We start from the raw sequence: 89,365 nt of genomic DNA, 5'->3' as shown, positions 1-89,365 counted from the left end.
GGCGGCAGCTTGTCCAGCATCGAGCCATCGCGGTCGCGCTGCTGATAATCGGCAGGCTTAAGTGAGGACAGCGGTTTCTGCACGCCGGGAAAGTCTGCGAACAGGTTATTGAAACTGCGGTTCTCGGCGTAGATCACGACCACCGTTTTCACGTTTTCACGCAGGGCCCGGTCGAGTGCCGGTCCAGTGAGGTGATACCGGTCCGGTTCGGCGGGTGGCCGATCGTGAGCTGACACATAGCCACTGAGGGTGACGCCCGCGCCCAGCGCTGCCATCCCGCCGAGAAAGCGACGACGGCTGGGGTTTTCGTTGCTGTCTTCGTCGTCCGGTCTGTCGCTCATCGCCTGATACCCGCCTGAGTTTATGTGTTACCAAAGATTTCAGGCGAGCGTAACGGCGCAACATGACGGTATTACTACAGCCTGAATGTAGGTCAGGGCACTGGCAACGCAGTGTAATGATCGATGATTTGCTGAAGTTCGCCTGACAGTTGCATCTGCACCAATGTACGCAGGACGGCGCCTGTCGGCAGGTCTGCATTGTTGCGAATCATGCACGCGGCAGGCTGTTCCGAGACCAGTGAGATGGGCTTGAGTCGCTTGTCGACCGGCAGGCTCCTGTTGACCCAGTCGAGGATCAACTGGTTGGTCACGGCGTAGTTGTAGCGTCCGGCCATCAGCTTGCCCAGCGTCTGCGTCTGGGTGCGGGCGTCTTCACGCACCAATTGATGACTGTCGAACAGGTGCTGCAGGGCCGGATAATTGTAGCCCAGCACCGTGCCGACGGTTTCGTTGTCGAATTGCTCGGGATACGGCCCGGCAGCCGTCTGCGCAGAAGCCACCAGCCAGTCGCGCTGGTAAAGGATCGGCGAGCTCCACAGGTAATCGCCGGACAGATCCGGATACCATGCCTGAGCGCTGTAACAATGCATGTCCACTTCGCCGCGTTCCAGCGCTTGCTGAATGCGCAGGCGTGGCATGACATGGTATTCGGCTTCGCGGCCGACCTGACGCGCGATGCTTTGCATGATATCGAACAGAATGCCTGCACGCGGCTCATGGTTGACGATCTGCATCATCGGCATGGTCCAGCCTTCGTTCACCGCAAAGCGTAGCGGCGGCGGTGCGGCATTGCCCGCGCAGGCGCAGAGCAACAGCACCGGCGCCGCGATCCCACGTAGCCGCCGAGGCATTGCAAAAGCACGAATACAGCGCGTCAATACGTTCATTTGCACAGCGTAGACATAATAGAGACGGACACCAGATGCAATTTTGCCCCTGCTCGGCTAGCATTGGCGGTCTTCCGCTTACCAGTCGCGACGGTTTTCAATGAGTTATCAGGTTCTTGCACGTAAATGGCGTCCGCGCTCGTTCCGCGAAATGGTCGGCCAGGCTCATGTGCTCAAGGCCCTGATCAACGCGCTGGACAGCCAGCGCCTGCACCACGCCTACTTGTTCACCGGTACGCGGGGCGTCGGCAAAACCACGATCGCGCGGATCATCGCCAAGTGCCTGAACTGCGAAACCGGCATTACCTCGACGCCCTGCGGCACCTGCTCGGTGTGCAAGGAGATCGACGAAGGGCGTTTTGTCGACCTGATCGAGATCGACGCCGCCAGCCGCACCAAGGTCGAAGACACCCGTGAGTTGCTGGACAACGTGCAGTACGCGCCCAGTCGCGGCCGCTTCAAGGTCTACCTGATCGACGAAGTGCACATGCTCTCCAGCCACTCGTTCAACGCCTTGCTCAAGACGCTTGAAGAGCCGCCGCCCTACGTCAAGTTCATCCTCGCGACCACCGACCCGCAAAAACTGCCGGCGACCATCCTGTCGCGCTGCTTGCAGTTTTCGCTGAAAAACATGACGCCCGAGCGAGTGGTCGAGCACCTGACCCATGTGCTAGGCGTCGAGAACGTGCCGTTCGAAGATGACGCGCTGTGGCTGTTGGGCCGCGCTGCCGACGGTTCGATGCGCGATGCCATGAGCCTGACCGATCAGGCGATCGCCTTCGGCGAAGGCAAGGTCATGGCCGCCGATGTGCGTGCCATGCTCGGTACGCTGGATCATGGTCAGGTCTTCGATGTGCTGACCGCGCTGCTGGAAGGTGATGCGCGCGGTGTGCTGGAGGCTGTGCGCCATCTGGCCGAGCAGGGCCCTGACTGGAACGGCGTGCTCTCGGAAATACTCAACGTGCTGCATCGCGTGGCGATTGCCCAGGCATTGCCCGAAGGCGTCGACAACGGGCATGGCGACCGCGACCGGGTGCTGGCCCTGGCGCAGGCGCTGCCTGCCGAAGACGTGCAGTTTTATTACCAGATGGGCCTGATTGGTCGTCGTGATCTGCCGCTGGCGCCTGATCCGCGCGGCGGTTTCGAAATGGTCCTGTTGCGCATGCTGGCGTTCCGCCCGGCCGACAGCGAAGACGCGCCCAGGCAGCCACTAAAGCCGGTGGGAATCAGCCAGGCCACGGTTGATTCCCGAAAAGCAGTGTCTGATGCGACACCTGTTGCATCGGCGGCGCCGGTAGCGCCGGTGATGTCCGCTCCCGATCCTGCTTTTGAAGCGCTGCCGCCTGCGCAGGCGGCTGCTATAAAGCCTGAGCCCGTTGCAGCGCCAGAAGCAAAGCCCGAGCCGGTCGAAGACATCGATCTGCCGTGGAATGAGCCCAAAGCGTCGGTTGCCGAAAAAGCGCCCGACACGGCGCCCGAAGTCGAGCCCGAGGCAGAACCGGTCGCCGGGACGGTTCTGGAAATCGTTTCCGAGCAGCCCGACCTCACGCCGATGCCGACCCCTGCGCCCGCCAGCCCGGTGCCGGATGCGCCAGAGGCCGAGCCTTCGCCGGTCGAGGAACAGCACGTCACGCCTGCGATGCTCGAAGCGATTCCGGATTCAGCCTATCTGTCTGCGCCTATGGATCGCGATGACGAGCCGCCAGCGGACGACGATTACGTCGAGCCGGACATCGACATCGATCCGGCCTCCTATAGCTATCTGGACGAGCTGGCGCACGAAAGTGTCGTGGAGCTGGAAGCGGTCGAGCCCGAACCGGCGCCCGCTGCCATGCCGGCCACGGGGCTCGCTGCCGAGTGGCTGGAAGTGTTTCCAAAATTGCCGATCTCCGGCATGACCGGCAGTATTGCGGCAAACTGCACGCTGATGGCGGTCGATGGCGACAACTGGCTGCTGCACCTCGACCCGGCGCACAGTGCGCTGTTCAACTCGACCCAGCAGCGCCGTCTGAACGATGCGTTGAACCAGTACCATGGGCGCACGATCAATCTGAGTATCGAGCTGATCAAGCCCGAGCAGGAAACCCCGGCGCAGGCCGCATCACGCTTGCGTGCCGAACGCCAGCGCCAGGCTGAAGCCTCGATTCAGGCTGATCCGTACATCCAGCAGATGCTGCAACAATTTGGCGCGGTGATCCGCGAAGACACGATCAAGCCGGTGGACGCGCCCGAAGTGCAGTCTCAATAACCCAGGATTTGGCGCCCCTGGCGCCGTGCAAACGAACCATCCATTTTCGAGGAGATATCCCATGATGAAAGGTGGCATGGCTGGCCTGATGAAGCAGGCGCAGCAAATGCAGGAAAAAATGGCCAAGATGCAGGAAGAACTGGCCAACGCGGAAGTCACCGGTCAATCGGGCGCAGGCCTGGTGAGCGTCGTGATGACCGGTCGTCACGACGTCAAGCGCATCAATCTGGATGACAGCCTGATGCAGGAAGACAAGGAAGTGCTGGAAGACCTGATCGCCGCCGCCGTCAACGACGCCGTGCGCAAGATCGAACAGGCCAGCCAGGACAAGACCGCCTCCATGACCGCCGGCATGCAACTGCCACCGGGCATGAAACTGCCATTCTGACGGCAGCTGCGCGATGATCGATGCCAGGCCAGGTGCCTGGCATTTATCTGCGTGTGTTTCTCATATACACATCGAACTCGTGCCAATTCGCTGACACTCTGTGTCGGTACGCCGGTCTCAACTATCGTGCGACGCAGGAGCGTAGGGAACGATAAACGACTATCCGTGCTGCAGCACAATGTCATGCCTTCCTCGTAATCACTGCACATAAACGAAAGCGCTTTCTATCGCGAGGGCACTGACGGCGCAGAGTGCGACGTGAGTGACGGCTGAGNCGGGCCGGAAACGGAGCGGGGACTTTGCCTACTTTGGTCCCTCAAAGTAGGGCGCCGTAAGGGCGCAAAGGTGACCTGAGCCGCAACCAGACAGCACTGATATCGTAAAACCGCTGTTTGACGCAGAGCGTCACGAAATGCATAGTCCGTGCGAAAGATAATATGTTTAAGACGAAGCATTTTCGGCGACTCTACCGGCCCCTTCGCGAACAAGTTCGCTGCCACGGGGTTCGGCCAGAATCAAAAGCGGATTTGTGCATGACGCTGGGCGCTCTCCCACTGCCTCCGGCCTGTGGGAGCGGACCGGGCGACGCTTCGCTTGTCCGCGAAGGCGTGGTTTCAGGCACTGTGGCTTTTGTGGATGCACCGGCCCTTTCGCGAACAAGTTCGCTCCCACGCCCTCCGGGCAGAAGCATGAAAGTCTCGTTTTACGTACTCATCCAGGCTGTATGGCTATGAGCGCAGGCGTGCATCAGCCAACCGGACCAAACCCCACAATCGCCTTGATCTCCAGATACTCCTCGAACCCATGCACGCCATACTCGCGGCCATTGCCTGAGCGCTTGTAGCCGCCAAACGGCGCCATCGGGTTCCAGGCAGGATAGTTCAGGTGTACCTGGCCGGCGCGGATACGCGAGGCCACCGAGCGGGCCTGTTCCAGATCCTGGCCCTGAACGTGTGCGCCCAGCCCGTAAACCGTGTCGTTGGCAATTGCGACCGCTTCATCGACCGTGTCATAGGCAATGATGCACAGCACCGGACCAAAAATCTCCTCCCGGGCAATACGCATCGATGAATCCACCTCGGAAAACACCGTCGGCCGGGTATAAAAGCCCTGCTCGTGACCCGGCACACGCCCCGGCCCGCCACAGACCAGTTTTGCGCCTTCACTGATACCCGCGTCGATCATCGCCTGCACGCGATGAAACTGCGCCTCGTTGGCGATAGGGCCCAGTACGGTGTGTTCCGATTGCGGATCACCGACGATGATCGTCGCGGCCGTCTCGGCAGCCAGAGCCTCGACTTCTGCCAGACGGTTTCTCGGTACGATCATGCGCGTCGGCGCGCTGCATGACTGGCCGACGTTGCGGAAGGCAGCCATCACCCCCGGCGGTACCGCTTTGGCGAAGTCGGCGTCGGGGAGCAGAATGTTCGGTGATTTGCCGCCCAGTTCCTGCGTGACCCGCTTCACGGTCGGCGCAGCAGCCTGCGCGACCAATGCCCCCGCACGGTTGGAACCGGTGATCGAGATCATGTCGATATCAGGGTGCGCAGCCATCGCGCCACCCACTTCTGCGCCGCTGCCATTGACCAGATTGAACACCCCAGGCGGCAGCCCGGCGTCATGTACCAGTTGCGCGAACAGCAAGGCGCTCAGCGGCGACAGTTCGCTGGGCTTGAGCACCACCGTGCAACCGGCAGCAATGGCCGGGGCGACTTTGGCGGTGATTTGATACAGCGGCCAGTTCCACGGCGTGATCAGCGCGCACACACCAATCGGTTCGCGCTCGATGGCCGTGCTGCCTTCGACCGTCTGAAAGCGATAGGTCGCCAGCAGATCGCGAGCGACCCGCACGTGCTCAGCGGCGAGTGGCACCTGCATGGTGCGGGCAGAACTGATGGCTGCGCCCATTTCCAGCGAGATCGCCTGCGCCAGTTCTTCCTTGCGCTCGATGATCAGCTCATGAATCCGGCCGATGACCTGCGCTCGTGCCTCAGGCGAGGTGCCGGACCAGCCTGCAAAAGCCGCCCGCGCTGCTGCCACTGCGCGGTCGACATCGGCGGCTGAACCACTGGCGACATGCGCCACGACCCCCTCGGTTGCCGGGTTGACCACCGCGATACTGGCCGGATCGAGCGGCGCGTACCACTGACCGTCGATGTAGAATTTCTGCGCCGTGTTCAGATCAACGCGATGGCTGTTCAAGGACTGAGTGGTCATCCAGCGGGCTCCCTGGAGCAATAATGATTTGATAGCAATAAGCTAACAAAGCGGTCTGGACGAAAAGCGCCGATCTGGCGGGCTGCAAAGAATAATCTGCTGTATGCCGCCCGCTGACGTTGCGGACCTGTTTCGGCACGCCATCCGCCCTTGGTTCAGCCGATGGCCTGAGTCACCAGCGCAAACTGCTGCACGTCCGGGCTCTTCGGTGGAGGCGTGCCGAGCACCATGCGCGGCGCTCTGTCGACACACGCCAGGCCCAGGCTTTCCAGCCACGGCGCGAGCCCGCAGTCGGCCATGATGTCGAAACGCACGAACTGCCCGGGTATGAGTCGCAACAGGTGGCTAATCAACTGCCTGGCTTGCCCGAGATCGCGCGCGACCAACGGGCCGATGATATGGCCGCGACCGAAGCGTCGCAGCAGAGCGACGCCTTGCAAGTGGCCGTCATGCTCGATGCCGACCGCCTGCTCGGCGTCACGCAGCAGATCGGTCAGCACGACCGTGCGGTCCAGGCCGCTGCCTGCATTGGCCAGCCGGATCAGTTGCGGATGGTCGGCAGAACCCAGCGTGCGAATCTGCAAACCGTCACTCGGCCATTCAGTCTCAGGCAGCAGGGCAATGCCCTGATGTTGCTGAATCCGCGCAAAATCGACGAAGCCAAGGCTCCGGTAAAGCGGTGCGCCCAGCTCTGTGGCATTGAGGATCGGCGTGCGCGGCGCGGTGGCTTCCAGGCACAGATTCATCAGGCGACGACCAATGCCCTTGCCCTGATGCTCGTCGCTGACAATCACCAGACCAATCGACGACCAGTCGCCCTGATGACAGGTAAAGGCGACGCCCACCAGTTGTCCGTCACACTCGGCGACAAAGCCCTCGGAGGTGCGCTGCACCATCGCCCAGTCCTCTTCGCGATGTGGCCATTTCAGGTGAACCGAGAGGGCGTGGGCGGCAGGAATGTCTGCAGCTTCTGCAGGACGATATTGATAGCGGGTATCCGAAGTCGTGGGCATGGCGCCTCCTTGAGAATGAAGGGTGGGGCTCATATCAGCTTGCCTGCACTCATCAGGCTGGAGACAAACGGCATCTCGATGGCGGCAGGGTCGGTAAAGCGGCGAATATCGAACGGGCTGATCAGGGTGCGGGTGCTGCCGGTGCTGATCAGTTCGGCCATCACGTCACCTACGCCCGGGCCCAGCTGGAAACCGTGACCACAGAAACCGAAGGCGTAGAAAAGACCGTCGACCTTGCCGCTGCGGCCCATGATCGGCAGGGAATCCGGCGTGTAGCTTTCAATGCCGCTCCAGACCCGAATGATGTTGAGCTTCTCGGCACCCGGCAGCAGACGGCTCATCTGCTTCATTTGATTGATCAGGCTTTCCGGTTTGAAATAAGCACGCCGGTTGATCATGTCCGGCTTGTTGCGGTTGCCGCCGCCAATGATGATGTTGCCGCGCGGAATCTGCCGGAAGTAGATCACTTCCTCTTTGATCTTGGTGAATACCCCGATCACGGTGGGCAGGGCGTAAGGCACCGGTTCGGTCACCGACATCTGTGGCCCGTTGGGCTCCAGCGGAACCGGCTCGCCGAACTGCTCGGCCAGTTTCGCTGCCCAGGCTCCGGCCGTGATCAGCAGTTGCTCGGCGACGAACAGTTGGCCGTCGGTGGTGGTGACGTGAAACTCGCCACCGACCTTCTGTACTTCGGCGACTTCAGTGCGCTCTTCGATTCTTGCCCCGGCGCGAATCGCCGCGCGGGCGAAGGCGGGCGCTGCCAGCCGCGGGTTGGCGTGTCCGTCGTGTGGCGCATAAGAACCGCCTTTGACCTCCGGGCCGAGAAACGGAAAGCGCTCATGCAAGGCCTTGCCCCGAATCACCTGTAAATCCAGTTCGCGGGCTTCTGGCGCAGCGGCATAGGCTTCCAGTTCGGCGATCTCGTCTTCGCGATAACACACGCGCATGTGGCCGCTGGGAATGAACTCCAGGTCTTCGCCGATCAGTTCCGGCAGGCGCTTCCACAACGCCCAGGAGCGATTGGACAGTTCCAGCTGACCGAGAAACCGGCCCTGACGGCGCACATTGCCGAAGTTGACGCCGCTGGCGTACTGGCCGATCTGGTCGCGTTCCAGCAGGGTCACCGAGCGGCCGTGCTGGCGCAGGAAAAACGCCGATGACGAGCCCATGAAACCGCCGCCGATGATCAGAACGTCGCTTTTTTGTGGGGTCATGAAGTGCTCCCGATAATAATCATCGTGCGCAGCGCGCCAGGGCTTCGATTTCGATCAGATAGCCGTGGTGCAATTCCGGAACCGGTACTACGGCCCGGGCCGGGCGATGCGCGCCCAGATAACCCGCGTAGATGCGGTCGAAAGCGGGCCAATGCCGGATACCTGCCACGTAGACCGTCACTCTGAGCAGGTCATCTGTGTTGCAGCCTGCTGCGCCCAGTATCGCGACCAGATTTTCCAGCGCAATGGCCGCCTGCACCTCGAACGGCTCGTCGACGCTGTGGCTGCCATCGGCGCGTACCGGTAATTGCCCGGAAACATGCAAAATGCCCTGATGCAGCACCGCCTGGGAATAATGCCCGCCCGGCGCGGCGGCCGAGGACGTGTTGATCAGCTCGATATCACCAGCCATGCAAACGACTCCAGGTGTGGACAGTGCCTTCGCCATCGCAGGCTTGGTAGTCCGGGAATTGCGCGCCCGTCGCGCACGCGTGGTTGGGCAGAATGCGCAGACGGCTGCCGATGGGGAAGCGGCCAGTGATGTCCGCACTGTCGCCCGCAGCCAGGGTAATGATGCCGTGTTCCTGATTGGCGCCGGTCACCCGTGCGCCGTCGATCCACTCGCCGGTCTCGGTGCAGACCTGGCCGTAACCGAAATCCTGACGCTGGCGCTGGGTGCCGCGATCCCGGCTCATGGCCATCCAGCCGGCGTCGACGATGATCCAGCCCTTGTCCTGCTGATGACCGATGACCGTGGTCAGCACGCTCAAGGCCAGCTCGTCTGCACGGCACACGCCGATGTTGTGCATCACCAGATCGAAGAACACGTACACGCCGGCGCGCACTTCGGTGACGCCTTCCAGCCCCTGCGCAGACAACGCGGTAGGCGTCGAACCGATGCTGACTTCAGGGCAGGGCAGCCCGGCGTCGCGAATGCGTTCGGCGGCGCTCACGCAGAGCAGGCGTTCCTGTTCGGCCAGGGCTTGCAGCGCTTCCGGGGTATCGAGGTCGTAGCTGGAGCCGGCGTGGGTCATCACGCCGCGCAGTTGCATGCCGCCTTCGAACAGCGTTCTCGCCACCTCAATGAGCGCGTTGTCTTCGACCGTCAGCCCGGAGCGGTGGCCATCGCAATCAATTTCGATCCACACCTCGAAGCGCTCGTTGTGCTCTTGGCCGAAGGCGACGATGGCCTGCGCTGCGACCACGCTATCGGTCAGGATGCTCAGGCGGCAGCCGTTACGTCGCAGCCTTAACGCCTGATCCAGTTTGCCAGGCGCGATAGCGACCGCGTAGAACACGTCATTGATGCCCTCGGCGAAGCAATGCTCGGCCTCCTTCAGGGTCGAGACCGTCACACCACAGGCACCCGCAGCAATCTGCGCCTGAATGACTGGCAGCGACTTGCTGGTCTTGACGTGCGGCCGCAAACGCACGCCCAGTTCATTCATGCGTTGCTGCATGCGCTGGATATTGCGCTGCATGCGCGGCACATCCAGCAGCGCCACGGGTGTATCGAGAGAGGACAGAGAAGATGACATGGGCAAGGCTCGCATGACGGGGTACGAGAGGCACTCTACTCACTGATGATGAAGCTATGGTTCAATGGTTTTTCATCAATCCTTAAGCTGAACTGAATGATTGCCATCGAAGACCTGCGCCTGGCCGTAACCCTGTCGCGTTGCGAATCCCTCAGCGCGGCTGCCCGCGTCCTGAATGTCTCGCCGCCTGCACTGTCGATGCGTTTGCGCAAGCTGGAGACGCAACTGGGCATCACCCTGGCCAATCGCGATGCCAGACGCCTGAGCCTGACCGCCGATGGCGAGCGGTTCGCCCGGGAAAGTGCGCATTTGCTGGAACAACTGGAAGCGCTTCCGGAATCCTTCAAGCAGCGCGATGAACGACTGGTCGGCACCCTGCGGCTGGCTGCGCCGTTCGGTTACGGGCGGCAACGCATTGCGCCGTTGCTGGCGCGCTTTGCCAAACTGCATCCGCAGTTGCGCCTGCACCTGGATCTGCGCGAAACGCCTTGGCCGGATCGTCATGACAGCGACGCAGTGATTCACATCGGCAGCCTCAACGACAGTCTGTGGATCGCCCGGCCTCTGGCGCAGAACCACCGCTGGCTGTGCGCCAGCCCTGCATACCTTGAGCAACACGGCGTGCCTTCGACGCCGGACGAACTGTCCGCTCATCGCTGCATCTGCATTCGCGAAAACGACGAGGACGTCACCCTTTGGCATTTGAGCAAGGGCCCGACGAAAAAGACCCTGCGCGTCGAACCTGCGCTGCTCAGCAATGACGGCTCAGTGGCCCGGCGCTGGGCCGAGCAGGGGCAGGGCATCGTGCTGCGCTCGCAATGGGATGTCAGTGATGCCATTGCCAGCGGCAGCCTAGAGCGCGTCCTTGCCGATTGGCAACTGGCCAGTGCGCCGATCAACCTGCTGGTGCCCGTGCGCAAGCATCGCAGTGCCAGGGTGCAGGCGTTGACGGAGTTTCTGGAAAAGGCGTTGAAGGTGTAATTGCGCAAAGACCTTCGCGCTGTTGGTCGCAGTATCGAACACCTCAATTGACGCTCACGGCAGCGCACGGGTATAAACCGCGTCTTGTGTTTTTGTCGGATTTTTCTCCATGAGCTTCAGCCCCCTGATTCGCCAGTTGATCGATGCCTTCCGCGTGCTGCCGGGTGTCGGTCAGAAAACCGCTCAACGGATGGCGTTGCAGCTGCTGGAGCGCGACCGCAGCGGCGGTTCGCGGTTGGCGCTGGCGTTGGGGCAGGCGATGGATGGTGTCGGCCACTGCCGTTCATGCCGCACCCTGACTGAAGAGGAATTTTGCCCGCAATGCGCCGATCCGCGTCGCGACGACACGCTGCTGTGCGTGGTCGAAGGCCCGACCGATGTGTATGCGGTGGAGCAGACCGGTTATCGCGGCCGCTATTTCGTGCTCAAGGGCCACCTTTCGCCCCTCGATGGTCTAGGGCCGGACGCCATCGGCATCCCGCAACTGATGGAGCGTATCGCCCAACAGGGTACGTTCACGGAAGTGATTCTGGCGACCAACCCGACCGTGGAAGGCGAGGCCACTGCGCACTACATTGCGCAGTTGCTGAACGACAAAGGGCTGGTCGCTTCGCGGATTGCCCACGGCGTACCGCTGGGGGGCGAGCTGGATCTGGTGGACGGCGGCACCCTCGCGCACTCGTTTGCAGGGCGCAAACCGATTGCGCTGTGAGCCCGGTCACCTGCGTGGCGTAATATCCCGCTCCACGGGCGGCGCGTCGGGGTCTTGCCCCACCGGAAATTTGCCTTTCAAATGCCAGGCAAAGGCGATGATTTCGGCAATCGTGCGGTACAGCGGTTCGGGAATGCTGTCGCCCAGCTCCATGCGGGCCAGCAGTTTGACCAGCTCGGCATTCTCGTAGATCGGCACTTCATATTCGCGGGCAATCGCCAGAATGGCTTCGGCCAACTGGTCGTCGCCCTTGGCACTGAGGGTCGGCGCGCTCTGCCCGTCATAACTGAGGGCGATGGCCTGGCGCGGGCTGTGGTCGGGTGGGGTCATCAGGCGTTCTCGTCGATCCAGCGTTGTTCGAGGGCGGTGCGTGGTCCCTGGGGCGGCGTGCCATGGTTGCAGGCCAGATCACCTACCGTCAGACCGCAGGCGGTCAGCCGCTCGCGCAGATACCCCAACTCATGATCGATCAGTGCTGCGCTTTGCGGACGTTCTGCCCACAGTTGGCTGGACAGCGTGCCACGCAACAATTGCGCATTGACCTGCATCGGCCCGAGCGGTTCGAGATCGAACGCCAGATCGACTTTCCAGAGCCTTTCGCGGTTTTCGGTGATCTCGCCAGCCTCCCGCTCTTCGCCGGTTTCCGCGTCCGGCTTGTCTTCGCGCTGCACTTTGACCTGCAACGGCACGATGTCATGGGCATTGCGCATCGGCACTTCCAGTTGCCAGGTGGTCACTTGGGTGCCGTCAGCGTTGGTTCGCGTCTGTTCAAGGCCGCCCAACTGGTGGCTTTGCAGGCGTGAAACAGCAGCGGCAGCCAGCTTCAGCAGCAGTTCCAGATCGTCTTCCTGCTCACCGCCGCCGACCGTGCGCGAGGGCAGCGGAAAACTGCTTGGCTGAGTACGCGCGGCGACCATGCCCAACGTGCCCAGCGCATAGCGAACCGCGTTGGGCATGGCGCGCGCCAGGGTGTTGGAGGCCGCAGCCGCGCCATAAGACTGGTTGCCCGGCAACCCCGGCAGAATCTGGCCGATCAGGCGCATCAGGTTGGCTTTCATGTCCGGAGCCTGCATCGGGTTCAGCCCGGCCAGCAGCTTGGCTTCGAGAAATACACCGCTGGCAGCAATCGCCTGAGCGACGCCTTTGGGCGTGGTCATCTGCTGAAGATCGGGCAAGTCGTCCAGCAACTGGCTGATGCTCGCTTGTAACTGTGCGCTGATCGGGGAACTGGCCGGGTTGCCACTGACCGGCTGACTGCCCGGCAGATTTTGCAGGGCGTTGATCAGGGTTTCCAGCGAGCCCTGGCGATTTTGCTGGGTGGTCAGTTGCTGGGCCAGCGCCAGTTGATCGAGACGGCTGGGCAGGGCGACGAAGTTCAAGGCCTGACTGCCTTGCACCTGGGCGCTGAGCAGGCTGCCGACCGTCAACGGCTGCGGGCTTTCGATGGTCAGGCTGGAACCCGCCAGTGCGGTGTTGAGCAGCATGACGATGGAACGATAAACCGGCGTCGTGGCGGCCGGGTTGGGTATGCTCGTCGGACTGGGCGCCGGGCTGAGTTCCTGACTGGTCAACACCTTGCCTTGCAATAGCGTGCCGGCGGGCAATTGCCGAGTGTCGATGCTGGTCATCGAGTTCTTCAGGGCGTTGTTGATCTGTTGCAGGCTCAAGGTCAGTTCGTTGGACGACGCCTGGGCCACTTGCAGCAGGCTGCCGGGCGTGAACGGCACGCTGCTGCTGACCGGCAGGTTGGTCTGGGTGCCGTTGGCAAGCACCAGGCGCAGCAGCAACTGGAAATTCTGGTTGACCTGCTTGAGGGTCAGCACTTCGGCGTCGACCGTTTCGCCTTCGGGGATCAGGTTTTCCGCCGAGCGCAGCAGGGTCAGGACCTGCGCGGGGGAGACGCCGGCGCGCAGCAGTGTCGTGATGGGGGTTGTCGCCGGAACGCTGGTGATGTCGCCTGTCATTGAAATATCGACCTGAGGAAATTGCCCCTTTGATAACAGGACTCGCATGTATAATACCGGCCGAAAGCGGGCCGGCCGCTATTAACTTCTCTTCATGTAACGGCTGCATCAACCCCGACTTGAACCGTCTTTTACTCCGTATGTGCCTGTTTTGACACATTTCGCGACGCAACAACACTGGAAATGCTCGATGACACCCGTCCCCCCATTTTTGCAAGCGAAGGCTCTGGCGTGTGAGCGGGACTGGCGGATGCTGTTCGAAAACCTCGATCTGCAACTGTACGCCGGGGAAATGCTGCAGATCAGCGGCCCTAATGGCAGCGGCAAGACCAGCCTGCTGCGCGTGTTGTGCGGGTTGATGCGGCCGAGCGCCGGGCAGGTGCTGCTCGACGGGCTGCCGCTGGACCGACAGCGAGCAGAACCGGGCCGCAACCTGTTGTGGATTGGCCACGCGCCAGCGCTCAAGGACCTGCTCACGCCGCTGGAAAACCTGGCATGGCTGTGTGCCTTGCATCAGCCAGCCAGCGCCGGGCAGATTGCGCAGGCGCTGGACACGGTCGGGCTGGCAGGTTTCGAAGATATGCCCTGCCACACCTTGTCGGCCGGACAACAGCGTCGGGTGGCACTGGCCCGCCTGTATCTGCCCGGTCCTTCGTTATGGATGCTCGATGAGCCGTTCACCGCCCTTGACCGGCAAGGCATCGCGCAACTGGAAAACCATCTGGCAGAGCACTGTGAGAAGAGCGGCATGGTCGTCATGACCACCCATCACACCTTGAGCCGGCTGCCTGCGGGCTATCGCGACATCGACCTGGCAAAGGGGTCGGCATGAACAACGTCTTCTTACTGCTGATGGTGCGTGAGGCGCGGCTGCTGGCGCGGCGTCCGGCTGAACTGGCCAATCCGCTGGTGTTCTTCGCGCTGGTGATCGCCTTGTTCCCGCTGGCCATTGGCCCGGACGCGCAATTGTTGCAAACCTTGTCGCCGGGACTGATGTGGATAGCGGCCCTGCTGGCCGTACTGCTTTCGCTGGACGGGCTGTTTCGCAGCGATTTCGAGGACGGCTCACTGGAGCAGTGGGTCCTTTCGCCGCACCCGGTGGCCCTTCTGGTTCTGAGCAAAGTGCTGGCACACTGGGTTTTTTCCGGGCTGGCGCTGGTACTGTTGTCGCCGCTACTGGCGCTGATGCTCGGTTTGCCCGCCAACTGTCTGCCGGTGCTGATGCTGTCGCTGTTGCTGGGCACGCCGGTGCTCAGCCTGCTGGGCGCAGTGGGTGCGGCGTTGACAGTCGGTTTGAAGCGCGGCGGTTTGTTGCTCGCTTTGCTGATCCTGCCGCTGTACATCCCGGTATTGATTCTGGGCAGTGCGGCGCTGCAAGCTGCCCTGCAGGGCATGCCCGCGACCGGCTACCTGTTATGGCTGGGCAGCCTGAGCGTGCTGGCGATCACCCTGACACCTTTTGCAATAGCCGCCGGCCTGAAGATCAGCGTCGGTGAATAAACGAGGTTCCGGGATCGGTAACGCCGAAGCCCGGTAAAACCCTGGAAACACCTGATGAAAAGTAACGCCATGAAAAGCAGCATCGGTTGGGCCTGGTTTCATACCTTAGGCTCGCCAAAAGGGTTCTACCGGATCAGCGCTCGTTTGCTGCCGTGGCTGAGTGTCGCCGCCTGTCTGTTGCTGGGCATCGGTATCGTCTGGGGCCTGGCCTTCGCGCCGCCGGATTACCAGCAGGGCAACAGCTTCCGCATCATCTATATCCACGTGCCTGCCGCCATGCTCGCGCAGTCTTGCTACGTGATGCTCGCAGTGTGCGGCGTAGCCGGGCTGGTGTGGAAGATGAAGCTGGCCGATGTCGCGCTGCAATGCGCTGCGCCCATCGGTGCATGGATGACTGCACTGGCGCTGGCGACCGGGGCGATCTGGGGCAAGCCGACCTGGGGCGCCTGGTGGGTCTGGGATGCGCGCTTGACCTCGATGCTGATTCTGCTGTTCCTGTATCTCGGCCTGATCGCGCTGGGCAATTCGATCAGCAACCGTGACAGCGCCGCCAAGGCCTGTGCCGTGCTGGCCATCGTCGGCGTGGTGAATATCCCGATCATCAAATACTCGGTGGAGTGGTGGAACACCCTGCATCAGGGCGCCACGTTCAGCCTCACGGAAAAACCGGCCATGCCAGCCGAAATGTGGCTGCCGCTGCTGTTTACCGTGGCGGGTTTCTACTGCTTCTTTGGCGTCGTGCTGCTGTTGCGCATGCGGCTTGAAGTGCTGCGTCGCGAATCGCGCACCCAGTGGGTCAACGCCGAGGTTCTGCGCAGCCTGGGGCAACGCCCTGCGCCGGAGGGCAAGCCTTGAGCTTCGAGTCATTCAGTGATTTTCTCGCCATGGGCCGCCACGGTCTGTTCGTCTGGTCGGCTTACGGTCTGTGTCTGTTGGTGCTGCTGATCAACGTGGCGCTGCCGGTGCTGGCGCGGCGGCGTCATCTGAAGCAACAGGCGTTGCGCCTGAAGCGGGAGAAGCTGTCGTGAACCCGCTGCGCAGAAAGCGGCTGCTGATCATTCTTGCCGTACTGGTCGGCGTCAGTCTGGCCGTAAGCCTGGCGCTCAGTGCATTGAAGGAGAATATCAATCTGTTCTATACGCCGAGCCAGATTGCCAATGGCGAAGCGCCGCTGGATACGCGTATTCGCGCCGGCGGCATGGTCGAAAAAGGCTCGTTGCAGCGCTCTGCGGATTCGCTGGACGTGCGCTTTGTGGTCACCGATTTCAACCAGTCGGTGACCATCGCCTATCGCGGCATCCTTCCCGACCTGTTCCGCGAAGGGCAGGGCATCGTCGCGCTGGGCAAGCTCAACGCTCAGGGTGTGGTGGTGGCTGATGAAGTGCTGGCCAAACATGACGAGAAGTACATGCCCCCCGAAGTGACCAAAGCGTTACGCGAAAGCGGTCAGGCGGCACCGGCCGCGTCTTCCACACCCGCGCAACCCACACCCGCGAAGCAGGGCTGATCGATGATTCCCGAACTCGGCCATCTGGCCATGATTCTGGCGCTGGGCTTTGCGCTGGTGCAGGCCATCATTCCGCTGATCGGCGCCTGGCGTGGCGACCGCCTGTGGATGAGCCTGGCGCGTCCGGCGGCGTGGGGCCAGTTCAGCTTTCTGATCTTTGCCTTCGGTTGCCTGACCTATGCGTTCATAACCGATGATTTTTCTGTTACCTACGTGGCGCAGAACTCCAACACCGCGCTGCCTTGGTACTACAAGTTCAGCGCCGTATGGGGCGCGCATGAGGGCTCGTTGCTGCTCTGGGCGCTGATTCTGGGTGGCTGGACCTTTGCCGTGTCGGTGTTTTCCCGGCAATTGCCCGAGGTGATGCTGGCGCGGGTACTGGCGGTGATGGGCATGATCAGCCTGGGTTTCCTGCTGTTTCTGATCCTCACCTCCAACCCGTTCGCCCGCCTGTTACCGCAGATGCCGGCCAATGGTCGCGATCTCAACCCGTTATTGCAGGACATCGGCCTGATCGTGCATCCACCGATGCTGTACATGGGCTACGTGGGTTTTTCCGTGGCCTTTGCGTTCGCTATAGCGGCGTTGCTCGGCGGGCGACTTGACGCCGCCTGGGCGCGCTGGTCACGGCCTTGGACGCTAGTGGCCTGGGCGTTTCTCGGCATCGGCATCAGCCTTGGCTCGTGGTGGGCGTATTACGAACTCGGCTGGGGCGGCTGGTGGTTCTGGGACCCGGTGGAAAACGCCTCGTTCATGCCTTGGCTGGTGGGCACGGCGCTGATCCATTCGCTGGCGGTCACCGAAAAGCGCGGTGTGTTCAAAAGCTGGACGGTACTGCTGGCAATTGCGGCGTTTTCCCTGAGCCTGCTCGGCACCTTTCTGGTCCGTTCCGGCGTACTCACCTCGGTGCACGCCTTTGCCTCGGACCCGGCGCGCGGGGTGTTCATTCTGATGTTCCTGCTGGTCGTGGTCGGTGGTTCGCTGACCCTGTTCGCGATTCGTGCGCCGGTGGTGAAAAGCCACGTCGGCTTCGGCCTGTGGTCGCGGGAAACCTTGCTGCTCGGCAATAACCTGTTGCTGGTGGTGGCCGCGTCGATGATCCTGCTTGGCACGCTTTATCCGCTGGTGATCGACGCCATCAGTGGCGATAAGATGTCAGTCGGTCCGCCCTATTTCAACGCGCTGTTCGTGCCATTGATGGGGCTGTTGCTGGCGGTCATGGCGGTCGGCGTGCTGGTGCGCTGGAAAGACACACCGCTCAAATGGCTGCTGGGCATGCTCGCCCCGGTGCTGATCGGCAGCGCGGTGCTGGCAGTGCTCGCCGCGCTGGTCATGAGCGATTTTCAGTGGGCAGTTCTGGCGACTTTCATGCTCGCCGCCTGGGTGCTGCTGGCCGGGCTTCGCGACCTGTTCGACAAGACGCGTCACAAGGGACTGCTCAAAGGCGCACGCAGCCTGACCCGCAGTTATTGGGGCATGCAGCTGGCGCATCTTGGTATCGTGGTGTGCGCGCTGGGCGTGGTGTTATCCAGCCAGAACAGCGCCGAGCGCGATCTGCGCATGGCCCCCGGCGAGTCCACCGAACTGGGCGGTTATGTGTTCGTGTTCGAGGGCGCGAAACACTATGAAGGGCCGAACTTTATTTCCGATCGCGGCACCGTTCGCGTACTGCGCAACGGCGTGTCGCTTACCGAGCTGCACCCGGAGAAGCGTCTTTATACTGTGCAGCAATCGATGATGACCGAAGCGGGGATCGACGCCGGTTTCAGCCGTGATCTTTACGTGGCACTGGGTGAACCGCTGGGTGATGGCGCCTGGGCTGTGCGGGTTCACGTTAAACCGTTTGTGCGCTGGATCTGGTTCGGCGGCTTGCTGACTGGTCTGGGCGGGGTGCTGGCGGCGCTCGACCGGCGTTATCGCACGCGGGTCAACAGCAAGGTGCGCGAGGCGCTGGGCATGTCTGGAGCTACGCCATGAAACGCTGGATCCTGCTGTTACCGCTGGCGCTGTTTCTCGGCGTGGCGGCGTTGTTGTACCGCGGTTTGTATCTTGACCCTGGCGAGTTGCCCTCGGCGCTGATCGGCAAGCCTTTCCCTGAGTTTTCGCTGCGTGAAGTACAGAGCGAGCGGGTATTGAGCCGTGCTGATTTGCTGGGCAAGCCCGCGCTGGTCAATGTCTGGGGCACCTGGTGCGTGGCCTGCCGGGTCGAGCATCCGCTGCTCACTCGTCTGGCGCAGCAGGGCGTGCTGATCTACGGCGTGAACTACAAGGACGTCAACGCCGATGCGATCAAGTGGCTCAAGGAATTTCACGATCCTTATCAGTTGAATATCCGCGACGAAGAGGGCTCACTGGGCCTGAATCTTGGGGTTTACGGCGCACCGGAAACCTTCCTGATCGACCGTCAGGGCATCATTCGTTACAAACATGTCGGGGTCATCGACGATGCCGTCTGGCGCGAAAAAATAGCAGCACGCTATCAGGCGCTGGTTGACGAGGGCAGACCATGAGGCGCTGGGTTTGTGTCCTGCTGCTGAACCTGTCGCTGAGTGGCATCGCCCATGCGGCCATCGACGTCTACACCTTTCGCGACGACGCCGAGCGCGCCCGTTACAACGAGTTGACCCGCGAGCTGCGCTGCCCCAAATGCCAGAATCAGGACATCGCCGATTCCAACGCGCCGATTGCTGCCGACCTGCGCAAGGAAATCTACCGCATGCTGGGCGAGGGGCAGAGCAATCAGCAGATCATTGATTTCATGGTGGATCGCTATGGCGACTTCGTTCGCTACAAACCGAGCCTCAATACCCGCACCTGGTTGCTCTGGTTCGGCCCGGCCGGTCTGCTGCTCGGCGGTGTTGTGGTGATCGGCTTCATTGTCGTGCGTCGTCGCAATCATCGTGCTGAGGACGCCGTCGGGTTGTCCGCAGACGAGCAGCAGCGCCTCGCCAGATTGCTGGACGATAACCGCCCATGATCGATTTCTGGATGGCGACCGGATTATTGTTGCTGGTGGCGCTGGGCTTTCTGCTGATCCCGGTATTGCGCGGCCATCGTGCGCAGCGCGAAGAAGACCGCACCGCGCTCAATGTCGCGCTGTATCAGGAGCGCTTGGCCGAGTTGCAGGCGCAGCACGAGCAGGGCATGTTGTCGGCGCAGCAGCGACAGGACGCCCGCGCCGAGGCCGCTCGGGAGTTGCTTGCCGACACCGAAGGCGCAGAGCCTGTCCGTGCATCACGACTGGGCAGGCCGGTGTTGTTGCTGGCGGCCGCGCTGGTGCCGCTGCTCGGTCTGGCGGGTTATCTGCATCTGGGGGCCAGCGACCGGGTCGAGCTGAGCCGCGAATTTGCCAAGCCGCCAACCTCGCTGGCCGACATGACCCGGCGGCTGGAGCGCAGCGTGCAGGCGCAGCCGGATTCTGCCGAGAACCTGTATTTTCTGGCGCGCAGCTACATGGCGCAAAATCGCCCTGATGATGCGGCGCACCTGTTCGAACGGGCAGTCGCGCTGGCGGGAAGGCAACCGGAACTGATTGGGCAATGGGCGCAGGCGTTGTATTTCGCCAGTGACAAGCATTTCACGCCTCAGGTGCAGGCGCTGACCGACGAAGCGCTGCAGGCCGACCCGAAAGAAGTCACCAGCCTTGGCCTGCTGGGGATTGCCGCGTTTGAAACACAGCGTTATCAGGCCGCGGTGGATTACTGGAGCCGGCTGCTGGTGGCGTTGCCTGCGCAGGACGCCTCACGCTCGGCGCTGGAAGGCGGGATCGCCCGGGCCCGAGAGCATCTTGCGCAACAGGGCGCGTCGGTCAAAGCCACATCACTCAAAGTGCGTGTTGCGCTGGCTGCATCACTTGAAGGTAAAGTACAGCCAACGGACAGCGTGTTCATCTTTGCCCGCGCAATCAATGGCCCGGCCGCGCCGCTGGCGGTGAAGCGCATCACCGTGGCGGACCTGCCTGCCGAGGTCGAACTCAGTGATGCCGACGCAATGTTGCCGCAACTGAAACTGTCGACCTTTGCGCAAGTCCAACTGATGGCGCGAGTGTCTCGCGCAGGGCAGCCAACCACCGGTGAGTGGGTCGGCCGCAGTCAGCCGCTGGCCAGCGATACCCAAGCGCAGCAGGTAGTGACCATCGACAGTCCGGATAAATAGAGAATCGCTTATGTACCGTACCGCACGCATCACCTTGTTGGGTCTGGTCGTTGGCCTGAGTGCCTGTGCAGTCCAGCATCCGGCACCGCCACACAGCCAGGAACCGATTCCGACCCTGCCGGGCGGCCAGCAGCCCGAGGCTCCGCGTCCGCCGCCAGCGCCGACAGAGCCCGTCAAGGCACCTGCCGCAGGGCCGAAAACCTCGGCCAGTTTTGCGCCACCGCCGGGCGGTGGCAGCCATTGGGATCCGCGTCTGGGCGTTTATGTGATGGACGATCAGCCTAATACGTTTTACCGCCAGCGCACGTATTACCAGTGGAACAACGGCTGGAGCTGGGCCACCAATCCAGACGGCCCTTGGCAGGCGACCGATGCCAGTGGTGTACCCTCAGGGCTGGGTAAACAGTTCGGCAATTGATTCAATCTTCAAATAAAAACGGCGACCTCTTGAGGTCGCCGTTTTGCATTGCGCAGGCTGCTTATTTGCCCGGATAGATCTGATCGAACACGCCACCGTCAATGAAGTGGGTCTTCTGCACGGTGCGCCAGTCACCGAAGGTTTTCTCGACCGACAGGAAGTCGACTTTCGGGAAGCGATCCTGGAATTTGGCGAGAATTTGCGGATCGCGTGGGCGCAGGTAGTTGTTGGCGGCGATTTCCTGACCTTCTGGCGACCACAGGTATTTCAGGTATTCCTCGGCCAGCGCTCGGGAGTTCTTCTTGTCCACCACCTTGTCGACCACACTCACCGGCGGCTCGGCTTCGGCAGACACGGACGGGTAGACCACTTCAAACTGATCGCGGCCGAACTCGCGGGCGATCATCTCGGCCTCGTTTTCGAAGGTCACCAGCACGTCGCCGATCTGGTTGGTCATGAAGGTGGTGGTCGCGCCACGGCCGCCGGTATCGAGCACCGGTACATGACGGAACAGGTCGCCGACGAACTTTTTCGCAGCGGCTTCATCGCCACCGTTTTTCAGGGTGTAACCCCAGGCCGACAGGTAGGTGTAGCGACCATTACCCGAGGTTTTCGGGTTGGGCACGATGACTTCGACGCCATCCTTGACCAGGTCGGGCCAGTCTTTCAGGGCCTTGGGGTTGCCCTTGCGGACGATGAACACTGTGGCCGAGGTGAATGGCGCGCTGTTGTTCGGCAGGCGCGTGACCCAGTCTTTCGGCACCAGCCCGCCATTGTCAGCCAGCGCATTGATGTCGGTGGCCATGTTCATGGTAATGACGTCAGCCGGCAGCCCGTCTATCACCGAACGCGCCTGCTTGCTCGACCCGCCAAACGACATCTGCACCGTTACGTCTTCATTCTTTTCGGCTTTCCAGTGTTTCTGGAAGGCGCTGTTGTAGTCCTTGTAGAAGTCACGCATCACGTCGTAAGAGACGTTGAGCAGCGTCGGTGCTGCCTGGGCGGCGCTGGCAAAGGCAAGGCCGACGGCCAGTAGCGAAGCGGCGAAGAGTTTGTTCACTGCAGGGTCCTTGAGATTGTTCTATGAAGCTTGATGGCGTAATGCCGTGACACTATCAGCATCGCGCCTACAGTTTAAAGACTGAAAAGGTCTTTGCTTATGCCGTGTGCTCTACTTTCGCAAACAATTGATTGCCGCAACGGGAACAGAACGCCGCGCCATGCTCGTGGACGTTCTTCGAGCAGACCGGGCAATCGTGTTTCAACTGATCGCCGCGCATGGCGTTGGCCAGCTCGGCGGTGAAAATTCCGGTGGGTACGGCAATGATCGAATAACCGATGATCATCACCAGCGACGAGAGCATCTGACCAAGCGGCGTCTTGGGCACGATATCGCCGAAACCGACGGTGGTGAGGGTCACAATAGCCCAGTAAATGCCTTTGGGGATGCTGGTGAAGCCATGTTCCGGGCCCTCGATCACGTACATCAGCGTGCCGAACACCGTGACCAGGGTTGATACGGTGACCAGAAACACAATGATCTTCTGTTTGCTGCCGCGCAATGCTGCCAACAGGTAATTGGCCTGCCGCAGATAGGTGCCCAGTTTGAGCACCCGGAAAATCCGCAGCATGCGGATTATCCGCACGATCAGCAGGTATTGCGCGTCGCTGTAATAAATCGACAGCACGCCTGGCACAATCGCCAGCAGGTCGACCAGGCCGTAGAAGCTGAAGGCGTATTTCAGCGGCCGGGGCGAGCAGTACAGCCGCAGGATGTATTCGATCGCGAACAGCAGCGTAAAACCCCACTCGATCCAGGCGAACAGCATCGCGTAATCGCGGTGAATACTCTCGATACTGTCGATGATCGTGACCAGCAGACTGAGCAGAATCGCCACCAGCACGATCTTGTCAAACGTCCGCCCGGCAGGCGTATTGGCCTCGAAAATAACGATATGCAACCGCTCGCGGCGGCTGAGAGAGGTGTCCATGATGCTTCCCGATGCAAAGATCGGCAGAGCCTAGGAGCATGGCTCGGCAAGTGCAAGCACGATGGCGAAGATCGGACGCGGAGCGTCCAGAACTGCGTTCCTACGCTGTAGAGTAAGGAACGATAGCCTCAACTGTCGTGCAAACGCTCCGCGGCATGGCGTTCGAGAAACCATTATCGTGCGACGCTCCGCGTCGTCATGCCGTTCGGGACCTTGCGATGCAGAGTGTCGTGAACGCACACTCAAGCTCGTATGGACAAGCCAGGTGGGGAGTGGGAAGGACACATGCAATATTCAGGCGCAGGCTTTTCTCTCAGGGCGTTGGCGTTTGATGACTCTGAGTTGATCCACCGTTATGAGCTGGCCAATCGCAGTCATCTGCAGCCGTGGGAGCCGTTGAGAGACGCTGACTACTTCATCCTCGAAAACGCCCGATCACGGGTTCAGCAGCAGCAGTGGGAAAGCATGCAGGCCGGCAGCGCGGTTTTTTTTCTGGTCACGGAGCCTGAGGACGGCGAACTGCTGGGGCGGTGCAGTTACACAAACATTGTGAGGGGCGCGTTCCAGGCCTGCAATCTCGGCTTCTCGTTGGCGGAAACGGCTCAGGGCCGGGGCTTGATGAAACGGGCGCTTGATGTGACCAATCGTTACTGTTACGAGCAGATGGGGCTGCATCGAATCATGGCCAACCACATGCCAGCCAATGTACGCAGCGAGCGACTTCTGCAATCACTCGGCTTCGAAAAGGAAGGGTACGCGCGCGCCTACCTGAAAATCGCCGGGGTTTGGGAGGATCATGTTCTGAGGGCGTTGATCAATCCGGTTGCATAACCTGGCTTCTGCACGGGGAGGGTGGAGATTCAGGAGGTTAGCTGCTCAATGGGCTGCGGAGCGGGCCTGAAATCGGCTGCCTCGGCTGTGTCAGGCACACCGAGGCGATTGGTTTTGCTGCCGGTTCCCGGCAGATCGTGGACAAGTCCACTCCCACATTCTGGACATTCTGGACATTCTGGACATTCTGGACATTCTGGACATTCCGGCAGATCGTGGACAAGCGAAGCGTCCTATTTCCCGGCCACGTCATCTTTCTCCCAACCGCCGCCCAGTGCCAGGAACAGGTTGATCTGCCCCATGGCCACTTCGGTATTGGCTTCGGCCAGTTGGGCGCGGACGTCGGTGTAGGTGCGGGTGGCTTGCAGGTCGGCGAGGAACGAGGCGCGCCCGGCCTGGTAGAAACGGTGGGTCTGGTCGGCGGCCTCTTTGGCCGATTGTTCGGCGTCTTTCAGCGCATCGCGGCGGTCGAGCAGGGCGGTGTATTGCGCCAGGCCGGTCTGAGTTTCACGGATGGCGTTGAGCACCACGCCGTCAAAGCGTGCCAACGATGCCTGCGCCGACGCTTCTGCTTGATGGATGCGTGCCCGCGAGCCGTTGGACGGGAGGGTCCAGTTCAGCAGCGGCCCGAAGCCCCAGCGATTGGCGGCCGGTTTGCCGAGGTTTTCGATCAGGCCGGTGGTGCCGATGCTCGCGCCAATGCTGATGTCCGGGTATAGCTCGCCGGTGGCCACACCAATCTCGGCCGTCGACATCGCCAGATGACGTTCGGCCTGACGCACGTCCGGGCGGCGTTTGAGCAGTGTGGCGCCATCGTCCACTGGCATGACCTGCGCAATGTGTGGCAGCGCGTTGCAGGTGCTGACCCCGGCCGGCAACTGCTCGACCGGCTTGGCCAGGAGCATCGACAGGCGGAACATCGCCGCCTGACGCCGAGCCTCGTAACGCGGCATTTCGGCACGCAACGATTTGAATTGCGTCTGCGAGCGCGTCACCTGGGTTTCATCGCCGCGCCCGGCATCGCGCAAGCGTTGGTTGAGGGTCACGCTCTGCTGTTGCAGGGCCAGCGACTCATGGGCGATGTCGAGCTCTTCGTTGGCCGCGCAGATCTGCGTATAAGCCCGCACGACGTCAGCGACCACGGTGATACGCGCCGTATCGACCGCCGCCTGATTGGCATCGATATTGGCCTGCGCCGCTTCGATGCCCCGCTGCAAGGTGCCGAACAGGTCGAACTGATACGATGTTGTGATACCCACATCACCGACATTGGACACCGGCACCTTGTCGGTCAGCAGATACGCTTCGCCGGATTCCTGCACACGCTGCGCACCGATCTTCGCGCCATTGGTAAAGCCACCTGCCGCCTCGGCCTCGGCATTCCGATAACGCGAGCGCTGAAGATTGGCTGCCGCCACGCGCAAATCGGTATTCGACGCCATGGCCTGGCGCACCAGCTCATCCAGACGCGCATCCTGATACAAGCGCCACCAATGCACGGGCACCGGGGCAGAAACGGTGTTCACCGAGCGGCCCGCCAGTTCGCCCTGTAAATCCGGGCGATTGATCGCGCCGTCTTTCGGCAGTTGGTAATCCGGCCCGACCATCTGACAGGCCGACAGCAGAGCGCTCAAACCCAGCACACTCAGGCGTGCAGCGCGTTTCATCGGGTGGTCTCCTGCGTATCTTCGATGATCGACACCGTTGCGGTCCGCCCGGCGATCATGCGGAAGTCCTTCGGCACCTCATCGAAAGCGATGCGCACTGGAATCCGCTGCGCCAGGCGCACCCAGCTGAACGCCGGGTTAACGTTGGGCAGCAGGTTCGAGCCGCTGGTGCGGTCACGGTCTTCGATACCGGCGACGATGCTCACCACATGGCCGGTCAGTCTTGCATTGTCGCCAATGACCCGGATATCCACGCCCTGGCCGACATGAATGCCATCCAGTTTGGTTTCTTCGAAATAACCGTCGATGTGAAACGAAGCCGAATCGACCACGGACAGCACCGGACGCCCGGCGGTGACGAATTCATGCTCGCGAGGCGCGCGGTCGTTGAGGTAGCCGTCCACCGGGCTGCGAATCACCGAGCGATCCAGATTCAGTTGCGCAGCGTCCACTGCCACCCGTGCTTCACCCAACGCCGAAAGCGCGCGGGCTTCCCGGGACTGGCTTTCTTCCAGTTGCTCACGGGCGACCAGATTGCCCAGGCTGCGGTTACGCCGGTTTTCGCGGCGCGCTTGCGCCCAGGTTTCCTGGCGCTCGGCGACGGTGGCCCGGGCCTGACGCAGCGACAGACGGAAGCGGTCCTGATCGATGCTGAACAGCACCTGGCCTTTGTGTACCGGCTGGTTGTCAGTCACTTCGACCTTCTGGATCAGCCCGGACACGTCCGGTGCGATCTGCACGACATCGGCGCGAATGTGGCCGTCGCGCGTCCAGGGCGCATACATGTAATACATCACCATCCGCCACACAACGACGGCGGCCAGGGTGACAACCAGCAGGGTCAGGACCACGCGGCCCAGTGTCAGTATCGGTTTTTTCATGTCATCAGGTATCGACTGAGAGTATCCACGGCGCCGAGCAACAAAGCGTATAGACCTACGTTGAACAAAGCCCGGTGCCAGACCAGACGGTAGAAGTGCGCACGCAGCAGAACCGCGTGCACGCCGAGAAACAGCAGATAGGCAACGCCCATCATCGCCAGAAACGTGGGAATGAAGATCCCGCTGATGTCCAGATCACCAATCAAAGCGGCGCTCCATCGATGTTGTGTGGCAGTTGCTCGGTCATTTCCCCGGCCACGATGACAATCTCCACGCCCGGCAACAGCGCCAGACGCAGGCCGCTGAGCGCGTGCAGCAGATGAACGCGAGCCGGGTTGTCGCTCATTTCCTGATCGGTCAGTGCGCGGCGTGCGCGGTCCATGGCCATCAACAGGCCTCTGGGCGCGGGCAGTCGTTCGCCGGCTTTGCTGCTGTGTTTGAAATAGCCACTGACCTCATCGATCACCTGGCGCAAGTGCAGTTGGGCTGCCGGCGTTGCGCGCCGTGTGTAGGCGAGCAGGTCAAGCATGTTCAGCGCGACCCGCAGCTCACGCAGGGCAATCCCGGTGTCCTGCGCGGTGAGGGTCAGGCGTGGCAGTTGCTGCATCAGGCGGTCGAGCATCTGCACGCCCATGCGTCGGTGTTCGGCCAGCGAAGCGTCCTCGCTGAGGCTGGCAATGTCGCGCCAGCTGAAGCGAGTCAGACGTTTTACCGCCAGTTCGACACCGAACGGGCGAAACACCAGGGTCCAGATAAACGCGAACAGCAATCCGGCCGGCCCGGCCAGATTGGAATTGAGGAAGTTCATGAAGTCCGCATCGTAGGCGCTCTGGATACTGATGAAGGACGAGGTGTTGACGATGGTCAGCAATGTGCCGAGGAAAAAGCGCGGCTGCACGGTCAGGGTGCCGACGCAGATGAATGGCACCGCGAAGGCCAGCACCAGCATCGGGAAGTCGTGCAGGTTGGGCAGCACCACGAACAGGTACAGGCTGGCAAACACCACTGAGAGCATGGTCCAGAAGAAGAAGCGGTAGATTTGTGGGGCCGGGTCGTCCATGGCCGCAAAGAAACTGCACGACACCGCCGCCAGCGCCACCGCGCTGGCACCGTCTTTCCAGCCGAGCAGAATCCACAGCACCGACGCTGCGATGATCGCCAGCACAGTCGAGGTCACTGAATAGAGCATTAAGCCGCGGTCGAGAAACGGCGTCAGCCGGCCCAGCCGCCAATGGCGATATACCGCGCGCCACTGCGACTGGTCGTCGGTCTTGATCGCGTATTGCAGGGTGCGGCAGTCCTGCCACAGGTCGATCCATTCGCTGAGGCGGAACAGGGTGTTGGACAGCAGCAACTGATCACGATCGTCCAGTTGCGCTGAGCCCGGTTGTAACTGCTCCAGTTCGTCGTGCAACTGCTGCCATTGCTCGTCTTGCGGACCGTCGGCGGTGTTTTTCAGCCAGTCGCAGACGTGCTGCAACAGCGGCGAAACGCTGGCCAGGAGATCGGGCGTGCGTCGCTCCAGCGCCCACAGTGCATCGTCCAGCGCATCGATGACCGGCAGCAGGTGAATCATCCGGCCGCGCAGTTCGTTGGCGTTGCGCACGGTCTGTTTGCGCGCGCCTTCGTGGCGTAACTGGCCGATCATCATTTCCAGCGAGTTGAAACTGCCGACCATCGCGTTGCGCAGGGTGCCTATTTCCTCGGCCTGACAGGTACGGCTGATGAAGCGTTCGCTGTAGGTTGCGGCGTCGCTGAACCACTTTTCCGTCGTGGCCTGAAACACAGGCGCCAGACGGCGTGGCCAGAACATTGCGCCGATGACCGCAGCGCAGATGATGCCAAGGAAGATTTCTTCAGTGCGTGACACCGCGATGTCGAACACCGCCTGCGGGTTGTCGACCACTGGCAGTGAAATCAACGGCATGGTGTATCCCGCCAGCATCAGCGCGTAGCTGTTCGCGGTGCGCAGATGCAGAGACAGAAACAGCAGCGTGCCGGTCCACAGCCCGACCACGATGGCCAGCAGCAAGGGTGTTTGCACGAACATCGGCACCAGCAGCACCGACGCCGCTGCACCGGCCAGCGTCCCGGCGGCGCGATACAGTGCTTTTGAGCTGGTCGGGCCGACGAAAGGGCTGGAGACGATGTACACGGTGGCCATTGCCCAATAAGGGCGAGGCATTTCCATCAACAGCGCGATATACAGCGCCAGCATCGAAGCGCCGAAGGTACGCACGCCGTAAAACCAGTCGCGCGCCGGAGGCACGCTGGAGAAAAAACCTTTCAAGCCTGGCCCCCGTGTTCACGTTGCGCTGCTTCGGAAAATGCATGCAACACGCGCAAGGTGGCTTCCAGGTCGGCGGGTTGCAGGCCTTGAAACACATCGGCGCGCAAGCGTGTCAGCTCGGTCTCGATCGAGCTGGCCAGCGCGCGGCCTTTCGACGTCAGGCTCAAGGCCTTGGCGCGTCGATCGTTGGGGTCTTCAGTGCGGCAGACGATGCCGGCCTTGCACAACTGGTCGAGTAAGCGAACCAGTGTCGGGCTTTCCATGCCTGCCGCCTGGGCCACTTTCACCTGATGCGCACCGTCGCCCAGGCGCGCGATGGCTAGCAGCGGCCCTGCGCAGGCTTCGGAAATGTCATAGGTGACCAGCGTGTTCTGACAGATGCGTCGCCATTGGCGAGAGGCCGCTACCAGACCACTGCTGATTGCTCTATGCAGTGATTCGACAGACATGAAGACACCAGGAATTAGTTAGGAACAACATTGTTAGCAAGGAGATAAATAGCTTGCTAACTAATATCCCGTAACAACTGCTTACAGTCAACCCGGAGCTGCCCAGTGGTGGGGGGATTTTGCGTGCCAACCGTGAATCAACCCCTTCGCCAGAAGCCGGTTTAGACGGACGACGCCTTTGCAAAAGGGACGCTTTGTCCGTATTCAGCGTCCGGAGTTCATTTATTCTGTAAATAGTTGCTACCGTCTGTCGGTAATCTGCTCGGTTTTAGTGCGGATTTTCCTCGCTATGTCCAAAAAAATGACGCTGTTGGCAAGAACCATTCTCACGTGAATCACAGTCTGTAGCTCAGAGGTTGCACTTGGCTTTTTTGTACAAATGATATTGAAGTAGTGGCAATGCGTCTTTAAAGGCATTTTGTTGACGCCAAACCGTTGTCGTCGCTGTTTAAAAATTAAACGATTGAGCAGATAGTCTTGCTGAACGCAACGGGCTTGCATGCCCGTTCCAGAGCCATCCTGCTGGTGCGCAACGCGTACCCTGCGAGCTACCCCATGATCGACCTTGCCACCTGGAATCTCTCCGTCCCTACTGGAAGTCCTGCCACCATCATCGAAACGCCGAAACTGATGAACGGCTATCGTGATGGTTATTTCCAATCAGGGGACACGCTATTTTTCTGGGCACCGGTGACCGGTTCCACGACAGAAAACGCCAAGTACCCGCGCTCTGAACTACGCGAGACAACGTCCGACGGCAGGGTCTTCAACTGGGCGTATTCCAGCGCCAACAATTTTCTGCGCGCGACCCTGGAAGTCGATCAGGTGCCGTCCAGCGGCAAAATCGTGATCGGCCAGATTCACTGCTTTCAAAGCACCGAGCCGCTGCTGAAGGTGGAGTATCAGTACAAGGAGAAGCTCAAGACCGGCAACATCGTCGCCAAGTTTCGTCGCACACCGGACTCCGAAATCGAGGTCATCATCATCGCCCAGGGCGTGCCGCTCGATCAGCAGTTCAACTACACCATCAACCTGTCGTCTACCGGTGATCTGACAGTGAATGCCTTTGACTCGGTCTGGTACGCCAAACTGGATTCGGCCTGGGCGAGCAAGCTGTTCTATTTCAAGGCCGGGGTCTACACCCAGGACAACACGGGCTACACCACTGAAGGCGGCTCGGCCACGTTCTACAAACTGGCGATTGCCCACGAGAAGACAACTTGATTCTTGTGCGCCGTACGCTTCACGCCGCTGGAAAGATCAGGCTGAAGCAGATGCTGCCAGCGGCGGGTTGAGCGACTTCGACCCGACCGCCATGCAAATGCATGATCGCCGTGACAATCGCCAGACCCAGGCCATTGGAGTCCGAACTTTCATGGCGCGAAGCGTCGGCCCGGTAGAAACGGTCGAACAGCCGGGCAAGGGTGGCCTCCGGTAGCACGGGCCCCCGGTTTTGCACATCGATTCTCCAGTGTCGATCCACCGCCGCGACACGCAGCTGAATCTCACTGTCTTGATCCGCATAGCGAATGGCGTTGGCCACCAGATTGCTTAGCGCGCGGCGCAGCAGGATCGGGTCGGCCCGCAACGTGCCGTGCCCATGGGTGCTCAGTGTCAGGTTGCGCTCTTCCGCCAGCCCTTCGAAATAGCCTGCCACTCGCTGCAGCTCATCGTGCAGGTCCAGTGACTGACGTTCCAGCGCAGCCTGGGCTTCGTCTGCTCGCGCCAGAAACAGGATGCTTTCCACCAGCCGCGAGATGCGCTCCAGTTCTTCCAGATTCGACGCCAGCAGCGCCTGGTATTCATCGACGCTGCGGTTCTGCCTCAGGGCAACCTGGCAATGGCCCATTAGCGAACCGACCGGGGTGCGAATCTCGTGGGCGAGGTCGGCGGAAAACTGCATCAGACGTCGATAACCGTCGTCCAGCCGGTCAAGCATGGCATTGAACGCGTCGCTCAGTTGTTGCAGCTCGACCGGCGTATCCCGGCTGTCGAGGCGTTTATGCAGGCTGGCCGGGGTGATCGCCGCCGCGTGCGCGGCCATCCTGCGCAATGGCCGCAGGCCACGTCGCAATAGCACATAACCCAGCGCCGCAGTGATCAGAAACACCAGCGCCACCGCTATATAGATGCGTTGACGAAAGCTGGCGAGCATAGCCATTTCCTTGACCATCAGGTGCGCTGCCTGCAAACGCACCTCGACGCCATTGGACATGACCTGTGCCGCCGCCGCACGCAATGGCACACCTTGCAGGCTCATGCCGCTGCGCAGGTCATCGACTTGCAGCGGCTGGTCCTGCGCCACGGTGGACAGTTCCGGCAACGGCGCGTGTTGCGGGTTGACCGATATCACTGGCTGTTTGCCCGGCTCGCCAATGATGAAGATGTCTTCCTCGCTATCGAGCATGTTCTCGAACAGTTGCGGGCTGCCTTTGAGGGTGTCCAGGCTCAGGTCGTAGCGCAGCAGCTTGCGGAAATGGTCGAGCCGCGCCAGTACTGCGTGGTCGCTGCGTTGCATGACGGTCTGTTCGATGGACTGATACAGGTACAGGCCCGCGCCGCTGACGGTCAGCATCGCCACCAGTGCAAAGGCGAGGGTCGAGCGCAGGGTCAGGGAAGGCTGACGTCGCATGGCCGCACCTCGCACACGTAGCCGATGCCGCGCACCGTATGTATGAGCTTGACCGGGTAGGGCAGGTCGACCTTGCTGCGCAGGCGCTTGATGGCGACGTCCACCACGTTGGTGTCGCTGTCGAAGTTCATGTCCCAGACCTCCGAAGCAATCTGCGCTCTGGACAGCACGTCGCCTTCGCGGCGCAGTAACAGATGCAGCAGGGCGAACTCCTTGTTGGTCAACACGATGACCTGCTGTTGACGCGTCACCCGGCGGCGCAGCAGATCGAGTTCCAGGTCAGCCAGATGAAAATGATCGGCCTCGCGCACCGCGCCACGGCGCAGGATGGTGCGGATGCGCAGCAGCAGTTCAGTGAAGGAAAACGGTTTGACCAGGTAATCGTCTGCGCCCAGCTCCAGACCGCGAATCCGGTCCTGCAACTGGTCGCGGGCGGTCAGAAACAGCACCGGCACGTCCTGCCGGGCGCGCAACACTTCGATGATCTGAAAGCCGTCGATGCCGGGCAGCATCACGTCCAGCACGATCAGGTCATAGCGGTTCTCAAGCGCAAGGTGCAGGCCGTCGGCCCCGTGCTGGGTCCAGTCGACCACGTAGCCGGATTCGCCGAGGCCCTTCTTCAGGTATTCGCCGGTCTTGGTGTCGTCTTCAATCAGCAGGATATGCATCGTTTTGTCCGCTACGCTTTTGCAGGCGCCCTCGCTGCGCCGATGCCGGAGTCTAACCAGTTGCCGACAAGGTGTCCGGCGAATGACAAAAATGTCATTGCCCGGTCATTTTGCGGTGCCGGTAGCGGTGCAAGGATGGCCTTCAGATCTCAACTGCCAAGGAAGTACTGATGAAGACTGCACTCTCCACCACGTTTGGCCTGCTGTTGCTCAGCGCCGCTGTCATGACCCAGGCTGCCGATATGCCTGTGGTCAAGCCGATGCGCGGGACCGTCGACAGCCTGCAGGCCGACACCCTCAATTTCACCACCCGGGCGGGCCAGCACCAGAGTATTCAACTGACCGACAAAACCGGCATCCGCCTGGTGTCCAAGGCTGATCTGGAGTCGATCAAGGCCGACAGCTTTGTCGGCTCGGCGGCTATCCCACAGGCTGACGGCACCCTGAAAGCGCTGGAAGTCACCGTTTTCGAGCCGAGCCTGAAGGGCAGCGGTGAGGGTCACTACGGCTGGGAAAATGCCGACGGCACTACCGGCACCATGACTAATGGCACCGTGGGCACGCTGTCCAAGGCCAATGGCCGTACCTTGACGGTTCAGTACAAGGGTGGCGAGAAGCAACTGGTGGTGCCGGAAGACGTGCCGATTGCCTACGTTGAACCAGGCCAGCGCAGCGAGCTGAAAGCCGGTGCCAAAGTCGTGCTGTTCCCGGCTGACGACGGTAAGTCGGCACGCGGTGTGGCAGTCGGTAAGGACGGTTTCACCCCGCCGATGTAATTGCAGCCGACAGCGTGACGGCAGGCGGCGCTGGTCGCCTGCCCGCGCACAGTGCGGCTACGCTTGATTCAGAGGGATCTCGACATGAAAACCCGTCCCATTCATCCATGGCCGGTGCGTCTGACTCATTGGGTCAACGCGGTGGGCATGGTCTGCATGTTCATGAGCGGTTGGGCTATCTATAACGCATCGCCATTGATGCCATTCACGTTCCCCAAATTTCTGACACTCGGCGGCTGGCTGGGCGGTTCCATTGCCTGGCATTTCGCGGTGATGTGGCTGTTGGTCATCAATGGCCTGATTTATGTGCTGTATGGCGTGTTCAGTCGCCATTTCAAGCATGATCTGCTGCCTGTCCGGCCGTCCGAGGTGAAGCGTGACATGAGTGATGCACTGCATTTTCGCCTGGCCCACGTCAAAGGTCAGTACAACGCCGTGCAACGTCTGATGTACTGGCTGGTGCTGATCATGGGCGTACTGGTCGTGGTGTCCGGGCTGGCCATCTGGAAACCGGTGCAATTCCAGGGGCTGGTTGCTTTGCTGGGTGGTTTTGATTTTGCCCGCTGGGTGCATTTTGGCGCGATGGCGGCGATCGGCGCGTTTGTCGTGGTTCACCTGGTGTTGGTCGTGCTGGTGCCCAGTACCTTGTTACCGATGATTACCGGCGGTCGCCAGCCGAACGATGATGGAACGGCCAAACCATGAACGAACCTCGTAATCGCATCACTCAGCGCATCCGTCTGGAACCCGCGCAGCAAAGCCAGTTGATCGATATTCAGCGACGCTCGTTTCTGCGTGCCGGGCTGACCGTGGGGGCGATGTCGATGCTGACCGGCTGTAACCTGCAGGACGGCGATCAGGTCGATAAAGTGCTGTGGGCCATGTCGCGCTGGAACGACCGGGTTCAGGCCTGGCTGTTCAGCGGCCAGAAACTGGCCCCGACCTACAGCAAGGCGCAGTTGACCAATCCGTTCCCGTTCAATGCGTTCTACCCCGAGTACAACGTGCCCGAACTGGAACTCGCCGATTACCGGCTGGCGGTATCCGGACTGGTGCGCGACAAGCAGCCGTGGACGCTGGAAGCATTGCGCAAATTGCCACAACGCACCGACATCACGCGACTGATCTGTATCGAAGGCTGGAGCGCGGTAGGGCAGTGGGGCGGCGTGCCGCTGAAGACATTTCTCGAGTACATCGGTGCTGACACCACCGCGCGTTTCGTCGGTTTCAAATGCGCCGACCGCTACTACTCGAGCCTGGACATGCCCACCGCGCTGCATCCGCAGACCCTGCTGGCACTGGACTTCGGCGAAGTCGCCCTGCCACCGGACTACGGCTACCCGCTACGCGTGCGGGTGCCGACCAAGCTGGGCTTCAAGAACCCCAAGCACATCGTCGAGATCTTCGTCAGCAACGAAAACCCCGGCGGGTACTGGGAGGATCAGGGCTACAACTGGTTCAGCGGTATCTAGGAGCGCACCGGGCGACGCTTCGCTTTTGTGAGAGCAGACCGGGCGACGCTACGCTTTTGTGAGAGCAGACCGGNGGCGACGCTACGCTTGTGTGGGAGCAGACCGGGCGACGCTTCGCTTTTGTGGGAGCGGACTTGTCCGCGAAAGGGCCGATACATCCTCCGAAAATATATCGTCTGAACTACCGTCTTCGCGGACAAGTCCGCTCCCACAAAGGTGGACTGCCCCCCGAAAGCATTGTTTTTGGAGACGCTTCGCGTGTCCGCGAACTGCCGGGAACCGGCAGCAAAACGTCAGCTCAATTCAAGCCCAGTTTGCCGCGCAGGGTCGAGAGGTCTTCGGCCAGGGTGTTGACCGGGCCGACCAGGGCTTTGCGGTCGTTTTCCTTGACCTTGTCGTAGGTCTCGAAGCCGCCGTCCGTGGTCTTGTACTTGGCGAGGATTTTTTCCACGCTGGCGAAGTTCTTGTCGACTTTGGCGCTGAAGGCCTTGTCCTGCTGCTCTATCTGCGGACGAAACAGGTCGACGATTTTCTTCGCGCCGTCGATGTTGCCCTGGAAGTCATACAGGTCGGTGTGGCTGTAACGGTCTTCTTCACCGGAAATCTTGGTCGCGGCCACTTCTTCCAGCAGGGTTGCCGCGCCGCCAACGACTTTTTCAGGCGGGAAGGTCAGCTCGGCCACGCGCTTTTCCAGGTCCTTGACGTCGCTCATCAGCTTGTCGGCAATCGGACCCTGGTCCTTGGTGCTGTTCTGCGAGAACAGCGCGTATTCCAGACGATGGAAACCGGTGAAGTCTTCGGCCGTCACGCCTTGCTCGTGGTCGTCGACGCGCGAGTCGATGGACGCATCCAGGTCACTGAACAGCTCGGCAATCGGCTCGACCGACTCGTAATAAACACGAGTCGGGGCGTAGAGTTTTTTAGCTGTTGCGATGTCGCCTTTCTTTACCGCATCGGTGAATTTCTGGGTGTGACTGACCAGTTCTTCGATGTTTTCGGTCACGTAAATCTTGTAATCCGATACCGGGCCCACCAAGTCCAGTGGTGCGGTGGCGGCGAAGGCGGCCAGCGGGGTCTGAAGCAGGCCAAGTGTCAGGAGCAGAGCCATAGGCGTTTTTTTCATGCGTGTCTTCCGGGTCAGGAGTGGATAGGTCATGCGGTTTGCCGGGTCGATGCAGCCGCCAGCAGCGAGCGGCCGATGAAATCCTGTTCGCCGGTAACTCCCGGCAGGGTGAAGAAATAGCCGCCGCCGACCGGCTTGAGGTATTCCTCCAGCGGTTCGCCATTGAGACGGGTCTGTACCGTGATAAAGCCTTTTTCCAGATCGGCCTGATAGCAGATGAACAGCAGGCCCATGTCCAGCTGGCCGTTCTTGTTCACCCCGTTGGAGTAGTTGAACGGGCGGCGCAGGATCAGGTTGCGCTGGGTCTCGGCGGTACGCGGGTTGGCCAGACGGATGTGCGAATCGAGTCGGGTTTTCTTGCCCTCCGGATCAGCCGCATAGTTCGGCACGTCAGTCTCGACCTTGCCGTCCATGGGCGCGCCGGTGGTTTTGCTGCGGCCGAAAATCGATTCCTGTTCCTGCAGCGGCGTTCGGTCCCAGCGCTCGACGAAGTTGCGGATGATGCGCACCGCCTGATAGCTGCCGTTGGCCGCCCAGGCCGGTTCGTCGCTGCCCGGTTGCACCCAGACCAGTTCGTTCATGGTCTTCTGGTTGTTGGAATCCGGGTTCGCCGAGCCATCGCGGAAGCCCAGAAAATTGCGCGCGCTTTCGGGCGGCTGGCCAGGTTTTTTCGGCGCCTGAGGCGGCACGCTGCCTTCCTGCTTCCAGCGCACCAGCAGCAGGTCAGGCAGGTTTTTGACGATGTCGCGCAGGGCGTGAATGTTGCTGTCGGCGCTGTTGGCGCAGAACTGGATACTCAGGTCGCCATGGCAACTGGCCGGGTCCAGCGCATCGTTGGGAAAGCCGGTCATGCGGCTCAGACGCTTGGGTTTCACCGAGGCCAGACCGAAGCGCTCATCGAACAGCGATTCGCCCACCGACACGGTGATGGTCAGGTTATCCGGAGTGACGACCGGGCCTAGGATGCCTGAATCCAGCGGCGGCAGTTTCGGATCGACTTCCGGCACCGGCCCGCCGGTCATCAGAAAGGCGATGCGCTCGTTAAGCGTGCGCAACAGGCGCTCAAGGTCATCGCGGTCGGCGGCCAGCACGTCGAAGGCCACCAGCATGCCAGCGGCCGGGCGCGGGTTGACGATGCCGGTCTGATGCACGCCGTAATAGATGTTGCGATCCTGGGTTTTTTCGCTGTTCGGCGCTTCTGCGACTTGCGCGGGCGTTGCGGCAAGCGCGTTGCCACTCAGGCTGCTGCCAGCCAGCGCCGCACCGGCAGCACCGAGCCCCATCAGGACTCGGCGACGCTGCAGGGAGGCAGGGGCGTTGGTGGCGTCTGGATTGCTGTCTGGGGTTTTCATCGTGGTGTGCTGTGCTCCAGTGGATCAGAGGTCAGAAAGGCCAAGAGCCGAATCGATGTCGCCGAGTGCGTCAGCCAGTGCGCCAGCCTTGGCCGCGATTTGCTGACGTTGCGCTGCGTCCACCTGGTCGTAAGGGCGGTAGCCGTCCGCGGTGCTGAGTGCATTGAGGGTGGTGTCCAGGTCGGCGGTTGCCACATCGATCCTCTGCAACAGATCGCCCGCGCTACGGGTCAGCAGTGGACGCAGCAGATCGACAATCTTGCGCGTGCCGTCCAGATTGGCAGCGAAGCCGTTGAGGTCGCTGTGGCTGTAGCGCTCTTCTTCGCCATTGCTGCGCACGTCCGCCAGGCCGCGCATTGTGCGAGTGGCGATGGCGGGCAGTTGGTCAGGTGTCAGCGATTGCGCCATCAACTGTTTCTTGAGCTGGGTGACATCGGTTTGCAGGCGCTGGGCGACGGGCGACAGGCCCTCGACGCTGTGTTGTTCGAACAGCGCGTACTCAATGCGGTGGAAGCCGGTAAAGCCCGGATCCTGCTCACGCTTCTCGTAATAATCGGCGCGGGCGTTGATGGCATTGTCCAGTTCCGACAAGCGCTGTGCCGCAGGTGCAATGCGCTGATAAACCGCGCGGGCGGGCAGGTAGGCCGTCTGCGCAGCGCTCAGGTCGCCGCTGTCGATGGCCTCTTGCAACGCGGTCACGGCCTTGATCAGTGCCGAACCTTGCAGGCTCAGGTACACCCGGTATTCGGAAAGCGGGCCGACGAATGCGGTCATCGACGGGCGTGCCTTGGCTTTGGCGTCGGACTCGGCGGTCGGCGTGACGTGCAAAGTGCCACGCGGGTTGCTGAGCAGGCCGCAGGTAATGGCGTAATCGCCGGGTGCCAGATTGGCGTTGATCACCTGGCTCAGGCCCGGCGCGATGTTTTCTCGCTCCTCGATCACCAGCACGCCGTCGAGAATCTCCCATTCGACGGCCCGTTCGGAGCGGTTGACGATACGAAAGGCGTTCTTGCCTGCCGCCACGGTCAGGGCGTTCGGTTCGCAATTGTGCGCGTGAATATTGACCACGGTTTCAGTGCCGGCATTGGCCGCGCGTTTCTTGGCGGCCACTTGCGAGGCGTAATAGAATAGCCCGCCTGCGGCAATCATCAGGATCACAGAGCCTGCGACTGCCAATCGCAGGGCACGGGGCGGCCGGGCTTTCTCGGAAAGCCCTGAGGGACGGTTAGACATGAGTGCCCTTATTCGTTTGTAGCGGAAGATGGGTTTGACTGAAGCGGTTTGCCGGCTTTCGGGGTGTGCGGCATGAAAAACAGCACCAGCGCCCCGATCAGGTAAATCAGATAAACGCTCAGCGTGCTGACCGTCGGCGCGTCCTGATAGCCGAACATCCCGGCGAGTAGCGAGCCGACCGGCCCGTCCATCGGCAGCAGCGCGCTGATGTCGAAGACCACGCCTTGCAGATGGTTCCACACGCCGGCCTCGTGCAGTGCTTGCACGGAGTTGGCGAGGATGCCCGCCGCCACCACCAGAATGAACAGCCCGGTCCAGCGGAAGAACAGACCCAGATTCAGGCGCATGCTGCCGCTGTAAATCGCCACGCCAAAGCCTACGGCCAGCAACAGGCCGAGCAGGGCACCCAGCGGCGCGCCCGAGCCTTCGCTTTGCTGAAATACAGCAAGCAGAAAAAATACGGTTTCCAGCCCTTCGCGGGCCACGGCAAAAAACACCATGGCGATCAGCGCGTAAGTCTGGTTTTTCGAGCCGGCGAGGGCGGCGTCCAGCGATTCGTGCAGCGCGTGCTTGATCGAGCGCGCCACTTTGCGCATCCAGAACACCATCGAACTGAGAATGCCTACCGCGATCAGGCCGACGATGCCTTCGAACAACTCCTGCTGCTTTTGCGGAAATTCGGCGCTCATCAGCTCCAGCCCGCCACCGACGAACAGCGATAGCGCTGCGGCTAGAAACACGCCGATCCACACCGCAGGCATCCACTCGCCGCGACCGGTCTGTTTCAGGTAGCTGGCGATGATGCCAACAATAAGCGCAGCTTCGATGCCTTCGCGCAGCATGATCAAAAACGGAACGAGCATATCCCACCGGGTCGAGACTGAAGAGTGAGCGTGGTTCGACGAGCAATCAGCCGGAAACACTGCGTAACATAATGATACTCATTCTTGAATGCGGGTAGTTGTTTTTGGTCTGCTTGTGGTTTTTGGCAGGTTGTTCAGGCGAGGTTCAGCTGGCCGATCTCCAGGCCTGGCAATTTTTTCGGGCACTTTTTCAGTGCTCTTTGCGGGATCTTCGTTGAAGTTGGGCATGATGTATTACCGGGTGAGTGCGTCGTTCGCCTCAATTCATTTGGAAATCCGATGTCAGCAGAATCAGACACCTTTGGCAGCGACTGCAACCAGTACACTGGTCAGACCGAGGCGGCTCATGCCCAGGCCGTCGAATCGCTCAGGGCCATCGACAGGCATTGGCAGTTACTGATCGAGCACGTTGGTCCTTGTCTGCATCCGGTTACGGCGGCGCAGGATCCGTTTCAGGCGCTGGTCAAGGCCGTTGCCTATCAGCAATTGCACGCCAAGGCGGGTGATGCGATGGTCATGAGGCTGCGTGCTCTGTTTGCCGACGAGCGTTTTCCGGACGCTCAGTCGCTGGCAGTGCTGGATGATCAGGCACTGCGATCCTGTGGTTTTTCGGCGTCGAAATGCCGGGCGATCAAAGCAATTGCCGCTGCACGGGTGGACGGTCTTGTGCCAGACGTCAGTGCTGCGCTGGCGATGAGCAATGAAGAACTCGTCGAGCGCCTTATCCAGTTGCCGGGGGTAGGGCGCTGGACGGTGGAGATGATGCTCATCTATGGGCTTGGTCAACGGGATGTCATGCCTGCCAGCGACTTCGGCGTGTGCGAAGGCTATCGGCGACTGTATGCTCTTGAACTCAAACCGCGTCACCAGGAAATGAGCCGGCTTGCCGAGCGCTTTGCGCCGTACCGAACAATCGCTGCCTGGTATTTATGGCGAGTACCGACGGACTTCAGCGAAAACAATGCTTCACGAATTTGAAAGCAAGACCCGGAGTGTTTACCGGTGCCCATCGCGATAGGCTCAGCGAAACTCAAGGCAGGGCAACACATGAACAGCACCCAAGGCCCGACGCCAGAGCAGACCCTGCGCACTGAAGACGATCCACGCTGGAATATTCTGCTCAAGCGCCGTTCGAATCCGGATTCAGAAGTGTGCGCTGGCTTTGTCTACGCTGTGCGGACGACCGGTGTCTATTGCACACCCGGCAGCCCGAGCAGGCTTCCGCGTCCGGAAAACGTCGTTTTTTTTGACAGCGCCAGCCAGGCCGAAGCCGCCGGTTTTCGGCCCTCCAGGCGCGGTGCTCATGATCAGCAAAGCGTCGGCCTCAAGCATGCGGCGGTGGTCTCTGCAGCCTGCAGAGCGATAGATGCCTGCGATTCGATGCCCAACCTCGCGGAGCTCGCAAAAAAGGTCGGGATGAGCAGTTTTCATTTTCACCGCACCTTCAAGAAGCTGACCGGGCTAACGCCCAAGGCTTATAGCGTCGCTTCAATGCGCTCACGCGTGAAGGTCCGGTTGTCCCATGATGTGACCATTACCAGCGCGCTATACGAGGCGGGCTATAACTCCAACAGCCGGTTCTACGAGGCGTCGCAGAAAATGCTCGGCATGAAACCTTCCGAATACCGGGCGGGCGGCGCCAACGTCGATATCCGCTTCGCATTGGGCGAAAGTTCGCTGGGGTCGATTCTGGTGGCCACCAGCAGCAAAGGCATCTGCGCCATTTCGCTCGGTGATGATCCCGGCGCGTTGATCGAACGCTTTCAGGACCAATTCCCCAACGCCAATCTGATTGGTGGTGACGCGCAGTTTGAAGCATTGATCGCGACGGTTGTGGGTTTTGTCGAATCGCCCGCCACCGGCCTTGCACTGCCGCTGGATATTCGCGGCACGGTGTTTCAGGAGAGGGTCTGGCAGGCGCTCAGAGACATCCCGGCCGGATCGACCGCCACCTACACGGAGATCGCGACTCAGTTAGGCATGCCCAGCGCAGTTCGGGCTGTCGCCAATGCTTGCGGTGCCAACAAGCTCGCTGTCGCCATCCCGTGTCATCGCGTGGTGCGCAGCGATGGCACGTTGTCCGGTTATCGCTGGGGTGTCGAGCGCAAGCGCAAGCTGCTTGAAATCGAATCGGGCGGTGAGCCAGAGCTGTTTAATTGAATGGCGCGGCTTGTTGCAGAATCCGGTAGGCCAGCTTGACCCGCTCTTCGTTCGGGTAGTTTTTGTTGGCCAGAATCACAATGCCGAGCTGCTTCTCCGGTATGAACGCCACGTAACCGCCAAAACCGTTGGTTGAACCGGTTTTGTTGATCCAGGCGGCAGTCTGCGCGGCCTGCGGCGGTTCGATAGCATCGGCTTTGATGATGTTCAGCATGGCACTGGCGTTGCCCGCAAGCAGCTGTTCCAGGCGAACCGGCATCGGGTACTGTTCCCAGATCAGATCCTGGGTCATGCCGCCGACCTTGAAATAGCCGATTTGTGTGTCGTTGAGGGCTTGTCGCAACGGGGCGTCATAGTGGCCGAGGCCGAAGTTGGCTTCGACGAAGCGGATCAAGTCGCGGCTGCTCGATTTCACGCCGTAGGCTTCAGCTGCCAGCGGACCCGGGTTGACCCTGACCGGTTCGTCGAGCTTGTTGTAGCCCTGCGCATAAAGCGCCTGCTTTTCATCAGGCACCGTGACATACGTGCTGTTCAGGCCCAGCGCCGGAAACAGCCGTTGTTGCAGGGCGTCTTCAAACGGCATCTTCATGCTGCGTGCCGCGACCATGCCGAGCAGCCCTACGCTGGGGTTGGCATACGTGCGGTGAGTACCGGGCAAATACTCGGGCTGCCAGGCTTTGAAATAAGCCATCAACTGGCGAGCGTTCTGCACTTGATCGGGCACCTGAAGCGGGAAGCCGCCCGCCGTGTGCGTGCCGAGATGGAATACCGGCACCTTGCCCAGACGCGTTGCTTGCAACTGCGGAATATAGGTGTCGATGCTTTGCGTCAGTGATAGCTGCCCATTGGCCTGCGCCCAGCTGGCCAGCGTGGCGGTGAAGGTTTTACTGATCGAGCCGAGTTCGAACAGCGTGTCGCTGGACACCGCCTGACCCTTGGCCTTCGAGGTCACGCCGTAGTTGTAAAACTGCTGTTTGCCATTGCGGGTGATGGCGATGGACAGGCCCGCAATCGTGTTTTGCTGCATCACCTTGCCGGCTTCTGTGCGCACGAACGTATCAAAATCGCCTGTTTCGTCCTCGGCACAAGCGATTGAGCTGACCAGCACAAGCCCTGCGCAGAGCAGCATTCCATGGCGTTGCATTCGATAATTCCTTGTTTTATGGGGTGTGCCGATCATCAGGAGCTTATGCAGAAACCCGGCTGCGGTGGTCGGTCGTCAAACGTTTGCGTAATATGCCCCCTTTTTTGCGCTTCCTCCAGGCAGCGCGGCGCAGGTAAACCATGAAAACTATCCGTATGCGTGCCGAAGTGCTGGCCGGGCTCACCACCTCTTTTGCCTTGGTGCCCGAGTGCATTGCCTTTGCGCTGGTCGCCCATCTCAACCCGCTGATGGGGCTCTACGGCGCGTTCATTATCTGCACGCTGACGGCGTTGTTCGGCGGGCGTCCTGGCATGGTCTCGGGTGCAGCCGGTTCGATGGCGGTGGTGATCGTCGCGCTGGTGGTGCAACACGGCGTGCAATACCTGCTGGCGACGGTGCTGCTAGGCGGCCTGATCATGATCCTGTTCGGGCTGTTGCGGCTCGGCAAGCTGGTACGCCTGGTGCCGTATTCAGTGATGCTGGGCTTCGTCAATGGCCTGGCAATCGTGATCGCAATGGCGCAACTGGAGCACTTCAAGGTCGGTGAGGCGTGGCTCAGCGGTACGCCGCTGTACGTGATGCTCGGCCTGGTGGCGCTGACCATGGCAATTGTCTACCTGTTGCCGCGCATAACCCGCGTTGCACCTCCGGCGCTGGTGGCGATCCTCAGTGTCGGCCTGGCGGTGTATCTGCTCGGCCTGCCGACCCGCACGCTGGGCGACATGGCGCACATCGCCGGTGGCCTGCCGGTTTTCGCCCTGCCGGACATTCCATGGAATCTGGAGACGCTGCGCATCATCGCGCCTTACGCCATCCTGATGGCACTGGTTGGTCTGCTGGAAACCCTGCTGACCCTGAACCTCACCGACGAGATCACTGAAACCCGTGGCTACCCGGACCGCGAATGTGTGGCGCTGGGCGCAGCCAATATGGTGTCCGGTGCGTTCGGCGGCATGGGCGGCTGCGCGATGATCGGTCAGACGGTCATCAACCTCAGTTCCGGCGGCCGCGGCCGGGTTTCCGGCGTGGTCGCGGGCATGATGATCCTGATGTTTGTGCTGTTCCTGTCGCCGCTGATCGAGCGTATCCCGCTGGCGGCGCTGGTTGGCGTGATGTTTGTAGTTGCCCAGCAAACCTTCGCTTGGGCATCGTTGCGCGTGCTGCGCAAAGTACCGGTCAACGACGTGCTGGCGATCATTGCCGTGACGGTGGTCACGGTGCTGACCGATCTGGCCACCGCGGTGGTGTTCGGCATTATCATTGCCGCGATCAACTTTGCCTGGCAGCAGGCCCGTGAGCTGTATGCTGACAGCCATATCGAGCCGGACGGCAGCAAGGTTTATCACCTGCACGGCACGCTGTTCTTCGCCTCGACCACGCCTTTTCTGGACCAGTTCAACCCCGCTGAAGACCCTGCGCAAGTGACCCTGGACTGTCGTCACCTGAGCTTTGTCGATTACTCGGCGATTGCTGCGCTGAAAACCTTGCGTGAGCGCTACGCCAAGGCGGGCAAGCATTTGCGGGTGGTGCACTTGTCCGAGCGCTGCAAGCGACTGCTCAAGCGCGCCGGTGTGCAGCACGCTTGATGAACGTTCTCGTATAGGCTGAATCGTGCTCCCTGAACCGAAGGTGTGTGCCTGATGAATGTGCTCTCTCCGCTGGATGCTTACGAACGTGCGGTCCAGCGTGGTTTTCAGCCCGACCAGGCACAGTGGCAGGCCGTTCAGCAGTTGCAGGCGTGTTATATGGCGCTGACTGAGCCTCGCGGTCAGGCGCGCGGCGTCTATCTGTGGGGCCCGGTCGGGCGTGGCAAGACCTGGCTGATGGACCGCTTCTTCGACAGCTTGAGCGTGCCAGCCCGACGGCAGCATTTTCACCACTTCATGCGTTGGGTCCACAAGCGCATGTTCGAACTGATGGGCACGCCCCAGCCGCTGACCGTGGTCGCCAAAGAGCTGGCGCGGGACGTGCGGGTGATGTGTTTCGACGAGCTGTTTGTGACCGACATCGGTGATGCGGTGATCCTCGGCGGCCTGCTGCAAGTGATGTTCGAACAAGGCGTGGTGCTGGTTTGCACCTCCAATCAGCCGCCAGACCAGCTGTACAGTCATGGGCACAATCGCGAGCGCTTTCTGCATGCTGTTGCTGCGATCCACGCGTACATGGATATCGTTGCGGTGGACGGGGGCGAGGATCATCGCCTGCATCCTGGCCAGTTGCATCAGCGTTACTGGATTGCCGAGGCCGGGCGGCCAAGTGCCTTGCAGGGGATATTCGAAGCCTTGAGTGCAGGCCAGCCGGTTCACGATTCGCAGGTTATGCTGGGTTATCGCAGCATCAATGTGGTGCAGCATTCCGACACGGCAGTGTGGTGCCGTTATCGCGACTTGTGCGAGCAACCGCTGGCGGCCATGGACTTCATTGCCCTGTGTGATCGCTTTTCGGTGATTTTGCTCAGCGAAGTGCCGGTTCTGGGCGCCGCACAGCGCGAAGCGAAGATTGCCCGTGGTACCGAGGACGGCGTCGAGCAAGTCACGGCGGGGGATAGGGAACTGCCGCAATTGTCGCCCAACGATGACGGCGTGCGGCGTTTCATCGCGCTGGTGGACGAGTGTTACGACCGACGTATCCCGCTGTACGTCGAAGCGCCGGTGCCGATGGACGAGCTTTACACCCAGGGTTATCTGTCATTTGCCTTCCGCCGCACCCTGAGCCGGCTGCAGGAAATGCAACTGGAGCGCTTCACCGAAGCATGAGGCTCAGCTCGCATCCCGACGACGCTGGGCCAGCATGTGCTTGGCGCCTTCGATCATTAGCACCACGACCGCCAGCCAGATCGGCAGGTAGGTCAGCCATTCATCGCGGCTGATGCTTTCGCCCAGCAGCAAGGCGACCCCAACCAGCAGGATCGGCTCGACATAGCTGAGCAGTCCGAACAGGCTGAACGGCAGCAAGCGGCTGGCGATGATGTAGCTGACCAGCGCCGAGGCACTGATGACCCCGAGCAACGGAATCAACAGATACAGCAGCGGTGTCTGCTCAATCGCCTGCGGGTGCCCGTTGCTGATGAACCACAGGCCGATGGGCAGCATCAGCAGCATGTCAAACCAAAGTCCGCCCAGGTGATCGGTCTTGAGTTTGCGGCGCAACACGAAATACAGCGGGTAGCCGCCCGCGACCAGCAGGGTTTCCCAGGAAAAACTGCCCAGCCGCACTATTTCATGGCCGACCCCGATCATGGCGAACCCGGCGGCGACTTTTTGCAGGTACGAGAGGTGTTCGCCGTACACCAGACGGCCGGTGAAAATCATGCTCAGGGGCAGCAGGAAGTAGCCCAGCGACACCTCCAGACTGCGCCCGTGCAGCGGCGCCCACATGAAGATCAGCAACTGCGCGCCGAGCAGCAGTGACGACAGCAGCAGCCCGAAGATCAGCAGCGGCTGCTGCCGGAGCCGGGCAGCCAGCTCGCGCACGCGCCGCCAGTCACCGCTGATCAGCATGAACAGCGTGGCGCACGGCACGGTGAGCAGCATGCGCCAGCCGAAAATCTCCTCGCCATTCAGCGGGGCCATCAGCGAGGTATAGAAGTACATGACCCCGAACAGCACGGAAGCCAGAACCGACAGCACGACACCTTTGTACACGACCGCCTCTTGAATCGAGTCTGCCCCGGTAGGGAGCAGGCGGCCGCCATTTTAGTGCGCTGGCGTACAAAAAGCTTTAACTCCAGCGATCAAAGGGGCGTGTTGTTCAACGTCTGTCGAGCACGCTGTTACTGCCTCAGTCAGCCTTTTGCAGCAACTGCCACAGCGCATCGGCGTTGAAGTCCCGGATCACGTCACGCGCACCCGCCTGTCGAAGCTGATGTTCCTGCAAACCCGACAGCACGCCAAACGTATGGATGCCCGCCGCATGGGCTGACTGCACGCCGGCCAGCGAGTCCTCGAAGGCAATGGCCTGGTCGGCCGTCACGCCCAGCAGCTCCAGCGCCGTGAGGTAGGGCATGGGGTGTGGTTTGCCGCGCTCCAGTTCTCCGCCGATCACGATGGCCTCGAAACGATTCACGATGCCCAGGCCCGTGAGCATGGCCATCGCGTTTTCGCGCGGCGCATTGGTGACGACTGCCGTGCGCAGGCCGGCTTTTTGTGCGTGATCAAGAATGCGCAGCACGCCTGCCACAGGGATCGTCTCACCCAGCTGGGTGCGAAACATTGTTTCCTTCTCTGCAGCCAGACCGGCGTATTGCGAAGCGGGAATATCAGGAAACAGACCGCCAAAAATCATGTCGTCCGGGAAGCCCATCACATGAGCCTTGTAGTACTCGATGTCCATCGACCGATCCCAGCGTGCCAGCAACTGGTTGTAGGCGTTCAAATGCAGTTCATCGGTGTCGATGAGGGTTCCGTCCAGGTCAAACAACAGCGCAGAAAGGGCCATTGATGCTTACTCCTTTGAGTGTGCAGTCGTGCCGCCGAGTGACCAGGTGCCACGCAGGGCAGGCACCAGCGGCAACATGAGAAGGGGGTAGACGATCAACAGGCTGAAGGCGGCTTCAACCCCGATTCGTTCGGACAGTAGCCCGAGTAGAAAGGGTGCCAGCAGCAGCGCCACGCCGACCGCCTGGGATGCCTGGGCGCTGAGCACCGAACTCGCGTCAGGTGCGGCGCGCATGGCAGTGCCCAGAATCAGCGGAAAGAAGTTCCCCAGACAGGCCCCCAGTATGAACGTGAAGATCGCTGTCCCGACAAGTCCCTCGACGGACGACAGCACCAACAGTGTCGCAATGGCGCTCACGGTCACCGTTGTCAGCAGTGCCTGAGGTGAAAACCGGCGCAACGCGTAGCTGCTGGACAGGCGCCCGCAGACTGTGCCGGCAAAATACAGGCTCATCAGCGTCGCGGCGACGGATGCGCTGGTCTGCACGTGGGTCTTGATGTATTCCGCGCCCCAGAACCCGACACCCCATTCCGCCGAGATCCCCAGAATCACCAAAGCCCACAGACTGAGCCGGGTCATGCGCGGTGGGTGCCGGGTGTCGGCCGCCATTTTCGAGAGACCAGTCTGGTCGGGGTGTGGTTGATGAATCGTCAGTGGCGCGCAGAACATCATCAGCGCGCATGCACTGACCATCAGAGGAACCATGCGCCACGAAAGCCCGATAGCGGTCACCGCGCCAACCAGCAGCGCACCCGCCAGCACACAGAGCCCGGCGACGATATGCGCTTCTACCAGTTTCGCCGCAGCCTGCTGACGATAGCGCTTGCCGAGCATGGCCTGGCCGACGGCCATGACCAGCCCGCCTGACAAACCCATGAGCACACTGCCAGGCAGGGTCATCGGCAGGCCGCCGGCAATGGCAAAAAGTCCGCTTGCCAAGGCCACCGAGGCTACCGCGATGCGCCCCGTTCCGACAGGCAGTTGCCGTCGCTCCAGCCAGCGCCACGGAATGCCGATCAACACCAGCCCCAGCGCATAGGCAGTGAAATGCAGGCCGGTCCAGCGCAGATCCAGGTCAAATTCAGCCCGCAGAAACGGCATCAAGGGCCCGAGCATGCCTTGTTGAGCACCGAACAGCCCGAACATAAGGTAGATCGACCAAGGCCGCCGCTCGGTTGCCGTTTCCAGGGCTGCCGAGGCGGACTGTGTCGATTCGTCGTGAGCCATGTCGGTCATAGGTCCGCCTGGGTGTCGAACAGTGAATGCCATCGTGTGCAGCGAGAAACCTTGGCGTGACCGGCCTGGCTGGCGTCCAGAGATTGCAGATCGGCCGTCGCCAGCGTATCGCTCGACACGCCGCCCACCACGACCTTGCCATAGCGTCGGCTGACGGCCGCTGCGTCCGGTGACAACATCCATCCGAGTGCCTGTAGCGCCTCGTTTGTTTTTTGTGAACCGGCGCGGCAACCGAAGACTTCGAACTCGTAACGGCGTGCGTCAGTGGGTACGCACCAGTGCAGGGCGGGATGCTGCGCCGCCGCGCGCGTGGCGGCCGTCGAGACACTGATGCCGACCCATGCATGGCCTTCGAGCACGGCCTCTATGGGCGCAGTCGAAGATCCGCTGATCAAGGGGCGCAGTTGTGCAACCTGAGCCAGCATCTCCCAGGCCCTTTCGCCATAGTGCTCCAGCAATGCGCTCAGGTGCAGATAGCCTGCGCCAGAGCGCCCCGGATCCGGCATGGCGATGCGCTGCGACCATGCCGGTGTGCAGAGTGCTTCCCAGCACAGCGGTGGCGTCAGACCTTGTGCCGCGAGCACCGCGGGGTCGTAGCAAAAGGCGGGCACGAAGCCTGACGGGCTGAACCAGCGGCGATCCGTTGCGACCGCTTCTGAAGGCAGTGCCGAGCAATCGAGTGCGTCAAGAACCCGTAACTGTGAGGCCAGTGCAGGGTCAAGCATGGCCGTTGCGGCTGTTCCCAACAGCAGATCCCATTCACCGGCCGTGCCGGTGATCACCCGTTCGATCAATTCTGAAGTGGACCAGCGTGAGAGGCGCACGGGCACCCCGGTGTGCGCGCTGATGCCGGCCACGAACTCGGCGAGTTCGGCGTGTTCCATCGAGCTGATAGCGATAAGTTCGTCCATGACCGGCTTCAATCCAGTAGTCGATGCAGTTTGGCATATTGCAGCAGCATGATGGTCTTGCCATCGCAGATCTCGCCGGTCTCGATCATCGCCAGCGCTTTGTCCAGCGACAGTTCAAGGACTTCGATTTCTTCGCCTTCGGCCTCCAGGCCACCCCCGGCGCTGTGCTTGTCCTCATCGAAATATTCACCGACAAAAAAGTATAGCCGCTCGGTCACCGATCCCGGGCTCATGAACGCTTCGAACACCTTGCGCACCTCCTGAATGCGATAACCGGTTTCCTCTTCGGTTTCCTTGCGAATACAGGTCTGTGGATCGTCACGATCCAGCAGCCCGGCGCAGGTTTCGACGAGCATGCCGTCGTGTTCGTTGACGAATGCGGGAAACCGGAACTGCCGGGTCAGGACGACGGTCTGTTTCAGCTTGCTGTAGAGCAGAATCGTTGCACCGTTGCCCCGGTCGTAGGTTTCCCGGGTCAGGGTGCGCCAGATGCCGTTGCGCCCCTGAAAGTCGTACGTGGTCTTGCGCAGCACGTACCAGTTGTCCGAAAGCACATCGACCTGTTTGATTCTGACCCGGTCTTTAGTGGTCGCCGCCTGGCTCATGCTTTGGCCCCCAGATGAGTCGCATTGGGAGCGACCGTCAGCAGGCGTGCGATCATTTCCGGGTCGCGATGCTCCGGGGCGGTCATCACCGCAGTGTCCAGCGCGTGATCGCACCCTGATGAGCAGGCACCCTGATGTTCGCCCAGCCGGGTGATGGCTTCAGTGACCAGACGGCGGGTCAGCGTGAGCGTATCGGCCATTCGCTGCGCCACCAGCGTCGCGTTGACCTGTTCGTGAGAGTCGTGCCAGCAATCGAAATCGGTCGGGATGGCTATCATGGCGTAGCAAAGCTCCGCTTCACGCGCCAGCTTGGCTTCTGGCATCGCCGTCATGCCGATCACAGTGCCGCCCCACTGACGGTAGAGGCCGGATTCGGCGCGAGTCGAAAACTGTGGCCCTTCCATGACCACGTACGTGCCACCATTTCGTGCCTGTACGTCGGCGGTCTCTGCTGCGGCTGCCAGGACCGAACGCATGCGCCCGCATACAGGATCGCCAAACGGTACGTGGCCGACCAGTCCCGGACCGAAGAATGTCTTGTCGCGCTTGATGGTTCGGTCGATGAATTGATCGATCAGCACAAAGCTGCCCGGCGGCGCATCGTGGGTCAGGCTGCCCACCGCACTGACCGACAACAGTTGGGTACAGCCGACGCTGCGCAGCGCGGCAATATTGGCCCGCACATTAATGAACGATGGCGGAATCGTGTGTCCTGTACCGTGGCGCTGCACGAAGGCTACCGGCACGCCATTGAGGTTGCCCAGCGTGACGGGCGATGAGGGTTTGCCGAACGCTGTTTCGCACTCGACGAGCTGGATATCCTTCAGGTCGGGCAACTGCTGCAGGCCACTGCCGCCAATTATGCCGATGCGTTGAATCTGCTGATGTGCCGATGGATTGCTCATACGCTGCCTCTCGTCTTCAGGGTGGTTTCTGGATGCCCGGTGCTCACCAGGCGCTCGTACAGTTCGGAAAGCGCCGTCGGTGCGCTGCCGCGACGCAGCAACAGGCCTTCACTGGCATTGCTGCTGTAACGGGGTTCGTGAATCTTCAGGTGTCGGTCTATCGCGGGCAGGTAGTTCCAGCGAACGCCCGGATATAGAGAGTGGGCCAGGTGATAGGCATCCGAGGTCGGCGCGATGAACACGCGGATCAGCCAGCCTGTGAGGCCGAAGTAATCGGTAGGACGTCCGGCCAGGTATTCGAGATCGCGTCGGTCTCTGGACGTTCCTTCGACAAACCAGCGGTGTTCGGTGAGCAGCGATACCCACGCAAACAGCGGGTAAGAGGTCAGCAGCGGGACCAGCCAGGCAAACATCACACCTTTCCAGCCCCCCGCCCAATAGAGCAGGGCTGCGACTGCGAGCAGACAGATCACCCGAACCGCGGTGGTCAGGTGCGAGTGATTGAGCAGGCTGCTGCGCGCCATCGTGACCAGATTGACCCAGGCACCGCGAGGCGTCAGCGGGTACAGCAACAACCCGTAGAACCTGCCCGCAGAGATCCCGGCCACATAGCCGCCGGCATGCACTCGCGCACGGTTGGGGTCCAGGCTCGGATGGTTGGGGTTGCGGTGGTGTTCCAGTGTGTGGGTCTTGTGCCGGCTGCGCATGTCGCGTTTGAAAGCCGGGAATTGATAGAAGACATTGCTCAGCCACCATTGCCATTCATGGTTGGGGCATAACGCGAAATGCACGGCGTTATGCCCGAACTCCTGCAGCGCGCGCAGCCGTCCACCGCTCCATAACACCACCAACAGCCATGCCAGAGGCGATGAATAAAGCGAGGCCAGTAACACGGCGGCGACGATGTCCAGCCATGTCCAGATGAACGGCAGCGGCGCGAACCAGCCGTCCAGCGGTCGGTAATAGTGTTCCTTGCGGTCGGCGAGGCGTGGCACCAGGCGCAACAGTCGCAATATGCGCTGCTTGTCGCGGTAATAAAAAGCCACCATGGCGCGCAACGCCAACGCCGCGGTGATCAGGCTGATCAGGACAAAGTGCGAGGTCGTCATGTTCAGGCGCTCCCGGTTTCGGCACGCCGTACAGGCGTGGGGGCAAAGCGTTCGAGCAGCTCGCCCAGGCCGCTGAGCAGAGGCGCGCCACTGAGGCGCAAACGCTCGCTGTCCTGATGGCCTGTGGAGACCAGCACCGGCGACCAGCCCACGGCGCGCGCCACATCGAAATCATGCAGCGTATCGCCGACAAACAACGTTCGTGAGGCAGGCGTGCCCAGCGTTTTTTGCAGCACCACGGCTTCGGCTGTCTTGCTGGTGGCCTGGTTATGGCTAAGCCCCACGACGTGTTCAAAACAGTCATACAAGCCCTTGGCATGCAGGGTCTGCACCAGCACGTCACAATGCGACGCTGACAGGACCGAGACACCAATCCCGGCGCGGCGCGCTGCATCGAGAAACTCGATCACGCCCGGTTGCAGCGGGCAATGGGCGACGTTTGCGTCAAAGTATTCAAGGTAGTGTTGAACGATGGTGGAGAACGGCACGCGGTCAAGGTCGAAGCCCAGTGCCGCATAGAAACCGGCAATCGGAAAGTCGAACCTGGCCCGGTACTGTTCTGCGGTGATGGGGGCGACGCCAAAGTGCTCGCCGCAGCGGTTCACGGCGAAAACAGCCAGATCGATGTCGTCGATCAGGGTACCGTTCCAGTCGAATACCACCTGTTCGATGCCGGAGAAATGCAGGGGATCGTCGATCATTGTCGAGTAGTCCGGGAAAGTAGGGCGTTGAGTGCGATACGCGACACAATGGCTGGCGCATAGAGCCGGCTCGGTTCTACCACCAGATTGGTCACACCGATCTGCGTTTCCAGTGCACGACGATTGTTCGCCGAGAGCTCACCCAACCCCGCGCCGTACCAATGGTCGAAGCGCGTGCGCCAGGTGCGCTCACCCGAAGTTTCCGGGAAGCGAAAATCTTCGGTGGTGGCCATGTTCCAGGCTCCGTCCACCACTGCGCACAGCGAGCCTTGCAATTTCTGGCAACCAAGCGAGCGGTCGAGCAAGGCGTCAAGGTGGTTGTCGATGCAATCGGCTTCGAGCGCACCGATGGTCATGCCTTGGCTGTAAAGCGGATTCATGCTGCTCAAGGCGTCGCCCACTACCAGCAAACCTTCTGGCCAGTGCGCAAGACGGTCATAGTGAGTGCGGCGACTGCCGGGCATCTTGAAGGTGAAGACCTCCGACAATGGCTCGGCCTGGCGAATGACATCGTGGATGTCCGGCACGGGGAGGCTGGCCAGTGCTTGCAGGAACTGGTCCGGGTCCTTGCCGGGAAAGTTGCCGAACCAGCCGCCGGTGGTCACCATCCAGCGATCGCCCTCAATAGGGCTGATGACGCCCATCGAGCGCTGGGCCGGGGCCGTCGGCAGCACCAGCAGTACTTGCCATTGTTCGGCGAAGGCGGGGAGGCGTTTGTAGATGCGCGATGCGTAACCCAGTTCGGTCTTGACCACGCTGTTCTGCACGACACCCAAGCCTGCCTCTTTCAACCAGGCGGGCATGTGTGTGCCCCGGCCGCTGGCGTCTATCAGCAGGTCGCAAGGCAGGCTGCGTTCGCCCGAGCCGTCGTCGATCACCACGCCGCGCACCTGTGGTGAATCTTCGGCTCCGGCAAGCTCCATGCGCGTCACCCGCGTGCCGGACAGGACAGTGACCTGCGGTACTGTTGTCAGGCAGCGACGCAACTGATTGTCGATAAGCCTGCGGCTGCAATAGTGGGCCTCGATACCGCTGCGATAGCGGTTTTTCCAGCGGCCGCGCTGATACCACTTCACATCGTGTCCCAGGTCCGCTACCTGAGCGCCGTTGTGTTCCAGCGCACTCAGCAGCACCGGAAATATTCGCTCCATGATCTGCTTGCCGCGCAACAGCAACAGGTGCACGTGGTGCTCCTGCGGGATGCTCTGGCGTGGCCCTGTTTCATCGTAAAAGTCACTTTTTTCGACCACGGTGACGCGTTTGAAGCGGCGCGCCAGCACGGCGGCGGTCAGGCAGCCAGTGACACTGCCACCGATCACCACCGCATGGTCCGAGCGGCGGGCCGTTTCAGCCTGGAGAGTAGCCATTGAGCACCTCGGCGATGTAGTTCAGGTCGTCGTCCGGCAGGTTCGGATGCAAGGGCACCGTCGTCAGTGAACGCAGCAACCTGGCAGCGTTGGGGCAGTCGCGGTGATAGCGGGTCAGCAGCGGCAGTTGGTAAAGCGGCTGGTTGTCATACTTGCCGATGTCCGACTCGATGCCGTGACGTTGCTGGTAATGCACCAGTTGGCGACCGTCGTGCCCTACCGACTGCAGAAGCAGCGAATAGGCATTGACTGCACCGCCGGTGATGACCGGCAGCTCGCGAAAGGCAGGGTTATCGAGCAGCGACAGCAGCTTTTCGCGGTTTCTCAGCCGCCGTTCAAGGTGCGCGTAAAGCTGGCGCGAGCGTGCCAGACCCAGGGCCGCCTGCAGACCGCCCAATTTCAGATTGATGCCCAACGATTCGCCCGCCAGGTTGCCGAAACGGGTGTAGGCACGGATACGTCTGGCCCGGCCATCGTCATCGGTCATCACGAAGCCGCCTTCACCGGTCGAGATGAACTTGCAGTCATGGGTACTGAAACAGCTGATATCGCCATGACGCGCGAGCCATGTGCCGTTCAGCCGGGTCATGTGGGCGTGGGCCAGATCCTGAATCAACGGGATACCGGCTTGCTGGAGAAACGCCCAGGTGTCATTAGAGCGAATCGGATAGCCCCACATGGGGACTTCGATAACGGCACAGGTACGGGTACTGATACAGCGCCTCAGGTCCTCCGGATCCAGGCCGAAACTGTCCGGCGCAACATCGCAGAATACTGGCACCAGCCCCAGCGAAAGAATCGGCAACACCGTGCAGATCGGTCCGGTCGGGGCGACGATGACTTCGTCGCCCGGCTGGAAATCGACACCCGCCAGTGCCGCTGTCACCGATGCCGCACCCGAAGACACAGCGATCACATGCTTGATGCCATACAGTGCAGAAAGCGCTGCTTCGTACTCTTCGACAATCGGTGAGGTGCCCGTCAGACCCGAATCCAGTGCCCGCTCCAGCTCGCGCAGGTCATCGATCGAATGCATCGGGCCTTTCTGAGTGATGGTTCGAAGGTTCATGGCGACACCTTCATCCCCACCAGGTCCCACAGCGCGTCGTCTGCAAAGACCCGGTCCACCATGCGCCGGAAGTTGGGAAACATCTTCAGGTCTGCGGTTTCCTGAAGGCTGAAAAACCGCGCATGCTCGACTTCTCTGTCGTCCGGGCAGGCGCGCAGGCGGGTTGCCGTGACATAAATCAGGTCCAGGTGATAATGCGGGCCGCGCTTGTCGTCGATGTATTCGCACAGCACCCGATAAGGCTGATGCAACACGGTGACATCGGTTTCGACATCGGCCAGCGCCTCATCGCGTTCGCCGAGCAGCTCGGCATGAATGCCGGTTTCTTCGAAAATCTCCCTGAGCACAGCGACGTCCGGGGTTTCTCCCTGTTCGATGTGGCCGCCCGGATACAGCCAGACGCCCAGCTTGCGGTGATGCAACAACAGCATCTTCCGGTCCGGATTCAAGACGAATCCGGACGCGGTGAAATGCCGATCCAATTGTGAGCGATCGAGGGCGTCGGTCATTACGCGGCACCGTACTGATTAATGCGATCAGCCATGTAGTCCAGCTCCGCCAGGGTGATGTCCGGGTGCACCGGAATCGTCGTCATGCCTGCCAGCAACGCCTCGGCGTTCGGGCATTCGTTGCGGTAGTGCGCCAGCACCGGAAACTCATAAAGCGCCTTGCAGCCGTAGCGCTTGATATCGGAGGGGATACCGGCGTTATCCAGGTAATCGATGAACGCGCGGTTGTCGGCAAAGTGCAGTTCCAGGTTGAGGAAGTAATAATTGGGCTGGCCACCGTCGATGATTTTCTTCTCGCGAACCTTGCTGTGATCCAGCTTGCCTAGAAAGTAGGCGGCGTTCTCTCTGCGTTTCTGGATCTGGCCGGCCAGTGATGACAGGCGGCTGCCACCCAGGGCCGCTGGCAATGCGGCGAGCTTGTAGTTGAGGCCGAAGTCTTTACCGTTGAGGTTGCCGAAGCGACTGTAGTCGCGGCTGCGTTGTGCCAGCGCATCGTCATCGGTGAGAATAAAACCCCCTTCGCCGGTCGCCAGTGGCTTGCGCTCATGGGTGCTGAAACAGGACAGGTCGCCGAACTGCGACAGCGGGCGGCCCTTGAGCGTTGTGCCATGAGAGTGCGCCAGGTCCAGAATGAGTTTGATGCCCAACTCATGAGTCAGCGCGCGCAATTCGTCGACTTCTGTCGGGTAGCCCCACATCGGGATATCGATGATTGCCTTGGTGCGCGGCGTCATTCGCGCCTTAATCGACGCCGGGTCTGCGCCAAAACCGTGGGCGCGGGTATCGACGAATATCGGATTGGCCCCGGCAGCAATGATCGGGTAAATAGTGCATAGCGGGCAGCTGGGCGTCAGCAGGACATCGTCGCCCGGCCCCACGCCCGATGCGTAAATGGCCACGCTGAGCGCGGCGCCGCCGGAAGACACGGCAATTGCGTGCTGCGCTTCGAACCATGCGGCAAGTTTGTTTTCGTACTCGCTGACTACATCGCTGGTGCCCGACAGCGGACGCTCAAGGGTCAGCTGCAGGGTCAGCAGGTCGTCGGTATACGACGGACGGTATTTATCAGACACAGGTGGTCGGGCAGTTACAGCACTGGAAAGAAGGGTCATGTCGAGGCTCCGCAAACAGGCGTTGGATTGGCGTACGGTCAAGCGCTCAGCGCAAGGTCTGGTCGGGCGACGGCGTCTGCATGGCAGATGCTTTCGATGACTGCGTAGGTGGGCCGCAGGCTTTCGAAACTGGCCTCATAAGCGGTGTTGTGGCGTACGGCATGGAAAAACTGCTCCAGTTCGCCAAAGTAGCCGCTGCGCTCATAACCTGAGTCAAGCGGGCCCGGCTGCCATGCGCCTCTCCAGCGTTTGGCCGGTCCGGTAGCGCTGGTGCCGTGTTCCGGCTCGTGCATGGTGATGTTCCACAGGTTGTTGAGCTCGACCATCATCGAGTTGGAACTGACGATCTTCATGTCGAATTCGAAGTAGGGGAACAGGGTGCCGCTGAGCAGGCTGACGCTGGCACCGGTGGTGAACTGCAACTCCAGACTCACCAGCAGCGAGTCGCCGTGGCGCTGCACTCGGGATTCGATATCGCGCAGTTCGCCGCCACCGAAGGTGACGCCCAGGTCAATGGTGTGAATGGCTTGCGCGAGCAAGAAAGAGCGTAACGTCGAGTCGAGGCCCCAGAGTGGTGAGGTGGGCTTGCTGGCGTAGTGATTGAGCTGAGTATGCACGATCTTGCCGAATTGCTCGGTACTGGTCATCTGGCGCAATTGACGCATGGGTTTGGCAAACTTGAAGTTCATGCCAACGCCGGTAATCACGTTCGCGCGGTGGCTGGCAGCGATCAGTTCTTCAAGTTCGGCGAGGGTGAAGCAGGGCGGCTTCTCGACGAAAACATGCACGCCTTTGGCCATCGCCTTGAACGAAAGATCGCGGTGGGCCTGGGGCGGACAGGCCATGATGACGGCATCGAGCGCTGCAGATGCAAGCATCTCGTCGAAGTCGTCCGTGATCATTACATTGGATACGAAACGATTGATTTGCTCGGCCCTGCCACGGTCGCTGTCGCAGACCGCGACGATGCGAATATCCGGCATTTGCAGAAGTGTGGGCAGCAGATTTTCCTGCATCTGTGCGCCGAGACCAACGATACCAACTTTGAGTCCAGTCATAATCATCTCCGTTTTGAAAAGTTAGATGTTCTTCATTGGAAAATAAGAACGAGCGCACATACGAATTCCGTAACGGGTTGCCGGGTGGGCAAACCGAATGAGTTCAGCGTTCGTCGTAAGTTGGTAGAGCAGGGCAGAAAGGCCCTAACGTGCGGGATCACTTTGACAGCGAAGACTTCCATTGCCCGTTGCAGGCCAGCAGCTGACTGATGTTTTCAATGCAGGCGCGTCCGCGTGCAGAGGCAACCTGTGCGTGTTGCACATCAATTCATGGGGGCCATGGGGGTAAAGGTCGAGCGCGCCAAAAAAGCGGGAACACAGGGCGCTTCCGTTGTTCAGACTGCTCTCGGGGAGGCTGAGCAGGCTTGCAGCGAGCTCAGTTTGTACATTGAGCGAGGAGGGGTAGCTTTTTTACGGTCAGCATTCATAACGCGAATCCTCCATGAAGAACTGTTTCTCCCTGTTCCGCCAGATGCTCTACTTGAGGTCATTGGCGAAAGTTAGTGGCACTAACCAAGTGCGGGGTTGAATCTACCTCAGCACTTTTAATCTGGCAATAAACGGTCATAGATCGAAAAATCATAAAAAAAGGTTAGTTAACTTATCTTTAGTATTAGCTGAAAAAAAAGGATCCAAAATGCTTTTGATATTTAAGGGTTTTTCCAGAGCGCACCAAAAAATGCTGGCTTTATGCCGCTTTTTGATCAACAAATTATTCATGTGAAAAAGTGAGGTCGACACCGTTTTTGCTGTCCGCTTATCATATGTTTGTTTAATTAATTAGTTTCAGGCGGTCACGTTTGTCGACTCGACCAGCCCGCTTGGAAAGGAGCATGCATGACCTCTTTCAGCACCGCAGCCCAGGACGCCAAGGCTCGGGCAGAACAGTCTTCGACGCGTATCGCGTTTTTCATCGCCGGTTTCAGCGTGGCGTCGTGGGCGCCGCTGGTGCCTTACGTCAAGCAAAGGATGGGACTCGATGAGGGCACGCTGGGCCTGTTGCTGCTGTGCCTTGGCGTGGGCTCGATCATTTCTATGCCGCTGGCGGGCGCGCTGGCCGCGCGGTTCGGGTGTCGGCGCTTGCTGGTCTGTTCGACGCTGTTGATCTGCCTGTGCCTGCCGTTGCTGGCGACGATCTCCAGTCTGCCGTTATTGATCGCCACGCTGTTTCTGTTCGGCGCAAGCATGGGCGGGGTGGATTGCACGGCCAACGTCCAGGCGGTGATTGTCGAGCGCAACAGCGGCAAGACCATGATGTCGGGGTTTCACGGCCTGTTCAGCCTCGGCGGAATCGTCGGCGCAGCCGGTGTTGCGGGCTTGCTCAGCCTCGGCATCTCGCCGTTCTATTCGATGCTGGTGGTGGTCGTGCTGACGCTGGTTGCTTTGGCCAAGGCTGCGCCGAACCTGTTGCCGTACGGCAGCCCATCGGATGGGCCGGCCTTTGCGGTCCCGCGTGGCGTGGTGCTGTTTATCGGGCTGCTGTGCTTCACTGTTTTTCTGGCCGAAGGTGCAATGCTCGACTGGAGCGCGGTGTTCCTCACCTCGTTGCGCGGCGTTGAAGCGTCCTATGCCGGGCTGGGCTACGCGGTGTTCGCCGCAACCATGACCCTGGGTCGACTGTTCGGCGACGCGGTCGTGAAACGGGTTGGCTCCAACCGGGTCATCATTCTGGGTGGCTTGTGTGCAGCGGGCGGTCTGGCTGTCGCCACGCTGATCCCGGTCTGGCAGGCGGCGCTGCTCGGGTATGCGCTGGTGGGCGCTGGTTGTTCGAACATCGTACCGGTTTGCTACAGCGCGGTCGGCCGGCAGAAAACCATGCCGGAAAGCGTGGCAATCCCGGCAATCACCACCGTGGGCTACGCCGGGATTCTGATCGGCCCTGCGGCCATTGGTTTCATTGCCCACATCAGCAGCCTTGAACTGGCGTTCATGATCGTTGCCGTGATGTTGCTGGGCGTGGCAATGGGTGGCAGCAAACTCAGGACCTGATAGACACTACAACCTGCGCGCCATTCCCGAGACCCGGATCGAGCTGCCCGGTTGTTCCGGGATTTCGGCGCGCAAACGCGATGGGCTGCCTATGTCTTCGCCTTGCAGAATGTCGATCAGCCCGCCGTGCGGCCAGCCGATGTCACGCAGATAGCCGCCCAGCGCGGCTGTGGCGGCACCGGTGGCGGGATCCTCGTAAACCCCGCCGAACGCGAACGGGTTGCGGGTATGAAACATCTGATCGGTTTCTGCCCAGGCCAGCAGAATCGTTGCCCAGCCCTCACGCACCATCAGCTCACGCCCGGCCTGTTGGTCGTAACGCATGGCCTTCAGTGCTGCACGACTGTTCAGCGCCAGAATCAGATGCCCGGCACCGCCGTTGATGTGTGCCGGCGTGATGCGCTGATCCAGATCGCTGGACGTATAGCCGAACAGCGCCAGAGCTTCTTCCAGCAAGTGCGCATTGATTGGCTTGCTGAAGGTGGGCGGCGACTGCAGCGCTGCCGACGTCAGCGAGCCCCGAGCATGTCCTTCCACCGTGATCTGTGCCTGATTGAGCGTCAGATCGTACACGCCGTCGCCGTGTTGCGCGGCCAGCGCTGCACCCAGCGCGATGGTCGCGTGCCCGCAGAACGGCACCTCGGCCAGCGGCGAAAAGTAACGCACCCGCCAGCCGTTTTCGGTGGGAGCGGCAAAAGCCGTTTCGGAAAAACCGACGTCGGCTGCAATCTGTTGCATGACGGCGGCGTCGGGCAGCGATTCGCCTATCCATACGCCTGCCGGGTTGCCGCCGCGCTCCCCATCGCTGAACGCTGCCAGTTTTATGATTTTAGTGTTCATGGGCCAAGGTCCTTGCCATGGTGGTCAGTGGCGGACAGTGTGCTTTGTAGACGGGGGGATAAGCCAGTGAGAAAGGCGGGAAGTATATGGAAACACTGCTGTCACTTCTGCAAGAAGTGTCTGATCGTTGTAGCGTAGGGGAGCCAGCGGGTGGCCTCAATCTCCTGACGAAAATAATCGTTACGTTCAGCGTCTGACCACGAAGCTATCTCGCATAGATCCGCATCGTGCAGCTTGCGATAGCTGCGCACTGCGTTCGCACGGGCACCCTCAAGCGCTGAATGGTCTCCGTGGCGCAGCTATTTTCGTGATCATTCAGGTTGTTACGGGCGAGTACCTTTCCGGAAGAATGAAAATACAGGTAATGCTCTGGATCATGTTCGTCAGGTTTGATGAGAAGCCCGGGGTCATAGGCAGGAGCCGAGCGTCGATCCTTGTGATGGCCGCAATGTTGCGGACTGCCACATGCAAGGAAAAGGTTACTCTAGGGTCTGGAGCTGTAATAGCGCACAACGGGCAGCGAAATCGCCGAATCGCTACGCAGTATGGACTGGAGTTCTTTTCCCCAGGCAGCCAGTGGCTCGGCTTCTTTGGTGGTAGTGCGGCTTTTCGGACCATTAAGCGCTCGCTGCCAACGCATTGCAGGGTTGGACATTTCTGCACTGATGACCACTGGAAATTGCTGCTCGCTTTCAAACCCTTCACCTACCCGCGCATACCGAGCATCAGTACGCTCGATATGCCTGGACACTCCCTGATCGAACGAGCCGACGAAGGGACCCAGAGCCGCAACAATGGCTTCCAGAACCGACGTCTTACCTTGGCCATTGCGCGCGGAAATTATCGTCAATTGCGGATCGAATTCGATATCGAACTCGGCAAAGCGGCGATAGTTCTTAAGGCAAAGTCTGGTCAGGTTCATAGGTCTCTTCTGGCTGAACGACGTTAGCACATACTAACAGCGCAGACGCCTGAACGCCCGCGCAAACCCTTCCGCTCACAGCACCTCACACCTCGACAACCGCCGCTCGACCAGCCGTTCGCGCAAAGTGTCGTAAGCCCAGTTGAATAGCAGGGTGTACGGCAGAAACATGAGCAGCAGGCCGATGTCCAGCAGGAAGGCTTGCAGCAGGCTGATCGACAGCCACCATGCGGCCAGTGGCACTACGACGAGGATGAGTCCGGCTTCGAAGCCCATGGCGTGCAGGATGCGGATCGTCAGGTTCATGGCGAAGCCGAAGCGTTTCCGAAGGCGGTCGAACAGGGCGTTGTAGAGCATGTTCCAGAGCATGGCGACGGTGGAAATCATCACGGTCATGAGGCCCATCATGGCCAGTGAGTGGTCCATCAGCCAGGCGAGCAGCGGCGCGACCAGCAGCACCCCGCCGATCTCGAACAGGGCGGCATGCAGTGCGCGTTCGCGAAGGGTTTTAGGCGCCACGGCTGGGGATGATTCGGCGTGCAGTGTGTGTTGACTCATGATCGGGCTGTCCTTGATGTTCATTCATGGCAGCATTGTCATCGGTGTTTGCGTTAATCTGAAAATCATTACCATCGGTAAAGCCGATAAGAGATCGTCATGAGTTATTCCCCCGAAGCGCTGGAAGCGTTTGTACAGATCGCCGCTCTGGGTTCGTTCAGCGCTGCCGCCCGCCGCCTGGGCAAAAGCCAGTCGACCATCAGTGAAGCGATTGCCCGCCTGGAGATCGACCTGGGGCTGGAGCTGTTTGATCGTTCGTCGCGGCAACCGGTGTTGACCGAAGCGGGGAGAGCCATGCTCGGTCGCGTCGACGACCTGCTGTGCGCTTCCGACCGGCTGCGCCGCGCTGCCGCGCGCCTGTCAGCGGGCGTCGAACCGAGGCTGACGCTGGTGTTGTCCGACGCCAATCAGTTTGCGGATTTCGAGCGGCTGATGACCGAACTGGACCAGCGTTTTCCAGAGCTGGAAATGGAGTGCGTATTTGCCGAGCACGGTGATGCGATCAATCTGGTGCAATCGGGCCGGGCTTCGCTGGGTCTGTTATCGGCGCAAGCCAGTTACCCGCCGGAGATCGGCCATGCGACGATCGATGAAAGTGCCGACTTCGGTCTGTTCGTCTCGCACAAGCATCCGCTTGCTGTGCTGGAACGGGTCGATTACCAGCAACTGGCGCGCTACCGCGCGTTGCGCCTCAACACGCTTGTCGAACACAGCATTCCTACCGATGACCTGCCGACCAGCGGCCACCGGCACTGGTCGGCACCGAATTACCTGTTGCTGATGGACATGGCAGCTTTCGGTTTTGGCTGGTCGGCATTGCCGCGCTGGCTGGTGTCGCGGTACTCGGGCGGGTTGTTGAAGGAGCTGAACGTTTCCGGCTGGCCGCGACGTTCAGCAGTGGACATCATCTGGTCGTTCCAGCGCAGTCTGGGGCCGGCGGGCGCCTGGTTGCTGGATTCGCTGGTGCCGTTTGCGGGTGAGTGAGGCTGCTCCGTAATCGCGACACTCTCGCAATTGCGCTATAAAAGAGTCGTCTCACACCGCACAGGAACTGCGCATGGCATTCGATTGGCACTCTGACCTGATCACGCGTGACACCCCGGTGGATGCCCACTATCGGAATACGCAGAACGTACGGCGTTTCCTGCTCGAACAGTGCGGCCCGCTGTTCAGGTTCGATCGCGCCTTCATGGCGTGGATCAAAAATGCCGAGCCCAAAGACATGGGCCAGGTTGCGGACGAATGGCTGAGGGTTCGGGCGCAGGCGTCAGCAGCAGGTTAACGCCGGCCCCGCGCGCCGTTAAACGTACAGGCCGACCGATGTCAGCGCGTCGGCGGTGCCTGGAACTCGCCTTTGGACAAGCCTTGCACGTCGTTGCCCATGCTGTCGCGGATGCTCAGGTCGGCGCCGTTGTCGGTCAACGCCTTGAGCACTTCGGTGCGTTTGAAAAGGGCCGCATACATGGCTGCGGTCTGTCCGGCATTGTTGGTCAGGTTCGGGCCGCAGTCGGCTTGCACCAGCCGCTTGGCGATACTCAGTTCACCCTTGAAAATTGCGCCCATCAACGCGGTATTGCCGCGGTTGTCCTTGGCACAGGGATCTGCTCCGGCATCGATCAGGCGAATCACCGAGTCTTCATGGCCATGGTAGGCGGCCAGAATCAGGCCGGTGTAGCCCTGCGGGTCACGAACGTTGAGGTCGTAATGCGCGTCGATGAAGGTGTCCAGCATCGGATTGTTGCCTTCACGAGAGGCGTCGAAGAACAGGGTGCGCAGCTGGCTGGCGGTCTGTTCAGGGGTAAGTTCTGGAGTAAGTTCCGGAGGTGGCGAAGGTTGCGCTGCGCTGGCGGCTGCGGCAAACAGCAGCAAACCGTAGATGAGGTTTTTCACGGCGTTCTCCTGGCTTGAACCGCCCCGACGCACCAGGCGCCGGGACGGGACGTCAGCTCATCAGTCTTTGAGGCTGGCAGCCAGCGACTTGACCTTGGCCAGGTCGCCCTTGGCCACTTCGGTGACCCGAGTGCCATAGGTAGGGTCGGCTTTGTAGAGGAACGACAGCATGATGTTTTTGCTTTCGGTATCGGTGTCGGCCAGCGACTCGCCGAAGCTCTGCACCAGATCCGTCTGTTCTTTCGCGTTGTAAGAACGGTACAGATCGCCCGCCTGCTTGAAGTTCTGCTCGCGCGTGATCTTCGCCTGCTGGGTGGTGCCACTGATCGGCAGCTCGCTGTAACGCGCCTTGTCATCGGAGGGACGCGGTTCCAGACGGCTTGGCTCGTAGTTCACGCCGCTGGTGGTGTGGCCGCTGTTCATCGCGCCGTCCTGATTACCGTTGTTCACGGCCACTTTAGGCTGGTTGACCGGCAGGCTCAGGCCGTTGGCGCCAAGACGGTACATCTGGGTGTCGGCGTAAGAGAACACACGACCCTGCAACAGACGGTCCTCGGAAGGTTCGATACCGGGTACCAGGTTGGCCGGAGCCATGGCGACCTGCTCGGTTTCCTGGAAGAAGTTGTCGACGTTCTTGTTCAGCACCATCTGGCCGATTTTCTTCTCCGGCACGTCAGGCCAGATCTTGGTGGCATCCAGTGGGTCGAATTCGAACTTGGCAAGGTCTTCAGGCTTCAGGACCTGAATGTAGAGATCCCATTTCGGGAAGTCGCCTTTCTTGATCGCGCCGACCAGATCATTGGTCAGATGGCTGTAGTCCTTGGACTGGACCTGAGCGACTTCTTTCGGATCGAGGTTTTTAAGGCCTTGCAGGGTTTTCCAATGGAATTTGACGTAGTGTACTTCGCCCTTGGCGTTGACCAGTTTGTAGGCGTGCACACCATTGCCGTCCATGAAGCGGTAGCCTGCTGGCGTACCTTCGTTGGAATACAGCAGGGTCAGCGTGCGAGTGGCTTCTGGAACGTGAGAGAAGAAATCAAAGCGACGCGAATCATTGTCGAGGTTGGTGCGCGGGTCAGGCTTGAACGCGTGGACCATGTCCGGGAATTTGATGGCATCGCGGATGAAGAAGGTAGGGAAGTTGTTGCCCACCAGGTCCCAGTTGCCGTCAGCTGTGTAGAATTTGGTGGCGAAACCGTGTGGGTCGCGCAGGGTTTCAGGCGAGTGATTGCCATGAACCACGGAAGAGAAACGCACGAAAACTGGCGTTTTCTCGCCTGATTTGAAGACCGTTGCCTTGCTCAGGTCGCTGATGTCGGCCGACGCAGTGAACTCGCCTTTGACGCCAGTGCCTCGAGCGTGAACCACACGCTCCGGAATGCGCTCGCGATCAAAACGCTGCAGTTTTTGCAGCAATTGCACGTCTTGCAGCAGGACTGGCCCTTGGGCGCCTGCGGTCTGGGAATTCTGGTTGTCGCCGACTTCGGCTCCATTGTCGCGGGTCAGTGTGTCGGCTGCGTAGGCTGCCGGCATGCTGATAAGGCCGACTGCAGTTAAATGAACCATGTGTCTGGACCAGTTTAATAACGGCATTTTGAATCCCTCATATTTTTTTAGTAAGCGGAATGATCTTATGCGGGCGAGGGAAAAACTGTGATTATAAAAATGCATCGGGTTGATTGATAAAAATGCGAGCGATCGACTCGAAAGTCGTTGCCTTTTCGTTGGAAAAGATGAAGTAGCGATCAGTCTGGCTCATGGCAAAGAGCCGCCTTGCACCGTTGTCTAGTTCTCTATCTATATGAATAAAAAGGATTTCTAATGAATATCGCTTCTAACCAGAATCCTGATTTCTTGCGCATATAAATATTACATAATAATGATTATCAACTTCTCTGGCGGGCAATCGTTCGTCAGGCCAGTAGTGTTATATGGAACGAGCGTACTGATTACCGCCTGAAAACGCAACACCATGATGGCTATTTGATGGTTGCTTGGATGGGTACGTGTCAAGTTGTAACGTGAGCAATCAGGAAAATACCGAATCGGCGTTGTGCTCGCGTTTAGCGTTATCATGTTTTTTGCGCCTGAACAGGCAAACCTCATATTCCGGAGTCCGCCGTCCCATGTCCACCGTCATGCTGCTGCAAACCCCGCCACCGGAGTTCATCCGCAGCCAGATTCAGCAAATGGTCGTCGATTATGTAACCGACATCAGTCTGGTCGCGATTGTGCCGAGCAATCCGCTGTACAACCTTTATCAGTACGGCGTGGGCTATGAGGTGCATCTTTATCTGAATGCCATGGACGGGTCGCAAGACCTGACCGTCGAACTGATCGTGGCACTGGATGATGACGACCCGGAAATCGTCTCGGGTTTTCTCCTTTATCTGCCCGTGCAGAACGACCCGCAGGCGTGCGCCGTGGCCTACATGGCGGTACGCGAAAGCCAGCGTCGGCAAGGTATTGCACGCGCGATGCTGGAGAAAATGGTCGCTCGTTATCCGCATGCCGAGTTGTATTGCACCGTCGACAAAGTGCCTTGCTTCGAAGCATTGGGGTTCCAGGTGCTGGGCGCACGCGGGCCGCAGGTGATCATGAACACCAGGGACCACGGCACGGACGGCTTGCTGGCGGTCATGGACATCGCGCCCATTTACAGCTCGGTGGAGGTGCGGCAGATCCATGCCTATCTGCTCAAGCAACACGGCGAGCAGGCGATGCTCGACGCGGAGAAGCAGCGCGATCGCCATCTTGACGAACTGACGCGCAAAGCCAAGGCGTACGCCGAGGGGCGTCTCGGCAGCACGGCAACCAAGACGTTTCGGTTGCACTGACAGCAGGAGTCGAGCAGTCGGAATCGAGTGCGGCGAACTGCGCTTCATTCTCATCCGCTAGTCGCAATTTTCGATTTGTCAAAGTTATTTTCAAATAACTCCGGGGGTGGCGGAACGATCCATTTGGGGTGAAGTCATTATGATATCACTGCTGTTTGAAAAATCCTTTCAGTGCCCATGCCAGCCTTCATCACCCTCGGATCAGCCTCATGAATCTCCTGCGTCAGTTAACGTTTTCGACCAAGCTTCTCTCGGCGTTCATCGCTTGCGCACTGATCACCCTGGCCGTTGGCGGCCTGGGTATGGTGGGTGTGACACGTCTGGCCGACGCGCTGGAGCGGACGTTCTCCAATAACCTGGTTTCTGTGAGCAACACCAACGAGACACTCACCCGCCTCACGGCGCATAACCGTGGCCTTTACCGCCTGCTGGACGCGCAGGACGGCGGCGTGCCCGAGACTGACAAGGAGCGTGTCCGCCAGGCGCTGGGCGATGACCTGGCACGAGCGCAGAAAGTATTCGCGATCTACCGTGCGACGCCCCTTGAAGACGACGAACGCGTGGCGGGTGACCAGTTGGAGCAAATGCTGCCTGCTTACATCGCCGGCACCCAGCAAGTGGTCGAGTTGATGAGGGCTGGCGATTACGAGAACGCCCGCAACCGGTTGAACACGTTGTCCTCGGAAGGCTTCGCCAAGGCGCGCGGTTACCTGCGGACCATGATCGAGTCCAATAATCGTCAGATCAAGGAAGGGGCCGCCGCCGCTGCCGAGCTCAAGTCCACGTCGGTGTCGATGCTGGAGGCGGGCGTAGTGATTGCCTTTCTGGTGGCGATCATGCTGGGCGTGTTGATCACTCGCATGATTACCCGGCCACTGGCCGTCGCGGTTGAAAGCGCCCGACGCATTGCTGGTGGTGACTTGACTCAGCCGATCGTTTCCACCAGCGGCGACGAGGCAGGGCAACTGCTCGATGCGTTGTCGGGTATGCAGACCGGTCTGAAAAACACCATTCTGCAGATCGCCAGTGCCGCTGACCAGTTGGCCTCCGCAGCCGAAGAGCTGAGCGCGGTGACTGATGAGAGCACGCGCGGGCTGACTCGCCAGAACGACGAAATCCAGCAGGCGGCCACTGCGGTGAACCAGATGACTGCCGCGGTCGAGGAAGTGGCGCGCAACGCGGTGTCCACGTCGGAAGCGTCCAAGGCCGCCACTGATGATGCCATCGACGGGCGCGGTCAGGTGGATCACACGGTCAAAGGCATCACGACCATGGTGCAGGAAATCACCCAGTCCACCGGCGCCGTTTCCGAGCTGGCCGGGCATGTGCGGGAAATCAGCAAGGTGCTTGACGTGATTCGCAGCATTGCCGAGCAGACCAATCTGCTGGCGCTCAACGCGGCCATCGAGGCTGCACGTGCCGGCGAGCAGGGGCGCGGTTTTGCGGTCGTGGCTGATGAAGTCCGCGCACTGGCTCACCGTACCCAAGCGTCGACTGTAGAAATCGAAGGCATGATCAGCACAGTGCAGTCCGGTGCCGACGGCGCTGTGGCGGCGATGGGTAAAAGTCTGTCGCTGGCGACCAACACTCAGGATCTGGCGCTGCGTGCCGGTGCGGCGCTGGAAAAAATCACCCAGGGCGTGGCAACCATTAACGAGCGCAACCTGGTCATCGCCTCTGCCTCCGAAGAGCAGGCTCAGGTAGCGCGTGAAGTGGACCGTAACCTGATCAACATTCAGGACCTCTCCACCCAGAGCGCAGCGGGTGCCAATCAGACCAGCGCTTCTAGCCAGGAGCTGTCCCGTCTAGCGACATCCTTCAATACACTGGTTGCCAATTTCAAGCTTTGAGCCGGGCTTGCCGGGCGGTGGTCAGGCGCGATGGCGCACCTGAGCGGACCATGGCGTTCGTCGCGCAATGAAAAAGGCGTTGCGCTTGACCGGGTGATTTCGCGCATCATAGGCGTCATCAGCCCGAGAGAGACTTTTCATGCCTGTCATTGCATCCGTTCTGCGCCTTTCATTGCTGTCACTGGGAATGATGTGTGCCAACGCTGTGTTGGCCAGTGAAGAGACGCAACTGGTCGACTCCCTCAACGCCTACCGGGGACAGGCGCAACGCTGTGGCGAGCAGGTCTCCATGGAGTTGCCGCCCCTGGCGCCTGATCCACGACTGGTCCTGCCTGCCAACGGCAACCTGGACCTGCAGCAGTCGCTGGCCCGGGCGGCCTATCCGATGGTCACCGTACAGGCGATCAGCCTGTCCGGGCCGCGCGATTCGGCAGCGGCCATGAAAGCCGTTCAGGAAAGCTTCTGCCAGGTGGTGCTGGACCCGCAATTCGTCGATATCGGTGTCAGCCGGGAAGGGCGCGACTGGCGCATCGTGCTGGCGCGCTCGCTGGTGGCCTCACGGCTGGGCGACTGGCAGGCAGAAGGGCAGAAGATTCTGCAGATGGTCAACACCGCACGCACTCAAGCGCGCCAGTGCGGCCCGCAATCCTACGCGGCCACCACGCCGCTGGCCTGGAACCAGACCCTGGGCACGGCGGCGCAAAGTCACTCGCAGGCCATGGCCAACAATAACTTCTTCGACCATAAGGATCGTGAGGGCCGCATGCCGGGTGATCGCGCCGAGCTGGCCGGGTATGTCGGCCAGCAGGTCGGTGAGAATATTGCCGCTGGCCAGGACACTGCCCGCAAGGTGGTTGATGGCTGGCTGGCCAGCCCCGGTCATTGCGCCAACCTGATGAACCCCGTTTTTCGCGAACTGGGCGCCGCCTATGCGATGGACCCGAAAAGCGATGCGGGCATCTACTGGACAGCGATGTTTGGAGCGCAGCAGCAGTGAAGAGCTAGAAGCGGAATGCCTGGCGGCCAATCAATAGCCACTGGCCGTTCTGTTTCTGCCAGATCTGGAAGTTTTCGATTTCGGTCGGCACCACTTTGCCGCTGTTCACTGCTTGCGCCGAGAAGTGATTGCGAACCATGGCGACGTCGCCCGACAGCGTGATGTTCTGGTTGAGCATTTTCAGCTCATTGAATGCGCTCTTGCCGGTTTCGATGTCTGCGATAAAAGCCTGTTTGTCCTGGATCGTGCCGCTGGAGTGGCCGTAGCTGAGGTTGTCCGCAGTCAGGGCCTTGAGTTGCACTATATCCTTGTGCCACATGGCCTGAGTCAGTTTATCGACAGCCTTTGCCACGTCGGCCTCGTCGGAGGGGGCGGCGGCAGCATAGCCTGTGAACAGGCACAGGAAGCCTAACAGCAGTGTCAGCTTTTTCATGATCGTCCCTTTTTCTTGTCATTGTAGGTGTTGGCATTGTTGGATGCCTGAGCACACTCGAACAGACGCGCATTTCATCTGTTGTCGTACAACTTAGAGGAGGGAGGTCGATCTGACAAGCGGGCGTGCCGGAAAGCAGGCTTTCCGGCACGTGAAGGTTACACGCGGAACTGTTTGGTCAGACGATTCAGGCCAGAGGCCAGCTTCGACAATTCGGCAGTAGCGATGGCGGTCTGATTCGATCCGTCGGATGTCTGGCTGGACAGGTCGCGAATGCTGACCAGACTTCTGTCGACCTCACGAGCGACCTGAGCCTGCTCCTCGGCAGCGGTCGCGATCATCAGGTTACGCTCGTTGATCTGACTGATGGAGTCGGTGATCTCAAGCAGTGCCTTGCCAGCACCGTTGGCCATTTCCAGGGTTTTGTGCGCCTGCACACTGGTTTGCTCCATCGCCGTCACCGCATTACCGGTGCCGGTCTGAATCGAGCCGACCATCTGTTCGATTTCCCGTGTCGATTGCTGAGTGCGGTGTGCCAGTGCCCGGACTTCATCCGCAACCACGGCGAAGCCTCGCCCGGCTTCCCCGGCGCGCGCAGCTTCAATCGCCGCGTTGAGCGCCAACAGGTTGGTCTGCTCGGCAATGGCGCGGATCACATCCAGAACCTTGCTGATGTCGGTGGCCATGACGGCCAGACCTTGCACTTCGGTGGACGTGATCTGCACCTTGGAGACCATCAGGTTGATCGCTGTGACCGTTTCATCCACTTGCGCACGCCCGGCCATGGCCGCCGCACTGGATTGCGAGGTCACTTCCGAGGCCGATGCGGCGTTGCCGGCGACTTCTTCAACCGCAGCGCTCATCTGATTGACGGCGGTGGCAGCCATCTCGATCTCGTTGCTCTGACGCTGAATGGTACGGGATGCGTCTTCGGTCACTGCATGCATTTCTTCAGAAGTGGCGGCCAATTGCGTGGAGGAGTCGCCAATCAGGGTCAGGGCACTGCGCAGGTTGTTTTGCATGGCTGCGAGTGCGGCAATCAGTTTCGCCGCTTCATCGGTGCCATTCTCTGGAATGTCCCTGCTCAGGTCGTTGCCGGCAATGCGTTGCGCGATGCTCAGCGACTCGCCAATCGGCCCGGTCAGGCTGCGGGTATACAGCCAGGCGAGAATGAGAGTGGTGAGCACACCCACCGTGATGAAAATACCAACCAGCCACAAGGTTTGCTGATAGGCAGTGTCTGCAGCGTCACCGGCTTTTTCAGCTTTGCCGTCGTTTACGGCAATCAGCTTCTTGAGGGTGTTTTCGACCTGATCGGCCGAATTTTTCATTTCGCCGTTGGACAGTGGCACTGCAGCTTCAAGGTTACCTGCGGCAACCAGGGCCAGATAGCGATCCTGTGTCACCTGGTAATCGCCATTGGCTTTAGTAAGCTCGCCGAAGGCCTCGCGTCCTTGCGGGGTCACGATCAACTTGCCCAGTGCATCAGAAAAGCCTGCGATCAGCGAGCGTGACTGCTGGATGTCGCTGAGCGCCTTGGTCTTTCGATCCTGCGGTTCGATCGGGTTTCGTACGCGAGCATTATTACCCCGGATAGTCACGAACTCCCGATCCATCGAAGCGAGCAGCTTCACGCTTGGCAGTACATTGTTTTCGATAAATTTTTCCGCAGCGTTGAGTTCAGCCGCTTGACGCAAGGCAAGCAGTCCCAAGGCAATGATCATCAGGCAGAAGACACCGAAGCAAAGTGCCGAACGTGGGGCCAGGTTGAGTTTTCGCAGGATCATGGGTGTTTCTCCAGAAGGGGCAAAATGCTATCGCCCTCAAGCGGATTAACTTGGCTCTAAAAGAGTGACCAAATGTTTCAGGGCGGTTGCAAAGTCAGATTCCGCACCTGTGGCTACTGGGTGCAGCCCGCCGTATCAACGTTTTTCCATACCCGCCATGAAGGTATCCACTGCACGCTCGACCATGGCGCGGATCTGCTCGATGCTCAGCGGCATGGGCGCCTGCTGGTACAGGCGAATGTCGGTTTCTGCAGTCAACAGCGAGGTGAGCTGCAGCGCTGCGATGTGCGGATCAGCGTCACGCAACTGTCCCCGCTGTATGGCCAGCGTCATCAGCGAGGTTACCGTCTGGAGACATTCTCTGGGGCCTGAGTCATAGAACATCATGCCGATCTCCGAGTGCCCTGACTCGGCGACCACCATGCGATAGACGGCAAGTGCCTTATCATCATTGATAAGCACCATAAGCATACGCTCACCGAACCGGGTGAACAGCGTCCTTAAGTCGACCTCTGAATCTTCGTGAACCGTCAGCTCGGAGACCGCCTCGGCGAGGTGCGCCGTTGCAAGCCTGTTGACCACCGCGACGAACAGTTCTTCCTTGGAAGGAAAGTAGCTGTAGATTGTTGCTTTAGAGCCGCCCATGCGTTTGGTGACTTCATTCATCGAAGCGCGCTCGTAGCCCATTTCAAGAAAGACGCTTGCAGCCGCATCGATAATGGCTTCGCGGCGAGCTTCAGTACGCACCTTCATTGATATCCTCAATCCCTTAGTGAACCGTTAGGTACAGTAAGCGCAAAATTCTCTAGACTGGAACTGAACCGTTCGGTACGATTTCAGTCGGTTGCGTGGAGCTTACTGGAAAAGGAGGCCCAGATAAATGCCGATAGATGGATGCCCCTTCAATTCTGCCAATTGACACGTGTTCAACGATGGAGTGAACAGGTCCATGAACATCATCGATTTCAAGAAACCCGTTAAAAGCTCCCTTCGTGGAAATACGTCAGCGGCACCGGTGCTCGAGAAAGTACTGACCGTCATTCTGAAAACCGACGTTCCGGTGCTCATGGGCATCTGCAACGATGGTTTGCGCAGTAACAGCCTGATCCTGGGGGGTGAGTTCCGCGGCGAATTCATCAGCGGTACGGTACTTTCCGGCGGCAGTAACTCGCTTGTCGAGTTGTCATCCGAACTCGCCTTTCTGGACACTCGTTTTACGTTGATCACCCGACTGGGCGAGCTGATCAACGTTGAAAGCAGGGGCGTGTTGTGCATGGATGAAGCCGGGCAGCAAGAACTGCAGAACGGCATCTGGCCAATCAGCGAAGGCCATTATCAATGCACATGTACGCCTCGCTTTCAGGTTTCCCTGGGCCCTAATGAATGGCTGGAAAAAAGCGCCTTCATCGGCAAGATCGACCATATCCATGCCAATGAAACCTTGATCAGCTTTTATAGAATGAAGTTCTGATTCCAGCACTGGCAAACAATGCGCGCCTGAACTCATCGTTCAGGCGCTGAAGCCGGCCAAACTAGAACGTGACGCTGGCGCTGAGGCGGGCAGTGCGGGGTTCACCCACGTTGACCTGCAACGCGTTGCCGGTGCTGGACGGGTAATACTGTTTGTCGAACAGGTTATCCACATTCAATTGCAGACGCGTCTTGTAGCCCGCCATCGGCAGGTCCCAGCGCAGGAACGCATCGGCCACGGTGTAGCTGCTCATGTAGAACGTATTGGCGTCGTCGCCAGCCCGCTCGCCGACATAGCGCGCGCCGCCGCCGGCATGCCAGTCGCCGAGTCCGGACGGAACTTGCAGGTGGTGACTGAGGTACAGGCTGGCGGTATGTTTCGGCGCCTGACTCAAACGATTACCCTCGGTTTCAGGGTCATCGAGCACTTCGGTGTGCGTGTAGGCGTAGGTGCCGATCATGTCCCAGCGCTCGGCGATACGGCCGGTCACGTCCAGCTCCACGCCCTGTGAGCCGACTTTGCCAGCCGCTTCGCTGACGCCGGTAACGCCTGTGGCAGTCACGACGTTTTTCTTTTCGATGTCGAACACGGCGAGGTTGATGTTGAGCTCTGGTGCCAGCGCATATTTGGCGCCCACCTCGTAACTGCGGCCCTCTTCAGGGTCGAACGTCGTGCCGTCGTCATTCACGTCTTCGTTGGGCACGAACGAGCGGCTGTAGTTGCCGTACAGCGAGAGATCGTCGTTGACCTTGAACACCAGGCCTGCCATCGGCAGGAAGATATCGTCATTTTTGTCCAGGTTGGTGTCGCGGCTGGCACCCATTCCCTGAGCGATGTACTGGTCATAGTGCTGATAGCGGCCACCGAGGACCAGAATCCAGCGGTCATTCAGGTGCCAGTTATCCTTGATGTACAGCGACGTGGACGTCAGCTGATTGCTGAGGTTGCTGGTAGCCCGATTGATAGCGCTTGGCTCGGCCAGGCTGCCATAGCTGGGCGAGAAGATATTGAAACCGCCCTGAACCGCATTGCGATAAATCTTGCCGCGATACTTGTCGGAGTCTTCCTGCTCGGCACCGATCAGCAGATCATGTTGCTGGCCCAGAATGTCCTGCTTGCCGATGAAGTCCCAGCTGGCATAACGCGTTTCGTAATCATAATGGCCGCCATTGGCCTGGCGACGCAGCACGCCGCTGCCGGACAGGGTGCTTGGCTGGGCAATCGAAAGGCTGTAGCGGTCGTTGTTCCAGCCGTAGGTGAGGCGGGTTTTCCAGTCGTCGCTGAGCTGGTACTCGAACCGTGCGGTCGCTGTTTCGCTGATGCCGACCGTGTTGGCCCATTTTTCGTCCAGTCGCTTTTTATAGCTGATATCGGCCGGATGGCCGTTAGTGAAGACGGTGCCGCGGTCGAACGGGCTGATGTAATCGTTGTATTCATAGGCCAGCGTCAGACTGGCGCGTTCGCCGCTCCACGAAAGGGAGGGGGCGATCAGGGTGTGCTGATCAACGCCGTAGTTGCGCCAGTAATCTTCGCTCTGACGTTCGGTCACCAGGCGGTAGGCCAGCCCCGAGTCGCCCAGCGGGCCGGTGGTGTCGACGCCAAAGCTGCCGCCGCCTTCGCTGTACGAGGAACCACTCAGGGTGGTGCTTTGCACATACTGCGGCTGCTTGCTGATCACATTGATCACGCCCCCCGGTTCCATTGCGCCGTAAAGCAGCGAGGCCGGGCCCTTGAGTACCTCGACTCGCTCGGTGGTCGCGCCGAAGTTCCTGGACACCACCGAGCGCACGCCGTCGCGCAGGATCGAGCCATCATCGTTGGTGCCAAAGCCGCGCTTGACCAGCGAGTCCTTGGTGTTGCCCAGCGTGTTGCCTTGACTGACGCCGCTGACGAACTTCATGGCGTCGTCCAGCGAGCGCACGTTGTAATCGGCGATGGTCTGTGGCGTCACGACGTTGACCGACTGGGCTTCCTCCTTGATCGGCACATCACTCTTGCTCGCGGTGCTGGTGCTCTTGGCGCTGTAGCCTTCCTGGCTTTCGGTGGCCGCAGCAGAAACCTGCGTGGCGGGCAACGTAGCGGTTTGGGCGGCATTGACTGCGCCGCTGGAGAGCATGACCAGCGACATCGCGGACAGCAGGAAAGGGCCATTACGACGAATGCGTTGGGAGGAGGTGCTCAAGGAAGGTGCTCTATCAGGACGTTAATAGCAATAATTGTAATTTGATATTGATTCTCATGTAAATAAATGATTCTTTCTGTGTCCGCTTTTCTTGACCGTCGAACAGCCTATCAATGGCTCAGGATGGCGCGAGCACGTTGGCGTCAATCCGCTTGCCCATGCTGATGATGGGCTCTTGGGTGTAGCCCAGCGTCCGGTAAAAAGCCTGCACCGATTCGTTGAGCGTGCGCACCTGCAGGTTGATCTTCACGCAGCCACGTTCGGTCAGCGCCTGTTCGGCGTGTTTCACCAGCGCCGACCCCAGGCCCTTGCCACGTTGTTGCGGGTCGACCGCCACCGAATACAGCCAGCCGCGATGGCCGTCGTAGCCGGCAAGAATGGTCCCGACCACTGCGCCGTTCAGCAGGGCCACGAAAAACAGCCGGTCCTCGACAGCGCGTTTCTTGTCGATCGACAGGTCCGGACGGTTATGTGGCTGGTCGTCGTTGAAGACCGTCCTCCAGAGCTGGATGACGGCGAGGCGGTGTTGCGGGTCCGAGTATTCGACAATGGCATTCATCGCACAGTCCTTGAGTGACGGGCTGGCAGATTACTGCTCCATGCCTGGCGCTGTCTAACCGGCGTTCTGCCGCGCCTGATCGTGTGTGCTGACCTGTGACAATGAGGCCGGAGCCTTCAGCAGCGCCTGAATGGCCCGGCCATAGGCGGGTTGCCCGAGTTGCATGCTGTTGTTGTGCGTGCCGCCCGGTATCAGCAAGAGTTTTTTCGGCTCCCTGGCCGCTTCGAACAGTTGCTCACTGAAGCGCGAGGGCACGTACCTGTCGTTAGTGCCATGGACGATCAGTACCGGCATGTGAATGTCGGCGATCTTGTCCAGCGAGTCGAATTTCTGTGACAGCAGCCAGCGTACCGGCAGCGATGTGTTGGCGAGCGCTGTGGCGACGTCGGCCAGATTGGTGAAGGTCGACTCTATGATCAGCCCGCGGGCCTGAAGCTGCGCGGGGTCATTTTCGGCATCCTGGCCCAGCTCGGCAGCCAGATCCACGGCGACCGCACCGCCCAGCGAATGTCCGTAGATCAGCCTGCGTTGCGGGTCGGGCTGCAACTGCTTCAGACGTTCCCAGGCAATGCGCGCGTCCTCATAAACGGTTTTCTCGGACGGTAGCTGGCCCACGCTCTGGCCGAAACCCCGGTAATCAATGGCCAGTACCGAAAAGCCCTGCGCTTTGAGTTGCTGGATTCGAAACAGCTGACCGGTCAGGTTCCAGCGCGAGCCGTGCAGGTACAGCACGGCGGGGGCATGCTTGTCCGCCGCCGGCCACCACCACGCATGAATGTTCTGCGATGTGCCGAATGCCGGCGTACTGAGCTCGATCTCCTGCACATCGTCAGGCAGCCCGCTGTACCAGCTGGCAGTGCCGGGTTCGATGCGAAACACCAGCTCTCGTTCTTTATGTTCGAGCACCGAGCAACCGACCGGCAGCCCGATAATGATCGCGGCAACGGCGATCCACCTAAGTGGACGCGCTTGGAAGCGAGCCAGAGGAGAAATCGGCATAGCGTGAACATCCTGGTCAGCAAAGTGAAATAAATGCCGTTTATGCGCTTCGGTTGCAAGACCAGCCATGAAACATCGGTTACAGGATATTGCGCGGTTGCGCGATGAAACGGGAACAGACCCTAGGCAACGATAATTCTCGCTGGGTCAATGCCTTGCACTGTCAGCTGGCCATCAGCGTCAACAAAGCCGCTCATTAGCACGATTCGTTATGGAGGTAGCTCTTTTAGATAGCCGGGGATTATGCTGTAGCGGCGCGGGCGCTGTGTTCTGGTCATTTGCCGACGCTCGATTCGCCGCTTCATCTACGCTGTCACTCATGGTTTTTTCAATTTCTTCAAGAGGTTACCGCCTTATGTTCGATCACCGTCCCCTGGAAGAAAAAGACATAGCCGCGGTCTGCGAGCTGCCGCAAAATGCCGATGAACTGTTCTATATGTTCCCCAGAGCCACCTATCCGCTGGATGCCGCACAACTGCGCGATGCGCTGGAGACCCGGCATGATTCGATCGTCATCGAGATGGACGGCGAAGTCGTAGGGTTTGCCAACTTCGCGCAATGCCATTTCCGGGGTCGCTGTACGCTGGGCAATGTCATCATCGCGCCCAAGGCCCGCGCCAAAGGGGTAGGGCGTTACATGATCACGACCATGATGGGCATCGCGTTCGACAAGCATGAAGCCACCGAGCTGATTGCCTCCTGCTACAACCACAACGTACCCGGGCTACTGTTCTACCCGCGAATGGGCTTTCGCCCGTACGCCATTGAGGAGCGACGTGACAAGCAAGGCGCCCGCGTGGCATTGATCCATCTGCGTCTTTCAGGGTCGGCTGAGTGAACAGGCAACCTTTCTGACGACAGCCAGGTGAAAACCTGGCTTTCACCGTGGTGTTTTTCATGATGTATTGACTGTGAACTCAAGACCGTTCGTCGTCCGCTTTTTTAAAAAGCGAGGGTGCGCTCAGACGCATTGATCCACGTCAAGCGGTTTACTGCCAGATAACACTAAGGTGAATCGTTTTTTCTATTGTTTCTATCACTGTCTGGTTATAACCGTTCTATTTATATTCAGATGTGGAAGTTGCCTGGCAATCGGGATTGGGCGTATAAGTGTTTCAGGAATCAGGCGCGTGGCGACAAATAATTGGCTGGCCTTTTCGGGTTGCGTTAAAACGTCAATTAATAATAAAAATCGCGAACAACCACTGTTTGATTGAACGTGACACATAAGGAGATAAAAAATGATTGCCAGTGGATTGTCTACATTGGAACTTCGCAGCATTGTCGAAGGTGCCTTTCTGCCCTTACAGTGCACTTGCACGATCGCTCAAGACCAGTCAATGACGGTGCAGGTCAAAGACCCGTCTTCCGGGCGAGTGGAATTGCTGGAAACAGGCATTTCTTTAAACCGCTTGAAGAGCAGCCGTGACATCTCCGTTCTGGTGGCAGAGCTCCGTTACGGGCTCGCTCACGATGGAACGGTTCAGGTCCGTTACCGCACCGCGTGAATCGACGCCAGCCCGCTGGCGACGTGACATAACGTGCAGGTAGCCCCAAGCCCTTGTCTTCTTCGGCCGGGGCTTTTTCATGTCTGCCCGGCGGCCTGCCTTTTCAGATGTATTTGCCCATACAGGTAATGCATGACCAGCGCCGCAAGGCTCGTCAAATTGTCGGCGCTGGAAGATAGTGTTTTTTAACCGCTGCGATCAAAAAATAAAAAACTACCTGGGCCGCGTCGGAACATCATCAGCGCAATGTCCATAAACATAAAAAAATAACAATGTTATTCAAATCATGAGCTTGCAGGGCGACCTCGAGGCCGTCTGCCTGAATGGTCTTATTTGACACATTCTGTATTGTTTGCAACTATCAGTACGTGGGTTGCAATCGCAATACCTTGCAAGCGGTCAGTAGTTGCAAAAAACTTTAATTGAAGGGACTGGCGGTAGCCTTGGTGTCTGTTGAGTCAACGTTGCAATCTGATTCCTCAAGTCGTCAGTACCGCTAAAGTAATATAACGTTTGAGCGTGTAACAACCTGTAACACCTGCAACTACGCCCGGACCTTAAAGCCTACCCTGTCTTTTCCTGAATCGTGCATGGACGCTGGTTCGTCTCAATCAGTCGAGTATTCGATCATCCAGTCTTTCCGGATTGCACCAACGTACGCAATGACGATGGAGCATCATCATGTCTGAAAATCGTATGGAAACAACCTGCGCCTGTGTTGTGGGAGGCGCGGGCCTCGCGGGTATGGGATTTCTGTTCAATGCCCTGAAGAGCGGGGCAATGAACGAGATTGCGGCAAACGGGCTGATTGTCATTGATGCCAGCGATCAGCCCGGGATGGGCACGCTGGGTCATTACCGGATCACGGCCAATTCGATCGGTGACGTATTCATCGATTGTCTGCGTGACCCCGCGTTACGTGACGTGCTGAAGCCTCTGGAATACTCAGCGGCCTACTGGCGAATCAAAGCGCACGCGCAGAGCGCACCGCAATTGTCGGACGTCGGCCTGCTCATGGCCGAGGCTTCCAGACTGGTGCTGGACCATCTCGTGAATCACTACGGCGTGCAGGTCTGGTCTGGCACCGTCATTACCGAAGTCATCAGCGCCGACGATGCGTTCTGCCTGCGCGTCGAGAGGGCCGGCGTCACTCGCTGGGTGCGCAGCCAGACCCTGGTGCTCAATCCGGGTGGTCGACAGGTTCCACAGCACATGATCGCCAGCCTGGCGCGCCATGATTTGCCGCTGTCCGAGACCATGAATATTCAAAGCGCCGACAGGTTGCTGCGCATGAATGCCGTGCAGTTGCGTGAAGTGTTCGCGCTGGCGCTGGCCAGTGAAGGGCGTATCACCCTGGTAGGCGGGTCGCACAGTGCGTTTTCCATGCTGGAGAACCTGGCAGATGCGCTCGAGTTTGCCGGTTTGCAGGAATTGACACTCATCCACCGCAGCCGGATCAGGCTGTTCTATGAAAGCCTCGAGGAGGCGCAGGCTGCGGGCTACGAGTTTGACCCGCAGCTCGACCGGTGCCCGGTGTCAGGGCGCATCAATCGCTCTGGCGGCTTGCGCTATCGCTCACTGGATATCGGGCGTGAGGCGATGCTCAGTGGCCATGTGGGCAAAACCGGCGTGCGCGTGCAGTTGTTGCAGGTATCCGGAGGACGGGCCGGGGATCACCAGCAGGCCCGGCTGGCGCTGGCCGAGTCCAGTGTGGTGGTGCAATGCTCAGGGTATCAGCCGTTGCTGCCGGTCATGCGTGATGGCGATGGCAATCTGATCAACCTGCGCGAGATCAAGGGCGGGCTTGACTCCGACCCTGCCGGATGCCCGATGGATCAGAGCGGGCGGCGACTCAGCGGGCTGCATCTGTTCGGTCTGGGCGCCGGGCTCGGGGTCAATCCACAATTGGGTAGCGAACCGGCATTCGATGGGCGTATCTACGGTGTCTGGCTATTTCACCATGACGCCAGTCGGGCAGTGATCGAAGCCGTTCTCGCCCGGCTGCGGCAACAGGCGACCGCTGACGTTCGCATTACGCCAGGCATAAAAAACGGCGCCCCGGGGGCGCCGTACGGCAGATCCGCCAATGACTGGCAGGTCTGCATTGAATAAGGGGGTGGCAGGATTTATTGTGGGTCCTGGTTCGGAGCCAGTTCTGCCTGGATGCGTTTGTAGATTTCTTCGCGGTGCACAGAAACATTTTTTGGCGCGTTGATGCCCAGGCGGACCTGCAGCCCTTGAACGCCAAGAATAGTGACGGTGATTTCGTCACCAATGTTTATGCTTTCGCCTACTTTGCGAGTGAGTATCAACATAATCTTTTCCTTGATGGCCTCTTGAAAACGCCTCTATCAAGAGGCTGGCGTTTGCCTTTGCGTGGTGATTGTTGCCGAGTGCATCCAAATGCATCCGTCTTATGACGTTGCACAGGTGAATTTAATTCCCTCGGTTCATTTTCTTGTCATCGAGATTTGCATGCCCGATACGACGAGTGCGCCAATTCTGCCCGTTTTGACGTAAAAATGCCCGTGTTTACTGGCGCTACATGAAAAGTAACGCGAACGGATGAGCACGTTCAGGCAGCTCTCGCCGTGGTAGACGAGATCAGGCGGGCCAAATTCCACATGAATGTAAGCGTAGGCTCGACTTGCGAAACTTGCCCGAGCTTTCTGAAAAATCAAATGGAAAGAGGTGTAGGGAGGCGTAGGACGGGGGCATAGCTGTGCGGGGAATATCAACGCAGGTCGTGTAAGGCTGGCGTTGTCGCAGCCCTGCGGCTTCAGGTGAGACACGGGCCTTCGCGGGTCGGAGTCCGCGAAGGCCGGTGTCTTTTGCGGGCTATACCAGCGTTGACAGCAGCATGATGAAGATCAGGCCGACCACCGAAAGCAAGGTTTCCATCACTGTCCAGGTCTTGAACGTCTCGGCAACCGTCATGTTGAAGTACTGCTTCACCAGCCAGAAGCCGGCGTCGTTGACGTGCGACAGGATCAGTGAGCCCGCGCCGGTGGCCAGAACCAGCAGCTCACGGTTGACGCCGGGAATCAGGCCGACCACTGGAGCGACGATCCCGGCGCCGGTGATGGTCGCGACGGTCGCCGAGCCGGTAGCGATGCGAATCACTGCCGCCACCAGCCAGGCCAGCATGATCGGGTTGATCTGCGCCTGCACCGCCATGTGACCGATGACATCGCCCACACCACTGGCGACCAGCATTTGCTTGAAACCACCGCCTGCACCAACGATCAGCACGATGGCTGCAACCGGTGCCAGACTCTGGTCGAGCAGTTTCATGATCTTCGAGCGATCGAAGCCGCGTGCCGCGCCGAAGGTGTAAAACGCCAGCAACAGCGCTGCCAGCAGGGCGGTAATCGGGTGACCGATCAGGTCCATCCAGATGCGGAACATGTTGTTTTCAGGCAACACCACGTCAGCAAAGGTCTTGAGCAGCATCAGGAAAACAGGCAGCAGGATCGTGACCAGCGTGATGCCGAAGCCAGGAAGGTTTTCAGTGCTTGATTCCTTGGCGATCTGGTCCATCAGTTCCTGCGAAGGGGTGCCAGGAATATGTTTGGAAATCCAGTTGCCGAAAATCGGCCCGGCAATGATTGCTGTCGGCAGTGCGACGATCAGGCCGTAGAAAATGGTCTTGCCGATGTCCGCACCGAAAATGCCGATGGCCAGCAACGGACCCGGATGCGGCGGCACCAGGCCATGGACCGCCGAAAGGCCTGCCAGCAGCGGGATACCGATCTTGACGATGGACACACCGGTGCGACGCGCGACGATGAACACCAACGGGATCAGCAGCACGAAGCCGATCTCGAAGAACAGCGGGATGCCCACCAGAAACGCCGAGAACATCATTGCCCAGTGCACTTTCTGCTTGCCGAAGACACGGATCAGGGTCTGCGCGATCTGGTCGGCACCGCCCGAATCGGCCATCAGCTTGCCGAGCATTGTGCCCAGCCCAAGAATGATGCCGACAAAGCCCAGCACGCCGCCGAAACCGTCCTGAAACGACTTCATGACTTTTTCCACCGGCATGCCGGAGGTCAGGCCGAGAAAACCTGCCGCCAGGGTCAGCGCGACGAAGGGGTGAACCTTGAAGGTGGTGATCAACAGCACAAGGCCGACGATGGTCACCAGCGCATCGACGAGTAAAAACGTCTCATGGGTCATACCGAACATGGGTGTCTCTCCGGTTATTATTTTAGGTCGCTGCCAAGAGCGCCGTCGTTCTATCGTGTGTACGAAAGACAGCGCTGTCTTTCGCGTTCACGCCTTTATCAGGCGTGGGAGCCTTTCCACCATGCTGCGGCTTGTTTGCCAATCACGTCGATAGGCTGGGTCGCATCGACCACCAGTGTCAGCGGCTCGCCGGCGGGTGATTCGAGCGTTGCGAACTGGCTGTCGACCAGACTGGCGGGCATGAAATGACCGGGCCGATGCGAGCAGCGTTCGGTCGCGAGCTCTTTGGTCAGTTCCAGAAAAACGAAGCCCAGACCCGGTACGGCATCGCGCAAACGCTGGCGGTAAATGAGCTTGAGGGCAGAGCAGGTCAGGACCGGATGTTCACCCTTGGCAAGGGCAGCAACCATCTCTTCGCCGAGGCGGGTCAGCCAGCCGGCGCGGTCTTCGTCGTTTAGGGGGGTGCCGGCGCTCATCTTGTCGATGTTGGCCTGAGGATGGAACGCATCGCCTTCGATCAGGCGACCGCCGCTGTTGAGGGCAATTTCGGCACCGACGGCACTTTTGCCGCAGCCCGACACACCCATCACCACAATGGCGGAAATAGCAGTATTCGCAGTTGTCACAGTAGGCACCTCATCTGGAGACAGCGCTGTCTTTGTCCGGTGGACATTATGCTCAGCCTGGGCTGTTCCAGTTCTTGTCGTTGTTTTGGGTTCATCGTTAACCATCGGAGGCTGTTCTCCGGGGCAGCCTGGCAGGGCACCCGAACGTGAAACCAGCGATAAAGCATTGTCACGTTCCATGAGACAGCGCTACCTTATGGGGCATTCGACATATTTGGCAACCCCTATGTTAGTTGGCAACGCATGACACGCATTGGTTCCCGCTCTACGGGTCGCCCGACCCTCAATGAAGTTGCACGACTGGCTGCCGTCTCGCCGATTACCGCTTCGCGCGCGTTACGGGGTGTGGCCACCGTGGCACCGGAACTGGTCGAAAAGGTTCGTGCTGCGGCGCAGAGCCTGGGTTATGTCGCCAATCCTGCGGCCAGAGCCCTGGCCTCTGCCTTCAGCCAGACGGTCGTGGTTCTGGTGCCCTCGCTTTCCAATCAGTTGTTCATCGAAACGCTGGAAGCCATTCAGGACGTGCTGCGCGTGCGCGGTCTGGATGTGGTGATCGGCAATTATCATTACTCGCCTGAAGAAGAAGAGAAACTGCTGCGCAACCATCTGGTCAATCGGCCGCGTGGCATTCTGCTGACCGGTTTTGATCACACGCCCGCAGCGCGGCAGATGCTGGAAACCAGCGGTGTGCCCTGCGTACACATGATGGAACTGGATACCCGTCGTGGCGCTTACTGCGTCGGCTTTTCCCAGCAGCAGGCAGGGGCCGAGGCAGCCCGACATCTGTTGGGCCGTGGCCGCCGTCGCCTGACCTATATGGCTGCGCAACTTGACCCGCGCGTGCTGCAACGTGGTGCAGGTTTTCGTCAGGTGCTCGAAGAGGCGGGGGTGTTTGATCCTCAACTGCAAGTCATGACCCGCGAGGCATCCTCGATTGCGCTGGGCGGTGAACTGTTCGCGCGTTTGCTCGACGAGCATCCGGATGTCGACGGGGTGTTCTTCTGTAATGACGACCTGGCACAGGGCGCCGCGCTGGAGGCGCTGCGCCTTGGCATCGCGATTCCCGAGCGGGTGTCGCTGGTGGGGTTCAATGACCTGCCGGGCTCTGCGCACATGGTCCCGCGCCTGACGTCGATCCGCACACCCCGGCAAGCCGTGGGGCAACGCGCAGCGCAATTGTTGCTGGGACTTCTCGACGGCATCACTCAGGAATCCCAGGTGGATCTGGGGTTCGAGCTGGTGGTCCGGCAAAGTTCCTGAGCAACCTTGGCGGCTGCCGTTTCGAGCAACTGATACGGCATACGCCTGACCAATGGTTACCCCGCTTCGCACGTTGCGCAGGGTCTGGCTGGATAGCCCCTGCGCTGTGCCTTTCAACCCATTCTGCACCCCGGTTCGAGCGTTTTTCGGGGGCTTCGACTGTTATTTCTGTCAGTACCCAACCCCTCTTGTTGAGTATTCAATGATCGTATGTTTTTGGATCGGAGCGGCATAACTGTCTTGGCCGCATCGTTGGATGTTGGGGACATCTCTTCGTATCCAGTCCCCATTCTGGCGGTCTTGCAAGACCTATTGACTGGTGGGAAAAATGCAAAAAAAAGCATCTCAGGACGTTAGAGCTTTGATACATGTCGCAGATCCGGTCGGTGCAGGAGTACCCCTGGATATTGCATGGCTGACCGGCATCATTCCCTTGGGCTTCGTCCCCGGAGAGATCGTCATCAGCCCCGATGAAACAACGCTGTATGTCGCTCATGAAAGCGGTCGCGAGGTCAGCGTGGTCGATATTGCCTCCGCAAGCGTGGTGGGTGCGGTAAAGCGCGCCGGGGCAGGCGCCATTACGCTGAGTCCCGATGGAAAACGGCTGTACACGATCGGCCAGAAGAAGTGCTACGTGGTCGATACCCGTTTGCGCGAAGTGATCCGTATTATCCCCGCGGCCAACGTGAACAGGATTCTGTGCAGCCCGGATGGCCGATTCATCTGTCTGTCCTTTCAGGATGCGCCGGGGGGACTCATCCGGGTAATCGAAACGGAAAACTACACAGTCGAAAACGATTTCGATCTGGGCTCGTTGTCCATGGCATCGTTGGCCCTGGCGGTCAGCCCCGACAACCGTCGGGTCTACGCCACAACCCTGCTCGATCGGCAGGCGCCGACCGACGTCCTCGCCATCGGCACGCTCGATTACCTGCAGCATGACATTCCCGGTTTTGCCGACCCTCGTTCGATGGTCATCAGTTCCGCCGGCGACCGCCTTTACGTGGGCGGGATCGATGAGGTCTACGTGGTGGACGCCACCACCAACCGGATGTTCTACCGGGAAAAAATCGGTGCGCAGGGCTATCCGGTCAAAGTCATCGGCATCACCCCGGACAATCGCTATGTCTACGCCGTCTACACCTGCAATTACGACGTCTACAGAATCGATACGGTGAAGGGAGTCACGACCTGCATTGCTTATTTCCCTTCCGTGGGCGGTTCGGTGCTGAACAAGGCGGGTACTTACATCTACACCACCCACGCTGACATGAGCTGGATTTCGATCTACAAGTTGTAGGCCGTTTTTTGCTGGCTGCCAGGCGAAAAGCTGTGGGAGAGACGTGTCGGTAGGCTGAACATGGTTCGGTATTTTTTTGAAAGGATTCAATAGTAGTCGGGTGCTTGAGTCACCTGTCTTTACATTCTGCATTAACTTCACAAGGAGTGATGTCCATGTTTTTGTTATTCGGTTTCAGATATTTCAGAATAGCCTGTGTTGCGTTATTTTTTTTGAGCGTGCCGCTTGTGACGGTCAGGGCAGATGTTCGGCCGGAGACATGGCAGGTGGTTGTCGATGCCGGAAGCAGCAAAACGCGCGGTATTCTTTATCGGTTGTCTGCCGATACGGTGACGCCGGTTGTGGAATACAACTCCAAACTGCCACTGGCCAGTTATGCAAGTGTACCTGACGATTCAGGCTACCTGTTGATAGCTCCCTTGCTGGACGCGCTGGAGAGGCTTGCCGGTGAAAAGAAATACGCATTGGAAAAAAATACTGTGCTTGTGAATGTTCTGGGCACCGCCGGCATGCGCGAGTTGTCTGCGGATCAGCAAGACGCTATTTATAAGTCTGTGAACGCGTCGATTCTGGCCAAGGGTTGGGCGTTGGGGCAGGTGGGCACAATAGATGGCAGGGATGAGGGGATATTTGCCTGGGTGCACCTCAATTTTTTGAAAGGGCTGGCAACGTCTGACAACACGTTGGGCATAATCGAAATGGGCGGTGCTTCGAGTCAAATCACTTTCGCGCTCAAGTCTCCATCGGATGATAAAACAGACGTCAGTAAAAATGCTCGTGCAGTAACGTGGAATGGAAAAACCTACTCGGTTATGAGTGAAAGCCTGCTGGGCCTGGGGGCCGATGCTGCCAGGACGTCCATGAACAAAATAAAGCAGCAGGAGCAACGTTGCTACCCACAAGGTTCGCCTGTAATGAAAGTGCCCATGACGGGCGCGTTTGATTTTGCAGAGTGCGACCGTGCTTACGATGATGCTATTGCCGCCAACTATCAGTCTGAGATCAACAAGCTGATCCCTATTGTCAAATCAAGTGACTATGCTCAAACTGATTTTGTTGGGTTGAGCTCACTGTACTATACCCTCAATTTTTTCAATAACGATATTCCTGATCGAGAAAGACTGAGGTCTGCCCTTGAACAGTCTTGTAAGCGTTATGCGGATATTGAAGAAAGTCTCAGGAAGGATGACCTGAAAGACAAGTATCAGCCTGAGAATAAATGTGCGAATGGCGTGTTTGTTTATGATTTTCTGTATGATTACTTGCAGTTGGGGAACGGGCGGCTCACCGCCTTGAAGAAAGTTGAAAATATGGACATTCGCTGGACCGACGGGTTTTTATTGCTGGGTAAGCAAACACCATGAAACGCCATCGAACGGCACAGCGCTAGTCAGCGGATCACGCAGAAGCGATGCTGACCTCTACGAAGTGCTTGAGTCAACGGCAGGCAGGTTTGCAGCCTGCCGTTGATGTTCAAGTATGTCCGCAAACGATCAGTGCTGATCCTTGAACGCAAGCCGGAACTCATGCAACAGCGGTTCGGTAGAGCCGGAGGGCTGTTCGACGGCTTTGAACACCAGCGCGCACGCGGCCTTGAACGCCGTGGAGTGCTTGAAGTCTCGGGCCATGGGGCGGTAATACGAATCTCCGGCGTTCTGTTTGTCCACCACTTTGGCCATGCGCTCCAGCACGTTTTGCACATCTTGCTGGCCGACGATATCGTGCAGCAGCCAGTTGGCCATGTGCTGACTGGAGATGCGCAACGTCGCCCGATCCTCCATCAGGCCGACGTTATGGATGTCCGGCACCTTGGAGCAGCCGATGCCCTGTTCGATCCAGCGCACCACATAGCCCAGCAGGCCCTGAGCGTTGTTTTCCAGCTCCTCGAGAATCTGTTCGCGCGTCCACGCGGGCTGGTCACCACCGGGATGGTCAGCAAGTCGTCGAGCAGGTCGCGGGCAAAAGCGATCAACTTGGCCCCGCGCAACGGGATGTAGCCGGCACGGATTTCCGCGCCGTTGGCGGTGGATTCACATCAGTGCCATACAAGGCATCGTACAGCGAGCCCCAGCGCGCGTTCGCCGCGTTCAGCGCATAGCGGGCATGTCAACGATCGGGCCGGGATGCGCCTTGTGCCACGTGTCCAGCTCGGCCTGCGAGCGCTCGCGTTCGGCGAGCAGTTCGCGGTTGCGCGGGGCAAGGTATTGGACCAGCGCATCGAAGCCTCCCAGAAGGCTTCCGTATCCAGGTGAGTGCAGGGCAATACGTCCTCTTCGATGAATCGATGCAAATTGACGGCTACCTTGAGGCGCTGGCATTTGACGAAATCGGTCATTCAGTTGGCTTCGTGTAGAGATCACGCTGCCTGTCATCTGCATTGTCTGGTCGTCTGACAGGCAATCTTCGTGAGCAGGGCGGACCGCCGCCCCGGTCGCTCTCACCTTAGTGTGGTGCTTCACAAGTAACGCATAAAATTATTTACCCAATGCTTTTGCTGCACGAGCTACGGAACCCAGTATCTCGTCAGCTTTTTTGTGCCAGCGAAATGGCTTCGGATTCTGGTTATAGGTTTCAAGGTAGTGCTCGATTGAGGCCTCCAGATCCTTCACACTGACATGAGCCTGGCGCTTGATCCATTTCTCGCTCAGCGTTGAGAAAAAACGCTCCACCAGATTCATCCATGAGGCAGACGTGGGCGTGAAATGGATGCTGTAACGAGGACGTGCGGCCAGCCACGCCTTGACCTTGTCGGTCTTGTGCGTTGCGTAGTTATCCATAATCAGATGAATCGGCACATCGGTCGGTACTGAGGCATCAACCTCTTTGAGAAACGATAGAAATTCGACACTGCGATGCTGTCGTTTCAACCGGCCAATGACTTCCCCCGTTGCTACATCCAGAGCAGCAAACAGCGAAGTCGTGCCGTGGCGCTTGTAATCGTGCGTACGTGTCGCAGGATTTCCAGGCGCTAAAGGCAGCCCAGGTTGTGTTCGGTTCAGCGCCTGGATCTGGCTTTTCTCATCAATACATAACACCAGTGCTCTATCTGGCGGGTTCAAATAAAGGCCCACGATGTCCTGCACTTTGTCGACAAAAAGCGGGTCGGTAGAAAGCTTGAACGTTTTTTCCAAGTGAGGCTTGATTCCGAAGGCATGCCAGATACGCATCACGCTAGCAGGAGATATACCTGTTTCCCGGCTCATCTGTCGGGTACTCCAATGGCTGGCGTCTTCAGGTTTGCTCTTCAGAACTTGATCAACCACCTTCTGCACTTGCTCATCACTGATTGTGCGCGGGCGGCCCGAACGATGCTCATCGTTCAGGCCAATCAACCCCCATTTCGAAAAGCGCGTCCGCCACCGTGAGACCACGTCCTTACTAACGTTGAGGCGCTGGGCAATGGAATTTCCAGACTCTCCCTCCGCGCATGCCAGGATAATTTCGGCACGAACACAGGCATCCTGCGCGCCCTTACGCTGTTTAACGCGGCGTAGAAGCTCTGCTTTTTCGGCTTCGGACAAGACAATGACAG

General features: G+C 59.8%; 88 protein-coding genes and 3 pseudogenes. 37 read left to right on the top strand and 54 right to left on the bottom strand.

From position 1 onward, the window contains the following. Together ABJ99_RS16580 and ABJ99_RS16575 are read right to left on the bottom strand one after the other, a co-directional pair. A partial coding sequence (locus ABJ99_RS16580; RefSeq protein WP_154864444.1) for an alkaline phosphatase family protein occupies positions 1 to 341 on the bottom strand: 341 nt, incomplete at its 3' end. Positions 342 to 433: 92 nt separating this feature from the next. Next, complete coding sequence (locus ABJ99_RS16575; protein WP_054086732.1) at positions 434 to 1,228, bottom strand: substrate-binding periplasmic protein; 795 nt, start codon at positions 1,226 to 1,228, stop codon at positions 434 to 436. A 100-nt stretch (positions 1,229 to 1,328) separates the two neighbouring features. Here ABJ99_RS16575 and dnaX point away from each other — a divergent pair, with 100 nt between their 5' ends. Beyond that, entirely contained in the window at positions 1,329 to 3,476 is a 2,148-nt protein-coding gene (dnaX, locus tag ABJ99_RS16570) for a DNA polymerase III subunit gamma/tau (protein ID WP_054086731.1), read from the top strand. 61 nt (positions 3,477 to 3,537) lie between these two features. After that, the gene (locus ABJ99_RS16565; protein ID WP_002552818.1) at positions 3,538 to 3,864 is read left to right on the top strand and encodes a YbaB/EbfC family nucleoid-associated protein; all 327 of its coding nucleotides are present in this window, start codon (positions 3,538 to 3,540) and stop codon (positions 3,862 to 3,864) included. Between the two features lie 747 nt (positions 3,865 to 4,611). Here ABJ99_RS16565 and ABJ99_RS16560 read toward each other — a convergent pair. From ABJ99_RS16560 to ABJ99_RS16540, 5 genes are all read right to left on the bottom strand, one after another. Beyond that, positions 4,612 to 6,081 carry an aldehyde dehydrogenase family protein gene (locus tag ABJ99_RS16560; protein ID WP_054086730.1) on the bottom strand — a complete coding sequence of 490 codons (1,470 nt, stop codon included), beginning with the start codon at positions 6,079 to 6,081 and terminating at the stop codon, positions 4,612 to 4,614. A gap of 155 nt (positions 6,082 to 6,236) precedes the next feature. Further along, on the bottom strand, positions 6,237 to 7,094 hold the full coding sequence (locus tag ABJ99_RS16555) for a GNAT family N-acetyltransferase (protein ID WP_080378183.1): 858 nt from the start codon (positions 7,092 to 7,094) through the stop codon (positions 6,237 to 6,239). A gap of 29 nt (positions 7,095 to 7,123) precedes the next feature. Then, positions 7,124 to 8,308 (bottom strand): NAD(P)/FAD-dependent oxidoreductase, encoded by a 1,185-nt coding sequence (locus ABJ99_RS16550; RefSeq protein ID WP_054086728.1) that lies wholly within the window; start codon positions 8,306 to 8,308, stop codon positions 7,124 to 7,126. Between the two features lie 19 nt (positions 8,309 to 8,327). Beyond that, positions 8,328 to 8,720 carry a RidA family protein gene (locus ABJ99_RS16545; protein WP_054086727.1) on the bottom strand — a complete coding sequence of 131 codons (393 nt, stop codon included), beginning with the start codon at positions 8,718 to 8,720 and terminating at the stop codon, positions 8,328 to 8,330. Further along, on the bottom strand, positions 8,710 to 9,846 hold the full coding sequence (locus ABJ99_RS16540) for a DSD1 family PLP-dependent enzyme (protein ID WP_054086726.1): 1,137 nt from the start codon (positions 9,844 to 9,846) through the stop codon (positions 8,710 to 8,712). The genes ABJ99_RS16545 and ABJ99_RS16540 overlap by 11 nt, the downstream gene beginning before the upstream one ends. A 96-nt stretch (positions 9,847 to 9,942) precedes the next feature. Between ABJ99_RS16540 and ABJ99_RS16535 the strand changes: the two genes are divergently transcribed. Together ABJ99_RS16535 and recR are read left to right on the top strand one after the other, a co-directional pair. After that, a complete protein-coding gene (locus ABJ99_RS16535) occupies positions 9,943 to 10,827 on the top strand; it encodes a LysR family transcriptional regulator (RefSeq protein ID WP_054086725.1) in 885 nt (294 codons plus the stop codon). A gap of 109 nt (positions 10,828 to 10,936) precedes the next feature. Then, positions 10,937 to 11,539, top strand: coding sequence for a recombination mediator RecR (gene recR, locus ABJ99_RS16530; RefSeq protein WP_054080169.1), 603 nt, complete (start codon positions 10,937 to 10,939; stop codon positions 11,537 to 11,539). Positions 11,540 to 11,545: 6 nt separating this feature from the next. On the opposite strand, the gene ABJ99_RS16525 is transcribed toward recR, so the two are convergent. Both ABJ99_RS16525 and fliK read right to left on the bottom strand, forming a co-directional pair. Beyond that, positions 11,546 to 11,869, bottom strand: a complete 324-nt coding sequence (locus ABJ99_RS16525) for an EscU/YscU/HrcU family type III secretion system export apparatus switch protein (protein ID WP_054086724.1) — start codon at positions 11,867 to 11,869, stop codon at positions 11,546 to 11,548. Beyond that, positions 11,869 to 13,503 carry a flagellar hook-length control protein FliK gene (gene fliK, locus ABJ99_RS16520; RefSeq protein ID WP_054086723.1) on the bottom strand — a complete coding sequence of 545 codons (1,635 nt, stop codon included), beginning with the start codon at positions 13,501 to 13,503 and terminating at the stop codon, positions 11,869 to 11,871. The genes ABJ99_RS16525 and fliK overlap by 1 nt, the downstream gene beginning before the upstream one ends. Before the next feature lie 190 nt (positions 13,504 to 13,693). Here fliK and ccmA point away from each other — a divergent pair, with 190 nt between their 5' ends. From ccmA to ABJ99_RS16470, 10 genes are read left to right on the top strand one after another with little or no spacing between them, the layout of a single operon-like run. Next, a complete protein-coding gene (gene ccmA, locus ABJ99_RS16515; RefSeq protein WP_054086722.1) occupies positions 13,694 to 14,335 on the top strand; it encodes a cytochrome c biogenesis heme-transporting ATPase CcmA in 642 nt (213 codons plus the stop codon). Further along, positions 14,332 to 15,003: a heme exporter protein CcmB gene (gene ccmB / locus ABJ99_RS16510; RefSeq protein WP_054086721.1), complete on the top strand. Its 672-nt coding sequence runs from the start codon at positions 14,332 to 14,334 to the stop codon at positions 15,001 to 15,003. The genes ccmA and ccmB overlap by 4 nt, the downstream gene beginning before the upstream one ends. A 54-nt stretch (positions 15,004 to 15,057) precedes the next feature. After that, the gene (locus ABJ99_RS16505) at positions 15,058 to 15,858 is read left to right on the top strand and encodes a heme ABC transporter permease (protein ID WP_054086720.1); all 801 of its coding nucleotides are present in this window, start codon (positions 15,058 to 15,060) and stop codon (positions 15,856 to 15,858) included. Further along, positions 15,855 to 16,031 (top strand): heme exporter protein CcmD, encoded by a 177-nt coding sequence (gene ccmD / locus ABJ99_RS16500; RefSeq protein ID WP_054086719.1) that lies wholly within the window; start codon positions 15,855 to 15,857, stop codon positions 16,029 to 16,031. Before ABJ99_RS16505 ends, ccmD begins: the two co-directional genes overlap by 4 nt. Further along, on the top strand, positions 16,028 to 16,510 hold the full coding sequence (ccmE, locus tag ABJ99_RS16495) for a cytochrome c maturation protein CcmE (RefSeq protein ID WP_054086718.1): 483 nt from the start codon (positions 16,028 to 16,030) through the stop codon (positions 16,508 to 16,510). The genes ccmD and ccmE overlap by 4 nt, the downstream gene beginning before the upstream one ends. A gap of 3 nt (positions 16,511 to 16,513) precedes the next feature. Continuing rightward, positions 16,514 to 18,487: a heme lyase CcmF/NrfE family subunit gene (locus ABJ99_RS16490; RefSeq protein WP_054086717.1), complete on the top strand. Its 1,974-nt coding sequence runs from the start codon at positions 16,514 to 16,516 to the stop codon at positions 18,485 to 18,487. Beyond that, the gene (locus ABJ99_RS16485) at positions 18,484 to 19,020 is read left to right on the top strand and encodes a DsbE family thiol:disulfide interchange protein (RefSeq protein WP_054086716.1); all 537 of its coding nucleotides are present in this window, start codon (positions 18,484 to 18,486) and stop codon (positions 19,018 to 19,020) included. Before ABJ99_RS16490 ends, ABJ99_RS16485 begins: the two co-directional genes overlap by 4 nt. After that, positions 19,017 to 19,487, top strand: a complete 471-nt coding sequence (locus ABJ99_RS16480) for a cytochrome c-type biogenesis protein (protein ID WP_054086715.1) — start codon at positions 19,017 to 19,019, stop codon at positions 19,485 to 19,487. The genes ABJ99_RS16485 and ABJ99_RS16480 overlap by 4 nt, the downstream gene beginning before the upstream one ends. Next, positions 19,484 to 20,665 (top strand): c-type cytochrome biogenesis protein CcmI, encoded by a 1,182-nt coding sequence (ccmI, locus tag ABJ99_RS16475; protein WP_054086714.1) that lies wholly within the window; start codon positions 19,484 to 19,486, stop codon positions 20,663 to 20,665. The genes ABJ99_RS16480 and ccmI overlap by 4 nt, the downstream gene beginning before the upstream one ends. A gap of 10 nt (positions 20,666 to 20,675) precedes the next feature. Further along, entirely contained in the window at positions 20,676 to 21,083 is a 408-nt protein-coding gene (locus ABJ99_RS16470; RefSeq protein WP_054086713.1) for a hypothetical protein, read from the top strand. Between the two features lie 61 nt (positions 21,084 to 21,144). Here ABJ99_RS16470 and ABJ99_RS16465 read toward each other — a convergent pair whose 3' ends face one another. Together ABJ99_RS16465 and ABJ99_RS16460 are read right to left on the bottom strand one after the other, a co-directional pair. After that, the gene (locus ABJ99_RS16465) at positions 21,145 to 22,143 is read right to left on the bottom strand and encodes a sulfate ABC transporter substrate-binding protein (RefSeq protein WP_054086712.1); all 999 of its coding nucleotides are present in this window, start codon (positions 22,141 to 22,143) and stop codon (positions 21,145 to 21,147) included. A 97-nt stretch (positions 22,144 to 22,240) separates the two neighbouring features. Continuing rightward, positions 22,241 to 23,074, bottom strand: a complete 834-nt coding sequence (locus ABJ99_RS16460; RefSeq protein WP_007251176.1) for an ion transporter — start codon at positions 23,072 to 23,074, stop codon at positions 22,241 to 22,243. A 285-nt stretch (positions 23,075 to 23,359) separates the two neighbouring features. On the opposite strand from ABJ99_RS16460, the gene ABJ99_RS16455 reads away from it, so the two are divergent. Then, positions 23,360 to 23,905 (top strand): GNAT family N-acetyltransferase, encoded by a 546-nt coding sequence (locus ABJ99_RS16455; protein ID WP_054086711.1) that lies wholly within the window; start codon positions 23,360 to 23,362, stop codon positions 23,903 to 23,905. Positions 23,906 to 24,138: 233 nt separating this feature from the next. Here the strand turns inward: ABJ99_RS16455 and ABJ99_RS16450 are convergent, their stop codons facing one another. Genes ABJ99_RS16450 through ABJ99_RS16430 form a run of 5 tightly spaced genes read right to left on the bottom strand, consistent with a single transcriptional unit; the run spans position 24,139 to position 29,192 of the window. Then, entirely contained in the window at positions 24,139 to 25,572 is a 1,434-nt protein-coding gene (locus ABJ99_RS16450; RefSeq protein ID WP_054086710.1) for an efflux transporter outer membrane subunit, read from the bottom strand. After that, positions 25,569 to 26,453, bottom strand: a complete 885-nt coding sequence (locus ABJ99_RS16445; RefSeq protein WP_054086709.1) for an efflux RND transporter periplasmic adaptor subunit — start codon at positions 26,451 to 26,453, stop codon at positions 25,569 to 25,571. The genes ABJ99_RS16450 and ABJ99_RS16445 overlap by 4 nt, the downstream gene beginning before the upstream one ends. Then, positions 26,450 to 26,659 carry a DUF1656 domain-containing protein gene (locus tag ABJ99_RS16440; protein WP_054086708.1) on the bottom strand — a complete coding sequence of 70 codons (210 nt, stop codon included), beginning with the start codon at positions 26,657 to 26,659 and terminating at the stop codon, positions 26,450 to 26,452. The genes ABJ99_RS16445 and ABJ99_RS16440 overlap by 4 nt, the downstream gene beginning before the upstream one ends. Then, positions 26,656 to 28,743 carry an FUSC family protein gene (locus ABJ99_RS16435; RefSeq protein ID WP_054086707.1) on the bottom strand — a complete coding sequence of 696 codons (2,088 nt, stop codon included), beginning with the start codon at positions 28,741 to 28,743 and terminating at the stop codon, positions 26,656 to 26,658. The genes ABJ99_RS16440 and ABJ99_RS16435 overlap by 4 nt, the downstream gene beginning before the upstream one ends. After that, on the bottom strand, positions 28,740 to 29,192 hold the full coding sequence (locus tag ABJ99_RS16430) for a MarR family winged helix-turn-helix transcriptional regulator (protein ID WP_054086706.1): 453 nt from the start codon (positions 29,190 to 29,192) through the stop codon (positions 28,740 to 28,742). Before ABJ99_RS16430 ends, ABJ99_RS16435 begins: the two co-directional genes overlap by 4 nt. A 555-nt stretch (positions 29,193 to 29,747) precedes the next feature. Here ABJ99_RS16430 and ABJ99_RS16420 point away from each other — a divergent pair. Next, positions 29,748 to 30,416, top strand: coding sequence for a polysaccharide lyase family 7 protein (locus tag ABJ99_RS16420; RefSeq protein WP_054086775.1), 669 nt, complete (start codon positions 29,748 to 29,750; stop codon positions 30,414 to 30,416). A 19-nt stretch (positions 30,417 to 30,435) separates the two neighbouring features. On the opposite strand, the gene ABJ99_RS16415 is transcribed toward ABJ99_RS16420, so the two are convergent. Together ABJ99_RS16415 and ABJ99_RS16410 are read right to left on the bottom strand one after the other, a co-directional pair. Beyond that, positions 30,436 to 31,824, bottom strand: coding sequence for a heavy metal sensor histidine kinase (locus ABJ99_RS16415; protein ID WP_054086704.1), 1,389 nt, complete (start codon positions 31,822 to 31,824; stop codon positions 30,436 to 30,438). Then, positions 31,803 to 32,492: a heavy metal response regulator transcription factor gene (locus ABJ99_RS16410; protein ID WP_054086703.1), complete on the bottom strand. Its 690-nt coding sequence runs from the start codon at positions 32,490 to 32,492 to the stop codon at positions 31,803 to 31,805. Before ABJ99_RS16410 ends, ABJ99_RS16415 begins: the two co-directional genes overlap by 22 nt. Before the next feature lie 170 nt (positions 32,493 to 32,662). Here ABJ99_RS16410 and ABJ99_RS16405 point away from each other — a divergent pair, with 170 nt between their 5' ends. The 3 genes from ABJ99_RS16405 to ABJ99_RS16395 all read left to right on the top strand — a co-directional run bounded on the left by ABJ99_RS16405 (position 32,663) and on the right by ABJ99_RS16395 (position 34,740). Continuing rightward, positions 32,663 to 33,268 (top strand): hypothetical protein, encoded by a 606-nt coding sequence (locus ABJ99_RS16405; RefSeq protein ID WP_007251187.1) that lies wholly within the window; start codon positions 32,663 to 32,665, stop codon positions 33,266 to 33,268. 84 nt (positions 33,269 to 33,352) lie between these two features. Continuing rightward, positions 33,353 to 33,973 carry a cytochrome b/b6 domain-containing protein gene (locus ABJ99_RS16400; protein WP_054086702.1) on the top strand — a complete coding sequence of 207 codons (621 nt, stop codon included), beginning with the start codon at positions 33,353 to 33,355 and terminating at the stop codon, positions 33,971 to 33,973. After that, on the top strand, positions 33,970 to 34,740 hold the full coding sequence (locus ABJ99_RS16395) for a molybdopterin-dependent oxidoreductase (protein ID WP_054086701.1): 771 nt from the start codon (positions 33,970 to 33,972) through the stop codon (positions 34,738 to 34,740). Before ABJ99_RS16400 ends, ABJ99_RS16395 begins: the two co-directional genes overlap by 4 nt. A gap of 298 nt (positions 34,741 to 35,038) precedes the next feature. On the opposite strand, the gene efeO (ABJ99_RS16390) is transcribed toward ABJ99_RS16395, so the two are convergent. The 5 genes from efeO (ABJ99_RS16390) to ABJ99_RS28330 all read right to left on the bottom strand — a co-directional run bounded on the left by efeO (ABJ99_RS16390) (position 35,039) and on the right by ABJ99_RS28330 (position 39,539). Beyond that, a complete protein-coding gene (gene efeO / locus ABJ99_RS16390; protein ID WP_054086700.1) occupies positions 35,039 to 35,863 on the bottom strand; it encodes an iron uptake system protein EfeO in 825 nt (274 codons plus the stop codon). 29 nt (positions 35,864 to 35,892) lie between these two features. Next, complete coding sequence (gene efeB, locus ABJ99_RS16385; RefSeq protein WP_054086699.1) at positions 35,893 to 37,215, bottom strand: iron uptake transporter deferrochelatase/peroxidase subunit; 1,323 nt, start codon at positions 37,213 to 37,215, stop codon at positions 35,893 to 35,895. Between the two features lie 24 nt (positions 37,216 to 37,239). Next, the gene (efeO, locus tag ABJ99_RS16380; protein ID WP_054086698.1) at positions 37,240 to 38,448 is read right to left on the bottom strand and encodes an iron uptake system protein EfeO; all 1,209 of its coding nucleotides are present in this window, start codon (positions 38,446 to 38,448) and stop codon (positions 37,240 to 37,242) included. An 8-nt stretch (positions 38,449 to 38,456) separates the two neighbouring features. Next, positions 38,457 to 39,311 carry an iron uptake transporter permease EfeU gene (gene efeU, locus ABJ99_RS16375; protein WP_054086697.1) on the bottom strand — a complete coding sequence of 285 codons (855 nt, stop codon included), beginning with the start codon at positions 39,309 to 39,311 and terminating at the stop codon, positions 38,457 to 38,459. Between the two features lie 78 nt (positions 39,312 to 39,389). Then, positions 39,390 to 39,539, bottom strand: coding sequence for a hypothetical protein (locus tag ABJ99_RS28330; protein WP_154864440.1), 150 nt, complete (start codon positions 39,537 to 39,539; stop codon positions 39,390 to 39,392). Positions 39,540 to 39,590: 51 nt separating this feature from the next. Between ABJ99_RS28330 and ABJ99_RS16370 the strand changes: the two genes are divergently transcribed. Next, the gene (locus tag ABJ99_RS16370; RefSeq protein ID WP_080378182.1) at positions 39,591 to 40,289 is read left to right on the top strand and encodes a DNA-3-methyladenine glycosylase family protein; all 699 of its coding nucleotides are present in this window, start codon (positions 39,591 to 39,593) and stop codon (positions 40,287 to 40,289) included. 69 nt (positions 40,290 to 40,358) lie between these two features. Beyond that, a complete protein-coding gene (gene ada / locus ABJ99_RS16365; RefSeq protein WP_054086696.1) occupies positions 40,359 to 41,471 on the top strand; it encodes a bifunctional DNA-binding transcriptional regulator/O6-methylguanine-DNA methyltransferase Ada in 1,113 nt (370 codons plus the stop codon). Here ada and ampC read toward each other — a convergent pair. After that, a complete protein-coding gene (ampC, locus tag ABJ99_RS16360) occupies positions 41,464 to 42,615 on the bottom strand; it encodes a class C beta-lactamase (protein ID WP_054086695.1) in 1,152 nt (383 codons plus the stop codon). The genes ada and ampC overlap by 8 nt on opposite strands. Positions 42,616 to 42,755: 140 nt before the next feature. On the opposite strand from ampC, the gene ABJ99_RS16355 reads away from it, so the two are divergent. Together ABJ99_RS16355 and zapE are read left to right on the top strand one after the other, a co-directional pair. Then, positions 42,756 to 44,201, top strand: coding sequence for a SulP family inorganic anion transporter (locus ABJ99_RS16355; RefSeq protein ID WP_054086694.1), 1,446 nt, complete (start codon positions 42,756 to 42,758; stop codon positions 44,199 to 44,201). A gap of 54 nt (positions 44,202 to 44,255) precedes the next feature. Continuing rightward, complete coding sequence (gene zapE, locus ABJ99_RS16350) at positions 44,256 to 45,371, top strand: cell division protein ZapE (RefSeq protein WP_054086693.1); 1,116 nt, start codon at positions 44,256 to 44,258, stop codon at positions 45,369 to 45,371. Between the two features lie 3 nt (positions 45,372 to 45,374). Here zapE and rarD read toward each other — a convergent pair whose 3' ends face one another. From rarD to ABJ99_RS16285, 13 genes are all read right to left on the bottom strand, one after another. Further along, the gene (rarD, locus tag ABJ99_RS16345; protein WP_054086692.1) at positions 45,375 to 46,259 is read right to left on the bottom strand and encodes an EamA family transporter RarD; all 885 of its coding nucleotides are present in this window, start codon (positions 46,257 to 46,259) and stop codon (positions 45,375 to 45,377) included. Positions 46,260 to 46,395: 136 nt separating this feature from the next. Next, positions 46,396 to 47,052, bottom strand: a complete 657-nt coding sequence (locus ABJ99_RS16340) for an HAD family hydrolase (protein ID WP_054086691.1) — start codon at positions 47,050 to 47,052, stop codon at positions 46,396 to 46,398. Positions 47,053 to 47,058: 6 nt separating this feature from the next. After that, the gene (locus ABJ99_RS16335) at positions 47,059 to 48,288 is read right to left on the bottom strand and encodes an MFS transporter (protein WP_054086690.1); all 1,230 of its coding nucleotides are present in this window, start codon (positions 48,286 to 48,288) and stop codon (positions 47,059 to 47,061) included. Continuing rightward, a complete protein-coding gene (locus tag ABJ99_RS16330) occupies positions 48,285 to 49,199 on the bottom strand; it encodes an ABC transporter substrate-binding protein (protein ID WP_054086689.1) in 915 nt (304 codons plus the stop codon). Before ABJ99_RS16330 ends, ABJ99_RS16335 begins: the two co-directional genes overlap by 4 nt. A gap of 8 nt (positions 49,200 to 49,207) precedes the next feature. Continuing rightward, positions 49,208 to 49,804 (bottom strand): GDP-mannose pyrophosphatase NudK, encoded by a 597-nt coding sequence (gene nudK / locus ABJ99_RS16325; protein ID WP_054086688.1) that lies wholly within the window; start codon positions 49,802 to 49,804, stop codon positions 49,208 to 49,210. Then, complete coding sequence (mtnP, locus tag ABJ99_RS16320; RefSeq protein WP_054086687.1) at positions 49,801 to 50,709, bottom strand: S-methyl-5'-thioadenosine phosphorylase; 909 nt, start codon at positions 50,707 to 50,709, stop codon at positions 49,801 to 49,803. The genes nudK and mtnP overlap by 4 nt, the downstream gene beginning before the upstream one ends. Further along, the gene (locus tag ABJ99_RS16315) at positions 50,706 to 51,818 is read right to left on the bottom strand and encodes a fatty acid desaturase family protein (protein WP_054086686.1); all 1,113 of its coding nucleotides are present in this window, start codon (positions 51,816 to 51,818) and stop codon (positions 50,706 to 50,708) included. The genes mtnP and ABJ99_RS16315 overlap by 4 nt, the downstream gene beginning before the upstream one ends. 2 nt (positions 51,819 to 51,820) lie before the next feature. Next, entirely contained in the window at positions 51,821 to 52,519 is a 699-nt protein-coding gene (locus ABJ99_RS16310) for an HAD family hydrolase (RefSeq protein WP_054086685.1), read from the bottom strand. Continuing rightward, positions 52,516 to 53,886 carry an FAD-dependent oxidoreductase gene (locus tag ABJ99_RS16305; protein WP_054086684.1) on the bottom strand — a complete coding sequence of 457 codons (1,371 nt, stop codon included), beginning with the start codon at positions 53,884 to 53,886 and terminating at the stop codon, positions 52,516 to 52,518. The genes ABJ99_RS16310 and ABJ99_RS16305 overlap by 4 nt, the downstream gene beginning before the upstream one ends. After that, on the bottom strand, positions 53,867 to 54,955 hold the full coding sequence (locus ABJ99_RS16300; RefSeq protein WP_054086683.1) for a DegT/DnrJ/EryC1/StrS family aminotransferase: 1,089 nt from the start codon (positions 54,953 to 54,955) through the stop codon (positions 53,867 to 53,869). The genes ABJ99_RS16305 and ABJ99_RS16300 overlap by 20 nt, the downstream gene beginning before the upstream one ends. Beyond that, positions 54,952 to 55,464, bottom strand: a complete 513-nt coding sequence (locus ABJ99_RS16295) for an NUDIX hydrolase (RefSeq protein WP_054086682.1) — start codon at positions 55,462 to 55,464, stop codon at positions 54,952 to 54,954. Before ABJ99_RS16295 ends, ABJ99_RS16300 begins: the two co-directional genes overlap by 4 nt. Continuing rightward, positions 55,464 to 56,576: a DegT/DnrJ/EryC1/StrS family aminotransferase gene (locus ABJ99_RS16290; protein WP_054086681.1), complete on the bottom strand. Its 1,113-nt coding sequence runs from the start codon at positions 56,574 to 56,576 to the stop codon at positions 55,464 to 55,466. Before ABJ99_RS16290 ends, ABJ99_RS16295 begins: the two co-directional genes overlap by 1 nt. A 38-nt stretch (positions 56,577 to 56,614) precedes the next feature. Then, complete coding sequence (locus ABJ99_RS16285) at positions 56,615 to 57,634, bottom strand: Gfo/Idh/MocA family protein (protein WP_054086680.1); 1,020 nt, start codon at positions 57,632 to 57,634, stop codon at positions 56,615 to 56,617. An 837-nt stretch (positions 57,635 to 58,471) separates the two neighbouring features. Here ABJ99_RS16285 and ABJ99_RS16275 point away from each other — a divergent pair. Next, a complete protein-coding gene (locus tag ABJ99_RS16275) occupies positions 58,472 to 59,623 on the top strand; it encodes an MFS transporter (RefSeq protein ID WP_054086678.1) in 1,152 nt (383 codons plus the stop codon). A 6-nt stretch (positions 59,624 to 59,629) separates the two neighbouring features. Here ABJ99_RS16275 and ABJ99_RS16270 read toward each other — a convergent pair whose 3' ends face one another. From ABJ99_RS16270 to ABJ99_RS16260, 3 genes are all read right to left on the bottom strand, one after another. Further along, positions 59,630 to 60,463 carry a PhzF family phenazine biosynthesis protein gene (locus ABJ99_RS16270; protein ID WP_054086677.1) on the bottom strand — a complete coding sequence of 278 codons (834 nt, stop codon included), beginning with the start codon at positions 60,461 to 60,463 and terminating at the stop codon, positions 59,630 to 59,632. A gap of 484 nt (positions 60,464 to 60,947) precedes the next feature. Further along, on the bottom strand, positions 60,948 to 61,385 hold the full coding sequence (locus ABJ99_RS16265) for an ATP-binding protein (RefSeq protein ID WP_054086676.1): 438 nt from the start codon (positions 61,383 to 61,385) through the stop codon (positions 60,948 to 60,950). A 75-nt stretch (positions 61,386 to 61,460) separates the two neighbouring features. After that, entirely contained in the window at positions 61,461 to 61,943 is a 483-nt protein-coding gene (locus ABJ99_RS16260; RefSeq protein WP_080378190.1) for a multidrug/biocide efflux PACE transporter, read from the bottom strand. Positions 61,944 to 62,042: 99 nt separating this feature from the next. Between ABJ99_RS16260 and ABJ99_RS16255 the strand changes: the two genes are divergently transcribed. Both ABJ99_RS16255 and ABJ99_RS16250 read left to right on the top strand, forming a co-directional pair. Then, complete coding sequence (locus tag ABJ99_RS16255) at positions 62,043 to 62,927, top strand: LysR family transcriptional regulator (protein ID WP_054086674.1); 885 nt, start codon at positions 62,043 to 62,045, stop codon at positions 62,925 to 62,927. A 73-nt stretch (positions 62,928 to 63,000) separates the two neighbouring features. Then, complete coding sequence (locus ABJ99_RS16250; protein ID WP_054086673.1) at positions 63,001 to 63,225, top strand: DUF6434 domain-containing protein; 225 nt, start codon at positions 63,001 to 63,003, stop codon at positions 63,223 to 63,225. Positions 63,226 to 63,266: 41 nt separating this feature from the next. On the opposite strand, the gene ABJ99_RS16245 is transcribed toward ABJ99_RS16250, so the two are convergent. After that, positions 63,267 to 63,833 (bottom strand): ankyrin repeat domain-containing protein, encoded by a 567-nt coding sequence (locus tag ABJ99_RS16245; RefSeq protein WP_054086672.1) that lies wholly within the window; start codon positions 63,831 to 63,833, stop codon positions 63,267 to 63,269. 60 nt (positions 63,834 to 63,893) lie between these two features. Further along, positions 63,894 to 65,399, bottom strand: a complete 1,506-nt coding sequence (katB, locus tag ABJ99_RS16240) for a catalase KatB (protein ID WP_054086671.1) — start codon at positions 65,397 to 65,399, stop codon at positions 63,894 to 63,896. 560 nt (positions 65,400 to 65,959) lie between these two features. On the opposite strand from katB, the gene ABJ99_RS16235 reads away from it, so the two are divergent. The 4 genes and pseudogenes from ABJ99_RS16235 to ABJ99_RS16225 all read left to right on the top strand — a co-directional run bounded on the left by ABJ99_RS16235 (position 65,960) and on the right by ABJ99_RS16225 (position 69,517). Continuing rightward, on the top strand, positions 65,960 to 66,670 hold the full coding sequence (locus tag ABJ99_RS16235) for a GNAT family N-acetyltransferase (RefSeq protein WP_054086670.1): 711 nt from the start codon (positions 65,960 to 65,962) through the stop codon (positions 66,668 to 66,670). 209 nt (positions 66,671 to 66,879) lie between these two features. After that, positions 66,880 to 67,662: pseudogene (locus ABJ99_RS29915) on the top strand (MCP four helix bundle domain-containing protein); the annotation flags it as partial. Further along, positions 67,657 to 68,520, top strand: a complete 864-nt coding sequence (locus ABJ99_RS29910) for a methyl-accepting chemotaxis protein (protein WP_411431747.1) — start codon at positions 67,657 to 67,659, stop codon at positions 68,518 to 68,520. The pseudogene ABJ99_RS29915 and the gene ABJ99_RS29910, both read left to right, overlap by 6 nt. A gap of 139 nt (positions 68,521 to 68,659) precedes the next feature. Then, entirely contained in the window at positions 68,660 to 69,517 is an 858-nt protein-coding gene (locus tag ABJ99_RS16225) for a CAP domain-containing protein (protein WP_054086668.1), read from the top strand. Between the two features lie 4 nt (positions 69,518 to 69,521). Here the strand turns inward: ABJ99_RS16225 and ABJ99_RS16220 are convergent, their stop codons facing one another. The 3 genes from ABJ99_RS16220 to ABJ99_RS16210 all read right to left on the bottom strand — a co-directional run bounded on the left by ABJ99_RS16220 (position 69,522) and on the right by ABJ99_RS16210 (position 72,490). Next, positions 69,522 to 69,950 carry a nuclear transport factor 2 family protein gene (locus ABJ99_RS16220; protein ID WP_054086667.1) on the bottom strand — a complete coding sequence of 143 codons (429 nt, stop codon included), beginning with the start codon at positions 69,948 to 69,950 and terminating at the stop codon, positions 69,522 to 69,524. 158 nt (positions 69,951 to 70,108) lie between these two features. After that, on the bottom strand, positions 70,109 to 71,737 hold the full coding sequence (locus tag ABJ99_RS16215) for a methyl-accepting chemotaxis protein (protein WP_054086666.1): 1,629 nt from the start codon (positions 71,735 to 71,737) through the stop codon (positions 70,109 to 70,111). Between the two features lie 135 nt (positions 71,738 to 71,872). Further along, entirely contained in the window at positions 71,873 to 72,490 is a 618-nt protein-coding gene (locus ABJ99_RS16210) for a TetR/AcrR family transcriptional regulator (protein ID WP_054086665.1), read from the bottom strand. A gap of 196 nt (positions 72,491 to 72,686) precedes the next feature. Here ABJ99_RS16210 and ABJ99_RS16205 point away from each other — a divergent pair, with 196 nt between their 5' ends. Continuing rightward, positions 72,687 to 73,208 carry a DUF3237 domain-containing protein gene (locus ABJ99_RS16205; protein ID WP_054086664.1) on the top strand — a complete coding sequence of 174 codons (522 nt, stop codon included), beginning with the start codon at positions 72,687 to 72,689 and terminating at the stop codon, positions 73,206 to 73,208. Positions 73,209 to 73,269: 61 nt separating this feature from the next. Here ABJ99_RS16205 and ABJ99_RS16200 read toward each other — a convergent pair whose 3' ends face one another. From ABJ99_RS16200 to ABJ99_RS16190, 3 genes are all read right to left on the bottom strand, one after another. After that, a complete protein-coding gene (locus tag ABJ99_RS16200) occupies positions 73,270 to 75,390 on the bottom strand; it encodes a TonB-dependent siderophore receptor (RefSeq protein ID WP_080378180.1) in 2,121 nt (706 codons plus the stop codon). A 118-nt stretch (positions 75,391 to 75,508) separates the two neighbouring features. Further along, positions 75,509 to 75,949, bottom strand: a complete 441-nt coding sequence (locus ABJ99_RS16195) for a GNAT family acetyltransferase (protein ID WP_054086663.1) — start codon at positions 75,947 to 75,949, stop codon at positions 75,509 to 75,511. Between the two features lie 54 nt (positions 75,950 to 76,003). After that, the gene (locus ABJ99_RS16190) at positions 76,004 to 76,948 is read right to left on the bottom strand and encodes an alpha/beta hydrolase (RefSeq protein ID WP_054086662.1); all 945 of its coding nucleotides are present in this window, start codon (positions 76,946 to 76,948) and stop codon (positions 76,004 to 76,006) included. 355 nt (positions 76,949 to 77,303) lie between these two features. On the opposite strand from ABJ99_RS16190, the gene ABJ99_RS16185 reads away from it, so the two are divergent. The 3 genes from ABJ99_RS16185 to ABJ99_RS16175 all read left to right on the top strand — a co-directional run bounded on the left by ABJ99_RS16185 (position 77,304) and on the right by ABJ99_RS16175 (position 80,568). Next, positions 77,304 to 77,786 carry a GNAT family N-acetyltransferase gene (locus ABJ99_RS16185; RefSeq protein ID WP_054086661.1) on the top strand — a complete coding sequence of 161 codons (483 nt, stop codon included), beginning with the start codon at positions 77,304 to 77,306 and terminating at the stop codon, positions 77,784 to 77,786. Positions 77,787 to 78,189: 403 nt separating this feature from the next. Further along, positions 78,190 to 78,456 (top strand): DUF1652 domain-containing protein, encoded by a 267-nt coding sequence (locus tag ABJ99_RS16180; RefSeq protein WP_054086660.1) that lies wholly within the window; start codon positions 78,190 to 78,192, stop codon positions 78,454 to 78,456. Positions 78,457 to 79,137: 681 nt separating this feature from the next. Next, on the top strand, positions 79,138 to 80,568 hold the full coding sequence (locus ABJ99_RS16175) for a pyridine nucleotide-disulfide oxidoreductase (protein WP_230081041.1): 1,431 nt from the start codon (positions 79,138 to 79,140) through the stop codon (positions 80,566 to 80,568). A 14-nt stretch (positions 80,569 to 80,582) separates the two neighbouring features. On the opposite strand, the gene csrA is transcribed toward ABJ99_RS16175, so the two are convergent. The 3 genes from csrA to ABJ99_RS16160 all read right to left on the bottom strand — a co-directional run bounded on the left by csrA (position 80,583) and on the right by ABJ99_RS16160 (position 83,234). Then, positions 80,583 to 80,771 (bottom strand): carbon storage regulator CsrA, encoded by a 189-nt coding sequence (gene csrA, locus ABJ99_RS16170; RefSeq protein ID WP_002554157.1) that lies wholly within the window; start codon positions 80,769 to 80,771, stop codon positions 80,583 to 80,585. Positions 80,772 to 81,294: 523 nt separating this feature from the next. Further along, positions 81,295 to 82,647: a GntP family permease gene (locus ABJ99_RS16165; protein ID WP_007251225.1), complete on the bottom strand. Its 1,353-nt coding sequence runs from the start codon at positions 82,645 to 82,647 to the stop codon at positions 81,295 to 81,297. Between the two features lie 98 nt (positions 82,648 to 82,745). Next, positions 82,746 to 83,234, bottom strand: coding sequence for a gluconokinase (locus ABJ99_RS16160; protein WP_054086772.1), 489 nt, complete (start codon positions 83,232 to 83,234; stop codon positions 82,746 to 82,748). Between the two features lie 282 nt (positions 83,235 to 83,516). Between ABJ99_RS16160 and gntR the strand changes: the two genes are divergently transcribed. From gntR to ABJ99_RS16145, 3 genes are all read left to right on the top strand, one after another. Next, positions 83,517 to 84,533: an HTH-type transcriptional regulator GntR gene (gene gntR / locus ABJ99_RS16155; protein WP_054086659.1), complete on the top strand. Its 1,017-nt coding sequence runs from the start codon at positions 83,517 to 83,519 to the stop codon at positions 84,531 to 84,533. Between the two features lie 328 nt (positions 84,534 to 84,861). Next, entirely contained in the window at positions 84,862 to 85,833 is a 972-nt protein-coding gene (locus ABJ99_RS16150) for a YncE family protein (protein ID WP_054086658.1), read from the top strand. 155 nt (positions 85,834 to 85,988) lie between these two features. Then, entirely contained in the window at positions 85,989 to 87,197 is a 1,209-nt protein-coding gene (locus ABJ99_RS16145) for an acetate and sugar kinases/Hsc70/actin family protein (protein WP_054086657.1), read from the top strand. A gap of 129 nt (positions 87,198 to 87,326) precedes the next feature. On the opposite strand, the pseudogene ABJ99_RS29245 reads toward ABJ99_RS16145, so the two are convergent. The 3 genes and pseudogenes from ABJ99_RS29245 to ABJ99_RS16135 form a co-directional block, all read right to left on the bottom strand. Beyond that, positions 87,327 to 87,787 (bottom strand): annotated as a pseudogene (locus tag ABJ99_RS29245) (malate synthase G); the annotation flags it as partial. Between the two features lie 133 nt (positions 87,788 to 87,920). Next, positions 87,921 to 88,211, bottom strand: a complete 291-nt coding sequence (locus ABJ99_RS29240; protein ID WP_230081040.1) for a hypothetical protein — start codon at positions 88,209 to 88,211, stop codon at positions 87,921 to 87,923. A gap of 96 nt (positions 88,212 to 88,307) precedes the next feature. Further along, positions 88,308 to 89,365, bottom strand: a pseudogene (locus ABJ99_RS16135) (IS630 family transposase); the annotation flags it as partial.

Origin of the sequence: Pseudomonas syringae pv. cilantro, from assembly GCF_001293775.1 — a bacterium.
Taxonomy (GTDB): domain Bacteria; phylum Pseudomonadota; class Gammaproteobacteria; order Pseudomonadales; family Pseudomonadaceae; genus Aquipseudomonas; species Aquipseudomonas syringae_P.
This window is presented reverse-complemented; position numbering and strand designations above follow the sequence as displayed.

Excerpts from the sequence above, each read along its gene's own strand:
- ABJ99_RS16575 (WP_054086732.1), bottom strand. The coding sequence starts at position 1,228 with ATGAACGTATTGACGCGCTGTATTCGTGCTTTTGCAATGCCTCGGCGG.
- dnaX (WP_054086731.1), top strand. The coding sequence starts at position 1,329 with ATGAGTTATCAGGTTCTTGCACGTAAATGGCGTCCGCGCTCGTTCCGC.
- ABJ99_RS16565 (WP_002552818.1), top strand. The coding sequence starts at position 3,538 with ATGATGAAAGGTGGCATGGCTGGCCTGATGAAGCAGGCGCAGCAAATG.
- ABJ99_RS16560 (WP_054086730.1), bottom strand. The coding sequence starts at position 6,081 with ATGACCACTCAGTCCTTGAACAGCCATCGCGTTGATCTGAACACGGCG.
- ABJ99_RS16555 (WP_080378183.1), bottom strand. The coding sequence starts at position 7,094 with ATGCCCACGACTTCGGATACCCGCTATCAATATCGTCCTGCAGAAGCT.
- ABJ99_RS16550 (WP_054086728.1), bottom strand. The coding sequence starts at position 8,308 with ATGACCCCACAAAAAAGCGACGTTCTGATCATCGGCGGCGGTTTCATG.
- ABJ99_RS16545 (WP_054086727.1), bottom strand. The coding sequence starts at position 8,720 with ATGGCTGGTGATATCGAGCTGATCAACACGTCCTCGGCCGCCGCGCCG.
- ABJ99_RS16540 (WP_054086726.1), bottom strand. The coding sequence starts at position 9,846 with ATGTCATCTTCTCTGTCCTCTCTCGATACACCCGTGGCGCTGCTGGAT.
- ABJ99_RS16535 (WP_054086725.1), top strand. The coding sequence starts at position 9,943 with ATGATTGCCATCGAAGACCTGCGCCTGGCCGTAACCCTGTCGCGTTGC.
- recR (WP_054080169.1), top strand. The coding sequence starts at position 10,937 with ATGAGCTTCAGCCCCCTGATTCGCCAGTTGATCGATGCCTTCCGCGTG.
- ABJ99_RS16525 (WP_054086724.1), bottom strand. The coding sequence starts at position 11,869 with ATGACCCCACCCGACCACAGCCCGCGCCAGGCCATCGCCCTCAGTTAT.
- fliK (WP_054086723.1), bottom strand. The coding sequence starts at position 13,503 with ATGACAGGCGACATCACCAGCGTTCCGGCGACAACCCCCATCACGACA.
- ccmA (WP_054086722.1), top strand. The coding sequence starts at position 13,694 with ATGACACCCGTCCCCCCATTTTTGCAAGCGAAGGCTCTGGCGTGTGAG.
- ccmB (WP_054086721.1), top strand. The coding sequence starts at position 14,332 with ATGAACAACGTCTTCTTACTGCTGATGGTGCGTGAGGCGCGGCTGCTG.
- ABJ99_RS16505 (WP_054086720.1), top strand. The coding sequence starts at position 15,058 with ATGAAAAGTAACGCCATGAAAAGCAGCATCGGTTGGGCCTGGTTTCAT.
- ABJ99_RS16490 (WP_054086717.1), top strand. The coding sequence starts at position 16,514 with ATGATTCCCGAACTCGGCCATCTGGCCATGATTCTGGCGCTGGGCTTT.
- ABJ99_RS16485 (WP_054086716.1), top strand. The coding sequence starts at position 18,484 with ATGAAACGCTGGATCCTGCTGTTACCGCTGGCGCTGTTTCTCGGCGTG.
- ABJ99_RS16480 (WP_054086715.1), top strand. The coding sequence starts at position 19,017 with ATGAGGCGCTGGGTTTGTGTCCTGCTGCTGAACCTGTCGCTGAGTGGC.
- ccmI (WP_054086714.1), top strand. The coding sequence starts at position 19,484 with ATGATCGATTTCTGGATGGCGACCGGATTATTGTTGCTGGTGGCGCTG.
- ABJ99_RS16470 (WP_054086713.1), top strand. The coding sequence starts at position 20,676 with ATGTACCGTACCGCACGCATCACCTTGTTGGGTCTGGTCGTTGGCCTG.
- ABJ99_RS16460 (WP_007251176.1), bottom strand. The coding sequence starts at position 23,074 with ATGGACACCTCTCTCAGCCGCCGCGAGCGGTTGCATATCGTTATTTTC.
- ABJ99_RS16455 (WP_054086711.1), top strand. The coding sequence starts at position 23,360 with ATGCAATATTCAGGCGCAGGCTTTTCTCTCAGGGCGTTGGCGTTTGAT.
- ABJ99_RS16450 (WP_054086710.1), bottom strand. The coding sequence starts at position 25,572 with ATGAAACGCGCTGCACGCCTGAGTGTGCTGGGTTTGAGCGCTCTGCTG.
- ABJ99_RS16445 (WP_054086709.1), bottom strand. The coding sequence starts at position 26,453 with ATGAAAAAACCGATACTGACACTGGGCCGCGTGGTCCTGACCCTGCTG.
- ABJ99_RS16430 (WP_054086706.1), bottom strand. The coding sequence starts at position 29,192 with ATGTCTGTCGAATCACTGCATAGAGCAATCAGCAGTGGTCTGGTAGCG.
- ABJ99_RS16420 (WP_054086775.1), top strand. The coding sequence starts at position 29,748 with ATGATCGACCTTGCCACCTGGAATCTCTCCGTCCCTACTGGAAGTCCT.
- ABJ99_RS16415 (WP_054086704.1), bottom strand. The coding sequence starts at position 31,824 with ATGCGACGTCAGCCTTCCCTGACCCTGCGCTCGACCCTCGCCTTTGCA.
- ABJ99_RS16410 (WP_054086703.1), bottom strand. The coding sequence starts at position 32,492 with ATGCATATCCTGCTGATTGAAGACGACACCAAGACCGGCGAATACCTG.
- ABJ99_RS16405 (WP_007251187.1), top strand. The coding sequence starts at position 32,663 with ATGAAGACTGCACTCTCCACCACGTTTGGCCTGCTGTTGCTCAGCGCC.
- ABJ99_RS16400 (WP_054086702.1), top strand. The coding sequence starts at position 33,353 with ATGAAAACCCGTCCCATTCATCCATGGCCGGTGCGTCTGACTCATTGG.
- ABJ99_RS16395 (WP_054086701.1), top strand. The coding sequence starts at position 33,970 with ATGAACGAACCTCGTAATCGCATCACTCAGCGCATCCGTCTGGAACCC.
- efeO (WP_054086700.1), bottom strand. The coding sequence starts at position 35,863 with ATGAAAAAAACGCCTATGGCTCTGCTCCTGACACTTGGCCTGCTTCAG.
- efeB (WP_054086699.1), bottom strand. The coding sequence starts at position 37,215 with ATGAAAACCCCAGACAGCAATCCAGACGCCACCAACGCCCCTGCCTCC.
- efeO (WP_054086698.1), bottom strand. The coding sequence starts at position 38,448 with ATGTCTAACCGTCCCTCAGGGCTTTCCGAGAAAGCCCGGCCGCCCCGT.
- efeU (WP_054086697.1), bottom strand. The coding sequence starts at position 39,311 with ATGCTCGTTCCGTTTTTGATCATGCTGCGCGAAGGCATCGAAGCTGCG.
- ABJ99_RS28330 (WP_154864440.1), bottom strand. The coding sequence starts at position 39,539 with ATGCCCAACTTCAACGAAGATCCCGCAAAGAGCACTGAAAAAGTGCCC.
- ABJ99_RS16370 (WP_080378182.1), top strand. The coding sequence starts at position 39,591 with ATGTCAGCAGAATCAGACACCTTTGGCAGCGACTGCAACCAGTACACT.
- ada (WP_054086696.1), top strand. The coding sequence starts at position 40,359 with ATGAACAGCACCCAAGGCCCGACGCCAGAGCAGACCCTGCGCACTGAA.
- ampC (WP_054086695.1), bottom strand. The coding sequence starts at position 42,615 with ATGCAACGCCATGGAATGCTGCTCTGCGCAGGGCTTGTGCTGGTCAGC.
- ABJ99_RS16355 (WP_054086694.1), top strand. The coding sequence starts at position 42,756 with ATGAAAACTATCCGTATGCGTGCCGAAGTGCTGGCCGGGCTCACCACC.
- zapE (WP_054086693.1), top strand. The coding sequence starts at position 44,256 with ATGAATGTGCTCTCTCCGCTGGATGCTTACGAACGTGCGGTCCAGCGT.
- ABJ99_RS16340 (WP_054086691.1), bottom strand. The coding sequence starts at position 47,052 with ATGGCCCTTTCTGCGCTGTTGTTTGACCTGGACGGAACCCTCATCGAC.
- ABJ99_RS16335 (WP_054086690.1), bottom strand. The coding sequence starts at position 48,288 with ATGACCGACATGGCTCACGACGAATCGACACAGTCCGCCTCGGCAGCC.
- ABJ99_RS16330 (WP_054086689.1), bottom strand. The coding sequence starts at position 49,199 with ATGGACGAACTTATCGCTATCAGCTCGATGGAACACGCCGAACTCGCC.
- nudK (WP_054086688.1), bottom strand. The coding sequence starts at position 49,804 with ATGAGCCAGGCGGCGACCACTAAAGACCGGGTCAGAATCAAACAGGTC.
- mtnP (WP_054086687.1), bottom strand. The coding sequence starts at position 50,709 with ATGAGCAATCCATCGGCACATCAGCAGATTCAACGCATCGGCATAATT.
- ABJ99_RS16315 (WP_054086686.1), bottom strand. The coding sequence starts at position 51,818 with ATGACGACCTCGCACTTTGTCCTGATCAGCCTGATCACCGCGGCGTTG.
- ABJ99_RS16310 (WP_054086685.1), bottom strand. The coding sequence starts at position 52,519 with ATGATCGACGATCCCCTGCATTTCTCCGGCATCGAACAGGTGGTATTC.
- ABJ99_RS16305 (WP_054086684.1), bottom strand. The coding sequence starts at position 53,886 with ATGGCTACTCTCCAGGCTGAAACGGCCCGCCGCTCGGACCATGCGGTG.
- ABJ99_RS16300 (WP_054086683.1), bottom strand. The coding sequence starts at position 54,955 with ATGAACCTTCGAACCATCACTCAGAAAGGCCCGATGCATTCGATCGAT.
- ABJ99_RS16295 (WP_054086682.1), bottom strand. The coding sequence starts at position 55,464 with ATGACCGACGCCCTCGATCGCTCACAATTGGATCGGCATTTCACCGCG.
- ABJ99_RS16290 (WP_054086681.1), bottom strand. The coding sequence starts at position 56,576 with ATGACCCTTCTTTCCAGTGCTGTAACTGCCCGACCACCTGTGTCTGAT.
- ABJ99_RS16285 (WP_054086680.1), bottom strand. The coding sequence starts at position 57,634 with ATGACTGGACTCAAAGTTGGTATCGTTGGTCTCGGCGCACAGATGCAG.
- ABJ99_RS16275 (WP_054086678.1), top strand. The coding sequence starts at position 58,472 with ATGACCTCTTTCAGCACCGCAGCCCAGGACGCCAAGGCTCGGGCAGAA.
- ABJ99_RS16270 (WP_054086677.1), bottom strand. The coding sequence starts at position 60,463 with ATGAACACTAAAATCATAAAACTGGCAGCGTTCAGCGATGGGGAGCGC.
- ABJ99_RS16265 (WP_054086676.1), bottom strand. The coding sequence starts at position 61,385 with ATGAACCTGACCAGACTTTGCCTTAAGAACTATCGCCGCTTTGCCGAG.
- ABJ99_RS16260 (WP_080378190.1), bottom strand. The coding sequence starts at position 61,943 with ATGAGTCAACACACACTGCACGCCGAATCATCCCCAGCCGTGGCGCCT.
- ABJ99_RS16255 (WP_054086674.1), top strand. The coding sequence starts at position 62,043 with ATGAGTTATTCCCCCGAAGCGCTGGAAGCGTTTGTACAGATCGCCGCT.
- ABJ99_RS16250 (WP_054086673.1), top strand. The coding sequence starts at position 63,001 with ATGGCATTCGATTGGCACTCTGACCTGATCACGCGTGACACCCCGGTG.
- katB (WP_054086671.1), bottom strand. The coding sequence starts at position 65,399 with ATGGTTCATTTAACTGCAGTCGGCCTTATCAGCATGCCGGCAGCCTAC.
- ABJ99_RS16235 (WP_054086670.1), top strand. The coding sequence starts at position 65,960 with ATGTCCACCGTCATGCTGCTGCAAACCCCGCCACCGGAGTTCATCCGC.
- ABJ99_RS29910 (WP_411431747.1), top strand. The coding sequence starts at position 67,657 with ATGCAGACCGGTCTGAAAAACACCATTCTGCAGATCGCCAGTGCCGCT.
- ABJ99_RS16225 (WP_054086668.1), top strand. The coding sequence starts at position 68,660 with ATGCCTGTCATTGCATCCGTTCTGCGCCTTTCATTGCTGTCACTGGGA.
- ABJ99_RS16220 (WP_054086667.1), bottom strand. The coding sequence starts at position 69,950 with ATGAAAAAGCTGACACTGCTGTTAGGCTTCCTGTGCCTGTTCACAGGC.
- ABJ99_RS16215 (WP_054086666.1), bottom strand. The coding sequence starts at position 71,737 with ATGATCCTGCGAAAACTCAACCTGGCCCCACGTTCGGCACTTTGCTTC.
- ABJ99_RS16210 (WP_054086665.1), bottom strand. The coding sequence starts at position 72,490 with ATGAAGGTGCGTACTGAAGCTCGCCGCGAAGCCATTATCGATGCGGCT.
- ABJ99_RS16205 (WP_054086664.1), top strand. The coding sequence starts at position 72,687 with ATGAACATCATCGATTTCAAGAAACCCGTTAAAAGCTCCCTTCGTGGA.
- ABJ99_RS16195 (WP_054086663.1), bottom strand. The coding sequence starts at position 75,949 with ATGAATGCCATTGTCGAATACTCGGACCCGCAACACCGCCTCGCCGTC.
- ABJ99_RS16190 (WP_054086662.1), bottom strand. The coding sequence starts at position 76,948 with ATGCCGATTTCTCCTCTGGCTCGCTTCCAAGCGCGTCCACTTAGGTGG.
- ABJ99_RS16185 (WP_054086661.1), top strand. The coding sequence starts at position 77,304 with ATGTTCGATCACCGTCCCCTGGAAGAAAAAGACATAGCCGCGGTCTGC.
- ABJ99_RS16180 (WP_054086660.1), top strand. The coding sequence starts at position 78,190 with ATGATTGCCAGTGGATTGTCTACATTGGAACTTCGCAGCATTGTCGAA.
- ABJ99_RS16175 (WP_230081041.1), top strand. The coding sequence starts at position 79,138 with ATGTCTGAAAATCGTATGGAAACAACCTGCGCCTGTGTTGTGGGAGGC.
- csrA (WP_002554157.1), bottom strand. The coding sequence starts at position 80,771 with ATGTTGATACTCACTCGCAAAGTAGGCGAAAGCATAAACATTGGTGAC.
- ABJ99_RS16165 (WP_007251225.1), bottom strand. The coding sequence starts at position 82,647 with ATGTTCGGTATGACCCATGAGACGTTTTTACTCGTCGATGCGCTGGTG.
- ABJ99_RS16160 (WP_054086772.1), bottom strand. The coding sequence starts at position 83,234 with ATGGGTGTGTCGGGCTGCGGCAAAAGTGCCGTCGGTGCCGAAATTGCC.
- gntR (WP_054086659.1), top strand. The coding sequence starts at position 83,517 with ATGACACGCATTGGTTCCCGCTCTACGGGTCGCCCGACCCTCAATGAA.
- ABJ99_RS16150 (WP_054086658.1), top strand. The coding sequence starts at position 84,862 with ATGCAAAAAAAAGCATCTCAGGACGTTAGAGCTTTGATACATGTCGCA.
- ABJ99_RS16145 (WP_054086657.1), top strand. The coding sequence starts at position 85,989 with ATGTTTTTGTTATTCGGTTTCAGATATTTCAGAATAGCCTGTGTTGCG.
- ABJ99_RS29240 (WP_230081040.1), bottom strand. The coding sequence starts at position 88,211 with ATGCAGATGACAGGCAGCGTGATCTCTACACGAAGCCAACTGAATGAC.